We start from the raw sequence: 113,704 nt of genomic DNA, 5'->3' as shown, positions 1-113,704 counted from the left end.
CGGCGAGGGCGCGCGGACCGACCGGCTCGAGGCGCTGATCGCCGAGCACAAGCCCAAGTTCGTCTACCTCATTCCCACCTTCGGCAACCCCAGTGGCGCGCTCACCAGCCTGGCGCGGCGCCAGGCCATCCTGCAGATGGCCGTGAAGCACGACACCCTGATCGTGGAAGACGACCCCTACGGCGACCTGTACTTCGGCGACGCGCCGCCGCCCAGCCTGCTGGCCCTGGCCGACAGCGTGCCCGGCGCGCGCGAGCGCCTGGTGCACTGCGGTTCGCTGAGCAAGGTGCTCAGCCCCGGCCTGCGGGTGGGCTGGATGGTGGCGCCGGCCGAGCTGCTGGCCAAGGCCACCATGTGCAAGCAGTTCAGCGACGCGCACACCAGCACCTTCGCCCAGGCCACGGCCGAGCAGTACCTCAAGGCCGGCCGCATGCCCGGCACGCTGGCGCGTGTGCGCCAGGTGTACGCCGAGCGCGCCAAGGCCATGTGCCAGGCGCTGCGCCGCGAGCTCGGCGATGCCATCGAATTCGTCGAGCCGCAGGGCGGCCTCTTTGTGTGGGCGCGGCTCACGGGCGCAGGCGGCAAGGTGAGCGACGGCGCGGTGTTCGCGAAGAAGGCGATCGAACAGGGCGTGGCCTTCGTGCCGGGCGCGCCGTTCTACGCCACCCAGCCCGAACACGCCACGCTGCGCCTGAGCTTCGCCACCGCGCCGATCGACAAGATCGAAGAGGGCATTGCCCGGCTGGGGCGCGCGCTGTGACCGCGTCCGCGTCGCCCGAGGCGGACACCGTGCCCGGGGTGGCGCCCGATCTGGTGATCGACGATGTCGATGTCTTCATCGACGGCCGCGGCGAGCACACCCTGCTCATGGTGCACGGCTGGCCCGATACGCCCGCGTTGTGGGACGCCACCGTGGCCGAACTCGCGCCGCACTTTCGCTGCGTGCGCTTTCACCTGCCGGGCTTTGACCTGGTCAAGGGCGTGCGGCCCGCTTCGCTCGACGAGCTCAGCACCCTCATGCGCCGCATTGCCGACGCGGTGAGTCCCGAGCAGCCCGTGACCCTGGTGCTGCACGACTGGGGCTGTGCCTTCGGTTACGAGTTCGCGGCGCGCCACCGCGAGCGCGTGGCGCGTGTGGTGGGCGTGGACATCGGCGATTACAACTCGCGCGACTACCTCGGCGGCCTCACGCTGCGCGAGAAGCTCCTGATCGCGGGCTACCAGCTCTGGCTGGCCCTGGCCTGGAAGCTCGGCCCTTCGTTGCCGGGCCTCGCCAACCGCATGACGCGCTGGATGGCGCGCACCATCGGCTGCCGCAACGACCCGCAGCTCATCGGCTGGGAAATGAACTACCCCTATGCCATGGGCTGGTTCAAGGCCTACGGCGGCCTGCGCGGCATGGCGCCGGTGCGCAAGCTCCTGGGTGAATCGCTGCCCGGCCTCTACATCTACGGCCGGCGCAAGCCCTTCATGTTCCATTCGGCCGCCTGGGTGCGCCAGCTCAACCGCCAGCCCGGCTGCGCCGCGCATGGCCTCGACGCGGGCCACTGGCTGATGAAGCAGAAACCCGCGGAGTTCAATGCCCTGGTCAAGGGCTGGCTGCTGGGCGAGGGTGCGGATCAGCCCAGGCCCAAGGCCTGAGCCACCAGCCGCGCGGCCCAGGCGTCGTTGGCCGCGTACACCAGCTGCGATTCGCCCAGCACGCGCGCCGACCAGTTGCTCGTCGCGGCCTTCTTGCTCTTGGCAAAGCGCTGGCCGAACAGCACGGCCACGGCGGCCTTCACGCCCATGTCCTTGCGGTAGCCGCGCTCGCGGAACACCACGTTGAGTTCGAGCACGCTGGCGGCCTGCACGCCCAGCTTGTCCCGGATGCGCACCTGGTCGTCACGCAGGCCGAAGCCGGCCTTGCGGTGCGCGGGGTCGGCCAGCAGCTCGGCCGCCTGCGCGCGGCAGGCCGGGTCGTGCAGCTGGAAGACCCAGGCATGGCTCTCGGTGGCCAGCTGCACCACGTGCGGGCCGTCGGACACCTGGTCCTTGAGGAAGGTGGGGCGCGACTCGGTGTCGAAGCCCCAGAGCGCGTGGGCGCGCAGCGCAGCGGCGGCCGCGGCCGCCTGGGCACCGGTCTGCACCAGGGTGATGCGGTCCAGACCGAGCACGGGGAAGGGGGGCAGGGCGTCGATGGCTTCCTTGCTCGGGGTGGGCTGGGTCTCGCGGGGGCTCATGGGCGGCAGCATACCCGGCGGGGGCACAATGGCGCGATGCCCACGCCCCTGCTGCAAGACGTTACCCCCGAGACGCCCGCCGAGGGCGAATTCGTGCGTTTTCCCGGCTCGCCCTTCGAGCTGTTCCTGCCGTACCCGCCCGCGGGCGACCAGCCCGAGGCCATCGAACAGCTCGTCGAAGGCATCAACGACGGCGAGGTGTTCCAGACCCTGCTCGGCGTGACCGGTTCGGGCAAGACCTTCACCATGGCCAACGTGATCGCCCGCGTGGGCCGCCCGGCCATCGTGTTCGCGCCCAACAAGACGCTGGCGGCGCAGCTCTACAGCGAGTTCCGCGAGTTCTTCCCGAAGAACGCGGTCGAGTACTTCGTCAGCTACTACGACTACTACCAGCCCGAGGCCTACGTGCCGCAGCGCGACCTGTTCATCGAGAAGGACAGCGCGATCAACGAGCACATCGAGCAGATGCGCCTGAGCTGCACCAAGAGCATCCTGGAACGGCGCGACGTGCTGATCGTGGCCACGGTGTCGGCCATCTACGGCATCGGCAAGCCCGAGAGCTACCACCAGATGGTCATGACGCTTCGCGTGGGCGACAAGATCGGCCAGCGCGATGCGATCGCGCAGCTGGTGCGCATGCAGTACGCGCGCAACGACCACGAGTTCGGCCGCGGCAAGTTCCGCGTGCGCGGCGACACCATCGACGTGTTCCCCGCCGAACACTCCGAGATGGCAATCCGCATCGAGCTGTTCGACGACGAGATCGAGAGCCTGCAGCTGTTCGACCCGCTCACCGGCAAGGTGCGCCAGAAGATCCCGCGCTTCACCGTCTACCCCAGCAGCCACTACGTGACGCCGCGCGAGCAGGTGCTCAACGCGGTCGAGTCGATCAAGCTCGAGCTCGACCAGCGCCTGAAGGAGTTCGTGGGCATGGGCAAGCTGGTGGAGGCCCAGCGGCTCGAACAGCGCACGCGCTTCGATCTGGAGATGCTCAGCGAGGTCGGCCACTGCAAGGGCATCGAGAACTACACGCGCCACCTCTCGGGCGCGCGGCCCGGCGATCCGCCGTCCACGCTGACCGACTACCTGCCGCGCGACGCGGTGATGTTCCTCGACGAAAGCCATGTGCTGATCGGCCAGCTCGGCGGCATGTACAACGGCGACCGCGCGCGCAAGACCACGCTCGTGGAATACGGCTTTCGCCTGCCCAGTGCGCTCGACAACCGCCCGCTCAAGTTCGACGAGTTCGAGCAGCGCATGCGCCAGGTGGTGTTCGTGTCGGCCACGCCGGCCGACTATGAGAAGCAGCACGCGGGCAAGGTGGTGGAGCAGCTGGTGCGGCCCACGGGCCTGGTCGATCCCGAGCTCGAGGTGCGCCCCGCCACCCACCAGGTGGACGACGTGCTGCAGGAGATCCGCGGCCGGGTGGAGAAAAACGAGCGCGTGCTCATCACCACGCTCACCAAGCGCATGGCCGAGCAGCTCACCGACTACCTCACCGAGAACGGCGTGAAGGTGCGCTACCTGCACAGCGACATCGATACCGTGGAGCGCGTGGAGATCATCCGCGACCTGCGCCTGGGCGCCTTCGACGTGCTGGTGGGCATCAACCTGCTGCGCGAGGGCCTGGACATTCCCGAGGTTTCGCTGGTGGCCATCCTCGACGCCGACAAGGAAGGCTTCCTGCGCTCCGAGCGCAGCCTGATCCAGACCATCGGCCGCGCCGCGCGCAACCTCCACGGCAAGGCCATCCTCTACGCCGACAACGTCACCGCGTCCATGAAAGCGGCGATGGACGAAACCGAGCGCCGGCGCGCCAAGCAGATCGCGCACAACGAGGCGCACGGCATCGCGCCGCGCAGCGTGAACAAGCGCATCAAGGACCTGATCGACGGCGTGTACAGCGAAAAGGCCGGCAAGGAGGCCGACCGCCTGGCGGCCGAAAGCGCGGCGCGCGCCGAGCTCGACGAGATGAGCGAGAAGGACGTGGCCAAGGAGATCAAGCGGCTCGAAAAGCTCATGCTCGAACACGCGCGCAACCTGGAGTTCGAGAAGGCCGCCCAGGTGCGCGACCAGCTCGCGCGGCTCAAGGCCCGGGTCTTCGGCGCCGACGGCCACGACCTCGTGGCCTGAACGATTCCCCGGTTTTTGCAATCCCTATCGGACCGATAGCCATTGCCAGGCGATCTTGTCTTGGACAAATGCCTCCAAGGCAGTAGAATGCCGAGCAAATCGGTCAGCTTTTGCTGTAAACTCGACGAAAACAGTCGGGAACCTGCGTGAGAAGGAGACCCCCTCGGGGGTTGGGGCGGGTGGACAAGAGGGTTCGAACGGCATGGGGCCGGCGAGCCAACCACGACGGTCAAGCCAACATTCAAGGAGCTTGAGATGCGCCTCACTACCAAAGGCCGCTTTGCGGTCACTGCCATGATCGATCTGGCCCTGCGCCAGAACAACGGCCCCGTCACGCTCGCGGCCATCAGCCAGCGGCAGCAGATCTCGCTGTCGTACCTCGAGCAGCTGTTCGGCAAGCTGCGCCGGCACGAGCTGGTGGAATCCACGCGCGGTCCGGGCGGCGGCTACACGCTGGGCCGCAAGGCGGCCGACATCACCGTGGCCGACATCATCGTGTCGGTCGACGAGCCCATCGACGCCACCCAGTGCGGCGGCAAGGAAAACTGCATGGGCGACGGCCAGCGCTGCATGACCCACGAACTGTGGGCGCAGCTCAACGCCAAGATGGTCGACTTCCTCGACTCGGTCACCCTGCAGTCGCTGGTCGACCAGCAGCTGGCCAAGGGCGTGGTGGTGGAAAACGCGCCGCTGATCAAGCGCGCCATCTCCAGCCAGCCGGTGGTCAAGCCGATCCGCGTGAATGCGCCCAACTCGGTCTTCGCCCTGGGAGGCGCGCTCTCCAAGTGAACCCCCGGGCGGCGGGCGCCACGGCCCGCCGCGCCCATGGCAGCGCCATGGGTTTTGCGGTTTGCGTCAAATGCGCGCCGATCATCGAGAGTTTCCAACCCACAACAGTCCCATGAGCACCCCGCATTTCCCCATCTACATGGACTACAGCGCCACCAACCCGGTCGACCCGCGGGTGGTGGACGCCATGATCCCCTGGCTGCGCGAGCACTTCGGCAATCCCGCGTCGCGCAGCCACGCCTGGGGATGGGAGGCGGAGAAGGCCGTGGAGACCGCGCGTGAGCAGGTGGCCGCGCTGATCAACGCAGACCCGCGCGAGATCGTGTGGACCAGCGGTGCCACCGAGTCGAACAACCTCGCGCTCAAGGGCGCGGCGCACTTCTACCAGGGCAAGGGCAAGCACCTGATCACGGTGAAGACCGAGCACAAGGCCGTGCTCGACACCATGCGCGAGCTCGAACGCCAGGGCTTCGAGGTGAGCTACCTCGACGTGCAGGCCGACGGCCTGCTCGACCTCGAGGTGTTCAAGGCGGCGATCCGCCCCGACACCATCCTGGCCTCGGTCATGTTCGTGAACAACGAGATCGGCGTCATCCAGGACATCGCCGCGCTGGGCGCCATCTGCCGCGAGAAGGGCGTGATCTTCCACGTCGACGCCGCGCAGGCCACGGGCCGGGTCGACATCGACCTGCAGACGCTGCCGGTCGACCTCATGAGCCTGACCAGCCACAAGACCTACGGGCCCAAGGGCATCGGCGCGCTGTACGTGCGCCGCAAACCGCGCATCCGCATCGAGGCGCAGATGCACGGCGGCGGCCACGAGCGCGGCATGCGCTCGGGCACGCTGCCCACGCACCAGATCGTGGGCATGGGCGAGGCCTACCGCATCGCCCGGGCCGAGATGCACGAAGAGAACCAGCGCATCCGCGCGCTGCACGACCGCCTGCTCAATGGCCTGAAAGACATCGAAGAGGTGTTCATCAACGGCCATGAGACGCAGCGCGTGCCGCACAACCTCAACATGAGCTTCAACTACGTCGAGGGCGAGTCGCTGATCATGGGCATCAAGGGCCTGGCGGTGTCCTCGGGCTCGGCCTGCACCTCGGCCAGCCTCGAACCCAGCTACGTGCTGCGCGCCCTGGGCCGCAGCGATGAACTCGCGCACAGCAGCCTGCGCATGACCATCGGCCGCTGGTCGACCGAAGAAGAGATCGACTACGCGATCGCGACCATCAAAGAGAACGTGGCGAAGCTGCGAGAGCTCTCGCCCCTGTGGGAGATGTTCAAGGACGGTATCGACCTCTCGACCATCCAATGGGCAGCCCACTGATCTGAAGGAGAACAACATGGCCTATTCCGACAAAGTCGTTGACCACTACGAAAACCCCCGCAACGTCGGCTCGTTCGACAAGGGCGATGACAGCGTGGGCACCGGCATGGTGGGCGCGCCCGCCTGCGGCGACGTGATGAAGCTGCAGATCAAGGTGAACCCCACCACCGGCGTGATCGAAGACGCGCGCTTCAAGACCTACGGCTGCGGCTCGGCCATCGCGTCGAGCTCGCTCGTGACCGAATGGGTCAAGGGCAAGACGCTCGACGAGGCGGCGGCGCTCAAGAACAGCCAGATCGCCGAAGAACTGGCCCTGCCGCCGGTGAAGATCCACTGCTCCATCCTCGCCGAAGACGCGATCAAGGCGGCCGTGGACGACTACCGCAAGAAGCACGCGAACTGAGCATGGCCGTCACGATTTCCGAAGCCGCGGCGCGCCACGTCACGCGTTACATCGCCAAGCGCGGCAAGGGCGTGGGCGTGCGCCTGGGCGTCAAGACCACGGGCTGCTCGGGCCTGGCCTACAAGCTCGAGTACGCCGACGAGATCGCGCCCGAAGACGTGGTGTTCGAGGAGAACGGCGTGAAGGTGCTGGTCGACCCCAAGAGCCTGGCCTACATCGACGGCACCCAGCTTGATTTCGTGCGCGAAGGCCTCAACGAGGGCTTCAAGTTCAACAACCCCAACGAACGCGATCGCTGCGGCTGCGGCGAGAGCTTCAGGATCTGACCCGCCCGCCGCGCTGCGCGCGGCCCTGAGCGCGGCGCGTGGTGCGGGGCACCGCACCGATGAACCTGCAATCGAACGACTTCGAGATCTTCGGCCTGCCCGAGCGCTTCGCGCTGGACCGCGCCGATCTGGACGCGCGCTGGAAGGACCTGCAGCGCCAGGCCCACCCCGACCGCTTCGCCAGCGCCGACCCGGCCTCGCAGCGCCAGGCCATGCAGTGGTCGGTGCGCATCAACGAGGCCTACCAGCGCCTGAAGGACCCGATCAAGCGCGCGGCCTACCTGTGCGAGCTGCGCGGCGCGCCGATCGAGGCCGAGAACAACACCGCCATGCCCACCGATTTCCTGGTGCAGCAGATGCAGTGGCGCGAAGACCTCGACGAGGCCGACGGTGCGGACGCGCTCGAACGCATGGCCGACGAGGTGGCCGCGGCGCGGCGCGCCCGCATCGCCACGCTGCAGCGTGGCCTGGACGAGCAGGGCGATGCCGCGGCGGCCGCGCGCGAGGTCAGAGCCCTCATGTTCATTGAGCGCTTTGCGCGCGACCTGGAGTCGCGGCTCGATCAACAGGGACAATAGGCGTTTTCCGCTCCCGCACCCACACCGATCCGATGGCGCTCCTGCAGATTTCCGAACCCGGCCAGTCTCCCGACCCGCACCAGCGCCGCGTGGCCGTGGGCATCGACCTCGGCACCACGCATTCGCTGGTGGCCGCGGTGCGCCACGGCGTGGCCGAATGCCTGCCCGACGAACAGGGCCGCGTGATCCTGCCGAGCGTGGTGCGCTACCTCGCGCCCGCCCAGGGCGGCAGCGGCCGCCAGATCGGCTGGGACGCGCTCGCCGCGCAGGTCGACGACCCGGCCAACACCGTGAGCTCGGTCAAACGCCTCATGGGCCGGCGGCGCGAGCAGGTGACCGACGTCGACAAGCTGCCCTACACCGTGGCCGATGACAACGGCATGGCCGTGGTCGAGACGGTGGCCGGCCGCAAGACGCCCATGGAGGTGAGCGCCGAGGTGCTCGCCACGCTGCGCTTTCGGGCCGAGGACAGCTTCGACGACGAACTCTTCGGCGCCGTCATCACCGTGCCCGCCTACTTCGACGACGCACAGCGCCAGGCCACGAAAGACGCGGCGCAGCTCGCGGGCCTGAACGTGCTGCGCCTGATCAACGAGCCCACGGCCGCGGCCATCGCCTACGGCCTGGACAACGGCAGCGAGGGCGTCTACGCGGTCTACGACCTCGGCGGCGGCACCTTCGACATCTCCATCCTGCGCCTCACCAAGGGCGTGTTCGAGGTGCTTGCCACGGGTGGCGACTCCGCGCTCGGCGGCGACGACTATGACCAGGCCCTGGCGGCCTGGGCGCTGCAGCAGCAGGGCGTGCAAGGCCCGCTCGCGGCCGCCGACCGCGCGCGCGTGCACAAGGAAGCGCGCCGCGTGAAAGAGGCCCTCACCAGCGACGAGCGCGTGGTCTTTTCGGCCGAGGTCGCGGGCCGGCGCATCGAGCAGCCCGTGGCCCGCGACGACTTCGAGGCCGCCACCGCCGCGCTCACCGCGCGCACCATGGCCGCCGTGCGCAAGGTGCTGCGCGACGCGGGCGTGGGCAAGGACGACGTGCAGGGCGTGGTCATGGTGGGCGGCTCCACGCGCATGCCCGTGGTGCGCCGCACCGTGGGCGCGTTCTTCGGCACCGAGCCGCTGATCAACCTCAACCCCGACGAGGTGGTGGCGCTGGGCGCGGCCATCCAGGCCAACGCGCTCGCGGGCAACAACAAAGAGGGCGAGCTGCTGCTGCTCGACGTGATCCCGCTGTCGCTGGGCATCGAGACCATGGGCGGCCTGGTCGAGCGCATCGTGCCGCGCAACAGCAGCATCCCCACCGCGCGCGGCCAGGACTTCACCACCTATCAGGACGGCCAGACCGCCCTGGCCCTGCACGTGGTTCAGGGCGAACGCGACCTGGTGGCCGACTGCCGAAGCCTCGCGCGCTTCACGCTGCGCGGCATCCCGCCCATGGCGGCGGGCGCGGCGCGCATCCGCGTCACCTTCACCGTCGACGCCGACGGCTTGCTCTCGGTGGCCGCGAAAGAACTCACCTCGGGCGTCGAGGCCAGCATCGACGTCAAGCCCGCCTACGGCCTGAGCGACGAGCAGATCGCCGCCATGCTGCAGGACAGCTTCGCCACCGCGCAGCAGGACATGCAGGCGCGTGCGCTGGTCGAAGCGCGCGTGGACGCCGACCGGCTGCTGCTCGCCACGAACAGCGCGCTCGCCGCCGATGGCGACCTGCTCAAGGCCGACGAGCGCAGCGCCATCGACGCCCTCATGGCCGCCCTGCGCGAGACCGCGAAGGGCGACGACGCCGCCGCGATCGAGGCCGCGATCGAGGCCCTGGCCAAAGGCACCGAGGGCTTCGCGGCCGAGCGCATGAACCGCGGCATCCAGCAGGCCCTGGCCGGCAAGAAACTCGAAGAAGTCTGAGCACCCCCATCCCCATGCCCACGATCAAGATCCTGCCGCACGCCGAATACGCCCCCGAGGGCAAGAGCATCACCGCGCCCGCGGGCACTTCCATCTGCGAGGCCCTGCTGGAGAACGGCGTGAAGATCGAACACGCCTGCGACATGAGCTGCGCCTGCACCACCTGCCACGTGATCGTGCGCCAGGGCTACAGCAGCCTCAACGAGGCCGACGAAGCCGAAGAAGACCTGCTCGACCGCGCCTGGGGCCTGGAGCCGCAGTCGCGCCTGTCGTGCCAGGCCATCCTCGCGCAGCAGGACGTGACGATCGAGATCCCCAAGTACACGATCAACCACGCCAAAGAGAACCATTGATGCGCCAGATCATTCTCGACACCGAGACCACCGGCCTGTCGGCCGAGAACGGCGATCGCATCATCGAGATCGGCTGCGTCGAGCTGGTGAGCCGCAAGTTCACCGGCAACAACCTGCACCACTACATCAACCCCGAGCGCGACAGCCACGAGGACGCGCTCAAGGTGCACGGCATCAGCAACGAGTTCCTGCGCGACAAGCCCAAGTTCGCGGCCATTGCCGAGGAGCTGGTCGAGTACCTGCGCGGCGCCGAGGTGATCATCCACAACGCGCCCTTCGACGTCGGCTTCCTCAACAAGGAGTTCGAGCGCCTGGGCCTGCCGCCGGTCACGCAGATCGTGAGCAATGTGCTCGACACGCTGGTGATGGCCAAGGAGATGTTCCCGGGCAAGCGCAACAGCCTCGACGCGCTCTGCGACCGACTGGGCGTGGACAACTCGGGCCGCACGCTGCACGGCGCGCTGCTCGACGCCGAGCTGCTGGCCGACGTCTACATCAACATGACGCGCGGCCAGGACGCGTTGCTCATCGACATCGCCGACGCGCCGGGCGAGGGCGGTGCGGTGGAGCAGATCGACCTGCGCCGCTTCGAACTGCCCGTGCTGCGCGCCAACGAACAGGAGCTTTCGGCCCATGCCACCGTGCTCGCCGAGCTCGACAAATCGAGCAAAGGCAAAACGCTGTGGCGCCAGTTCGAAAACGCCTGATTTTTCTGGCTATAATGCGAGGCTTCCGACGGCGCTGAAACAGCAATGCATCAGCACCGTTCGGGCGGTTAGCTCAGTGGTAGAGCACTGCCTTCACACGGCAGGGGTCGCAGGTTCGAACCCTGCACCGCCCACCAGAACCCTCAAAAAGCCTCACGCAGCCGCGTGGGGCTTTTTGTTTTCTGCCCCGGCCCTCACGGGCCCGGGCCGTCAACGGGCAAGCAGGCGCTGCGCTTCCGTCGCCACCGCCTCGGGCGTGATGTCGAATAGCCGGTACAGCGCATCCGCCGGGCCCGAGGCCCCGAAACCCTTCATGCCCACGAAGCCGCCGCGCGCGCCCAGGTAGGCGTCCCAGCCGAAGCGGCCTGCGGCCTCCACGGCCACGCGCACGCCATCGCCCAGCACCTGCTGGCGGTAGGTCTCGGGCTGCTGGTCGAACAATTCCCAGCAGGGCAGCGAGACCACGGCCGTGCCCACGCCCGTGCGCTCCAGCGTGTCACGCGCACTCACGGCCAGCGCCACTTCCGAGCCGGTGGCCAGCAGGGTCACGCGGCGCGGGCCGCAGGCCGCTTCCTGCAGCACATAGCCGCCGCGCGCGCTGCGGTTGTCGACGCCGGGGTCGTCGTGCCGCACCAGCGGCAGTGCCTGGCGCGCGAACACCAGGCTCACCGGGCCGTCGCGGTGGGCCAGGGCCAGTTCCCAGCATTCGGCGGCCTCCACCGCATCGGCGGGCCGCATCACCCACATGTTGGGCATGGCCCGCAGCGACGCCAGGATTTCCACCGGCTGGTGCGTGGGACCGTTCTTGCCGATGCCGATCGAGTCGTGGCTGAACACGAACTTCACCGGCAGGCCCATGAGCGCGGCCATGCGCATCGCTGGGCGTTCGTAGTCGGCAAAGGCCAGGTAGGTCACGCTCAGCGGGACGATGCCGCCGTGCGCGGCCATGCCGTTGGCCATGGCGCCCATGACGTGCTCGCGCACGCCGCAGTGCACATAGGCGCCCGAGCGATCGCTCGCGGTGAAGGCCTGCAGGCTGCGCTTGTGGCTGGTGGGCGCTTCGAGGTCGGCGCAGCCGACCATGCGCTCGGGCAGCAGCGGGGCGAGCAGGTCGTTGATTTCGGCAGACAGGAAGATGCCGCTGGGCGGCGCCGCTTCGCTGCGGGCGCGCTGGCGGTAGCCGTGCAGCACCTGCTGCCAGCCCGCGGGCAGCTCGCCGCGCATCACGCGTTCGAACTCGGCGCGTTCGGCGGGCGGCAGCGCGGCCAGGCGTTCGCGCCAGGCGCGGTGTTCGGCCTGCGAGCGCTGGCCCGCTTCGCGCCACGCACGTTGCACCGCGGCAGGCAGCTCGAACGGCCCGTGGGGCCAGCCGAGCAGGGCGCGCGCTTCCTGGGCATCTTGCTCGTAGAGGCGGGCGCTGTGCCCGCCGCGCTGGCCCTGCACGCGCGGCAGACCTTTGCCGATCACGCAGCGGCAGGCGAGCATCGAGGGCCGGGGATCGGCGCGGGCCGCGTCGAGCGCGCGCGACACGGCGTCGAGGTCGTGGCCATCCACTTCCTCCACGTGCCAGCCCGCGACGCGAAAGCGCTGCGCCACGTCCTCGCTGATGGACAGCGAAGTGGGGCCGTCGTCGGTGATGCGGTTGTCGTCCCACAGCAGGGTCAGCTTGCCCAGTTGCAGGTGGCCCGCCAGCGAGATCATTTCCTGACCCACGCCTTCCTGCAGGCAGCCATCGCCCACGAAGGCCCAGGTGCGGTGGTTCACCAGGGCGTCGCCGAAGCGGGCGTTCAGGTAGGCCTCGGCCACCGCCATGCCGAAGGCATTGGCGATGCCCTGGCCCAGCGGGCCGGTGGTCACCTCGATGCCGTTGGCCGCGCCGTGGGGCCGCTCGGGGTGCCCTTCGCACACCGAGCCGAGTTCGCGAAAGCGCTGGATCTCCGACAGCGGGAAATCGGGGTAGCCCGTGAGGTGCAGCAGGGCATAGAGCAGCATCGAGCCGTGGCCGTTGGAGAGCACCACGCGGTCGCGGTCCCACCAGCCGGGGTCGCCCGGGTGGTGCTTGAGGTGGCGGGTGTAGAGCGCGGTGGCGATCTCGGCCATGCCCAGGGGCACGCCCTGGTGGCCTTCGCAGGCCTTGACGATGGCGTCGATGGACAGGAAGCGGATGGCGTGCGCCATCGCTTGCAGCGGGTGGGCTTCGGGCATGGGGTGCGTCACGCGGCCGGTGTCGGCCCCGTGCTTGTCTCCTGTGGGAATCGGGAGCGGCGATTCTTCGAGGCCACCGAAGTTGAAGGCAAGCGACGAATATTCAGCGGATGGTGAATTCCGTTCAGCCTGCCTGGGCCTCGCGCCGGATCCAGCCGAGGAAGGCCTTGACCTCGGACCGCGCCGCGTGGCGCGCGGGATAGACGAGGAAGTGGCCCTGCACCTCGAGCACCATGTCGCTGCCGAAGGGCGGCTGCAGGCGGCCGCTGGCAATCAGTGCGCGGCCGATGCTGGCGCTCTCGAGCGCCACGCCCAGCGACTGCACGGCCGCGTCCAGGCTCATCATGGCGCGGTCGAACTTGAGCGCCATGCGCTCGGGGCGTTCGCCGGGGTGGAAGCGGGCGAACCAGTCGGCCCACTGCGCCACGTTCACGGCCGACTGGATCAGCGGCACCCGCATCAGGTCGGCAGGCGTGTGCAGGCCGTGCGCGCGGATGAACTCGGGGCTGGCCAGCGGCATGACCTGCTCGGTGAACACCGGTTCGACCTCGAGGTTCGGCCAGTTGGGCAGGCCGTAGCGGATGTCGATGTCGACCAGCCCGAGCTGGAAGTCCGAATGCACGTGCGAGGCCGAGAGCGCGAGCGAGATGTCGGGAAACGCATCGCGGAAGCGGGCGATCCGCGGCATGAGCCAGAGGCTGGCGAAGCTCGGACTGCAATGCAGGTGCAGCGTGTCCTGCACGCCGTGGCGCAGGTCCTCGGTGGCGGTGTTGATGGCGCCCAGCGCGTTGGCCACGCGGTGCAGGTAGTTCTGGCCAGCCGGCGTGAGCTCCACGCCGCGCGCCGAGCGCTCGAACAGCCGCACGCCCAGCAGGCCTTCGAGCTTGGCCACTTGGTGGCTGACGGCGGACGGGGTGAGGTGCAGCTCTTGCGCGGCGAGCGAAAAGCTGCGGCGGCGGGCGATGGCTTCGAAGGCTTGCAGGGCGCTGAGCGGGGGAATCATGCCGGCTGAAGGCGATTCAGGTATTGCGGTGCAACATGAAGAAAATCGAATCGCGAGTGAGTTTATATCGTTTGTTCTCAACCGGACGGCCCAACAGAATCCGCCGCAACCGCAACGCACCGCATGACAACGAAGGAGACAAACATGCTGCTCAACGACAAGGTTGCCGTGATCACCGGCGGGGCCGGCCTGAACGGCCTGGGCTTTGCCACCGCGCGCATGATGGCCGCGCAAGGCGCCAAGGTGGTGATCCTCGACCTCGACATGGCCCAGCCCGCGGCCGCCGCCGCCCAGCTCGGCCCCGACCACCTGGGCCTGGTGGCCAACGTGACCGACAAAGCCTCGTGCGAAGCCGCGGTGGCGCAGATTCAGGCCCGCTACGGCCGCATCGACATCCTGGTGAACAACGCCGGCGTGACCCAGCCGGCCAAGTTCCTCGACATCACCGGCGCCGACTACGACCGCATCATGGACGTGAGCCTGCGCGGCACGCTCTACGCGTCCCAGGCCGTGCTGCCGCTGATGCAGGCCCAAAAGAGCGGTGCCATCGTGTGCATCTCGTCCGTCTCGGCGCAGCGCGGCGGCGGCATCCTGGGCGGTCCGCACTACTCGGCGGCCAAAGCCGGTGTGCTCGGCCTGGCACGCGCCATGGCGCGCGAGTACGGCGGCAGCAACATCCGCGTCAACTGCGTGACGCCGGGCCTGATCGCGACCGACATCAACAAGGGCAAGATCCCCGAAGACAAACGCCAGGGCATCCTCGACGGCATCCCGCTGGCGCGCATCGGCGAGCCCAACGACGTGGCCGGCTGCGTGGTGTTCCTCGCCAGCGACCTGTCCAAGTACTGCACCGGGATCACGCTCGACGTGAACGGCGGCATGTTGATCCACTGACCCCTTGCTTCGTTTTCCACGGCTTCGCGGAGCCACACAAACCGGCGGCCGACCGGACCGCCACCACCACCAGGAGACAACGATGAAGTCCTTTTCCCTTGCCCGCCGCGGCGCCATCGCCGCTGCCGCGCTGACCCTGTGTGGCGCGGCCATGGCGCAATCGGCGATCAAGCTCACGCTGGGCCACGGCGCCGCGCCCGGCAACCCGCGGCACGAGGCCTCGGTGAAGTTCGCCGAGGTGCTCAAGGCCAAGAGCAACGGCCGCATCGAGGTGACCGTGGCCCCCTCGGCCCAGCTCGGCGACGACGCCGCCATGGTGACCGCGCTGCGCACCGGCGCGCTCGACATCTCGGCGAATTCGCAAGGCGCGGTGGCCAACACCGTGCCCGAGTACGCCGCCTTCGGCATGCCCTTCCTGTTCGGCGATCTGGCCCAGGCCTGGAAAACACTCGACGGCCCCGCCGGCAAGGAGCTGGCCGTGAAGTCGGCCGACAAGGGGTTGGTGGTGCTCGGCTACTGGGACAACGGCATTCGCCACATGAGCAACAGCAAACGCGCGCTGCTCAAGGCCGACGACCTCAAGGGCATGAAGATGCGCACCCCGCCCGACACGGTGACGGTGGACATCATGCAAAGCCTGGGCGCCGAGGCGCAGCAGATCAAGTTCTCGGAGCTCTACGTGGCGCTGCAGCAGGGCGTGGTCGACGGGCAGGAGAACCCGCTGATGAACATCCACGCCAGCAAGATCTACGAGGTGCAGAAGTTCATCTCGCTCACCGGGCACAAATACGAGATGACGCCCTTCCTCATGAGCAAGCGCACCTGGGACCGCCTGAGCGAGGCCGATCGCAAGCTTGTGCAGGACGCCGCCACCGAGGCCACCGCGCTGCAGCGCAAGATGTCCAAGGAAAGCGACGACAAGCTGGTGGCCGACCTCAAGGCCAAGGGCGTGCAGATCGACAACCCCGACAAGGCCTCGTTCCAGAAGGCCACCGCCGCCGTGGTCACCAAGTGGGAGGGCAGCCCCATCGGTGCCTTCGTGAAGCAGGTCGTGGCCGCGTCGCGCGCCAACTGACCTCGCGCACTTGCCGAACCGGGCGCCGTCCGCGGGCGGCGCCTCCTTCTGGAGCCATCCATGTCGAACGCCTCGCAAGGCGTGGTGGGCAGGGTCATTGCCTGGTCGTGCCAGGCGGTGCTCTGGGTGTCCACCACGCTGATCTTCTTCATCCTCACGGCCAACACGCTGCTGCGCTACAGCACCGGCTCGAGCCTGCAATGGGCCAACGAGGTGCCCGAGCTGCTGTTCCCCTGGCTGGTGATGGCCGGTGTGGTGCTCGCGGCCCAGCACGGGTCGCACATCGCCACCACCTTCCTCATGGAGTCGCTCAAGGCACCGGCGCGGCGCTGGCTCGGTGTCGTGGGCTGGCTGGTGGTGGCGGCGCTCTACGGCACGCTGGCCAAGGCCACCTTCGGCCTGCTCGAGATCGTGCACGACGAGAAGTCCGCCATCCTGCACGTGCCCTCGTCGGTCACTTACGGCTGCGTGATGGTGGCCATGGTGCTGCTGGCCTTGCTGGCGCTGCAATCCGCCTGGCGCCTGCTGCGGCACGGGGCCGCGGCCCCGGCGCAGGGCGCCGGCTCACCCTCGACCGCGCAAGGCTGAGGCCGCGCCCACCCGCTGGCTGGAGACAACCATGAGTGCCTTGATCCTGTTCGTTTTCATCGTGGGGGCGGTGGCCGCCATCCCCATCGCCCACGCGCTGCTGGTGGCCGCCATGGCCGCCGCGCTCAGCACCGACCGCGTACCGCTCGATCTGCTGGTGCAGCAGATGGTGGCGCAGGTGCAGAGCTTTCCGCTGATCGCGATCCCGTTCTTCATGCTCACCGGCGCGCTGATGATGGGCGGCCGCCTGGGCGAGTCGCTGATCGGCGTGTTGTCGGCCACCGTGGGCCGCTGGCATGGCGGCCCGGCCCAGGTGAGCGTGCTGTCGTCCACGCTGTTCGGCGGCGTGTCGGGCTCGGCGGTGGCCGATGCCTCGGCCATCGGCTCGCTGATCATGCCCTGGCACCGCCGGCTCGGTTACCCCATGCCGTTCTCGGCGGCCTCGCTCGCGTCGGCGGCCACCATCGACATCATCATTCCGCCCTCGATCCCCATGATCCTGTACGCGCTGTCGTCGAACACCTCGATCGCGGCGTTGTTCTATGCGGGCATCCTGCCGGGCCTGTTGCTGTGCGGCGGCTTCATGGTGGCGTGCTGGTGGGTGGGCAAGACCAAGAACCTGCCGCGCGAAACCGCGGCCGCCCAGAGCGCGGTCATGCGCCGCAACCTGCTGCTGGCCTCGCCCGCGGTGCTGCTGCCGGTGCTGATCGTGGTGTTCCTGCGCTTCGGCATCGCCACGCCCACCGAAGTGGCGGTGCTCTCGGCCCTGTACGCCGCCGCGGTGTCGGCGCTGCTGTACCGCGACCTCACGCTGCGCCGGCTTCATTCGGCCATCGTCGAGGCCGGCGTGGCCACGGGCGTGGTGCTGCTGGTGATCATGGCCTCGGCCGCCATCGGCTGGCTGCTCACCTTCGACCAGCTGCCCCAGGGCGTGGTGGCCTGGGTGTCCGAGAACGTGAGCAGCGACTGGATCGTGATCCTGCTGATGAACCTGATGATGCTGTTCGTGGGCATGTTCATCGACCTGCCTGCCGCCATCCTGCTGCTCACGCCGGTGTTCCTGCCCCTGGCGCACAGCATGGGCATGGACCCGGTGCAGCTCGGGATCATGATGGTCGTCAACCTCGCCATCGGGCTTTACACGCCGCCTGTGGGCACCACGCTGTTCATCACGAGTTCGCTCGCCAAGGTCAAGGTGGGCCAGACGGTCCGCGCCATGGGGCCGTTCTACCTGGTGGCCTTCGGCGTGCTGCTGCTCGTGTCCTACGTGCCCGCCGTCATCCTCAAGTAAACGGCCCCCCTTCAGGAGTTTTCCGATGTCAGTCAATCCGCCGAATCTGGCCGAGATCGCGCGCTGCGCCTGGCGCATCCGCCGCTACGCGGTGCGCATGGGCGAGGTGCAGGGCCAGGGCTACGTAGGCCAGGCCCTCGGCTATGCCGACGTGCTCGCCACCGCTTATGGTCACGCCCTCAACTTCCGCGCCGACGACCCCGACTGGGACGGCCGCGACCGCTTCCTGCTCTCGCACGGCCACTACGCCATCGCCTTCTACGCCGCGCTGATCGAAGCGGGCATCGTGCCTGAGTCCGAACTCGACACCTACGGCAGCGACGACAGCCGCCTGCCGATGTCAGGCATGGCCACCTACACGCCCGGCATGGAAATCTCGGGCGGCTCGCTCGGGCAGGGCTTGCCGATCGCGGTGGGCATGGCCCTGGGCCTGCGCCATCGCGGCAACCCGGCCTTTGTCTATAACTCCATGTCCGACGGCGAGCTCGACGAAGGCTCGACCTGGGAGGCGGCGATGTCGGCCAGCCACCACGGCCTGGGCAACCTCATCTGCATCGTCGACATCAACAACCAGCAGGCCGACGGCCCGTCGACCCGGGTGATGGGTTTCGAGCCGCTTGCAGACAAATGGTCGGCCTTCGGCTGGCACGTGCAGCGCGTGGACGGCAACCACCTGCCCGCGGTGGTGCGCGCCTTCGACACCGCGCGCCAGCTCGCCGACGCGCGCCCGCGCGTGATCCTGTGCGACACGCTCATGGGCAAAGGCGTGCCCTTCCTCGAGAGCCGCGACAAGAACCACTTCATCCGGGTCGATCCGCCCGAATGGCAGCAGGCGCTCGACGTGCTGGACGCCAACCGCCCCTGAGGAGCCCGACCATGAACACCGTGACCGAAAAGAAACCGCGGCTGACCACGTCGGCCATGATCGCGTCCATCGCGGCCGAGGGCCAGCGCGTGAAGGCTGCGCCCTTCGGCAAGGCGCTGGTGGAATACGCTGCCAGCCATCCCGAGGTCGTCGGCATGACGGCCGACCTCGCCAAGTACACCGATCTGCACCTGTTCGGCCAGGCCTACCCCGAGCGATTCTTTCAGATGGGCATGGCCGAACAGCTGCTCATGGGCGCGGCCGGCGGCATGGCCAAGGTCGGCCTGGTGCCCTTTGCCACCACCTACGCGGTGTTCGGCACGCGCCGCGCGTACGACTTCATCCACCAGGTCATCGCCGAGGAAAACCTCAATGTGAAGATCTGTTGCGCGCTGCCCGGCCTCACCACCGGCTACGGCCCCAGCCACCAGGCCACCGAAGACCTGGCCATGATGCGCGCCATCCCGGGCCTGACGGTGGTCGACCCCTGCGACGCGCTCGACATCGAGCAGGCGGTGCCACAGATCGCGGCGCACCCGGGGCCGGTCTACATGCGGCTGCTGCGCGGCAACGTGCCGCTGGTGCTCGACGAGTACGGCTACCGCTTCGAGCTCGGCAAGGCCAAGCTGCTGCGCGACGGCGCCGAGGTGCTGGTGATCTCCAGCGGCTTCATGACCATGCGCACGCTCGAGGTGGCGCAGCAACTCGCGGCCGACCGCATCGGCGTGGCGGTGCTGCACTGCCCCACGATCAAGCCGCTGGACGAGGCGACGATCCTGGCCGAGGCGCGCAAGCCCGGCCGCCTCGTGGTGGTGGCCGAGAACCATTCCACCGTGGGCGGCCTGGGCGAGGCGGTGGCCGCGTTGCTGCTGCGCGAGGGCGTGGTGCCCAGCCGCTTTCGCCAACTCGCGCTGCCCGACGCCTTCCTCGACGCGGGCGCACTGCCCACGCTGCACGAGCGCTACGGCATCTCTGCCGAGCGCATGGCCGCCTCGCTCAAAGGCTGGCTGGTCTGATCGCTGTGGCCGCGCGTGGCTGGCCCGCCAGCCACGCGCGCCAGCTGCCCAGGTGCGTGATGTCGGTGCCGCCTTCGGCGCCCAGGGCCTCGCACACGAAGCCGCAGACCGAGCCGCCGTCTTCGAGCCGCACCTGGCCGATGCCCAGCGGCGCGGGGATGCCGGCGACGAAGCTGCCGAAGTGCGCCAGCGGCAGCTCCCAGATTTCCATCTCGATCGCGGCGCCGCCCTCGGCCACACGCACCATGCCGGGCCGCTGCACCGGGCCGCCGGCCAGCGCGACGAAGCGGTACTCGGGCGCGGAGCGCACCGTGCGCAGCAGCCGCGCGCCGCGCTGCGTGAGCTGGCCATTGAGCGGCAGGCCCGACAGGTGCGCGCCGCACACCGCCACCTGCACCGTGCCCGCGCCCAGTGCGCTGCCCGCGGGCGGCGCGCCGATGGCGGGCGTGCTGGCGAGCGCGGTGGGGGTCGCGCCGAGCGTGGTCGCTTGCGCGCGGTGCAGGCGGTCGGCCAGGCGCAGCAGCGGCACGTCGCGGAAGGCGGGTGCGACCAGGGTGACGCCCCAGGGCAGGCCCGGCGCATCGCCGCCGTCCTGAAAGCCCGCGGGCACGGCCACCGCGGCGTAGTCGAGCAGGTTCACGAAGTTGGTGTAGCGCCCCAGGTTGGAATTCAGGCGGATCGGGTCGGCCTGCATGTCGGCGATGCGGTAGATGGTGCCGGCCGTGGGCAGCAGCAGGCCGTCCACCGACGCGAGTTGCGCGTCGCAGACGCGCTTGAGCGCCTTGAGCCGGTAGCTGGCCGCGAAGGCGTCGGCCGCGAGCGGGCGTTTGCCGCCCTCGATGATCTGGCGCACGGGCGCGAACACGGCCTCCGGCCGCGCCTCGATGAAGCCGTGGATGGCCGCATACCGCTCGGCCACCCAGGGCCCGTCGTAGAGCAGGCGCGCGGCCTCCAGAAAGGGCGTGAGGTCGATCTCGATCGCCTGCCCGCCCAGCGCCTGCAGCCGTTCCACGCTCTGCGCGAACAGCGCCGCGGCAGCGGCGTTGCCGAAGAACTCGAGGTCCTGCGCACGCGGCACGCCGAAGCGGAACGGCCCGCTGGAGAAGTCCACGCCGAAGGGCTGCGCCGCGCGGCTGAAGGCGTCGGCCGCATCGGGCACCGCGGCGGCCGCCAGCACGGCTTGCGCGTCGGCCGCGGTGAGCGCGAGGATGGACACCGTGTCCACCGAGCGGCACGCCGGCACCACGCCGCTGGCCGAGAGCAGGCCCAGCGTGGGCTTGAGGCCGATCAGGTGGTTGAAGGCCGCGGGCACGCGGCCCGAGCCCGCCGTGTCGGTGCCGAGCGCAAACGACACCCAGCCCTTGGCCACGGCCACCGCCGAGCCCGAGCTGGAGCCGCCCGAGACGAAGGCCGGGTCGAAGGCGTTGCGGCAGGCGCCGTAGGGCGAGCGCGTGCCGTTGAGGCCGGTGGCGAACTGGTCGAGGTTGGTCTTGCCCAGGGGCACCGCGCCCGCCGCGATCAGTTGCTCCACCACGAAGGCGCTGCGCTCGGGCACGTAGGCGTATTCGGGGCAGGCGGCGGTGGTGGGCACCCCGGCGAGGTCGATGTTGTCCTTGATCGCGAAGGGCACGCCGTACAGCGGCAGGCCCGCGGGGGCCAGGCCCTCGAGCCGCGCGAGATGGGACTCGAGCTCGGCCTCGCTCAGCCGGTGGATGAAGGCGTGGTGCGCATCGCCCGCGCAGCGGCGCAGGGCCTCGGCGATCACGTCGCGCACCGGGGTGCCGGCGGCGTAGGCGGCGCGCAGGCTCGCGATGTCGAAGGAGAGGTCTTGCAGGTTCATGGCGTGGGCAGGCATCGGGGGGTCATTCGGTGATCAGCACCAGCACGTCCTGGCCGGCGGACACGGGCGCGCCTTCGCGGCACATCAGGCGGTGCACGGTGGCATCGGCGGGCGAGAGCACGCTGAACTCCATCTTCATGGACTCGACGACCAGCAGCACCTCGCCGGCCTGCACGCGCTGGCCTTCGTTGACCAGCACCTTCCACACGCTGCCGGGCACGTTGCTGGCCAGGGGCTTGCCGCCGGGCGGCAGCTCGGTGTCGTCGGCTTTGCCCGTGGCCGTGTCGAGCGTGTCGACGGCCACGGTGTCCTGGCCGCTGGCGGCCCAGCGCTCGCGCTCGGCCTCGAAGGCCGCCTGCTGGCGCGCCTTGAAGGCGGCGATGCTGTCGGCGTTCTCGGCCAGGAAGCGGCGGTGGTCGCGCAGGCGGAAGGTGGTGGGCTCGATCTGCAGCGCGTGGCCGCCGTGCGGAAACGCGGCGCGCAGGCGCAGCAGCTCGTCCTGGTCCACCGGCACGAAGCGGATCTGGTCGAAAAAGCGCAGCAGCCAGGGCTGTTCGAACACGCCTTCGCCATGGCGCCAGCGGTTCCACATCTGCAGCGTGCGGCCCACGAACTGGTAGCCGCCCGGGCCCTCCATGCCGTAGACGCAGAGGTAGGCGCCGCCGATGCCGACGGCGTTCTCGGGCGTCCAGGTGCGCGCCGGGTTGTACTTGGTGGTCACCAGCCGGTGGCGCGGGTCGACCGGCGTGGCCACCGGCGCGCCCAGGTACACATCGCCCAGGCCCAGCACCAGGTAGTGCGCGTCGAACACCACGCGGTGCACGTCCTCGAGGCTGTCGAGCCCGTTGATGCGGCGGATGAACTCGATGTTGCTCGGACACCAGGGCGCGTCGGCGCGCACCGACTGCATGTACTTCTCGATCGCGAGTTTCGTCTGCGGGTCGTCCCAGGACAGCGGCAGGTGCACGATGCGGCTGGGCACCTCCATGTCGTCGACCGCGGGCAGCGCGGCCTCGGTGGCGATCACGGTGTCCAGCAGCGCCTGGCGCGTGATGCGCTCGGGCTGGTAGTGCAGCTGCAGCGAGCGGATGCCCGGCGTCATGTCGATGATGCCGGGCAGCGTGCCGTCGTCGATGCGCGCCTGCAGTGCCTGCATGAGCACGTGCACGCGCAGGCGCAGTTCGATGTCGAGCACCAGCGGGCCGAACTCGATCAGCAGGTAGCGGTCGCCGGCCTGGCGCACCACCATGGCGGGCACGTGCTCGCGCTCGCGGGCCGGGTCCTCGTGCACCACCGGCGTGGGGTGGGCGGCCGCGTCATCGGCCGGCGCGCCGGGCAGGGGCTGCGCGAGCGTGCGCAGCGCGGCCTCCATGCAGGCGCTGCGGTCCAGCGCCTGGTCGAGCGAGAGGCGGTGAAAGCGCACCGTGTCGCCCGGGCGCAGCTGGCCGAGCTTCCACAGCTCGGCGTCCACCACCACCGCGGGGCAGACGAAGCCGCCCAGGCTGGGCCCGTCGGGGCCGAGGATCACCGGCATGTCGCCGGTGAAGTCGATGGCGCCGATGGCGTAGGCGTTGTCGTGGATGTTCGAGGGGTGCAGGCCGGCCTCGCCGCCGTCGGGCCGCGCCCATTGGGGCCTGGGCCCGATCAGGCGCACGCCGGTGCGGCTGGAGTGGTAGTGCACGCCCCAGTCGGTGGCGAAGAAGCTGTCGATGTCGGCGGGCGTGAAGAAATCGGGCGCGCCGTGCGGGCCGTAGAGCACGCCCACGTCCCAGTGGCGGCCGTAGGCGGGCACGGTGGCCGGCGGGGCCGCCTGCCCGGCGCTGCCGCTGCCGGGCGCGGCCAGGTGCAGCACGTCGCCGCTGCGCAGGTGGCGGCCCGCGTGGCCGCCGAACTGGCCCAGCGTGAAGGTGCTGCGGCTGCCCAGGTACAGCGGCAGGTCGAAGCCGCCGCCCACGGCCAGCGCCAGGCGTGCGCCCGCGCTGGCGCGGCCGATGGCCAGGGTGCTGCCCGCGGCCACGCGGTGGCTCTGCCACAGGGCGATCGGCTCGCCGTCCAGCGTGACCGGCGCGGGCGCGCCGGTGACTGCGATCACCGCGTCGGCGTGAAAGCGCAGCGTCGGCCCGGCCAGCGTGATCTCCAGCGCGGCCGCCTCGGGCGCGTTGCCCACCAGGCGGTTGGCCATGCGGTGCGCATAGGCGTCCATGGGGCCGCTGGGCGGCACGCCCACGTCCCAGTGGCCCAGGCGGCCCGGCCAGTCCTGCACGCTGGTCTGCACGCCGGGCTCGATCACCTCCACCGTGGCGGGCCGGTAGGCGAAGTCGCCAAGGAAGCGCGTGATCTGGCGGCCTTCGCGGAACACCGGGTCGCGCACCACCTGGCGCAGGTAGTCGAGGTTGGTCTCGATGCCGGCCAGGCGCGTGGCCGCGAGCGCGGCGTCGAGCCGCGCCAGCGCCTGCGCGCGGTCGGGTGCGGTGACGATGAGCTTGGCCAGCATGGGGTCGTACCAGGCGGGCACCTCGGTGCCGCGCTCGACCCAGGCGTCCACGCGCGCCTCGGCGGGGAACACCACCTCGGTCAGCAGGCCGGCGCTGGGCTGGAAGTTGCGCGCCGGGTCTTCGGCGTAGAGCCGCACCTGGATCGACGCGCCCCGCAGCGTGGGGGCCAGCGTGGCCAGCGGCGGCAGCTCGCCCGCGGCCAGGCGCACCATCCAGGCCACGAGGTCGATGCCCGTGACCTGCTCGGTCACGCCGTGTTCCACCTGCAGCCGCGTGTTGACTTCGAGGAAGTAGAAGGCGCCGCTGTCGGCGTCGAACACGAACTCCACCGTGCCGGCCGAGCGGTAGTGCACCGCTTGCGCCAGCCGCACCGCGGTGGCGTGCAGTTCGCTGCGCTGCGCACCGCTCAGGCCGGGCGCGGGCGTTTCCTCGATCACCTTCTGGTTGCGCCGCTGCACCGAGCAGTCGCGCTCGCCGAGCGCGAGCACCGTGCCCGCGCCGTCGCCGAACACCTGCACCTCGATGTGGCGCGCGCGCTCGACGAATTTTTCGAGGAACAGGCCGGCGTCCTTGAAGTTGGCCGCGGCCAGGCGCTGCACCGAGGCGTAGGCATCGGCCAGCTCGGCTTCGTTGCGCACCAGGCGCATGCCGATGCCGCCGCCGCCGGCGGTGCTCTTGAGCATCACCGGGTAGCCGATGCGCTGCGCCTCGGCGCGCGCCTGCGCCGCGTCGTGCAGCAGGCCGCTGCCGGGCAGCAGCGGCACGCCCTGTTGTTCGGCCAGTTCGCGTGCCGTGTGCTTGAGGCCGAAGGCGCGCATCTGTGCCGGGCTGGGGCCGATGAAGGCGATGCCCGCGTCCTCGCAGGCCTGGGCGAAGGCCGGGTTCTCCGACAGGAAGCCGTAGCCGGGGTGGATGGCCTCGGCCCCGCAGTCGCGCGCGATCTGCAGGATGCGATCGGCGCGCAGGTAGCTCTCGGCCGCGGGCGCGGGGCCCAGCAGGTGGGCCTCGTCGGCCTCGCGCACGTGGCGCGCCTGGGCGTCGGCCTCGGAATACACGGCCACGCTGTGCACGCCCAGCGCCTTGAGGCTGCGGATGATGCGGCAGGCGATGGCGCCGCGGTTGGCGATCAGGACCTTGCGGAACATGGATGGGGTCTCCGGTGGCAGGCCGTCCTGCCGGTTCGAGAACAACGGACGGGTCGTCCCGCCGCCGTGGGGATCAGGCCGGGTCCCAGACCAGCAGGCGGATCGGCGTCGGGTGGTAGGCGTTGCAGGGGTTGTTGAGCTGCGGGCAGTTGCTGATCAGCACCCACAGGTTCATCTCGGCGCGCAGCTCCACGTACTTGCCCGGGCCCGAGACGCCGTCGGCGAAGGTGAGTTCGCCCGCCTCGGTGACCGGCACGTTCATGAAGAAGTTGATGTTGGGCACCAGGTCGCGCTTGCCCAGGCCGATGTCGGCGTGCTGCAGCGCGATCAGGTAGTTGTCGCGGCAGCTGTGCATGAACTTCTTCTGCAGCGCGTAGCGCACGGTGTTGCTCTCGGCCGCGCAGGCGCCGCCCAGGGTGTCGTGGCGGCCGCAGGTGTCGGCCACGATGGTGAGCATGGGCCGGCCCTCGTTGCTGCGGATCACCGAGCCGGTGGTGAGGTAGATGCCGCCCTGCTGCAGCAGGGTGTCGGTGGCGCTGTAGTGCTCGGCCGGGTCGTCGCGGTTGTAGAACAGCACGTCGGCGGCCTGGTTGCCTTCGAGGTCGACGATGCGCAGCGTCTGGCCGGCCGCGAGCGGGAACAGGATGGGCTCGCCCGCGGGGTGGTGCTGGTCGAGCACGGCATTCGCCGGGTCGAGCGCGCTGTGTTGCACGCGGAAGGCGGTGGCGGTGGTCATGGGGCTCTCCTCGCTCACAGGTACAGCTGGTCGCTGTTGTGCAGGGCGCGCGCGTTCTCGGGGCGGAAGGCGCGGCAGGGGTCGTTGGCCGGGGCCGGGCCGCAGCGCCAGGCCAGCAGGCCCACCTTGGCCGGCGCGTACACCGGCTTGGGGTCGAGCGCGTGCGGCGCGGTGCTGATGGCCAGGATCACGTCCATGTCGAAGCGCAGCTCGACGAAGTCGCCCACCTTGGCGTGGTCGCTCGCGAACCGGAAGCGGCCCTCTTCGTCGACCGCGACCTTGCTGAACAGGTTGACCGGCGCGATCAGGTCGCGCTTGCCCAGGCCGTGCTTGCCGATCTCGATCAACAGCCCGTCCTGGCCCGAGCGGTACATGGCGTTGCGCGCGTCGGCATAACGGCGCTCGCCGTACTTGGCGGCCATGCGCGCGTTGTCGAGCAGCGCGCCCAGCGGGTCGTGCCAGCCCAGGCTGTCGGCGGTGATGCTGGCCAGGCTGCGGCCCATGTCGCTCATGAGCACATGGCCCGCGCGGTAGTGCGCGGTGTGCTGCGCCTTGAGGCTGTCGGGCATGTTGTAGCGCTCCAGTTTTTCGAGCGCCGAATACAGCAACACGCTCACGTTGGGGCCGTCTTCGAGCGCGACGAAGCGGATCGCGCTGCCGCGCGGCATGCGCCAGCTCCAGTGGCCGCCGCCGGGCACGGTCTCGCTCCACATCGCGCGCGCGGTGTCCACGCCGGCCAGCGCCGCGGCCGGAAAGCGCTGCCACAGCGCGGGCGCGTCCACCGGCGCGGCCGGCGGCGGGTTGTCGGGCACGGGCACGTGCGGCTCGGTCCAGGGGCTGGCTTGCGGTGATGCGGACATGGCGGGTCTCCGGGGATGGGGTTCAGGCGGACTCGGCCAGGCCCGACAGCCGCTGCAGCTGTTCGAGGTCGGTCTTCATGCCCGAGGTTTCGCGGATGCGTTCGAGGATCTCGCGCTTGAGGCGCAGGAACTCGGGCGCGTGCTTGAGGTCCTGGTCGCGGCGGTCGCCGAAGGGCACCTCGTAGATGGTGTCGATGCGGCCGGGGCGTGGGGCCATCAGCACCACGCGCCCGCCGAGGTAGATGGCCTCTTCGACGTCGTGGGTGACGAAGACGATGGTGGCCTTCTCCAGCCGGTGCACGTGGCGGATCAGGTCGTGCATGACCTCGCGCGTCTGCGCGTCGAGCGCGCCGAAGGGCTCGTCCATCAGCACGATGCCGGGGCGGCCCATGAGCGCGCGCGCGATCGCCACGCGCTGCTGCATGCCGCCCGAGAGCTGGTTGGGCCAGGCCCGCGCCGAGGCCTCCAGGCCCATGAGGCGCAGCAGCGCATCGGCGCGGCCCGAGGCGGCTTCCACGTCGGCCGAGCTGCGCTGGCGCGTGTGCGCGGCGAGCTGGCGGCAGAAGCGGATGTTCTCGATCACCGACATCCAGGGGTAGAGGCTGTAGTGCTGGAACACCATGGCGCGGTCCACGTCGGGGCCGGTCACGGGGCGGCCGTCCACCAGCAGTTCGCCGCTGCTGTGCGTTTCCAGCCCGCCGATGGTGCGCAGCAGCGTGCTCTTGCCGCAGCCCGAGGCCCCCACGAAGGTGACGAACTCGTTGGCCGCGATGTCGAGGTCGATCTGCTGCAGCGCGTTCACGCTGGCGCCCTCGAAGCGCTTGCTCAGCGCGCGGATGCTGACCTTGGGGGTGTTCATGGGCCTCAGCCTTTCAGGTAGAGCCAGGGGAAGGCGCGCCGGTGCAGCCAGCGGAAGGCCTGGTCGGTCAGCAGGCCGATGAGGCCGATGACGATGATCCCGGCGAAGATGGTGTCGGTCTGCAGGAAGCGCTGCGCGCGCAGGATGGCGAAGCCCAGGCCCGAGTTCGCGGCCACCAGCTCGGCCACCACCAGGTAGGTCCAGGCCCAGCCCATGGTCACGCGCAGCGTGTCGAGCAGGGCCGGCTTGGCGCTGGGGAAGATCACCTTCTCGATCAGCTCGCGGCGGTTCGCGCCCATGGTCTGCGCCGCCTCGACCTGCGCGGCCGGCACGCGGCGCACGTCCTCGGCCACCATGAGCACCATCTGGAAGAAGGTGCCGATGAAGATGATCGCGATCTTGGCGCTTTCGTCGATGCCCACCCACAGCATCACCAGCGGGATGAAGGCCACGGCCGGCATGTAGCGCACGAAATCGGTCAGCGGCTCCAGCAGCGCCTGCACCGCGCGGAACGAGCCGATGAACAGGCCCAGCGGCAGCGCGATCACGGCCGAGAGCACGAAGCCCGCGACCACGCGGTACGTGCTGATGGCCATGTCGTCGATCAGACCGCCCTCGGTCAGCCAGGCCCAGGTCTTGGCGAGCACCGCGGCGGGCGAGGGCAGGAAGGTCGGGTCCAGCCCGCCCCAGGCGGCCAGCGCGGCCCAGGCCAGCAGCGGTGTGGTCAGACCGCACAGGGCCAGCAGCCAGAAGCTGCGCCGGCCGATCGGCGCGCGAACCGTCCACAGGGCCGAGAGCGGACGCCGCGGCAGCGGCGCCAGCGGGGCCGCCGCGGTGGGCAGCGAAGGGGGCGAAGAGGACATGCGCGGGCTCCGGTGCGGTGGGAACAAAGGCCAGAGAGGCGTGCACGGCCGTTGCGGCGGCGTGCCAGCTTCTCCCGGGCTTTTGTCCCTCCGTGGAGCCACGCGATCGTGGCCGACCGCTCTCGGACCAGGCGGCCGGTGCGTGGTGCACCGGCCCGGAACCCTAGCGGTCATCAAGGTGGCGACGCACCGGTTTGGTGTGCACGCCTCTCTGTGCTCAGGTCAAAGCAGGTTTGATGCCAGGCGCTGGGTGCGGGCCGCTGTCCTGGCGCGCCAGCCAGTCGCGCACCAGTTGGTGCAGGCGCGCGCGGCCAAAGCTCGGGTCGTGGCCGGCGTGCACCACGTTCACCGGCAGCGCGAGCAGGCGCTCCATGGTGCGGGCGTAGGCGGCGCGGTCGGAGTGCGGCAGGGCGTCGAGCAGCGGGCCGTCGTAGACCGCGTCGCCCGAGAACAGCGTGCCGGTGGCGGCCTCCCACAGGCCGATGCTGCCCGGCGAGTGGCCGGGCAGGTGCAGCACCTCGAAGTGGCGGTTGCCGAGGTCGATCACGTCGCCGTCGTCGAGCTCGCGCGTGACCGTGGCCTGGCGGATCTGCCAGGCCGACAGGTCGTAATCGGGCGCGGGCAGGGCGGTGAGCGCCGGGCCCTGCGTGTCGTAGCCGGGCGCGTCGATGGCCAGCTGCGCGAGGCTCACGTCGCCCAGCGTGAAGGCCGGGTCGGCGCCGCGCAGGCCGGGCGCTTCGAGGCGGTGGCACCAGCACTCGGCGAACTCGTGGTGGCCGCCCACGTGGTCCAGGTGCACGTGGGTGGCGAGCGCGGCCACGCGCTGGCCGAACAGGTGGCGCGAGGCCGCGTAGAGGCTGCTCACGCCCAGGCCGGTGTCCACCACCAGGTCGAGCGCGCGGCCGCGGATGTGCCAGATGTTGCAGCGAAGAAAGGGAATGACGTGCGGCTCGCTGATCAGTGTGAGGCCGTCGCCCAGGTCGCGGAAGTGGAACCAGTCGCCGGTGGCGGTGGGCAGCATGGCGGGCTCAGGGGAATGCCGGGGCCGGGCCCGGCAGGGTTTCGAACACCAGCTCGAAGTCGAGCAGATCGGCCGCCGCCCCGGTGTGGCGCTGCACCAGATCGGCCAGGGTTTCGTCGGGCCGGGTGTCGGCGGGCCAGGGCGCGCGGCGCGGGCGCACCCGCAGCTGGTAGCCGCCGGCGATGAAGCGCAGCCAGCCGGTGGGCCGGCCCTGCGCGTCGTGGGCCGCCTGCGCCCGGCTGGGGCCGGTGGAGCCGGGCAGGCGCTCCCAGACCTCGAGGTAGCGGCCGTGCACGCCGGTCTCGATCACGCGGTCGGCGGTCTCGAACACCATGTACCCGGCGTCGGGCGTGCTGCGCGGCGGCTGCACGTCCCATTCGCGCTGCCAGGTGCAGACCTCGGGCTGGCCGGCCTGCGCCGGCGTGATGCGCGTGAGGCCGCAGAAGCCCTGCAGTTGCGCGCGGCCGGCGGGCGTGGCGGGGTCGATGCCCATGGGCACGCGCAGGTCGGCGTGCCAGCCCGCGGTCTGCAGCCAGTGCACCGCCGTGGTGGTGTCGCGGCCCTCGGGCGTTTCGAGCAGGGTGCGGCGCCACACGCCGTGGTAGCGCTCGGGCACGGGCGCATCGGGCGCGGGCAGGTCGGTCCAGTGGGCCAAGGGGTTCATGCCACCTCCCGGCGCGCACGCGGCAGCGCATCGAGCGCGGCCACGCAGGTCTCGGTGTCGCACAGGCCGCCGAAGATGCCGCCTTCCACGCCGATCATGGCCAGCGCCGGGGCCTGCAGCGCGGGCCGGCTCGCGGCGGTGGCGTCGCCCACGGTGAGGCATTCGAAGCCGCGGTCCACCGCCTCGCGCAGCGTGGAGTGCACGCAGACCTCGGTGGTCACGCCGCAGAGGATCAGCCGGCGCACGCCCAGGGCCTCGAGCAGCGGGCCCAGCGTGGTGCGGTGGAAGGCGCCGTAGCCGGGCTTGTCGATCACGTGTTCGCCGGCCAGCGGGCGCAGCTCGGGCACGAAGTCGTGGCCTTGTTCGCCGCGCACCAGCAGCCGGCCCAGCGGCCCGGCGCTGCCGATGGGCGCGCCCGCCGCGATGCTGCGCGCGAGCTTGGCCGGCGGGCAGTCGGACAGGTCGGGCAGGTGGCCCTCGCGGGTGTGCACCACGGGCAGGCCCGCGCCGCGCGCGGCGGCCAGCAGCCGCTGCACCTGCGCCACCACGGCGCGCATGCGCGCGATGTCCAGGCCGGCCTGGTCCGCGTAACCGCCGGGGCTGCAGAAGTCGCGCTGCATGTCGATCACCAGCAGCGCGGTGCCCGCGGCGTCGGGGGCGATGGCGTCGGGCGTCATGGCGCGGGCCGGCTGAAGCCGGTGGCGATGGCCTCGGCCATGCGGCGCGCGACCTCCTCGGCGAGCAGGCGGCCCTTGGCGGCGTCGGCGCCGCGCGCCGACGAGAGCACGCCCGAGGCCGGCACCCAGTCGGTGCGCGGCGGATACATGTCGTAGGGCGGGAAGTCGGCCGGGCCGTCGTCGGGCAGCAGGTCCATGCGCACCAGCGACGGGTGGTGGTGCAGCATCATCGAGGTCTCCAGCACGGCCGCGTGCTCGAGCGCGAAGCCCGGGAAGCCTTCGGGGAACACATGGCCCAGGGTCTCGGGCGTCATGAAGTCCCAGTATTCGAGGCGCATCACCTGCAGGGCGCAGGCCGGGTCCGCGGCGCGGGCGTCGCGCAGGCCCAGGTCGATGCCCTCGATCAGGAACCACTGGTTCTCGTAGTGGCCGTTGACGATCACCAGCTTGTCCACGCCGTGGCGCGCGAACTCGCGCACCGCGTCGCGCACCTGGCCGATCAGCGTGGCCGCGTCCACGCTGGTGGTGCCGCAGAAGTGCTGGCCGCCGCCGCACTTGGGCTGCGACTTGTAGCCGTAGCTCAGCGTGGGCGCGACCAGGCCGCCCACGCGCGCCGCGGTGTCGGCCGCGACCGCGGCGGCCAGCAGGCCGTCGGTGCCCAGCGGCAGGTGCGGGCCGTGCTGCTCCAGCGCGCCCACGGGCAGCAGCACGGGCGGCTGGTCGCGGCGGATGCGCTGCTGGTAATCGACCCAGGACAGCTGGTTCATCCAGACGGTGGCGGGGGAGGTCATGGGGTACGCACTCCGGTGGGGGCCACGGGGGCCGGTGGAAACAGGGCTTCGCCCAGGGCGGCAACGGCGATCAGCGCGCCGCCGGCCCAGGCCATGGGGGAGAGTTGTTCGCCGCCGAAGGCCACGGCGGTGCCCACCGAGACCAGCAGCTCGGCCAGCAACACCATGCCGGCGCGGCTGCTGGGCAAATGGCTCACGCCGTACTGCCAGGTGACGGTGGCCAGCAGCATCCAGCCGAAGCCGTAGGCCAGCAGCGCCAGCCACAGGCCGGGGCCGATGGCGGGGCGTTCGCCGCCGGTGAGCGCCGCGGCGAGTGCCGACAGCAGCCCGCAGCCGATGAAGACCGCGAAGGTCTTGGTGCGCAGCGGCACGCGGTGCGCCGCGCGCGCGATGATGTTGTTGGCCGCGAAGGCCAGGCCGGCCGACAAGGCGAGTGCGTCGGTCCAGCCCAGCCCGGCGGCGGCGGCGCCCGCGTCGGCGCCGAGCACCAGCCACAGGCCCACCACGGCCACGCCCACGGCGGCCCAGCGCACCGGCGGGATGTGCTCGCGCAGGAACAGCCAGCCGCCCAGCACCGACCACACCGGCGACAGGTAGAACAGGAACATCACCCGCGCCACGTCGCCGAGCATGATGGCGTTGACGAAGGAGGTGTTGGCCCAGCCGCCCACGGCCACCAGCGCCAGCACCAGGCCCCACTGCGCGCGCCAGGCGGCGCGGTCGCGCCAGAGCAGCCAGAGCGCGAGCACGCCCACGCAGCCGTAGGTGAGCAGCGACACCACCGGGCCGGGCAGGCCCTGCGCGAAGAAGGCCTTGAGCGGCATCCAGCTCAGGCCCCAGAGCGAGGCCGAGAACAGCAGCACGCCGGTGGCGGTGCGCTCGGTGGGGTGGTCGGGCAGCAGGGACATGGTTCGGGTCGGGGCTCAGGGCATGACCGAGCCGCCGTTGGGGCCCAGCACCTGGCCGGTGTAGAAGCGCGACAGGTCGCTGGCGAGGAAGAGCACCGTGTCGGCGATCTCGGCGGGGTCGGCCAGCCGGTGCTGCGGAATGGCGAGCTCTTTGTCCACCCACTCGGCGCTCATGTGTTCGAGCGACACCATGGCCGTGGCCACGGGCCCGGGCGCGACCGCGTTGGCGCGCACCCGCTGCGGCGCGAACTCGCGCGCCAGCGACTTGGTGAGGGCGATCACGCCGGCCTTGGCCGCGCAGTAGGGCGCGTACCGTTCGCGGCCGAGCAGACCGAGGTCGGAGGCGATGTTGACGACGCTGCCGCCGCCGCGCGCCAGCATGCCGGGCAGCAGCGCGCGGCAGACCAGGAACACGGCCCTGAGGTCGACACCGAGCACGCGGTCCCAGTCGGCTTCGGTGGTGTCGAGAAAGGGCTTCTCGAGGATCACGCCGGCGTTGTTGACGAGCACGTCGATCGCGCCCACCGACTCGGCCATGCGCTGCACCGCGGCGGCGTCGGCCACGTCGGCCTCGATCGCCTGCGCGTGGCCGCCCGCGGCGTTGATGGCCTGCACCAGGGCGGCCGCGGCCTCCGCCTGCCCCAGGTGGTTGACCCACACCGCCGCGCCGGCCTCGGCCAGCCGCAGCGCGCAGGCGCGGCCGATGCCGGTGGCGGCGCCGGTGACCAGGGCGGTACGGCCTTGCAGCGAGACACCGATGCTCATGCCATCACCTCGCCGTGGCTCGCGCTCAGGCTCTGGCCGGTGAGCGCGGCCGCGCCCTCGCTGGCCAGGAACAGGAAGACGCCGGCCAGGTCCCCGGGTTCGAGCATCACCGGCACGGCCTGGCGCGCGAGCAGCTCGCGCTCGACCTCGGCCTCGGTGCGCCCCTGCTCGGCCGCCATCGCCGCGAGCGAGCGCATCGCCGCGGCGGTGCGCACCCAGCCCGGGCAGACCGCATTGACGCGGATGCCGCGCGGGCCGAGCTCGAGCGCCAGCGAGCGCGCGAGGCCCACGACCGCGTGTTTGCTCGCGCTGTAGGCGCTGAAGCCGGCCACGCCGATGCGGCCCCAGATCGAGGACTGGCAGATCACGCTCGCGCCGCGCGGCAGCAACGGCAGCAGCGCGCGCGTGAGGCGCAACATGCCGCTGACGTTGTTGTCCAGCAGCTCGGCCCAGCGCGCGTTGGCGTCGGGCGCGGTGTCGTCCAGCGGTGTCGGGTATTCGGTGCCGGCGTTGTGCACCAGCACGTCGAGCCGGCCCCAGCGCGCGCCCAGGTCGCGCGCCAGCGCGGCCACGGCGTCGTCGTTGCCGAGCTCGCAGACCGCGGCGTGCACCTCGGTCAGCGGGGCCAAGGCCTCGCACAGCGCCTGCAGCGGCGCGGCCTCGCGGTCGAGCAGCAGCAGCCGGCAGCCCTGGTCCGCGAAGGCGCGCGCCAGCGCCTGGCCGATGCCGCCGGCCGCGCCGGTGAGCAGCACCGTGCGGCCTTCGAGGCCGTAGCGCACCGCCGTCATACGGCGGTCAGGAAGGACACGCCCACGGCGCCGATGAAGCCGTCGGCGCGCCGCGGCGTGCCCGGGGGCAGCACGGCGCCGTAGTCCTTGGCCAGCACGCGCGTGACGCGGTGGCGGTGGTAGGCGCGCAGCAGTTCGCCCACCGTCACCACCTGCGTGCTGGTGTCGCCATACAGATCGCGGTGCAGGCGCGGCAGGCTGTACCAGGGCGCGACCGGGCGCTCGTGGTGCGCGTTGTGAAAGCCGAAGTTGAGCCACACCAGGTTGAGCCACTTGGCGTCCAGGCCGACCACGTCGCTGTAGGTGTTGGCCTGTTCGTAGGCGCGGTCGCGCAGCTTGTCCTGCGGGATGGGCTTGTCGTCGAGGATGGGGTAGGCGTCGTAGGTGTGCTGGAAGCAGTCGGCAAAGCGCAGCAGGTGCACGAACAGCAGGTAGGCCAGCGCGTACAGCGCCAGGGCCTTGAGCGACCACCACGCCAGCAGGCCCCAGGCCGTCAGGCGCACCACGGCCACGCCGACGACGCGGCCGCGCGCGTCCCGCTTGCGCGCGTCGATGAAGGGCAGGGCGATCACGTAGCCGCGCATGACGAACTCGACCGCGGGCACGTACAGCCACTCGAGCGCCAGCACCGTGCGGCGCACCAGCGGGTGCGCGCGCAGAAAGCCCTGCACGTCGAAGGTGATGACGTCGGCGCGCTCGATGTGGTGGCGCATGTGCTTGCGGCGCAGATCGGCGAAGCGCGCGTAGCAGCTGCCGTTGATCCAGCTCATGAACACGCCCCAGCGCTCGTTGGCCTGCGGCGTGCGGAAGATGGCCTGGTGGGCGAACTCGTGGATGAAGTAGGCCGACCAGGTGAGCGTGAGCGTGACCAGCAGCACGCCGGCCAGGTTGAGCGCGGCGTTCGGCTGGCCCAGCAGCCAGATGCCCAGCGGCCAGCCGGTCACGGTGATGGCCAGCGCCAGGGTGTTGGGCAGCACGCCGTCGGCGTGGCGGAACAGGGCTTGCGTCATGGCAAGGGGCTCGTGGCGCGCCGCACCGCCGCCGCGCACCGCCCGGGGGCGGCGGCGCGCGCGGGCGCGGGCGGCGGCTTTACTTGACCAGGGCCTTGATGAGCGAGGCGTCCATGGTGGCCTCGGTGGGCGGCACGGCGCTGATCTGGCCTTTGGCCTTGAGCAGCTGGCCGATCACCTCACCGCTGGCGTAGTAGGAGGTGGTTTCCTTGGCGGGCAGGAAGGCCTTGGGCATTTCGGCCAGCGGGATGTTGTAGACGCCGCCGAGCTGCTCTTTCACTTCCTTGGCGGACACGCCCATGAACTTGCCGATGATCTTGGCGGCCTCGTCGGGCTTGGCCTTCATGTAGGCCATGCCGTCGAGGTAGGCCTTGATGATGCCGGTGATCTCCGCGGGCTTGGCCTTGATGGCCTTCTCGTCGAACACCAGCACGTCGGCGATCAGGCCGGGCGCGTCCTTGGAGGAGAACACCACCTTGAACTTCTTGCCGCCGCCCTGGCTCAGGATCTGCGACAGGCTGGGCTCGTAGGTCACGCCCACCGGCAGCTGGCCCGAGGCCATGGCCGCGGGCACCGCCTCGGGCGTCATGCTCACGGGGCTGATGTCCTTCTCGCCCATGCCGTTGATCTTGAGCGCGTACGACAGCAGGAAGTCGCTCGGCGACAGCGGGTTGTAGCCCACCTTCTTGCCCTTGAAGTCCTTGACCGATTTGACCGACGCGTCGGCCACGATGGCGTCGCCGCCGTTGGAGTAGTCGATGGGCATCACGACCTTCATGGCCTTGCCCGCGGCGACCTGGCCGACCACCTGGTCGTAGGTGAGCATGCCGCCGTCGACCGCGCCCGAAGCGATGGCGGGCGGGATCAGCGCCGGGTCGGTGAAGACCTGCAGCGAGACCTTGAGGTTGTATTTCTTGTAGAGGTCGAGCGCGTCGGCCACGTAGAAGGGGCCGTAGCCGATCCACACCACGGTGGCGATCTTCATGCTGGTGGGGGCGGCGATGGCCGCTGCGGCCGCCACGGTGAGGGCCGCGCCCACGGCGGGCTTGATCAGACGGCGCAGCCAGGACCCGGACGTGGAAGAAGCCGGACCGCTGGTGGAGGGAGAGAGAAGACCTGCCAGTTTCATGATGACGCTCCGATGGGTGAGGGATGGGCGCAGGAGAACCGATCTGACGTCGTTCTCCCGGGCTTTTGTCCCTCCGTGGAGCCTCTGGCGAGGCCGGCCCACTCTCGGACCAGACCCTGCGTTGCCGCAGACGGAACCCTAGTGGACCTACGCACGAGCCGCTGCGACCACCGGTTGCAGACCGCTCTCCATGCGCGGATGACAGAGCAGGTTGTGTGCCAGGCCCGAAAGGCCGGCCGGCGGGGGCCGGGCGCCCCCGCAGCGGCCCGCGGTGCACCGTCCGGTGGCACGGGCCGCCCGCGCGCCGGGGCCGCGGGCGTGATCTTGGTGCGCGATGCCCTGGCTCAGCGCATCAGCTCAAGCAGGCGGTCGAGCCCGCCGCTCTCGATCGACACCATGGCCTGCTCGCGCACCTTGGGCTTGGCGTGGTAGGCCACCGAGAGGCCGGCCGCGCCCATCATGGGCAGGTCGTTGGCGCCGTCGCCCATGGCGATGCATTCGTGCGGCGCGATGTCCAGCAGCGAGGCCACGTCGAGCAGGGTGCGGCGCTTCTCGGCGCCGTCGCAGATGTCGCCCCAGGCCTGTTCGACCAGCCGCCCGGTGAGCTCGCCGCAGTTCGGGCCGCTGGCGACCTCGAGGATGTTGGCGCGCACGAAATCGATGCCCAGGGTGTCGCGCACGCGGTGCGCGAAGAAGGTGAAGCCGCCCGAGACCAGCAGCACCTTCATGCCCACGGCCTTGCAGGCGCGCACGAGTTCGGCCGCGCCGGGGTTGAGGCGCAGGCGCTCCACATACACCCGCTCCATGTCGGCCATGGTCACGCCCTTGAGCAGGGCCACGCGGCGGCGCAGGCTGTCCTTGAAGTCGGTGATCTCGCCGCGCATCGCGGCCTCGGTGATCGCGGCCACCTCGGCCTTGCGGCCGACGGCGTCGGCGATCTCGTCCACGCACTCGATGTTGATCAGCGTGGAATCCATGTCGAAGGCGATGAGCTTGAAATCGCTCAGGCGCAGCGGCGGCGTGAAGCCGCGCACGGTGAGGCCGGGGGCGATGGCGGTGGCTGGGGTGGTCATGCGGCTTGTTTCGGGGCGATGGGTTGGCCGAGCGCGCGCAGCACGTCGCGCACCAGTTGCACGCGGTCTTTCACCTCGGGCAGGGCGCGTTCGATGCGCAGTTTTTCGTTGCCCGCGAGCTTGATGTGGCGGTGCTTCTGGATCAGCTCGATGATGCGCATGGGCTCGATCGGCGGGTTGGGTTTGAAGGTGATGTGGGTGACGCCGGGCGCGGCGTCGACCTTCACCACGCCGTAGGGCGTGCTGAGCACGCGCAGGCGGTGCACGTCGATCAGCGTCTGCGCCTGCGGCGGCAGCTTGCCGAAGCGGTCCACGATTTCTTCAAGCAGGGCATCGACCTGGTCGGCGGTCTTGGCGGTGGCGAGCTTTTTGTAGAACGACAGGCGCAGGTGCACGTCGCCGCAGTAGTCGTTGGGCAGCAGCGCGGGCGCGTGCAGGTTGATGTCGGTGGTGACCGACAGCGGCGCGAGCAGGTCGGGCTCGCGGCCGGCCTTGAGCGCCTTCACCGCCTCGGACAGCATCTCGTTGTAGAGCTGGAAGCCCACCTCGAGCATGTTGCCGCTCTGGTTCTCGCCCAGCACCTCGCCCGCGCCGCGGATCTCCAGGTCGTGCATGGCGAGGTAGAAGCCGCTGCCCAGTTCTTCCATCTGCTGGATGGCGTCGAGCCGCTGCGCGGCCTGCTTGGTGAGGCTGTCCATGTCGGGCACCAGCAGGTAGGCGTAGGCCTGGTGGTGGCTGCGGCCCACGCGGCCGCGCAGCTGGTGCAACTGCGCCAGGCCGAACTTGTCGGCGCGGCTCATCACGATGGTGTTGGCCGTGGGCACGTCGATGCCGGTCTCGATGATGGTCGAGCACAGCAGCACGTTGAAGCGCTGGGCCACGAAGTCGCGCATCACGTGCTCGAGCTCGCGCTCGGGCATCTGGCCGTGGGCGATGGCGATGCGCGCCTCGGGCAGGATCTCTTCGAGCCGCGCCTTGCGGTTCTCGATGGTCTCGACCTCGTTGTGCAGGAAGTACACCTGGCCGCCGCGCTTCAACTCGCGCAGCACGGCCTCGCGGATCACGCCATTGCCCTCGTTGCGCACGAAGGTCTTGATGGCCAGGCGGCGCTGCGGCGCGGTGGCGATCACGCTCAGGTCGCGCAGGCCTTCGAGCGCCATGCCCAGCGTGCGCGGAATGGGCGTGGCCGTGAGCGTGAGCACGTCGACCTCGGCGCGCAACTGCTTCATGGCCTCCTTGTGGCGCACGCCGAAGCGGTGTTCTTCGTCGATGATGAGCAGGCCCAGGTTCTTGAACTGCGCCTTCTCCGACAGCAGCTTGTGCGTGCCCACCACGATGTCGACCGAGCCGTCGGCAATGCCCTTCATGGCCGCGGTGATCTCTTTCTGCGAGCGGAAGCGGCTCATCTCGGCGATCTTCACCGGCCACTTGCCGAAGCGGTCCACCAGGGTCTGGTAGTGCTGCTCGGCCAGCAGCGTGGTGGGCGCGAGAAAGGCCACCTGCTTGCCGCCGGTCACGGCCACGAAGGCCGCGCGCAGTGCGACCTCGGTCTTGCCGAAGCCCACGTCGCCGCAGACCAGGCGGTCCATGGGGCGCGGGCTGATCATGTCCTGGATGACGGCGTGGATCGCGGCGCGCTGGTCGGGGGTTTCGTCGAAGCCGAAATCGTTGGCGAAGGTCTCGTAGTCCTGCGGCGAGTAGCGGAAGGGGTGGCCCTGGCGCGCGGCACGGCGCGCGTAGATGTTGAGCAGCTCGGCCGCGGCATCGCGCACCTGCTCGGCGGCCTTGCGCTTGGCCTTCTCCCACTGGCCGCTGCCCAGCTTGTGCAGCGGCGCCTCGTCGGCGCTCACGCCGGTGTAGCGCCCGATCAGGCCGAGCTGGCTCACCGGCACATAAAGCACGGCCTTGTCGGCGTACTCGAGGTGCAGGAACTCCTGCAACGCGGGCGAGCCGTCGGGGTTCTTCTCGCCCATGTCGAGGTTGACCAGACCGCGGTAGCGGCCGATGCCGTGCGCCGCGTGCACCACCGGGTCGCCCACGTTGAGCTCGGACAGGTCCTTGATGAGCGCGTCCACATCGCTCACCTGCTCCTGCTTCTTGCGCCGGCGCGTGGTGGGGCCGGTGGCGAAGAGCTCGGTCTCGGTGATGAAGTGGATGCCGCCGCCGATCCAGGCGAAGCCGTTGGCGAGCGCGGCGGTGGCGATGCCGGTCTTTTCGTCGCTGGCCTCGAACTCGGCCAGGCTGTCGAAGGCCGGCGGGTTCAGGCCGCTGGCGCGCAGGAAGTCGAGCAGGCTTTCGCGGCGGCCGTCGCTCTCGGCCAGGATCAGCATGCGGTCGCTGCTGCCGCGCAGGTGGGCCTGCAAGCGCGCGAGCGGGTCGTCGGCGCCGCGCACCACGGCGAGCTCGGGCAGCTTCTGCGCGAAGGCGTTGTCGCCCACGTCGGCGCTGCCCGGGCGCAGCGCCACCTGCGCGTGGGCCTTGGCCGCGGTGAAGAACTGCTCGGCGTTGAGGAACAGCGATTCGGGCGGCAGGATGGGCCGGTCCGGGTCGCCGTGCAGCAGGCGGTGGCGCTCGCGCGTGTCCTGCCAGAAGCGCTGGAACGCGGGCTCGAGTTCGCCGTGCAGCACCAGGGTCGCGCTTTCGCCGAGGTAGTCGAACACCGTGGCCGTGTCGTCGAAGAACAGCGGCAGGTAGTACTCGATGCCGGCGGTGGCCACGCCGTTGCCCATGTCCTTGTAGATGCGGCTCTTGGTCGGATCGCCGTCGAGCAGCTCGCGCCAGCGGTTGCGGAATTTGGCGCGCGCCGCGTCGTCCATGGGGAATTCGCGGCCCGGCAGCAGGCGCACCTCGTTGACCGGGTAGAGGCTGCGCTGGCTGTCTGGGTCGAAGGTGCGGATGCTGTCGATCTCGTCGTCGAACAGGTCGACGCGGTAGGGCACCAGGCTGCCCATGGGGAACAGGTCGATCAGGCCGCCGCGCACCGCGTACTCGCCCGGGCTCACCACCTGCGTCACGTGGTGGTAGCCCGCGAGCGTGAGCTGGCTCTTCAGGCGCGCTTCGTCGAGCTTTTGCTTGACCTTGAAGTGGAAGGTGTAGCCGGCCAGGAAGGACGGCGGCGCGAGCCGGTAGAGCGCGGTGGTGGCGGGCACCAGCACCACGTCGGCGCCGCCGTCGTGCTCGCGTTGCGAGATCCGCCAGAGCGTGGCCAGGCGCTCGCTGATCAGGTCCTGGTGCGGCGAGAAGGTGTCGTAGGGCAGGGTTTCCCAGTCGGGGAACAGCGTCACGCGCAGCTCGGGCGCGAAGAAGGCGAGTTCGTCGATCAGGCGCTGGGCGTCGTTGGCGTCGGCGGTGACGATGGCCGTGAGGCGGCCTTGCGCACGCTCACGCTCGGCGAGGTGGGCCAGCCACAGGGCGTCGGCCGAGCCCACGGGCAGGGGCATGGCGTGGCGTTTGCCGGGGCTCAGGGAGGGCAGGGGGATGGGCATCAGAGGGGCACCAATGGCAAACACCCCCGGACGCTCGAAGCCGGGGGTGTGCTCGAATTCTAGAATGGCGCCCGCCCATGAGCCCCGACACGCCCGCAAGCCCCGACACCGCCCTGTGCCATGCACTGCTGCCCACCGCGGGCAGCGGTTCGCGCGCCGGCACCGCCCTGCCCAAGCAATACCAGCCGCTGCTGGGCCGCCCGCTGGTGCAGCACACCCTGGCCGCGCTGCGCGCGGTGCCCGGCCTGCAGCGTGTGCTCGTGGTGCTGGCCCCCGACGACGCGCACTGGACCGATGTGCCCGGCGTGGACGCGCTGCGCTGCGGCGGCGCCACGCGCGCCGAAAGCGTGTTCAACGGCCTCGAAGCGCTGCGCGCCGCGGGCGTGCCCGACACCGACTGGGTGCTGGTGCACGACGCCGCGCGCTGCCTGGTCACGCCCGAGGAAGTGGGCGCGCTTATCGCGGCCTGCCGCGGCGATGCGGTGGGCGGCCTGCTCGCCCTGCCGCTGCCCGACACGCTCAAGGCCGAGGCCGGCGGCCGGGTGCAGCAGACCATTGCGCGCGAGCACAAGTGGCTCGCGCAGACGCCGCAGATGTTTCGCCTGGGCGAGCTGCACGCCGCGCTGGCCGCCGTGCGCGCCAGCGGCTTCTCGGGCATCACCGACGAAGCCAGCGCGATCGAACGCAGCGGCCGCCAGCCGCGGCTGGTGGAGGGCCGGGCCAGCAACTTCAAGGTCACCTACCCGCACGATTTCACCCTGGCCGAGGCCATTCTGAGGAGCCGCTCATGACACCGCTCGCCACGCTGCGCATCGGCGAAGGCTGGGACATCCACCGCCTGGTCACCGGGCGTCCGCTGGTGCTCGGCGGCATCACGGTGCCGCACACCCATGGCCTGCTCGGCCATTCCGACGCCGACGCGCTGCTGCACGCGATCACCGATGCGCTGCTGGGCGCGGCCGCGCTGGGCGACATCGGCCGCCACTTTCCCGACACCGACGCGCGCTTCAAGGGCGCCGACTCGGGCGTGCTGCTGGCCGAGGCCGCGCGCCGCGTGGGCGAGGCGGGCTACGCCATCGTCAACATCGACAGCACCGTGATCGCGCAGGCGCCCAAGCTCGCGCCGCACATCCCGGCCATGGTCGAGCGCATCGCGGCGCTGCTTGCGCTCGAGCCCGGCCAGGTCAACGTGAAGGCCAAGACGGCCGAGAAGATGGGCCCCGTGGGGCAGGGCGAGGCGATCGAAGCGCGCGCGGTCGCGCTGCTCGTGCGCCGCTGAGCTTCAGTGCCCCGCGCGGCGCAGCTTGATGTGCGCCGCCAGCCCGCCCGTGCTGCTGTTGGCCAGCGCGAAGCGCCCGCCCATGCGCGCGATCGCGCGCTCCACGATGGCCAGGCCAAGGCCGGTGCCGGTGGCGTCGGATCGCGCCGCGTCACCGCGGAAGAAGGGCTGGGTGAGCTGTTCGAGCAGCTCGGGCTTGACGCCCCGGCCGTGGTCGCGCAGCTTCACCAGCACCGCGTCGTCCTTGGTCTTGCACGCGATGTCGATGTGCACCACGCCGGTGTCGGGGTTGCGGCCGTAGCGCACCGCGTTTTCGAGCAGGTTGCTGAACACGCGCTGCAGCTCCACGGCATCGCCCATCACGCGGGTGTCGGGCTCCAGGCGCATCTTCACCACGGTGTTGGGGTCGTCGCCGAGGGCGAACACCGCGGCCTCCAGCGTCTGGTTCAGGCTGACCTCGGTGGCCTTGAGGTGGTCGGGGCGCGCGTAGTCGAGGAACTTGTCGATGATGGCGTTGACCTGCTCGATGTCGGCCGACATGTGTTCGCGCGCCTGTGGATCGCTCACGCTCATTTCGGTTTCGAGCCGCAACCGGGCGAGCGGGGTGCGCAGGTCGTGCGAGATGCCCGCGAGCATGAGCGCGCGGTCCTGCTCGATCTTGGACAGGCGCTGCGCCATGCGGTTGAAGCCGATGTTGACCTCGCGGATCTCGCTCGTGGCCACGGCTTCGTTGAGCTGGCTGGCGTTGAAGTCGCCCTCGCGCACGCGGCTGGCCGCGAACGAGAGCTTCTTGAGCGGGCGGTTGATGAGCCGCGCGATCAGCGCCGCGCCGGTGAGCGAGAGCAGGGCGGCCGTGCCCAGCCAGATCAGCCAGGTGGTGCCCGCCACGGGCCCGATGCGCGAGGGGTCGGTGAGCAGCCAGTACTGGTCGCCGTCAATGCCGAAGCCGATCCACAGGCCCGGCTGGCCGTTCACCTCGCGCGCCACCACGGTGTCGCGGCCGAGCCGTGTCTCCAGCTGGGCCGCAACGTTGCGGCTGAGCGCGTCCACGTCGTAGAGCTTGTAGGTGTCGTTGGGCTCGCGCGGCGCGATGCGCAGGCCCTCTTCGGCCGCCAGGGTCTTGATCAGCGACACGCGCGCGATCGCGTCCGAGTGCACCAGCGCCGCGCGGCTCAGGTTCACCAGCGAGGCCAGCTGCTGGGCACTTTGCAGCGCGCGCGGTTCGTACTCGAGCGCCCGGAAGGTCTGCAGCCACGCGATGATGCAGCCGGTGAGCAGCAGCGTGAGAAAGAAGAAGGTGCGCCAGAACAGGCTCACGCCACGCGTGGGCCGCACCTCCAGCGGGGCGGGGGCGGTCTCCAGCGTGGTGGGCTCGGTCTCGAAGGAAACGCGTGATTCGCTGTCCATCAGGAGTTGCCGTCGGGCACGAACACATAGCCCACGCCCCACACGGTCTGCAGGTAGCGCGGGGACGAGGCGTCTTCCTCGATGAGCTTGCGCAGGCGCGAGACCTGCACGTCGAGGCTGCGGTCGAAGGGCTCGAACTCGCGGCCGCGGGCGAGCTGCGCAAGCTTTTCGCGCGACAGCGGCTGGCGCGGGTGGCGCACCAGGGCCTTGAGCATGGCGAACTCGCCCGTGGTCAGCGGCAGGTCCTGGCCGTCCTTGCGCAGGGTGCGCAGGCTGAGGTCGAACTCGTAGGGGCCGAACTTGACCACCTCGGCGTCCTGCGAGGGCGCGCCCGGCACCTCGGCGGGCGGGCGGCGGCGCAGCACCGCGTGAATGCGGGCCAGCAGTTCGCGCGGGTTGAAGGGTTTGCCCAGGTAGTCGTCGGCGCCGACCTCGAGGCCGACGATGCGGTCCACGTCTTCGCTCTTGGCGGTCAGCATGATGATGGGCGTGCGGTCGCCGTTGGCGCGCAGCCGGCGGCAGATCGACAGGCCGTCTTCGCCAGGCATCATCAGGTCGAGCACGATGAGGTCGACCGCCTCGCGCTGCAACACCCGGTTCAGGGCCTTGCCATCCTCGGCCAGCATGACCTCGAAGCCTTCCTGCATGAGGTAGCGGCGCAGCAGGTCGCGGATGCGCACGTCGTCGTCGACGACCAGGATCTTGTTGGGGCGGGCGTGGTTTTGTGGCATAGGAGCAACTTCCCGTAAATGTAACAAACGCGATTCTGGCAGCTGCAAGTCCTTGTCAATGCTTGATTTTTGTTTTTCTGACGGCTTGTTACACAAGTTGCCCGTCCTCTCAGCGGATTGACGTGCGGGTCACTCGCACAATGGTCGGCCTGGCCATACTCGACGCACCATGAAGTCCATCTGGATGGGAACCCTAGCCATGCTGACCGCGGGTGTCTCGCTCGCAAATCCGGAGCGCACGCGCGATCTGCGCGAGCCCGGTCAGGAGGCGCCAGCGGTGATGCCCATCTCGATCGACGGCGGCGAGGCCCGCGCGCCCATGCGCCTGCGCGATGCCCTGCGCCAGCCGTTTGACGACATGGACGAGGGCGGCAAGCCCTTCCGGCTGTCGGTGGAGGAGCGCCAGCGCCTTCGCGAGCAGCTGCGGGGCCAGCCAGTGTTCGAGTCCAGCCGCAAACCCTGATCGCACCCATGACCTTTTCTCCCAACCGCCGCACGTCGGCCGCGTGGCGGCGCGCCTGTGCCTCCGCCGCTCTCCTCATGGCCTTCGGCGCGCCCGCCCTGGCCCAGGCCGCCCAGCCCGAGGTGCCCGCCAACGTGGTGAGCCTGTCGGCCAGCGGTCACCTCGAAGTGCCGCAGGATTGGCTGACGGTGATGCTCAGCACCACGAAAGAAGGCGCCGACGCCGCGACGGTGCAGAACCAGCTCAAGCAGGCCGTGGACGCCGCGCTGGCCACGGCCCAGGCGCAGGCCCGGCCCCAGCAACTCGAGGTGCGTACCGGCAACCTGCGCCTGTACCCGCGTTATGGCAGCAACGGCCGCATCAGCGGCTGGCAGGGCCAGGCGGAGCTGGTGCTCGAGGGGCGCGACGTCGCGCGCGTGAGCGAGGTTGCCGGCCGCATCCAGACCATGAGCGTGTCGAACATGGGCTTTTCGCTCTCGCGCGACGCGCGCCTGGCGCTCGAGTCGCAGGTGCAGGCCCAGGCGATCGAGCGCTTCCGCGCCCGCGCCGCCGAGGTCGCCAAGGGCTTCGGCTTCTCGGGCTACACGCTGCGCGAGGTGTCGGTGAGTTCGGCCGACATGCCCGAGCGCCCGGTGCCGCGCATGATGGCCATGGAGGCCAAGGCCGCTGCGGCCGACATGCCGGTGCCGACCGCGGCCGGCACCGCCACCGTGAGCGTCACGGTGTCGGGCTCGGTTCAGCTGCGCTGAGCGCGCGTGCTCACTGGGCGGCCCAGCCGCCGTCCATGTTCCAGGCCACGCCGCGCACGTTGTTGCCGGCGGGCGAGCAGAAAAACACCGCGAGCTCGCCGAGTTCTTCGGGCGTGGTGAACTGCATGGAGGGCTCTTTTTCGCCCAGCAGCCGCCGGGTGGCTTCGTCGTTCGACAGGCCCAGCGCCGCGGCCTTGGCATCGACCTGTTTCTGCACCAGCGGGGTCAGCACCCAGCCCGGGCAGATCGCGTTGCAGGTCACGCCGGTGGTAGCGGTTTCGAGCGCAGTCACCTTGGTCAGGCCGACGATGCCGTGCTTGGCCGCCACGTAGGCCGATTTTTCGGCCGAACCCACCAGTCCGTGCACCGAGGCCACGTTGATGATGCGGCCCCAGTTGGCCGCCCGCATGGCAGGCAGGGCGAGGCGGCTGGTGTGGAAGGCACTGCTGAGGTTGATCGCCATGATCGCGTCCCAGCGCTCGACCGGAAAGTCTTCGACCCGCGCCACGTGCTGGATGCCCGCGTTGTTCACCAGAATGTCCACGCGCCCGAAGGTCTGGGCCGCGTAGGCCATCATGGCCTCGATCTCGGCGGGCTTGCTCATGTCCGCGCCGTGGTAGCCGACCTTCACGCCCAGGGCTTCCACTTCCTTGCGCGGGCCCTCGTGGTCGCCGAAACCATTGAGCACGATGTGGGCGCCCTGGCGCGCGAGCGCCTTCGCGATGCCCAGGCCGATCCCGCTGGTGGATCCGGTCACGAGGGCGGTCTTTCCTGCAAGCATGGGTCTCTCCAGTTCCATTACGATTGGTCGAACACGGCCGCCGATTATGGTGGACCGCACAACACCCGAAGCGCCATGAACGAACCCATCCTCCAGCACATCGTCGTGGATGGTGCGGCTGCGCGAGGCGGGGCGCCGCGCCGTCTCGCGTACTGGGACTGGGCAAGCGACGATCCCGCCAGCCACCATGCGGTGGTCTGCGTGCACGGCCTGTCGCGCCAGGGGCGCGACTTCGACGAACTGGCGCGTGCGCTGCAGCCGCGCTGCCGCGTGATCGCCGTCGACGTGGCGGGCCGCGGCGAGAGTGACTGGCTGGCCGATCCCATGGCCTACCAGGTGCCCACCTACGTGGCCGACCTCGCGGTGCTGCTCACTCGGCTGCGTGCCGCCGACCCGCAGGCGCGCATCGACTGGGTGGGCACGAGCATGGGCGGGCTCATCGGCATGGGCCTGGCCGCGCAGCCGGCGCTCGCGCCCGCGCGCCTGGTGCTCAACGACGTGGGCCCCGTGGTGCAGAGCGAAGCGCTGCAGCGCATCGGTACCTACCTTGGGCTCGATCCCTCTTTCGACAGCGAGCAGCAGGCCATCGACTACCTGGCGCGCATCTCCACCGGCTTCGGCCCGCACACGCCCGAGCAATGGCTGCACCTGAACCGGCCCATGCTGCGGCAGCGCGACGGCCGCTGGCGGCTGCACTACGACCCGGCCATCGCCGTGCCCTTCAAGGCACTCACCGCGAACCCCGACCCGGCCGCGCTGCAGCAGATGGCGCGCGAGGGCGAGGCCCTGCTCTGGAACCTCTACGACGCGATCACCTGCCCCACGCTGTTGCTGCGCGGGGAGGACTCCGACCTGTTGAGCCCCGCCACCGCACAGGCCATGGCCACGCGCGGGCCGCGGGCCCGCTGCGTCGGCTTTGCCGGCGTGGGCCACGCGCCCACGCTCGTGGCGCCCGATCAGGTGGCGGCCGTGCGCGACTTTCTCTGGGCCCCATGAAACGCCTGCCTGCCCCTGGCGATGCGCCGCCGTCCGCGGCCATCGTGACCGCGACCGCCGCCGGCCTGCCCAACCAGGCCCATGCGCTCGCACGCGCCCGCGCCTTCGCCGAGCCCCTGCTCGAAAGCGAAGAGCTCGACACCGGCGAGAACACCCTGGCGCACGCGAATGCCGTGGCGCAGATCCTGGCCGACATCGGCGGCTCCGAGGCCATGCAGGCCGCGGCCTACCTGGTGTACGCCTGCCAGCACCTGAACCGGCCGCAAGAGGTGATCACCAAGGCCTTCGGCGAGCAGCACGCGGCGCTGGCCCTGGAAACCACCAAGCTGGTGCAACTGCAGCGCCAGGCCCGCAACATCGCGGCCGAGGCCCAGGCACGCAAGCTCGAAGAGCGGCAGGCCACGCAGGACCTGGGGCAGCCCGTGCCCAGCCTGTCGAAGGCGCCGGTGTCCGAACTCGCGGCCAGCCAGACCGAGAACGTGCGCAAGATGCTGCTGGCGTTTTCGCGCGACCTGCGCGTGGTCATGCTGCGGCTTGCATCGCGCCTGCAGACGCTGCGCTACTTCGCGGCCATCAAGGGCGACCCGGGCGAGGCCCTGGCCCGCGAGTCGCTGCACGTGTTCGCGCCGCTGGCCAATCGGCTGGGGATCTGGCAGATCAAGTGGGAGATGGAAGACCTGGCCTTCCGCTTCCTCGAGCCGCAGACCTACAAAGAGGTGGCGCGCCTGCTCGACGAAAAGCGCGCCGAGCGCGAGGCCCACGTGGAGCAGTTGCGCGAGCAATTGCAGACGGCCTTGTGCAGCCAGGGTGTCAATGCCGTGGTGCAGGGCCGGCCCAAGCACATCTACAGCATCGTGAAGAAGATGCGTGGCAAGTCGCTCGATTTCGAGCAGGTGTTCGACATCCGCGCGCTGCGCGTGGTGGTGCCCGAAACCGCCGACTGCTACGCCGCGCTGGCCTACGTGCACGCGCAGTTCTCGCCGGTGCCCGAGGAGTTCGACGACTACATCGCCAAGCCCAAGCCCAACGGCTACCAGTCGCTGCACACCGTGGTGCGCGACGCGCAGGGCCGCGCCTTCGAGATCCAGATCCGCACCCAGGCCATGCACGACCACGCCGAGCACGGCGTGGCCGCGCACTGGGCCTACAAAGAGGCAGGCGCCAAGGGCTACTCGGGCGTGACGGCGAATTCGGAGTACGACGCCAAGATCGCCGTGCTGCGGCAACTGCTCGCCTGGGAGCGCGACCTCAGCGGCACGGCCCAGGGCCTGTTTGACGACCGCATTTACGTGCTCACGCCGAACGCGGCGATCGTCGAGTTGCCGCGCGGCGCCACCGCGGTCGACTTCGCCTACACCGTGCACACCGACCTGGGCCACCGCTGCCGCGGCGCCAAGGTCGACGGCGCCATGGTGACGCTGAACACGCCGCTGCAAAACGGCCAGACGGTGGAGATCACCGCGGCCAAGGAGGGCGGCCCCTCGCGCGACTGGCTCAACGCCGAGCTCGGTTACCTGGTGAGCCACCGCGCCAAGAGCAAGGTGCGCGCGTGGTTCAACGCACAGGCGCTGGCCGAAACCATCGCGCGTGGCCGCGAAGCGGTCGAAAAGCTGCTGCAGCGCGAGGGCCGCACGGCGCTGAAGTTCGACGAACTTGCGATCGAGCTCGGGCTCAAGGACGCCGACGAAATGTTCGAGCTGGTCGGCAAGGACGAGCTCTCGCTGCGCGCCATCGAGACCCACCTGCGCCCGCCCGAACCCGAGGTCGCGTCCGAGGAGCCGGCCAACTGGGTGCGCAAGCCCAAGCGTGGCCACGACGGCTCGGCCGGCGACGTGCTGGTGGTGGGCGTGGGCTCGCTCATGACCCAGCTCGCGCGCTGCTGCAAGCCCGCGCCGCCCGACGAGATCCGCGGCTTCGTCACGCGTGGCAAGGGGGTGAGCATCCACCGCGCGGACTGCACCGACTTCGCCCACCTCGAACGCAAGAGCCCGGACCGCGTGATCGAGGTCGACTGGAACGGCGACGCCGGCGCGGCGCGCGACGGCAGGTCGGCCATGTACCCGGTGGACGTGGCGATCGAGGCCACCGACCGCCAGGGCCTGCTGCGCGACATCTCCGACGTGTTCGCGCGCGAGAAGATGAACGTGATCGGCGTGCAGACCCAGTCCGTCAAGGGCGTGGCCTGGATGACCTTCACCATCGAGATCAGCGATGCGCGCCAGGTGGCGCGCGCCATGGCCGTGGTGGGCGACGTGAGCGGCGTTCGCGCGGTGCGCCGCAAATGAGCCCGGCAAGTGCTGCTATACTGCGAGGCTTCGAGTCGATCGAAGGCGCGTAGCTCAGCTGGTTAGAGCACCACCTTGACATGGTGGGGGTCGGGGGTTCGAGTCCCTCCGCGCCTACCAGACACAACCCCCGCAGGCCCGTGGCTTGCGGGGGTTTCCTTTTTGTTGCGGCGCACAGGGAAAACCATGCCGGTGCCCGCCCGTGCGCTTCCTAGAATGCCGGGATGGCTACGAAACCCAAGACCGAGCAGGGCGGCGCGCACGGCGTGCGCGTGATCAAGAAGTATCCGAACCGGCGGCTGTACGACACCGACACGTCGTCGTACATCACGCTGGCCGAGGTCAAGGCGCTGGTGATGGACAACGAGCCCTTCGTGGTGCGCGACGCCAAGTCGAACGAAGACCTCACGCGCAGCATCCTGCTGCAGATCATCCTCGAAGAAGAATCGGCCGGCGCCCCCATCTTCACCGAGCAGGTGCTGGCCAACATCATCCGGTTCTACGGCCACTCGATGCAGGGCTTCATGGGCTCGTACCTCGAGAAGAACATCCAGATCTTCATGGACCTGCAGCAGAAGATGACCGAGAAGGCCGGCGGCCCCATCAGCCCCGAGGCCTGGCAGCAGTTCATGAACCTGCAGTCGCCCATGATGCAGGGCATGATGGGCACCTACCTCGAGCAGTCGCGCAGCGCCTTCGCCCAGATGCAGGAACAGATGCAGAAGAACAGCGAGCAGATGCTCGCGGCGCTCGGCCTCAAGCGCTGACATCGCCCTGCCGGGCGGGGTCTGAGACAATCGGGCCCTCATGTCCGACACCACTGCCCCCACGACCCCTGCAGGCGCTGCCGCGCCCAAGGTGGGTTTCGTCAGCCTGGGCTGCCCCAAGGCGCTGACCGATTCCGAACTCATCCTCACCCAGCTCAGCGCCGAAGGCTATGCGACCTCGAAGTCGTACGCCGGCGCCGACCTGGTGATCGTGAACACCTGCGGCTTCATCGACGACGCCGTCAAGGAAAGCCTCGACGCCATCGGCGACGCCTTGGCCGAGAACGGCAAGGTGATCGTCACCGGCTGCCTGGGCGCGCGCGAGGGCGAGGGCGGTGGCAACCTGGTGCGGCAGATGCACCCGAGCGTGCTCGCCGTCACCGGCCCGCACGCCACGCACGAGGTGATGGAGGCGGTGCACCGGCACCTGCCCAAGCCGCACGACCCCTTCACCGACCTCGTGCCGCCCCAGGGCATCAAGCTCACGCCGCGCCACTACGCCTACCTGAAGATCAGCGAGGGCTGCAACCACCGCTGCACCTTCTGCATCATTCCGTCGATGCGCGGTGACCTCGTGAGCCGGCCCATCGGCGACGTGCTCACCGAGGCGCGCAAGCTGTTCGAGGCCGGCGTGAAAGAGCTGCTGGTGGTGAGCCAGGACACCTCGGCCTATGGCGTCGACGTGAAGTACCGCACCGGCTTCTGGGACGGCAAGCCCGTCAAGACGCGCCTGTTCGATCTGGTGCGCACGCTGGGCGAAATCGCCAAGCCCTTCGGCGCCTGGGTGCGGCTGCACTATGTCTATCCCTACCCGCACGTGGACGAGATCGTGCCGCTGATGGCCGAAGGCCTGGTGCTGCCCTACCTCGACGTGCCGCTGCAGCACAGCCACCCCGACGTGCTCAAGCGCATGAAGCGGCCGGCCAGCGGCGAGAAGAACCTCGAGCGCATCGCGCGCTGGCGCGAGCTGTGCCCGCAGATCGTGGTGCGCAGCACCTTCATTGCGGGCTTCCCCGGCGAGACCGAGGCCGAGTTCGAGCACCTGCTCGATTTCGTGCGCGAGGCCCGCATCGACCGCGCGGGCTGCTTCGCCTATTCGCCGGTGGACGGCGCGGCGGCCAACACGCTGGCCGACCCCGTGCCCGATGCGTTGCGCGAAGAGCGCCGCGCGCGCTTCATGGCCGTGGCCGAGCAGGTGTCTGCCGAGAAACTGCGCACGCGCGTGGGCGCGAACATGCAGGTGCTGGTCGACAGCGCGCCCGGGCTGGGCAAGAAGGGTGGTGTGGGCCGCAGTTACGCGGACGCGCCCGAGATCGACGGCGTGGTGCGGCTGCTGCCGCCCGAGAAGATCAGCAAGACCTTGAAGGTGGGCGAGTTCACGCGCGCCCGCATCGTCGACACCGATGGCCACGACCTCGTGGCCCTGCCGGTCTGAGGCCCGGGCCCGCGCGCCTCAGGGGTGCGCGGTTGCCGGGCCCTCATGCCGAGGGAACAAAGAAAAAGCCTTGCAGTCTTTCAACTGCAAGGCCTTATATGATTGGTGCCCAAGAGAGGACTCGAACCTCCACGCCTCTCGGCGCTAGTACCTGAAACTAGTGCGTCTACCAATTCCGCCACCTGGGCATCTCAGGAAACCAGCAGTATAGCAAAGAAAAAGCGAACAAAAAAACGTGAACGAAAAAAACAACCTGTTGGCCGAGTTTGAAGGGGTGGTCTCGGGCCATCGCGATGGACATGGCTTCGTGGTCCGCGACGACGGACAGCCCGACATCTACCTGCCGTCCAACGAGATGCGCGCGGTGCTGCACAAGGACCGTGTGAAAGCGCGCATCGTGCGGCTCGACCGCAAGGGCCGGCCCGAGGGCCGCGTCACCGAAATCCTCGAGCGCTCCGACGCGCCCATCATCGGCCGCCTGCTGCAGGAGAGCGGCGTGTGGCTCGTGGCTCCCGAAGACAAGCGCTATGGCCAGGACGTGCTCATCCCCAAAGGCGCCACCGGTTCCGCGAAGCCGGGTCAGGTCGTGGTGGTCGAACTCACCGAGCCGCCCGCGCTCTACGGCCAGCCCGTGGGCCGCGTGAAAGAAGTGCTTGGCGAGATCGACGACCCGGGCATGGAGATCGAGATCGCCGTGCGCAAGTACGGCGTGCCGCACGAGTTCTCGCAGGCCGCGCTGGCCCAGGCCCGCGCCTTGCCCGACCACGTGCGCCCGACCGACCTGCGCCAGCGCGTGGACCTGCGCGACGTGCCGCTCGTGACCATCGATGGCGAGGACGCGCGCGACTTCGACGACGCCGTGTACTGCGAGCCCGCCAAAGTGGGCAAGGGCAAAGGCTGGCGCCTGCTGGTGGCCATCGCCGACGTGAGCCACTACGTGCAGACCGGCTCGCCGATCGACGTCGACGCCTACGACCGCGCGACCTCGGTGTACTTCCCGCGCCGCGTGATCCCCATGCTGCCCGAGAAGCTCTCGAACGGCCTGTGCTCGCTCAATCCCGGCGTCGAGCGCCTGTGCATGGTCTGCGACATGCTGATCGACGCCAAGGGCGAGATCCACGCCTACCAGTTCTACCCGGCGGTGATGTTCAGCCACGCGCGCTTCACCTACACCGAGGTGGCCGCGATCCTGCAGAACACGCGCGGTCCCGAGGCGCAGAACCGCAAGGCCCTGGTGCCTTACCTGCTCAACCTGCACGACGTGTACCGCGCGCTGCTGAGCGCACGCAACCGCCGCGGCGCGGTCGACTTCGAAACCGTCGAGACGCAGATCGTCTGCGACGAGTCGGGCCGCATCGAGAAGATCGTGCCGCGCACGCGCAACGACGCGCACAAGCTGATCGAAGAAGCCATGCTCGCGGCCAACGTGTGCTCGGCCGAGTTCATCTCGCAAAGCAAGCATCCCGGCCTGTTCCGCGTGCACGAAGGCCCCACGCCCGAGAAGCAGGAGCTGCTGCGCAACTACCTCAAGGCGCTGGGCGTGGGCATGACGATCAGCGACGATCCCGCGCCGGGCGAGTTCCAGCAGATCGCTGCCGCCACCAAAGACCGGCCCGACGCGCAGCAGATCCACACCATGCTGCTGCGCTCCATGCAGCAGGCGATCTACACGCCCATCAACAGCGGGCACTTCGGCCTGGCCTTCGAGGCCTACACGCACTTCACCAGCCCGATCCGGCGCTACCCCGATCTGCTCGTGCACCGCGTGATCAAGGCCATCCTGCACAAGCAGAAGTACCAGCTGCCGGCCCTGCCCACGCCGGGCGAGGCGCACGCCAAGCTGAGCAAGCGCCTGGCCTCGCGCGTGAAGCCGCCCACGCAGCCGGTGCGCAAGCCCTCGGCCGACACCCTGGCCTGGCAGGCCGCGGGCCTGCACTGCAGCGCCAACGAGCGCCGTGCCGACGAGGCCAGCCGCGACGTCGAGGCCTGGCTCAAGTGCAAGTACATGCGCGAGCACCTCGGCGAGGAGTTCAGCGGCATCGTCACCGCGGTCACGAGCTTCGGTATCTTCGTCACGCTCGATGCGATGTACGTCGAAGGCCTGGTGCACATCACCGAGCTCGGCGGCGAGTACTTCCGCTTCGACGAAGCGCGCCAGGAACTGCGCGGCGAGCGCACCGGCATCCGCTACGCGCTGGGTTCGCGCGTGCAGGTGCAGGTGAGCCGCGTCGACCTCGACGGCCGCCGCATCGACTTCCGCCTCGTGACCGGCAACGACGATGTCGTGCTGCGCGCGATGCGCGACAAAGCCGGCGGCGGCCCGGCGCGCGACGAAGCGCCGGCCCGCAAGGGTGGCAAGGGCGGCAGGGGCGCGCAGCGGCCCGCTTCGGGCGCGGCCGCGGCCATTCCCGAGCTCAAGGCCGCGGTGCGCAAGGCGGCCGGCAAGAAGGGCAACAGCAAGGGGCGCCCGCCCGCGCCCAAGTCCAAGCGGGGCCGCCGCGGATGACCGCTGCGGCCCGGACGCCCGCCCGCCCGCCGGCCGCGAAGGCCTCGCGTGCGGTGCGCGCGGCCGGCAAGGAGCGGCCTCTGCGCATCGGCGTGTCGGCGCGGCTGATGCACCAGGTGCCCTCCGAACTGGGCTTTCGCAACAAGAGCCTGCAGTACATCGAGGCCTCGCTTGCGCACTGGGTCCTGGCGCACGGCGCGGTGGCCTTCATGGTGCCGGCCGTCACGCACGACAGCCGCCACGCGGCGCGCCACCTCAAGGTGGAGCAGGTGGTGCACGAGCTCGACGCGCTGGTGCTGCAGGGCGGCGCCGACGTGGCGCCCGAAACCTACGGGCAAAAGCCGCTGAAGGACGAATGGCGTGGCGACCTGGTGCGAGACCGCTACGAACTCGCGCTGCTGCGCTGCTTTCTCGCGCAGAAGAAGCCGGTGCTGGGTGTGTGCCGCGGCGCGCAGCTGCTCAATGTGGCCTTCGGCGGCACGCTGTACCAGGACATCGCCACGCAGTGCCAGAGCGCGCACGAGCACATCGACGTCGAGCTCTACGACCAGTTCGAGCACGATGTGACCTTCATCCAGGGCTCGCCGCTGGCCGAGCTCTATCCCAAGGCCACGCAGTTGCGGGTCACGAGCATCCACCACCAGGCGGTGGCCGAGCTCGGCAAGGGCATCGAGGTCGAGGCGGTGTCCACGCTCGATGGCCTGGTGGAGGCCTTCCGCTGCACCGGTGAGGCCTACGCGCGGGGTGTGCAGTGGCACCCCGAGTTCCACCACGACCGCAAGCGGCTCGCCGACAGCTCGCCCATCATGCTCGACTTCCTGCGCGCGGCGCGCGACGCGGCGCTGGCGCGCTTCGACGCCGGCCTCGAACTCGACCCCCGCGTGCCGAGCGCGCCGCTGCTGCTCTCGGCCTAAACTCCGCGCCCATGCGCATCCTGCTCTTCCTGCTCGACACCGTGTTCTTCGTGCTCATCGCAGCAGCGCTGCTGCGGGCGTGGATGAACCACCTTCGCATCCCCATGCAGCCGCAGCCCGGGCGCTTCGCCATGGCCGTGACCGACTGGCTGGTGCAGCCCTTGCGCCGCGTGCTGCCCGGAGCCATCGCCAAGGGCCGCATCGACGGCGCGAGCGTGGTGGCGGCCGTGCTGCTGGCCATGCTGCATGCGGCCATCTGGCTGCTGATCGCCAATGGCGGCGAATGGGTTGGGCTGGCGTGGGTGTCGCTGGCGCTGCGCTTCTTTCTGCGCACGCTGTTGCAGGCACTGATGCTGCTGCTGTTCGTGTACGCGGTGCTGTCGTGGGTGAACCCGCGCGCACCGGCCATGGGCCTGCTCGATCGCCTTGCCGCCCCCATCGTCGCGCCGGTGCGGCGTGTGGTGCCGCTGGTGGGCGGTGTCGACCTGTCGGTGCTGGTGGTGATCGTGCTGCTGCAGATCGGCCTGATGCTGCTGGGCTGAAGCCCGGCGTTAGAAAGGCCTCGCGGCCTGCGCAAGCGCCTGCGCGGTGAGCGCGCGGTGCGCGGGCCAGTGGTCGGCCAGTGCGCCGTGGTGCGCCACGGCTGCGCAGGTGGCCGAATACGGGTCGCGGTCGTTGCGGGCCAGCGCGGCGCCGATCAGGCCCGCGAGCACGTCGCCCGTGCCGGCCGAGGCCAGGCGCGCATTGCCGCAGGCGTTGATCCAGGGCAACTGCCCCGGCGCCGCCACCACCGTGCCCGAGCCCTTGAGCACCACCACCGCGTGGTGGCGCTGCGAGAGCGCCTGCGCGTGGCCCAGGCGGTCGGCCATCACGGCGGCCGTGGTCGTGCCCAGCAGGCGCGCGGCCTCGAGCGGGTGGGGCGTGAGCACCGTCACCCAGCCGCGGTGGCTGCGCGCGTTCACGAAGCCCTGCAGCACCGTGTCGGTGGCCACCGCGTTGAGCGCGTCGGCGTCGAGCACCAGGCGCCGCGCGCCATGGAGGCAGCGCGGCAGCACGGCGCGGATGGCGTCGCCGCCGCCGCAGCCCGCCATCACGGTCAGGCCCTCCTCGTTGAGTGCGTCGAGCAGACGCAGCGGCGATCGGAACATCAGCTCGGGCTGGACCACGTTCAGCGCGGGCACCGGCCCGTCGCCCACCAGCGCCACCAGCACGCGGCCCGCGCCGGCGTGCAGGGCCGCGGTGGCGGCCAGCACGGCCGCGCCGCCCATGGCCACCCCGGCCTCGCCCGGCAACTGCCCGCCGAGCACGCCCACGTCGCCGTAGCGCCCCTTGTGTCCGGCGTGCGCATCGCCGATCCGGGTGTCGGGGCCGTCTTCGAAGCCGCCCCACCAGGCCGTGGCCTGATCCGAGGCGTCGCCGGCGCCGAGGTCGTCGAACCACACCTCGCCCGCCAGGTCGCGGCCGTGTGCGGTGAACAGGCCCGGCTTGAGCGTGAGCAGACTCAGCGTGTGGCGAGGGCCACGGACCGGCCCAGGCTCGGGGATGTCGCCGGTGTCGGCGTTCAGGCCGGTGGGCAGGTCCACCGCCAGCACGGGGGCGGTTTGCTGCCGCACGGCGGCCAGGCGCGCCGCCAGCGGACCGTCGGCGACCGGCCGTGCGCCCAGACCCAGCAGGGCGTCGATGACCAGGTCGGCATCGGCGGGGGCGTCGCTCACGATCGGCAAGCCGGCGGCGCGCACCTGTTCGAGCGCCCAGGCCGCATCGGGCGGCTGGCGGCCCGGGTCGGCGTCCAGGGTCAGCACCAGTTCGCAACCGCTGGTGCGCGCCCATGCCTGCAGGTGCGTGGCCGCGATCAGGCCGTCACCGCCGTTGTTGCCCGGCCCGCAGGCGATCCAGATGCGCCGCGCGTGCGGCGCCAGGGCCGTGGCCAGCCGGGCCACCGCCAGGCCGGCACGGGCCATCAGCGCGTGCGGCGGCTGTCGCGCGGCCAGTGCCTGCTCGATGGCGCGCGTGGCGGCCGCGCCGTGCAGGGCTTCGAGGTGCGTGGGAACGACCCGTCTCATGCGACGGATTTCACCACGCCGCGCTCAAAGACCGAGGCGTGCCGGGCGCAGCGCCTGGACGATCGTGGAGGGATCGCCGAGCGTGAGGGCCTGCGTGAGGCGGTGGGCGGCGCCGCAGGCCAGCGCCCAGCCCATGGGGCCGTGGGCCAGGTTGAGCCAGACGCCGGGCACGCGGCTTTCGCCCAGCAGCGGCAGGCCGTCCGCCGCGACCAGCGTGGCGCCGCGCCACGACTGCAGCGCCGACGGCGAACCCGCCCAGCGCGCCGCGGCGGGGAACCAGTGCGACAGGCCGTCGGCCAGGCGCGCGATCTCGGGCTTGGTCGCGGGCCCGGGCGCGCCGCCCAGGTCCCAGCCGCCGCTGGCGCGCAGGCGCTGGCCGAGGCGCGTCACGGCCACGCCGGTGTGCAGGTCCAGCACGCCCGACAGCGGCGCATCGACCGGCTCGCGCATGGGCGCGCTGAGCGAATGCGACCACCAGGTGGCGAACGGCGTGGGCAGGCCCAGGCCGCGCAGCAGGGTGGGGGCGTCGAGCCCCGCGCACAGCACCACCGCGTCGTGGCGCTCGCAGGCGCCGTCACCCAGCGTCAGCTCCACGCCGCCGGCCTGGGGCCGCACCGCCAGCACGGCCTGCCGCGCCACGAACTGGCCGCCGGCCTTGAGCAGCGCCTGCCGCATCAGCAGGGTCCATTCGCGGCAGTTCGCGACCGCCGGGCCCGGCAGTTCGATCGCCCCGGCCAGCGGGGCGGCGGGGTTGAGCGCCGGCTCCAGTGCACGTGCCTCGTCGGCGCTGCGCTGGCGCGCGGCCACGCCGAGTTCGTTCAAGGCCCGGGCCGCGGCCACCGCGCGCGCGAACTCGCGCTCGTCGCGGGCCAGCACCAACAGGCCGTCGCTGCGGTCGTGGTCGAGGTCGAGTTCGGCCGTGAGCGCCGCCTGACGCTCCTCGCCCATGGCGAGCAGGTCGATCAACGCCGCCTGCGCTTCGGCGGCACGGGCGCGTTGCGCGTGGCGCCAGCGGCGCCACCAGGCCCAGACCCCGAGGCGGGCGCCACTGCGCCAACGCAGGCCCGGGCCGGCAGCCGACCACGAGGGCAGCAGGCGGGGCTGGGGCTGGGCCCAGGCCAGGGCCCAGGCCGGGTGCAGCAGGCCCGCGGGGGCGAAGCTGCCTTCTTCGGCGGCGGTGGCGCGGCGCTCGTACACGGTCACCTGGTGTCCGGCGAGCAGCAACTCATGGGCAGTGGCGAGGCCGTTGACGCCGGCGCCCACGATGGCGATCTTCATGAAGTGGAGGCAGAGGAGGGGGCGGGTGCGCGATGTATAATCGACAGGCTTTGCACCTGTCACAGCGCCTTTTCGGGCCTTGACCTTGCAGAGTCAATCGCAAACCGGCCCAACCGGGTGTTGTTCTGTTCTACGGGGCAATCGGGGCCGGATTTTAGACCTAACCTCTGGAAAGAAATCTCATGTCGATCTCCATGCGCGAAATGCTGGAAGCCGGTGTCCACTTCGGCCACCAGACCCGCTTCTGGAACCCCAAGATGGCGCCGTACATCTTCGGGCACCGCAACAAAATCCACATCGTCAACCTCGAGAAGACGCTGCCCCTGTTCCACGAAGCGCAGAAGTTCGTGCGCCAGCTGTCGGCCAACCGCGGCACGCTGCTGATCGTGGGCACCAAGCGCCAGTCGCGCGACATCGTGGTGCAGGAAGCCCGCCGTGCCGGCGTGCCCTACGTCGACCAGCGCTGGCTCGGCGGCATGCTGACCAACTTCAAGACGGTCAAGACCTCCATCAAGCGCCTCAAAGACATGCAGGCCCAGAAGGAAGCCGGCCTGGACAGCATGAGCAAGAAAGAACAGCTCATGTTCAACCGCGAAATGGAAAAGCTCGAGAAGGACATCGGCGGCATCCAGGACATGACCGCGCTGCCCGATGCCATCTTCGTGATCGACGTGGGCTTCCACAAGATCGCCGTGCTCGAAGCGCAGAAGCTGGGCATTCCGCTCGTGGGCGTGGTTGATACCAACCACTCGCCTGAAGGCATCGACTACGTGATCCCCGGCAACGACGACTCGGCCCGCGCCGTGGCGCTGTACGCCCGCGGCATCGCCGACGCCGTGCTCGAAGGCCGTGCGAACGCCGTGTCCGACGTGGTCAAGGCCGCAGCCGCCGAAGGTGGCGACGAATTCGTCGAAGTGTCGGAAGACCAGGCCTGATCGCTCTGCGCTCGCGGAATCGGGGGCTCGTGTAGCCCCCTTTTCACACCCAGGTTCGAACATTCATCACGCGGCGCCCCGTGAGGCGCCCGATTCCAGGAGATTCACCATGGCAACAATCACCGCAAGCATGGTCGCCGAACTGCGCGCCAAGACCGACGCGCCCATGATGGAGTGCAAGAAGGCACTGACCGAGGCCGATGGCGACATGGCCAAGGCCGAGGAGCTGCTGCGCGTCAAGCTCGGCACCAAGGCCGGCAAGGCCGCCAGCCGCGTCACCGCCGAAGGCGTGGTGGCCGCCTCGATCCAGGGCAACACCGGCGCCCTGCTCGAAGTCAACTGCGAAACCGACTTCGTCACCAAGAACGACAGCTTCCTGGCCCTGGCCAACGCCGGCGCCCAGCTGATCGCCCAGCACAACCCGGCCGACATCGCGGCCCTGGGCGCGCTGCCCTACAGCCAGGACGGCTTCGGCCCGACGCTCGAAGACGTGCGCAAGGGCCTGATCGGCAAGATCGGCGAGAACATGTCGTTCCGCCGCTTCAAGTACTACAGCGGCGCGTCCAAGCTCGCGAGCTACCTGCACGGCACGCGCATCGGCGTGATCGTGGAGTACGAGGGCGACGAAACCGCCGCCAAGGACGTGGCCATGCACGTGGCCGCCATGAAGCCCGTGTCGCTGACCAGCGCCGACGTGCCCGCCGAGTTCATCGAGCGCGAGCGCTCGGTGGCCACCGCCAAGGCCGACGAAGCCAACAAGGAACTCGTGGCCGCCGGCAAGCCGGCCCAGAGCGCCGAGATCGTGGCCAAGCGCATCGACGGTGCGGTGCAGAAGTACCTCAAGGAAGTGTCGCTGTTCAACCAGCCCTTCGTGAAGAACGACAAGCAGACCGTCGAGCAGATGCTCAAGGCCGCCAACACCACGGTGAAATCCTTCACCCTGTTCGTGGTGGGCGAGGGCATCGAAAAGAAGGTGGACGACTTCGCCGCCGAGGTGGCGGCCCAGGTCGCCGCCGCCAAGGGTGCCTGAGCGCTCCCTGCTTCCAGACACGACGGGCCGCAAGGCCCGTTGTCTTGTGTGCGTCTGTTACGCACCTGAACCCCTGTCCGATCCCGGTTCGCGCGCCGCTACACTTCGCGGCTGAGCGCGCACGCGTACCGATCCTGAAAGCCCCCCATGCCCGCCTACCAACGGATCCTGCTCAAGCTCTCGGGCGAAGCCCTGATGGGCGACGACGCCTTCGGCATCAACCGCGCCACCATCGTGCGCATCGTCGATGAAATCGCCGACGTGACCCGCCTGGGCGTGCAGGTGGCCATCGTGATCGGTGGCGGCAACATCTTCCGCGGCGTCGCGGGCGGCTCGGTCGGCATGGACCGCGCCACCGCCGACTACATGGGCATGCTGGCCACGGTGATGAACTCGCTGGCGCTGGCCGACACCATGAACAAGGCCGGCCTGGTGGCCCGCGTGATGTCGGCCATCGGCATCGAACAGGTCGTGGAGCCCTATGTGCGGCCCAAGGCCCTGCAGTACCTCGAAGAGGGCAAGGTCGTGGTGTTCGCCGCGGGCACGGGCAACCCCTTCTTCACCACCGACACCGCGGCCGCGCTGCGCGGCGCCGAAATCGGCGCCGAGGTGGTGCTCAAGGCCACCAAGGTCGACGGCGTGTACACCGCCGATCCCAACAAGGATCCGTCGGCCACGCGCTACACCTCGATTTCCTTCGACGAAGCCATGGTCAAGAACCTGCAGGTGATGGACGCCACCGCGTTCGCCCTGTGCCGCGACCAGAAGCTGCCCGTCAGGGTGTTTTCCATCTTCAAATCCGGCGCGCTGCGCAACGTGGTCATGGGTGCCGACGAAGGCACGCTCGTCCACGTCTGACGCCCCGTTCGCGCCACCAGGAGACCGCATGACCATCGCCGACATCCGCACCACCGCCGAGCACAAGATGCAGCAGTCCATCGAGGCGTTCAAGAACAGCCTCACGCGCGTGCGCACCGGCCGCGCCAACCCGGCGCTGCTCGACACCGTGCACGTGGAGTACTACGGCTCCATGCTGCCGCTGTCGCAGGTGGCCAACCTCTCGCTGCTCGACGCCCGCACCATCGGTGTGGCGCCCTGGGAAAAGGGCATGGGCGCGAAGATCGAAAAGGCCATCCGCGAGTCCGACCTCGGCCTCAATCCCGCCTCGCAGGGCGACCTGATCCGCGTGCCCATGCCGCCCATGACCGAAGAGCGCCGCAAGGAGCTCACCAAGGTGGTCAAGGGCGAAGGCGAGGCCGCCAAGGTGGCGATCCGCAACCTGCGGCGCGATGCCAACGAGGCGGTCAAGAAGCTCGTGAAAGACAAGACCGCTTCCGAGGACGACGAGCGCCGTGCCCAGGACGACATCCAGAAGCTGACCGACCGCATGATCAGCGAGGTGGACCGCCTCGTGGCTGCCAAAGAGCAGGACATCATGGCCGTCTGAGGCCGCTTCACCCGCGAGCCTGCGCATGCACAACCCGCCCACCCCTTTGCTGCCCCACCACGTCGCGATCGTGATGGATGGCAATGGCCGTTGGGCGCAGAAGCGCTGGCTGCCGCGCGTGGCTGGCCACAAGCAGGGCGTGGATGCGCTGCGCGCCATCGTGCAGGCCTGTGTGGAGCGCGGCATCCGCGTGCTCACGGTGTTCGCGTTCTCGTCCGAGAACTGGAACCGCCCCCAGGAAGAGGTGAGAGGCCTCATGGACCTGCTGGGCCTGGCCCTGGGCCGCGAGGTGCCGCGGCTGATCGAGAGCGGCGTGCGCCTGTATTTCCCTGGCGACCGCTCGCGCCTGTCCGACAAGCTGGTGCGCAACCTCGAAGCGGCCGAGCAGGCCACGGCGGCGCAGAGCCGCCTGGTGCTCAACGTCTGCTTCAACTACGGCGGCCGCTGGGACATGGTCCAGGCCGCGCAGCGCCTGGCTGCGCGCGGCGAGCCCATCACCGAAGAGAGCCTGTCGCGCGCCACGGCGTTGGCCCACGTGCCCGACCCCGACCTGCTGATCCGCACCGGCGGCGAACAGCGCATCAGCAACTTCCTGCTCTGGCAGGCCGCCTACAGCGAACTCGTGTTCACCGACTGCCTCTGGCCCGACTTCGACGCCGAACAACTGGACCTGGCCCTGGCCGCCTTCGCGCGCCGCGAGCGCCGCTTCGGACAGACCTCCGAGCAGCGCGCCCAGTCCGCACCGGCGCACGACGCCGAAGCCCGGCATGCTTAAGCAGCGCATCATCACCGCGCTGCTGCTGCTTGCGGTCTTCCTGCCGGTTCTGTTCTACCCCGCCATCGAACCCTTCGGCGCCTTCACGCTGGTGCTGATCGCGGCCGCGGGCTGGGAATGGGCGCGCATCAACGGCTGCGGTCCCACGCGCTCGGTGGCCGCCGGCCTCGCCCTGGCCGTGGCCCTGCTGGTCTTCTGGCTGCTGGGCGGGGTGGAGCGTTCCTGGCGCGAGCTCTGGGCCGCGGTGGCCGTGGTCTGGGTGGTGCTCGCTGCGATCATGCTGCGCCGCGGGGTCGAGGCCTACGGCCGCTGGCCTCAGCTGCTGCGCCTGTGGCTGGGCCTGCTGCTGATCGCCTGCGCCTGGCTGGCGCTGGTGCAGGCGCGCATCCTCGGGCTGGGTTTTCTGCTCTCGGTGCTGTTGCTCGTGTGGATGGCCGACATCGCGGCCTACTTCGGCGGCAAACGTTTCGGCCGCCGCAAGCTTGCACCCGCGATCAGCCCCGGCAAGAGCTGGGAGGGCGCCGTCAGCGGCCTGATCGGTGTCTTCGTGCTGGCGGGCGTGTGGCTGTGGCTCACGCGCACCGGCTGGACCTCGCCCGATCACCTGTACGCCTACCTCTGGCACCTCGGGCCCTGGGTGGCGGTGCCGGCGCTGGCCGGCCTGTGCGCCATGAGCGTGTGCGGCGACCTGATCGAATCGCTGGTCAAACGCGCCGCGGGCGTCAAGGATTCGAGCCAGCTGCTGCCCGGCCACGGCGGTGTGCTCGACCGCGTGGACGCGCTGCTGCCGGTGCTGCCACTGGCCATGATGCTGGTCACCTTCTGATCCCCATGTCTTCTTCCGTGCAATCCCTCACCGTGCTCGGTGCCACGGGCTCGATCGGCCAGAACACGCTCGACGTGGTGGCCCGCCACCCCGAGCGTTACCGCGTGTTCGCGCTCACCGCGGCGCGCCAGGTCGACACACTGTTCGAGCAGTGCCGGCGCCACCGGCCGCGTTATGCGGTGATGGTGGACCGCGACAGCGCCGCCGCGCTGCGCGCGCGCGTGCGCGAGGCGGGCCTGGCCACCGAGGTGCTCGACGGCCCGCAGGCGCTGTGCGCCGTGAGCGAGGCGCCCGAGGTCGACGCCGTGATGGCGGCCATCGTGGGGGCGGCTGGTCTGGCCCCAAGCCTGGCCGCGGCGCGCGCCGGCAAGAAGCTGCTGCTGGCCAACAAGGAAGCGCTGGTGGTGGGCGGCGAGCTGTTCCTCGAGGCCGTGCGAAGCGGCGGCGCCACGCTGCTGCCGATCGACAGCGAGCACTCCGCGGTGTTCCAGTCGCTGCCCGACGATGCGTCCACCTGGGAGCGCCGCGTCGACAAAATCGTGCTCACCGCCTCGGGCGGTCCGTTCCGCACGCGCGATCCCGACACCTTGGCCAACGTCACGCCCGAGCAGGCTTGCGCCCACCCGAACTGGGTCATGGGCCGCAAGATCTCGGTCGACTCGGCGACCATGATGAACAAGGCGCTCGAGGTGATCGAGGCGCGCTACCTGTTCGGCCTGCCGCCCGAGCGCATCGAGGTGGTGATCCACCCGCAAAGCGTGGTGCACTCCATGGTGCAGTACCGCGACGGCTCGGTGGTGGCGCAGCTCGGCACGCCCGACATGCGCGTGCCCATCGCCTACGGGCTGGCCTGGCCCGAGCGCATCGCCTCGGGCGCGGCGCCGCTCGATTTCCTCGCCCTGGGCGCGCTCACCTTCGAGGCCGCCGACGCGCGGCGCTTCCCCGGCCTGCCGCTCGCCTGGGCCGCGCTGCGCGCGCCGTCGGGCACCACGGCCGTGCTCAACGCCGCCAACGAAGAGGCCGTGGCCGCCTTCCTCGACGGGCGGCTGCGCTTCGACCGCATCCACGCCGTCAACGCGGAAACTTTGCAGGACGTGCTTCCGTCCAAGCCGGGTTCGCTCGATGATCTGCTGTCGCTCGACGAACAGGCCCGCGTCCGCGCGCGCCACGTGATCCAGCGCTGGCAGGCCTGAGCGTCAGGCCCTCGGCCCCCCTCCGCACAGGCTTCGCATGCTCACCGTCATTGCCTTCATCGTCGCGCTCGGCCTGCTGATCGCCATCCACGAGTACGGCCACTACCGCGTCGCAGTGGCCTGCGGCGTCAAGGTGCTGCGCTTCTCGGTGGGCTTCGGCAAGCCCATCCTGCGCTGGCACCGGCCCGGCAAGCCCACCGAGTTCGTGGTGTGCGCGCTGCCGCTGGGTGGCTATGTGCGCATGCTCGACGAGCGCGAAGCGCCGGTCGACCCGGCCGAGCGCCACCTGGCGTTCAACACCCAGCCGCTGCGCTCGCGCGCCGCCATCGTGGCCGCGGGGCCGCTGGCCAACCTGCTGCTGGCCGTGGCCATCTACGCGGGCCTGAACTGGGCCGGCGTGCAAGAGCCCCAGCCCGTGCTGTCCACGCCTGTGGCGGGCTCGCTGGCCGAGCGCGCCGGCCTGCGCGCCGGCGACTGGGTGCTGCGCGCGGGTGAAGCCGAGGGCGGCGAGGGTGGCGAGAGCAGCGCCGATGCCGTGGTGTCGTTCGAGGACCTGCGCTGGCGCATCACCCAGGCCGCGCTCGATGGGCGCGACCTGGTGCTGTGGGTGGCCCGCCAGCCCGATGGCGCCGCCCAGCCGCGTCTGCTGCCCCTGTCCGGACTCGACGTGCGCGAGGCCGACGCCGCGCTGTTTCGCCGCATCGGTCTGCTGTCGCCCTACACCGCGCCGCGCGTGGGGCAGGTGATGGACGGGGGCGCGGCCCAGGCCGCGGGCTTGCAGGACGGCGATCTGGTGCGTCGCGTCGACGGCCGCGAGGTGCTCGACGGCCAGGCGCTGCGCCAGCGCATCCGCGACGCGGTGGGCCCGCAGGGCCAGCCCGTCACGCAGCGCTGGGACGTGGAGCGCGCGGGGCAGGTGCTCTCGATCGACGTGACGCCGCGGCCGCAGCAGCGCGACGGGCGCTGGATCGCGCGCGTGGAGGCCTATGTGGGCGACGCACCGGCCATGACCACCGTGCACCATGGCCCGCTCGACGGCCTGTGGCGCGGGGTCGTCAAGACCTGGGAAGTGTCGTGGCTCACGCTCAAGATGATGGGCCGCATGCTCATCGGGGAAGCCTCGCTGAGCAACCTCAGCGGCCCGCTCACCATCGCCGACTACGCGGGCAAGTCGGCCAGCCTCGGCATCAGCGCCTACCTGGGTTTTCTCGCGCTCATCAGCGTGAGTCTGGGGGTGCTCAACCTGCTGCCGCTGCCGGTCCTCGATGGAGGGCACCTGATGTATTATCTTTGGGAGTCGCTCACCGGCCGCCCTGTGTCCGAGGCCTGGATGGAGCGCCTGCAGCGTGGGGGTGTGGTGGTGCTCATGGCACTCATGTCTGTCGCCCTGTTCAACGATGTCGCCCGCCTCGCCGGCTGATCCAATCCTTCGCATGAAATCACAGAAACACGGTCTTCGCGGCCTGAGTTTGTCTGCGCTCGCGATGGCCCTGCTTGCCGCCCTGCCGGCATGGGCGGTCGATCCCTTCACCCTGCGCGACATCCGTGTCGAAGGCCTCCAGCGCGTCGAGCCCGGCACGGTGTTCGCCTCGCTGCCGTTTCGCATCGGCGACCGCTACGACGACGACAAGGGCAGTTCGGCCATTCGCGCGCTGTTCGGCCTCGGTCTGTTCAGCGACGTGCGCCTGCAGATCAACGGCGACGTGCTGGTGGTGATCGTCGAAGAGCGGCCCACCGTGGCCGGCGTGAGCTTCTCCGGCATCAAGGAGTTCGGCGACGACGTGCTCAAGAACGTGCTGCGCGACATCGGTCTCACCGAAGGCCGGCCGTACGACAAGGCCCTGGCCGACCGCGCCGAGCAGGAGCTCAAGCGCCAGTACATCAACCGCAGCTTCTACGCCGCCGAGGTCGTCACCACCGTCACGCCGTCCGAGCGCAACCGCGTCAACCTGAACTTCAGCGTGACCGAGGGCGAGATCGCGAAGATCAAGGAAATCCGCATCGTCGGCAACCAGGCGTTCTCGGAGTCCACGCTGCGCGGCCTGTTCGACCTGAACACCGGCAACTGGCTCAGCTGGTACACCAAGAGCGACCGCTACTCGCGCGCCAAGCTCAACGCCGACATCGAGAAGCTGCGCTCGTACTACCTCACGCGCGGCTTCATCGACTTCCGCGTCGATTCGACCCAGGTGGCGATCTCGCCCGACAAGCAGGACATGTCGGTCACGATCAACGTCACCGAGGGTGACCGCTACGTGGTCTCGTCCGTGGGCCTGCAGGGTGACTACCTGGGCCGCGAGGAAGAGTTCAAGACCCTGGTCACCCTCAAGCCCGGCGAGGCCTACAACGTCGAAGACGTCAACGACACCGTCAAGGCCTTCACCGAGTACTTCGGTGCCTTTGGCTACGCCTTCGCCCAGGTCGAGGCCACGCCCGACATCGACCGCGCCAACAAGCGCGTGGCCTTCATGCTGCGCGCCACGCCGCAGCGCCGCGTGTACGTGCGACGCATCAGCGTCGAGGGCAACAACCGCACGCGCGACGAAGTCATCCGCCGCGAGTTCCGCCAGTTCGAATCGGCCTGGTACGACGCCGACCGCATCAAGCTCTCGCGCGACCGCGTCGACCGCCTGGGCTTCTTCACCGAGGTCAACCTGCAGACCGAGCCCGTGGCCGGCTCGCCCGACCAGGTCGACCTGGTCGTCAACGTGACCGAAAAGCCCACCGGCAACCTCACGCTGGGCGCGGGCTACTCGCAGGAAGAAAAGCTGTCGCTCATCGCCGGCATCACGCAGGAGAACGTGTTCGGCTCGGGCAACTACCTCGGCCTGAACATCAACACCAGCAAGTTCAACCGCCAGCTGGTGCTGAGCACCACCAATCCGTACTTCACGCCCGACGGCGTGTCGCGCAGTTTCGACGGTTACTACCGCACGCGCCGCCCGTACCAGAACCAGATCGAAGGCGACTACCGCCTGGTCACCAAGGGCTTGGCGGTGCGCTTCGGCGTGCCGTTCACCGAGATGGACACGGTGTTCTTCGGCGCGGGTGTCGAACAGACCACCATCGAGCCGGGCGCCTTCCTGCCGCAGGCCTACCAGGACTACTCCAACACCTTCGGCGCCACCAGCAACACGCTGCCGCTCACGCTCGGCTGGACGCGCGACAGCCGCGACAGCGCCCTGGTGCCCACGCGCGGCCGGCTGCAGCGCGTCAATGCCGAGGTCAGCCTTTCAGGCGACGCGCGCTACTTCAAGACCAACTACCAGTTCCAGCAGTACATCCCGCTCTCGCACCAGTACACGCTGGCGTTCAACACCGAGCTCGGCTACGGCAAGGGCCTCAATGGCCGCCCGTACCCGGTGTTCAAGAACTTCTTCGGCGGCGGCCTGGGTTCGGTGCGCGGCTTCGAAGGCGGCACCCTGGGCCCGACCTCGCCGGTGCTCAATTCCACCACCGGCTCGGTCATCAACATCGGCGGCAACCGCTCGATTGCGCTCAACACCGAATTCATCATGCCGTTCCCGGGCGCCGGCAATGACCGCTCGTTGCGATTGTTCGGATTCTTTGACATTGGCAACATCTACGGCGAGAACGAACGCATGGATTTCTCCTCCCTGCGTGCATCGGCGGGTATTGGCGTGAGCTGGCTGTCGCCGATCGGCCCATTGCGGATCGCTTTCGCCAATCCCGTTCGGAAATTCGACGGGGATAGAATCCAGCGATTCCAGTTTCAGATCGGAACCTCGTTTTGATGAAGACCTTGAACCGCCTGTTCGATCGCCGCGTTGCCGTTGCCGCGGCCCTGGCGCTCGCCATGGTGGGCGCTGGTGCGCAAGACACCAAGATCGGCGCCGTCAACGTGGAGCGCATCCTGCGCGACTCCAACACCGCCAAGGCGGTGTCCACCAAGCTCGAGCAGGACTTCTCCAAGCGCGAACGTGACCTGCGTTCTTCGGCCGACCAGCTGCGCCAGGCGGCCGAGCGTTTCGACCGCGAAGCCCCCACGCTGCCCGAAGCCCAGCGCAACAGCCGCCAGCGCCAGCTGGTCGAGCAGGAGCGCGACCTGCAGCGCCGCCAGCGCGACTTCCAGGAAGAGCTCAACCTGCGCCGCAACGAGGCCCTGCAGCAGGTCATCGAAAAGCTCAACCGCGTGATCCGCACCATCGCCGAGGCCGAGAAGTACGACCTGATCGTGAACGAGGCGTACTACGTCAACCCCCGGGTGGACATCACCGACCGCGTGATGTCCCAGCTCGACAGCAGCAAGTAAGCACGCCCGTGGCCGCCACGCTGGGTGCCATCGTCGAGGCCCTCGGCGGCCAGGGGATCGGCGATGCCGGGCTGGGCATCGAACGGCCCGCGCCGCTCGACACCGCCGGGCCCGGCGACATCGCCTTCGTGGCCCAGGCCCGTTACGCCTCGCGCATCGCGAGCACGCGCGCCGGCGTGCTGATCGTGCCGCCCGCGCTGCAGGCCCAGGCCCAGGCGCGCGGCGCCTGCATCGTCACCGACGATGCCTACCTCTATTTCGCCCGTCTCACCCAGTGGTGGCGTGCGCGCCATGACCCGCTGCCGCCCGCCCGCATCCACCCCACGGCGGTCATCGACCCGTCGGCCGTGCTGGGCGAGGGCGTGGACGTCGGGCCTTGCGCGGTCATCGAGGCCGGCGCCCGCATCGGCGCGGGCGCGCGCATCGGTGCGCACTGCGTGATCGGCCGCGATGCCCGGGTGGGCGAGGGCACCGTGCTGTACCCGCGCGTCACGCTGGGCGAGCGCTGCCATATCGGGGCGCGGGGCATCGTGCACAGCGGTGCCGTGATCGGCGCCGACGGCTTCGGCTTCGCGCCGCACCAGGGGCGCTGGATCAAGATCGAGCAGCTCGGCGCGGTGCGCATCGGCGATGACGTGGAGATCGGCGCCAACACCTGCATCGACCGCGGCGCGCTCGACGACACCGTGATCGAAGACGGGGTGAAGCTCGACAACCTGGTCCAGATCGGCCACAACGTGCGCGTGGGCGCGCACACCGCCATGGCCGGCAACGCGGGCGTGGCGGGCAGCGCCGACATCGGCGCGCATTGCACCGTGGGCGGCGGCGCCATCGTGCTGGGCCACCTCCGACTGGCCGACGGCGTGCACGTGTCGGCCGCGTCGGTGGTCACGCGCTCGCTGCTCCAGCCCGGTCAATACACCGGTATGTTTCCCATCGACGACAATGCGGCCTGGGAAAAGAACGCTGCCTCCCTCAAGCAGCTCAACCGCCTGCGCGAACGGCTCAAGGCCGTGGAACAAGCCCTTGCGCAGGCCCAGCCGAACAAGAAACCGGACGACGCCTGATGGACATCCACCAGATCCTCAAACTCCTGCCCCACCGTTACCCCATCCTGCTGGTCGACCGCGTGCTGTCGGTCGAAAAAGGGCAGCGCATCCAGGCGCTCAAGAACGTCACCATCAACGAGCCCTTCTTCACGGGCCATTTCCCGCACCGCCCCGTGATGCCGGGCGTGCTGATGCTCGAAGCCATGGCCCAGGCGGCCGCGCTGCTGACCTTCCACACCCTGGGCGTGGCCCCCGACGACAAAACCGTCTATTACTTCGCGGGCATCGACGGCGCGCGCTTCAAGCGCCCCGTGGAACCCGGCGACCAGCTCGTGATGGACGTGACCCTCGAGCGCGCCAAGGCCAGCATCTACAAGTTCAAGGGCGTCACGCGCGTGGGCGATGAGGTGGCCTGCGAGGCCGAGCTCATGTGCACCATGCGCACCATCGCCTGACGTCGCGGGGTGAGGGCATGACGCGCATCCATCCCACGGCGGTGATCGATCCCGCGGCCGAGCTCGACAGCTCGGTCGAGGTCGGGCCTTACACCGTCATCGGTCCGCACGTGAAGATCGGTGCCGGCACCACGGTCGGCGCGCACTGCGTGATCGAGGGCCACACCACGATCGGGCGCGACAACCGCATCTTCCAGTTCAACTCGCTGGGCGCGATCCCGCAAGACAAGAAGTACGCGGGCGAGCCCTGCGAACTGATCATCGGCGACCGCAACACGGTGCGCGAGTTCTGCACCTTCAACATCGGCTCGCCGGGCGACCGCGGCGTGACCCGGGTCGGCGACGACAACTGGATCATGGCCTACGTGCACCTCGCGCACGACTGCGTGGTGGGCAACAAGACCATCTTCGCGAACAACTCGCAGCTTGCGGGCCACGTCGAGGTGGGTGACTGGGTGATCCTCGGTGGCTTCACCGTGGTGCACCAGTTCGTGCGCATCGGTGCGCACGCCATGACGGCGATGTGCTCGCTGTTGTTCGCCGATGTGCCGCCCTTCGTGATGGCCCAGGGCCAGCCCGCGGCCGCGCGCTCGATGAACTTCGAAGGCCTGCGCCGCCGCGGCTTCTCGCCCGAGCGCATCGCCGCCGTCAAGGCCATGCACAAGGCCTTGTACCGAGACGACCTCACGCTGGAGCAGGCCATCGGTCGCATCGACGGGCTGCGCCACGACAAGCCCGACGCGGGCGAGGACGTGGACATGATGCTCGGCTTCCTGCGAGGCGCATCGGCGCAGCGCGGCATCGTTCGCTGAGGCGCCGCATGGCACTGGCTGGGCGCTTGGCCATGGTGGCGGGCGAGGCTTCCGGCGATCTGCTCGCGGGCCTGCTGCTCGGGGGCTTGCGCCAACGCTGGCCCGATCTGCAGGCCGTGGGCATCGGCGGCCCGCAGATGGCGCTGCAGGGCTTTGACGCCTGGTGGCCCAGCGACAAGCTCGCGGTGCGCGGCTATGTCGAGGTGCTGCGCCACTACCGCGAGATCGTGGGCATCCGCCGGCAACTGCGCGACCGCCTGCTGCAAGGCGAGCGGCCCGCGGCCTTCATCGGCGTCGACGCGCCCGATTTCAACCTCGGCCTCGAGGCCGACCTCAAGGCCGCCGGCGTGCGCACCGCGCACTTCGTGTGCCCTTCGATCTGGGCCTGGCGGCCCGAGCGCATCGAGAAAATCCGCGCCAGCGCCGACCACGTGCTGTGCATCTTTCCTTTCGAGCCCGCGCTGCTTGCCGAGCACGGCATCGCCGCGACCTACGTGGGCCACCCGCTGGCCAACGTGATCCCGCTCGAGCCCGACCGCGCCGCGGCGCGCCGCGCGCTGGGCCTCGATGACGGCGACACGGTGCTCGCGATCCTGCCGGGCAGCCGCGCGTCCGAGGTGCAGTACCTGGCGCGCCGCTTCTTCGATGCCGCCGCGCTGCTGCGGCGCGAAAGGCCGGGCCTGCGCTTCGTTGTGCCGGCGATGCCCGCGCTGCGCGAGCGCATCGACGCCATCGCGCGCGAGGCCGGCATGGCCGATGCGCTGCAGATCGTCAACGGCCAGTCGCACACCGTGCTCGCGGCCTGCGACCTCACGCTGATCGCGAGCGGCACCGCCACGCTCGAGGCCGCGCTGTTCAAGCGCCCCATGGTGATCGCCTACAACATGAACTGGCTGTCGTGGCAGATCATGCGCCGTCAGCGCCTGCAGCCCTGGGTCGGCCTGCCCAACATCCTGTGCCAGGACTTCGTGGTGCCCGAGCTGCTGCAGGAACAGGCCGAGGCCCCCGCGCTCGCGCAGGCCGTGCGCGACTGGCTCGACGCCCCCTCGCGCATGCAGGCCGTGCACGCGCGCTTCACCGACCTGCACCACACCTTGCGGCGCGACACCGCGCGCCTGGCCACCGATGCGATCGAAACGCTTCTTGAAGGCTGAGCAGGCCTCGCTGGTGTGGGACGCGCCTGGCCTGGTGGCCGGCGTGGATGAGGCTGGCCGCGGCCCGCTGGCCGGGCCCGTGGTGGCGGCCGCGGTGATCCTCGACGACCTGCACCCGATCAAGGGCCTGGCCGACTCCAAACAACTCAGCGCGAAGCGCCGCGACGCGCTGTTCGACGAGATCCGCGCCAAGGCCCTGTGCTGCAGTGTGGCCCAGGCCAGCGTGGACGAAATCGACCGCCTCAACATCCTGCACGCCACGATGCTCGCCATGCAGCGCGCGGTGCAGGGTCTGCGCCTGCGGCCCGTCAAGGTGCTGGTCGACGGCAACCGCCTGCCACCGCTCGACGTGGTGGCCGAGGCCATCGTGCAGGGCGACGCCAAGGTGCAGGCGATCTCGGCCGCGTCCATCCTCGCCAAGGTCACGCGCGACCGCCTGCTCGACGAGCTGCACGCGCAGCACCCGCAGTACGGCTTCGACCGCCACAAGGGCTACGGCACGGCGCAGCACCTGGCCGCCCTGCGCGAGCACGGGCCACTGCCCGTGCACCGGCGCTCGTTCGCGCCCGTGGCCCAGGCGCTGGAGCGCGTGACATGAGCGCCGCCGGGCCGCTCCCAAGGCGCTCAGCCCCGCAGTGCGCCGCACGGAGGGCAGACCAGTGACCCCGCAGGACATCGCCTCGCGCGACAACCCGCTGATCAAACAGCTGCGTGCGCTCGCGCACGGCAACACCGCCTACCGCGAACAAGGCCGCGTGTGGCTCGACGGCGATCACCTGTGCCGCGCGCTGCTGGCGCGTGGCGGCCGCCCCGCGCTCGGCGTGTTCACCGCCGCGGGCTGGGACCAGGCCGACGACACGCTGCAAGGCGCGGCCGCGCGCAACCTGCGTGTGCCCGATGCGCTCATGGCCGGCATCAGCACGCTCGACTCGCCGCCGCGCATGGGCTTCGTGTGGACCCTGCCGGCCGTGGCCGCGCCCGATGCGCAGGCGCCGTCGGTGGTGCTCGACCGCCTGCAGGACGCGGGCAACGTGGGCTCCATCCTGCGCAGTGCGGCCGCGCTGGGTTTTTCGCAGGTGCTCGCGCTCAAGGGCACGGCCGCGCTGTGGTCGCCCAAGGTGCTGCGCGCCGGCATGGGCGCGCACTTCGCGTTGCGCCTGGTCGAAGGCCTGGATGCCGAAGCGCTGCAGGCCCTGCAGGTGCCGCTGCTGGTCACCAGTTCGCACCAGGGCGACTGGCTGCACCGTGCCGCGCTGCCCTGGCCCTGCGCCTGGGTCATGGGCCACGAAGGGCAGGGCGTGAGCGAGGCCCTGATGCAGCGCGCCAGCGCCTTCGTGCGCATTGCGCAGCCCGGCGGCGAAGAATCGCTCAACGTGGCGGCCGCGGCGGCCATCTGCCTGCATGCCAGCGCATCCGCGCGGCTATAATTCCGCGGTTTATCTGCAATCGGCGCAAGCCCCGCGCGCCCCGGCTCCACACCCCAGGTTTCGCTGCATTCCCGCCCGTGTCACCGCGGGGGAGTGCAGGCTCAGCCTGCGCGGCACCTGCCGCCGGCGCGCGAAGGCCAGCCGCCCCTTTTCTGGAGATCCTCGTGCTGCCCGTCCACCCGAAAGCCCTTCTTGCGCTCGCAGACGGTACGGTGTTTGAAGGTGTCTCCATTGGTGCCGTCGGCCAGACCACTGGCGAGGTGGTGTTCAACACCTCCCTCACCGGCTACCAGGAAATCCTCACCGACCCGAGCTACTGCCGACAGATCGTCACCCTGACGTATCCCCACATCGGCAACACCGGGGCCAACCGCGAAGACGTGGAGGCCACCCGCATCCACGCCGCTGGCCTCGTCATCAAGGATCTGCCGCTGCTGGCGTCCAACTTCCGCTGCGAAGAAACGCTTTCGCAATACCTGCAGCGCGAAAACACCGTGGCCATCGCCGACCTCGACACGCGCGCGCTCACGCGCCGCCTGCGCACCCACGGCGCGCAGAACGGCTGCATCCTCGCGCTCGCGCCCGGCGAAGCCATCACCGACACGCACCGCCAGGCCGCGCTCGCTGCCGCCAAGGCCGCCCCCAGCATGGCCGGCCTCGACCTCGCCAAGGTGGTGTCGGCGAGCCAGCCGGTCGAGTGGACCGAAACGGAATGGGCCCTGGGCAGCGGCTACGGCCGCCAGGACGCGCCGCAGTTCCACGTGGTGGCATATGACTTCGGCGTCAAGCGCAACATCCTGCGCATGCTCGCCTCGCGCGGCTGCCGCATCACCGTGGTGCCCGCGCAAACGCCCGCGGCCGAGGTGTTCAAGCTCCAGCCCGACGGCGTGTTCCTCTCCAACGGCCCCGGCGACCCGGAGCCCTGCGACTACGCGATCGCCGCGGCGCGCGAACTCATCGAGTCGGGTCTGCCCACCTTCGGCATCTGCCTGGGCCACCAGATCATGGCGCTGGCCAGCGGCGCCAGGACCTTCAAGATGAAGTTCGGCCACCATGGCGCGAACCACCCGGTGAAAGACCTCGACAACGGTCGCGTGTCCATCACCAGCCAGAACCACGGCTTCGCGGTCGACGAGAAGACCCTGCCGGCGAACCTGCGCGCCACGCACGTGAGCCTGTTCGACGGCACGCTGCAGGGCCTGGCCCGCACCGACAAGCCCGCCTTCTGCTTCCAGGGCCACCCCGAAGCCTCGCCGGGTCCGCACGACATCGGCTACCTGTTCGACCGCTTCGTCGCGCTCATGAAAGCGCGCACCGCCGTCGCCGCCTGAGCCCGACCACCGACCGCCACACAAGATGCCCAAGAGAACAGACATCCAGACCGTGCTGATCATCGGCGCGGGTCCCATCATCATCGGCCAGGCCTGCGAGTTCGATTACTCCGGCGTGCAGGCCTGCAAGGCCCTGCGCGAAGAGGGCTACCGCGTGGTGCTGATCAACAGCAACCCCGCCACCATCATGACCGACCCGGCCACGGCCGACGTCACCTACATCGAGCCCATCACCTGGCAGACGGTCGAGAAGATCATCGCCAAGGAACGGCCCAAGACCGCCGGCGGCTTCGCGATCCTGCCCACCATGGGCGGCCAGACCGCGCTCAACTGCGCGCTCGACCTCTGGCGCCACGGCGTGCTCGCCAAGTACGGCGTGGAGCTGATCGGCGCCACGCCCGAGGCCATCGACAAGGCCGAAGACCGCCTGAAGTTCAAGGACGCCATGACGCGCATCGGCCTGGGCTCGGCGCGCTCGGGCATCGCGCACAGCATGGACGAAGCCTGGGCGGTGCAGAAGACCGTGGGCTTCCCGGTGGTGATCCGCCCGAGCTTCACGCTCGGCGGCACGGGCGGCGGCATCGCCTACAACCCCGAAGAGTTCGAGACCATCTGCAAGCGCGGCCTCGAGGCCTCGCCCACCAACGAGCTGCTGATCGAAGAGTCGCTGCTCGGCTGGAAAGAGTACGAGATGGAGGTCGTGCGGGACAAGGCCGACAACTGCATCATCGTCTGCTCGATCGAGAACCTCGACCCCATGGGCGTGCACACCGGTGACTCGATCACCGTGGCGCCCGCGCAGACGCTGACCGACAAGGAATACCAGATCCTGCGCAACGCCTCGCTGGCCGTGCTGCGCGAGATCGGCGTGGACACCGGCGGCTCCAACGTGCAGTTCTCGATCAACCCCAAAGACGGTCGCATGATCGTGATCGAGATGAACCCGCGTGTGTCGCGTTCCTCGGCCCTGGCCTCCAAGGCCACGGGCTTCCCGATCGCCAAGGTCGCGGCCAAGCTGGCCGTGGGCTACACGCTCGACGAGCTGCGCAACGAGATCACGGGTGGCGCCACGCCGGCCTCGTTCGAGCCTTCGATCGACTACGTCGTCACCAAGATCCCGCGCTTCGCGTTCGAGAAGTTCAAGGACGCCGACGACCGCCTGACCACGCAGATGAAGAGCGTGGGCGAGGTCATGGCCATGGGCCGCACCTTCCAGGAGAGCTTCCAGAAAGCCCTGCGCGGCCTCGAGGTCGGCGTGGACGGCATGAACGAGAAGACCCAGGACCGCGAGACGCTCGAGAAGGAACTGGGCGAGCCCGGCCCCGAGCGCATCTGGTACGTGGGCGACGCCTTCGCCGCCGGCTGGACGCTCGACGAGGTGCACCAGTTCACCAAGATCGACAAGTGGTTCCTGGTGCAGATCGAGGAGATCGTGAAGCTCGAGCTCGCGATGGACGCGCTCACCGCGCAAAAGGGCGAGGGCGCGCTGGCCTCGCTCGACGCCACCACGCTGCGCGGCCTGAAGAAGAAGGGCTTCTCCGACCGCCGCCTGGCCAAGCTGCTCAAGTCCAACGAGCTCGCGGTGCGCGCGCGCCGCCAGGCGCTGGGCGTGCGCCCGGTCTACAAGCGCGTGGACACCTGCGCGGCCGAGTTCGCGACCAACACGGCCTACATGTACTCCACGTACGAAGGCCATGGCGACGCCGAGTGCGAGGCCGAGCCCACCAACAAGCGCAAGATCATGGTGCTCGGTGGCGGCCCGAACCGCATCGGCCAGGGCATCGAGTTCGACTACTGCTGCGTGCACGCCGCGCTGGCCATGCGCGAAGACGGCTATGAGACCATCATGGTCAACTGCAACCCCGAGACCGTCTCGACCGACTACGACACCAGCGACCGGCTCTACTTCGAGCCGCTCACGCTCGAGGACGTGCTCGAGATCGTCGAGAAGGAAAAGCCCGAGGGCGTGATCGTGCAGTACGGCGGCCAGACGCCGCTCAAGCTCGCGCTCGGCCTGGAGGCTGCGGGCGTGCCCATCATCGGCACCTCGCCCGACATGATCGACGCGGCCGAAGACCGCGAACGCTTCCAGCAGCTGCTGCACGGCCTGAACCTGCGCCAGCCGCCCAACGCCACCGCGCGCACCGAGACCGAGGCGCTCGAGAAGGCCGCTGCGCTCGGCTACCCGCTGGTGGTGCGCCCGAGCTACGTGCTGGGCGGCCGTGCGATGGAGATCGTGCACGAGCAGCGCGACCTCGAGCGCTACATGCGCGAGGCCGTGAAGGTCAGCAACGATTCGCCGGTGCTGCTCGACCGCTTCCTCAACGACGCCATCGAGTGCGACGTGGACGCGATCCGCGACGCCAGCGGCCGCGTGTTCATCGGCGGCGTGATGGAGCACATCGAGCAGGCCGGCGTGCACAGCGGCGACTCCGCGTGCTCGCTGCCGCCCTACTACCTGAGCAAGGCCACGGTCGACGAGCTCAAGCGCCAGACCGCAGCCATGGCCCAGGGCCTGAATGTGGTGGGCCTGATGAACGTGCAGTTCGCGATCCAGGAGGTCGAGGGCAAGGACGTGATCTACGTGCTCGAAGTGAACCCGCGCGCCTCGCGCACGGTGCCCTTCGTGTCCAAGGCCACGGGCATCCAGCTCGCCAAGGTGGCCGCGCGCTGCATGGCCGGCCGCACGCTCGATGCGCAAGGCATCGGCGCCGAGGTGGAACCGCCTTACTTCAGCGTGAAGGAGGCCGTGTTCCCCTTCGTCAAGTTCCCCGGTGTGGACACCATCCTCGGCCCCGAGATGAAGTCCACCGGCGAGGTGATGGGCGTGGGCAAGACCTTCGGCGAAGCCTTCGTGAAGAGCCAGATCGGCGCCGGCACCAAGCTGCCGAGCGCGGGCAAGGTCTTCCTCACGGTCAAGAACAGCGACAAGCCGCGCGCGGTCGAGGTCGCGCGCCAGCTGGTCGAGCTCGGCTTCGAGCTCATCGCCACGCGCGGCACCGCCGCAGCCATCGAGGCCGCGGGCCTCAAGGTGCAGCAGGTCAACAAGGTCACCGAGGGCCGCCCGCACATCGTGGACATGATCAAGAACGGCGACATCGCCCTCGTGATCAACACGGTGGAAGAGCGCCGCAACGCGATCGCCGACTCACGCGCCATCCGCACCTCGGCGCTGCTCGCGCGTGTCACCACCTTCACCACGATCGCGGGTGCCGAAGCCGCGGTCGAGGGCATGAAGTACGTGAACAACCTCGACGTGATCTCGGTCCAGGACATGCACGCCCAGCTGGCTTGAGCGATGCCCCCCGAGCGGGGCATAATCACCCGCAGACACCGCCGCGCGGCAACGCCCGGCGGTTTGCTTTTGTGGCGCCGCCAGCGGTGCGGCCAAGAAGGAGTACAGCCCATGTCGACCATCCCCATCACCAAACGCGGTGCCGAAAAGCTCAAGGAAGAGCTGCACCGCCTCAAGACCGTGGACCGCCCCGCGGTGATCGCCGCGATCGCCGAAGCGCGCGCGCAGGGTGACCTGAGCGAGAACGCCGAGTACGACGCGGCCAAGGACCGCCAGGGCTTCATCGAGGGCCGCATCGCCGAGGTGGAGGGCAAGCTCTCGGCGGCCCAGATCATCGACCCGGCCACGCTCGACGCCGGCGGCCGCGTGGTGTTCGGCGCCACGGTCGACCTCGAGGACGAGGACAGCGGCGCCACCGTGACCTACCAGATCGTGGGCGAGGACGAGGCCGACCTCAAGAAGGGCCTGATCAACATCAGCAGCCCGATCGCGCGCGCGCTGATCGGCAAGGAAGAGGGCGACACCGCCGAGGTGCAGGCCCCCGGTGGCGTGCGCCGCTACGAGATCGTCGCGGTGCGTTACGCCTGAGGCGCGGCCATGCGGTTCCAGCGCCAGGCCCTCATGCTCGCCGCCCTCTGGTGGGGCGGTATCACGGCGCTGAGTTTTCTGGCCGTGCCCACGCTGTTCGCCACCCTGGGCAACCCGGCCGTGGCCGGGCCGGTGGCGGCCAAGCTGTTTTCGCTGCAGTGCCAGGCGGGCCTGGTGATCGGGGTGGTGCTGCTGGCGCTGGTGCGCCAGGGCGGGCCTTCGCCGCAGGCCTATCCGCTGCTCGGCCTGATCTGCGTGGCCATGGCGCTGGCGGTGTTGCAGGAATTCGTGGTCGCGCCCCACATCGTCACGGCGCGCGCCAGCGGCGGCAACCTCAAGCTCTGGCATGGCCTGGGCTCGGCCATGGTGCTGGTGCAGTGGCTGTGCAGCGGTGCGCTGCTGTGGCGCCTCATGCCGCGGCGCTGAACCGTTTCAGGGTCCGCGCCCGAGCAGGTGGGCGAGCAGGCGCGCGCGCACGCCGTTGGCGAGCGCGAGTTGGCGGTGGTAGCCGTTGTAGGGCGAAGCGTCCACCGACACGTCGAGCTCCCCTGTGCGCGGAAAGGGGTGCAACACGCGCGCCTGCGGCCGCAGCACGCGCCGCGCGCGTTCGAGGTCAAGCTTGAAGGCCTCGCCACCGTGGTGTTCGGGCGTGCTCCACCAGCGCGTGGGCGTGAGGTAGATGAAATCGCTCGCGGCCAGCACCTCGTCGGCCAGCGCCGGGTCGTCGGTTTCGACCGTGGCGAGGCCGTCGACGAAACGCGCCGGCATGCCCATGCCGGGCGGCGACAACAGCACCACCGACACGCCCAGGCGCAGCAGCACCCGCGCGAGCGAGTGCTGGGTGCGGTGGTCGCGCAGGTTGCCCATGAGCGTGACGCGCTGGTCTTCCAGGCCCAGCATGCGCAGCGCGGCGAGGTCGATCAGTGCCTGGGTGGGGTGTTCATGGCCGCCGTCGCCGGCGTTGATGACCGGGGCATCGCAGTGGCGCAGCGCGTCGGCGTCGAGCGGCTCGCCGCTGCGCACGACCACGCAGTCGCTGATGAAGCTGAGCTGGTGCACCTCGTCTTCCAGGGCCACGTCGGCGCGCGCGCAGTGGCCGCGGGCGTTCACGCCCATGGGCACCAGGCCCACGCGCAGACCGCTCGCTGCGAAGCCTGCGGCGGTGCGCACGCTGGGCTGGTCGAACAGCAGGCTCATGGTGCCCCAGGGGGCTCGCGTGGCCGGCGGCGGCGAGAAGCAGGGGCGCGTGAGCGCCAGCAGTTCGTCGTCGCCGAGATCGTCGACGCCGAAGAGGTGGCGGTGGCGTTGTGACGCCGAGCGCTCGAAGCCCAGCGGAGCCGGGCGCGACAGCAGCCCGAAGGGCGAAGTCGTGGGCGTGATCATGGTCCTCTCCTGAATCTCGCGAACCTGCGATGTTCCAGAAGAACCGTGCTGTCCGTCAGCACGAATGCATCACGAAACGATGCCCCGTGACCTGGCCCGCGACGGGCGGGCGCGCCGCTGTCAGCCCTGGCTGCGCTCGGCCGCGTCCAGTGTGTTGACCAGCAGCATGGTGATGGTCATGGGGCCCACGCCGCCGGGCACCGGCGTGATCCAGCCAGCCACGGCTTTCACGCCGTCGAAGTCCACGTCGCCGCAGAGCTTGCCCGCGTCGTTGCGGTTCATGCCCACGTCGATCACCACCGCGCCGGGCTTGACCATGTCGGCGGTGAGCACGTTGCGCTTGCCCACCGCGGCCACGATCACGTCGGCCTGGCGCGTGTGGTGCGCGAGGTCTTTCGTGGCGCTGTGGCAGAGCGTGACGGTGGCGTTGGCCTGCAGCAGCATGAGCGCCATGGGCTTGCCCACGATGTTGCTGCGCCCGATCACCACCGCGTGCTTGCCGCGCAGGTCGTAGCCGATGTGCTCGAGCATCTTCATGCAGCCGTGCGGCGTGCAGGGCCAGAAGCCGGGCAGGCCGGTCATGAGCGCGCCCGCGCTGGCCACGTGGAAGCCATCGACGTCCTTGGCGGGCGAGATCGCTTCGATCACGCGCTGCGCGTCGATGTGCGCGGGCAGCGGCAACTGCACCAGGATGCCGTGGATGGTGGGATCGTTGTTGAGGGCGTGCACGCGCGCGAGCAGGTCCTGCTCGCTCAGGGTGGCGGGCCAGGTCTCGAGCACCGAGTGCATGCCGGTGTCTTCGCAGGCCTTGACCTTGTTGCGCACGTACACCTGCGAGGCGGGGTTGTCACCCACCAGGATCACCGCCAGACCGGGCGTGATGCCGCGGCCGGCCAGGGTCTTGACGCGCGCCGCCACGTCGGCGCGGAGTTGGCGGGAGAGGGCGTTGCCGTCGATGAGCTGGGCGGTCATGGCTGGGAATGCAGGGTGGGAAAACGAAACGCCCGCCGGAGGGGGCGGGCGCTGGGGGTGCGGTGCGGGGTCAGGCCTTGGCGGGCGACTGGCCCAGTGCGATCTTGAGCAGGTCGGCCACGGTGTTGGCGCCGAGTTTTTCCATGATGTTGGCGCGGTGCGCCTCGACCGTCTTGATGCTGATGCCCAGGTCGTCGGCGATCTGCTTGTTCAGGCGGCCCGCGACGATGCGCTCGAGCACCTGCGATTCGCGGCCAGTGAGCTTGGCCAGCAGCGCGTCGCGGCTGGCGGCCTGCTGGTGGGTGGCGAAGGCTTCGCGCGCGTGTTCGAGCATGCGCTCGACCAGGGCCACGAGCTGGTCTTCCTTGAAGGGCTTCTGGATGAAGTCGAGCGCGCCTTTCTTCATCGATTCGACCGCCATGGGCACGTCGCCATGGCCGGTGATGAAGACGATGGGCAGGGGCGACTGGCGTTCGATCAGGCGGTCCTGCAGCTCCATGCCGGTCATGCCGCCCATGCGGATGTCGGCGATGAGGCAGGCGACCTCGCGGGCGTCGTAGCGCGACAGGAAGGCTTCGGCGGATTCGAAGCAACGCACCCTGAAATCCTTGCCCTCGAGCAACCACTGGAGGGAATCTCGCACGGCTTCGTCGTCATCGACGACGTAGACCGTGCCCTTCTTGGGGATCAGGCTCATCTCGCTCTTTCTTTGTCCGTCAGCGGCTCGTTGGCGGCAAGGTCTGCCGGGCCCTGGGGTTGAAGACGCGGCGTGACGGGGATCCAGAAGCTGAAGCAGCACCCCACCACGTCCGCGCCATTGTAGAGGTTCTCCACCCGCATCCGGCCGTGGTGTGACTCGACGATGCTGCGGCACAGCTTGAGGCCGATGCCCATGCCTTCGCTCTTGGTGCTGTAGAAAGCCTCGTAGATGCGTTCGATGAGTTCTTCGGGCACGCCGTTGCCCGAATCGCGCACCTCGAACTCGACCACGTCCTGCTCGTCGAGGCGGCGCGGCGCCACGCGCAGCTCCACGTGGCGCTCGCCCAGCGGACGGCCCGATTGCGCGATCGACTCGCCCGCGTTCTTGAGCAGGTTGATCAGGACCTGCTCGATCAGGATCGGGTCGACCATGAGCGGCGGCAGGCGCGCGGCCACGTAGGGCGTGAGCCGCACCTGCTGGCGGCGCAGTTCGATGTCCGCGAGCTCGATGGCGTTGTTGACCATCTGCGGCACTTCGGACAGCGTGGGGTTGGGCTCGCTGCGCTTCACGAAGGCGCGGATGCGCTGGATGATCTGGCCCGCGCGCTGCGCCTGGCGCGCGGTCTTCTCGAGCGCGCCCAGCAGCTCCTCGTGCGTGATGCGCTGCTCCTGCAGGCGCGAGATCATGCCGTTGCAATAGTTGCTGATGGCGGTGAGCGGCTGGTTGAGTTCGTGCGCCACGCTCGAGGCCATTTCGCCCATGGTGATGAGGCGGCTCGCGGTCTGCGCGCGTTCGGCCTGGCGCGCGGCCTGTTCCTCGGCGTTGCGGCGCGGCGTGATGTCGCTGGCGATCACCATCTGCGCCAGGCGGCCGTCGACCCAGGTCAGGTAGCGCGTGCGCACCTCGAGCCAGCGGTCGAGCTCCGGCACGAAGACCTCGGCGTTTTCCACGCCCGCGTCGGGCAACGCGCCGGTGGGCATGCCGGCGAAGGCGTCCACCGCGTCGCCATCATCGGGGTTGGGCTGGGGCTGGTTGCCCGCCAGGTCGACCAGGTGCCGGTGGCCCTGGCCGCGTGTGCCGAACCACAGCCTGTACATCTTGTTGGCGAACAGCAGTTCGTCGCTGCCCAGCGGCGCCACCGACACCGCCGAGTCGAGCGATTCGAGCACGGTGGTGAAGCGTTCGTAGGAGGCCGAGAGCTCTTCGCGGATGCGCTTGGGCTCGGTGATGTCGGTCATCGACGTCATCCAGCCGGTCTGGTGACCCTTGGGGTCGATCAGCGGCGAGACGTACATGCGCGCGTCGAAGATGGTGCCGTTGCGCCGGCGCACGCGCACCTCGAAGCCGCCCGGGGTGGAGCGGCCGTTGAGCTCGTCTTCGAGCCGCGCGTGCAGGTGCTCGTGGTCTTCTTCGGGCCAGTAGGGGAAGGGCGCGGTGCGGCCCACGAGCTCGGCCTCGGTCCAGCCCGTCATCGAACAGAACGCGGGGTTGACGTAGGTGATGCGGCCCTGCATGTCGAGCGCGCGCATGCCGGTGAGCATGGAGTTCTCCATGGCCCGGCGGAAATTGGTCTCGGCCACCAGCGCCTGCTGCGCCTGCACGCGCCGGCGCGTGTGCCGCCAGGTGCCGATCAGCATCCACACCGTGAGCGCCGACAGCGCGCCGATGACCCAGAAGAAGCCCGAGCCCACGATGTCCTGCGAAGTGCGGTAGCCCTGCGCCTTGAGGATCAGCCCGTTGCCCACGGGCGAGACCGGCACCTCGTGTTCGAGCGAGGGGTTGGACCAGGGCAGGAAGGACAGCACGGGCTCGGCCGTTTGCAGGCTGCCCGCGAGCACGTTGCCGCGGTCGTCGAGCAGGGCCACGGCGTAGCGCGCCATGATCTCCGGGGGCATGCCGAAGCGCATCAGCCCGTCCACCGAGTACTCACCCATGACCGTGCCCGCGAAGCGGCCCTGCTCGGTCAGCGGCACCTGCAGCATCAGCGTGGTGGTGCGGCTGTCGGGCGGCAGCAGCGGGCGCGAGTAGATCGGTTGGCGCAGGTCGCGCGCGAGGTCGAAGCTGCCGTCGGTTTCCGAGGGCGTGAGCGAGTTGCCCACGCTGCGCATGAGCGCGATCGGCGCGCTCGGCGAGGCGTAGGCGGCCTGCACGCGGCGGCGCGCATCGACCCAGGTGATGGCCAGCAGCTCGGGAAACTGGCTCACCAGGGTTTCGGCCTGGAACGCGAATTCTTCGGTGTCGATCGCGCGGTTGTCGATCTCGCGCGCCAGGCGCATCAGCTGCTCCTGGCGTTCGAGCAGGCGCAGCCGCAGGCGCTGCTGCGCGTATTCCACGTCTCGCGTCACGGCCTCACGCTCGCGCTCGATCTCTTCGTAGCGCAGGTAGGCAATGGCCACCACGATGGCCGACAGGAACAACAGCACCGCGAGCAGGGGGCCGAGGGTGGCAAAACGGTCCTGGCGCGAGGGCGGCAGGCGGCGCCACCAGCGCTTCCACCAGGGAGCGTTGGCAAGGGCCGATGGCGGGCTGGAGCGGGTCTGCATGGAGGCCGCGAGTCTACGTGAGGCGGGTCACGGCGCCGTGAGCAAAACCCGTCAAAAACCATAATATGAAACGCACTGGCGCATATTGAAATCACCGTCGGTCTGTGAAAGAATCCGCGACAGCGCCGGGCGGCCTTCGTAAGCTCGGCCTTCACACCACAGGAGACAGCGATGTCAGCGAACGACGCGAACAACGGCCGTGCGGCCGGGGATCTGGACGCCCAGGAAACCCGTGAATGGATGGAGGCGCTGACCGCCGTCATCGAAAAGGAAGGCCCCGAACGCGCGCACTTCCTGCTCGAACAGCTGCTCGAAGAAGCCCGCCAGCACAGCGTGGACATGCCGTTCTCGGCCACCACCGGCTACGTCAACACCATCGAGCCCTCCGAAGAGGCGCACAACCCCGGCAACCTCGAGCTCGAAGGCCGCCTGCGCGCCTACATGCGCTGGAACGCCATGGCCATGGTGGTCAAGGCCAACCGCCTGAACCCCGCCGACGGCGGCGACCTGGGCGGCCACATCAGCTCCTTCCAGTCGCTCGCGCACATGTTCGCGGTCGGCTTCAACCATTTCTGGCATGCCGACAACACCGACAACGGTGGCACGCACGGCGGCGACCTGCTCTACATCCAGGGCCACAGCGCGCCCGGCGTGTATGCGCGCGCCTTCATGGAAGGCCGGCTCACCGAAGAACAGCTGCTGAACTTCCGCCAGGAAGTCGACGGCAAGGGCCTCTCGAGCTACCCGCACCCCAAGCTCATGCCCGAGTTCTGGCAGTTCCCCACGGTGTCCATGGGCCTGGGCCCCATCATGGCGATCTACCAGGCGCGTTTCCTCAAGTACCTGCACGCGCGCGGCATCGCCGACACCTCGCAGCGCAAGGTCTGGGTGTTCTGCGGCGACGGCGAGATGGATGAACCCGAGAGCCTGGGCGCGATCGGCCTGGCCGCGCGCGAGAAGCTCGACAACCTGGTGTTCGTCGTCAACTGCAACCTGCAGCGCCTCGATGGCCCGGTGCGCGGCAACGGCAAGATCATCCAGGAGCTCGAAGGCGAGTTCCGCGGCTCGGGCTGGAACGTCATCAAGCTGCTCTGGGGCCGCGAGTGGGACGCGCTGCTGGCGCGCGACAAGGACGGCGCGCTGCGCAAGATCATGATGGACACGCTCGACGGCGACTACCAGGCCATGAAGGCCAACGACGGTGCCTTCGTGCGCAAGAACTTCTTCGGCCGCGACCCGCGCACGCTGGAGCTGGTGTCCAAGATGAGCGACGACGACATCTGGGCGCTGCGCCGCGGCGGCCATGATGCGCAGAAGGTCTACGCAGCCTTCCACCGCGCCTACCACCACGAAGGCCAGCCCACGGTGCTGCTGGTGAAGACGGTCAAGGGCTACGGCATGGGCAAGGCCGGTGAAGGCAAGAACACCGCGCACCAGACCAAGAAGCTGTCGGACGAAGACATCCGCTACATGCGCGACCGCTTCAACGTGCCCATCCCCGACAGCGAGCTGCCCAAGATCCCGTTCTACAAGCCGGCCGACGACACCCCGGAGATGAAGTACCTGCACGAGCGCCGCAAGGCCCTGGGCGGCTACCTGCCGCACCGCCGTGCCAAGAGCAGCGAAAGCTTCACCGTGCCCTCGCTGGAAACCTTCAAGGCCGTGCTCGAGCCCACCGCCGAAGGCCGCGAGATCAGCACCACGCAAGCCTACGTGCGCTTCCTCACGCAGCTGCTGCGCGACCAGGCCCTGGGCCCGCGCGTGGTGCCCATCCTGGTCGACGAGGCGCGCACCTTCGGCATGGAAGGCCTGTTCCGCCAGATCGGCATCTACAACCCCAAAGGCCAGCAGTACACCCCGGTCGACAAGGACCAGGTGATGTACTACCGCGAGGACAAGGCCGGCCAGATCCTGCAGGAAGGCATCAACGAGGCCGGCGGCATGGCGAGCTGGATCGCCGCGGCCACCTCGTACTCCACCAACAACCGCATCATGGTGCCGTTCTACGTGTACTACTCGATGTTCGGTTTCCAGCGCATCGGCGACCTGGCCTGGGCGGCCGGTGACATGCAGGCGCGCGGCTTCCTGCTCGGCGGCACCTCGGGCCGCACCACGCTCAACGGCGAAGGCCTGCAGCACGAGGACGGTCACAGCCACATCCTCGCGGGCACCATTCCCAACTGCGTGAGCTACGACCCGACCTTCGCGCACGAGGTCGCGGTGATCATGCACCACGGTCTCAAGCGCATGGTGGAGCGCCAGGAGAACGTCTTCTACTACCTGACGCTGCTCAACGAGAACTACGCCATGCCCGGCCTGCAGCCCGGCACCGAAGAGCAGATCATCAAGGGCATGTACCTGTGCAAGCAGGCGCCCGCGCTCAAGGCCGACGCGCCCACGGTGCAACTGCTGGGCAGCGGCAGCATCCTGCGCGAGTCCTTCTTCGCCCAGGAGCTGCTCGAGAAAGACTGGGGCGTGGCCGCGAACATCTGGAGTTGCCCGAGCTTCAACGAGCTCACGCGCGACGGCCAGGACGCGGAACGCTGGAACCTGCTGCACCCCACCGAGACCCCGCGCACGGCCTTCGTGACCGAGCAGCTCGGCAAGACCACCGGCCCGGTGATCGCGTCGACCGACTACATGAAGAACTACGCCGAGCAGATCCGCCCGTTCCTGCCCAAGGGCCGCACCTACAAGGTGCTCGGCACCGACGGCTTCGGCCGCAGCGACTTCCGCAGCAAGCTGCGCGAGCACTTCGAGATCAACAGGCACTACATCGTCGTGGCTGCGCTCAAGGCGTTGAGCGAAGAAGGCAAGGTGCCCGCGGCCAAGGTGGCCGAGGCGATCCAGAAATACGGCATCAAGGCCGACAAGATCAACCCCCTGTACGCCTGAGCGCCGGAGACCGACATGGCAAGCATTGAAGTGAAGGTGCCCGACATCGGGGATTTCGACGAAGTGGCGGTGATCGAGCTGCTGGTCAAGCCCGGCGATACGGTCAAGGCCGAGCAGAGCCTGATCACGGTCGAGAGCGACAAGGCCTCGATGGAGATTCCGTCCTCGCACGCGGGCGTGGTGAAGGAGCTCAGGGTCAAGCTCGGCGACAAGGTGAAAGAGGGCTCGGTGGTGGTGTTGCTCGAGGCCGAGGGCGCCGCCCAGTCCGCGGTGCCTGCAGCGGCACCTGCGGCGGCACCTGCAGCGGCACCTGCAGCGGCACCTGCAGCGGCACCTGCAGCGGCACCTGCGGCGGCACCTGCGGCAGCGCCCGCGGCCGCCGCCGCACCGGCCCCGGCCGCCAGCGGCCCGGTGGAGGTGCGCGTGCCCGACATCGGCGACTTCAAGGACGTGGCAGTGATCGAGGTGCTCGTGAAGCCCGGCGACACCATCAAGGTCGAGCAGAGCCTGATCACGGTCGAGAGCGACAAGGCCTCGATGGAGATCCCGTCGTCGGCGGCCGGCAAGCTCAAGGAGCTCAAGGTCAAGGTCGGCGACAAGGTCAACATCGGCGACCTGCTGGCGATTGTCGAAGGCAGTGGTGCCGCGCCGGCGTCTTCGCCGGCCCCGGCGGCCGCGCCCGCCACCGCGACAGCGCCCGCGCCGACGGCTTCGGCGCCCGCCGCCGTGGCCGCGCCTGCCACCGCGAGCGCCCCGGCCCCCGCGCCGGCCGCGCACAACCCCACGGTGCCGCCCGTGGGCTTGCCGCACGCCTCGCCCTCGGTGCGCAAGTTCGCGCGCGAGCTCGGCGTGCCGCTGGCCGAGGTCAAGGGCAGCGGGCCCAAGGGCCGCATCACGCTCGACGACGTGCAGAACTTCACCAAGGCCGTGATGGCCGGTGCGGTGCAGACGCAGGCCCAGGCCGCCAAGGCCCCGGCCGGCGGCGGCGGCACGGGTGTGGGTCTTGACCTGCTGCCCTGGCCCAAGGTCGACTTCGCCAAGTTCGGCCCGATCGAGCGCAAGGAGCTCAGCCGCATCAAGAAGATCAGCGGCGCCAACCTCACGCGCAACGCGGTGGTGATCCCGGCCGTCACCAACCACGACGACGCCGACATCACCGACCTCGAAGCCTTCCGCGTGCAGCTCAACAAGGAAAACGAGAAGGCCGGCATCAAGGTCACCATGCTCGCGTTCCTGATCAAGGCCAGCGTGGCCGCGCTCAAGAAGTTTCCCGAGTTCAACAGCTCGCTCGACGGCGATGCGCTGGTGCTCAAGAACTACTGGCACATCGGCTTCGCGGCCGATACGCCCAACGGCCTGGTGGTGCCGGTGCTCAAGGACGCCGACAAGAAAGGCGTGCTGCAGATCAGCCAGGAAATGGGCGAGCTCGCCAAGAAGGCGCGCGAGGGCAAGCTCTCGCCGGCCGACATGAGCGGCGCGACCTTCACCATCTCCAGCCTGGGTGGCATTGGCGGACGCTACTTCACGCCCATCATCAACGCGCCCGAGGTGGCCATCCTGGGTGTGTGCAAGAGCCAGATGGAACCCGTGTGGGACGGCAAGGCCTTCCAGCCGCGCCTGATGCTGCCGCTGTCGCTCACCTGGGACCACCGCGTGATCGACGGTGCCTCGGCCGCGCGCTTCAACGCGTACCTGGGCCAGGTGCTGAGCGACTTCCGTCGCGTGCTGCTGTAAGGAGCCCGAGATGGCACTCATCGATATCCAGGTCCCCGACATCGGCGACTTCGACGAAGTGGCGGTGATCGAGTTGCTGGTCAAGCCGGGCGACACCGTCAAGGCCGAACAAAGCCTGATCACGGTCGAGAGCGACAAGGCCTCGATGGAGATTCCCTCGTCCGCCGCGGGCGTGGTGAAGGAGCTCAAGGTCAAGCTGGGCGACAAGGTCAAGCAGGGCAGCGTGGTGCTCACGCTCGAGGCCGACGGCGCTGCCGCCGCCCCCGCGCCCGCCCCGGCTGCGGCCGCCCCCGCGCCCGCCACGGCAGCGGCCCCGGCCGTGCGCTCGGCGTCGCCCGCGTCTGCGGCCTATGGCGGCGCCACCGACCTCGAGTGCGACGTGCTCGTGCTCGGCGGCGGCCCGGGCGGCTATTCGGCCGCGTTCCGCGCCGCCGATCTCGGCCTCAAGGTCGTGCTGGTGGAGCGCTACGCCACGCTCGGCGGCGTCTGCCTCAACGTGGGCTGCATCCCCTCGAAGGCGCTGCTGCACGTGGCTGCGGTGATGGACGAGGTGAGCCACATGGCCGACCTCGGCGTCGAGTACGGCCGGCCGGTGGTCAACATCGAGAAGCTGCGCGGCCACAAGGATAAGGTGATCGGCAAGCTCACCGGCGGCCTCAATGCCATGGCCAAGATGCGCAAGGTCACGGTGCTGCGCGGCTATGGCAGCTTCGTGGGCCCCAACCACCTGGGCGTGGAGCTCACCGAGGGCAAGGGCCAGGACAAGACCGGCGCGAAACAGGTGGTGGGCTTCAAGAAGGCCATCATCGCGGCCGGCTCGCAGGCCGTGCGCCTGCCCTTCATGCCGCAGGACCCGCGCGTGGTCGACAGCACCGGTGCGCTCGGCCTCGCAGGCGTTCCCAAGCGCATGCTGATTCTGGGCGGCGGCATCATCGGCCTCGAGATGGGCACGGTCTACAGCACGCTGGGCGCGCGCCTGGACGTGGTGGAGATGATGGACGGCCTGATGCAGGGCGCCGACCGCGACCTCGTGAAGGTCTGGCAGAAGATGAACGCGCCGCGCTTCGACAACGTGATGCTCAAGACCAAGACGGTGGCGGCCAAGGCCACGCCGGCGGGCATCGAGGTGACGTTCGAGGGCGAGAACGCGCCCGCGCCGCAGACCTACGACCTGGTGCTGCAGGCCGTGGGCCGCAGCCCCAACGGCAAGAAGATCGGCGCCGAGGCGGCGGGCGTGGCCGTGACCGAGCGCGGCTTCATCGAGGTCGACGTGCAGATGCGCACCAACGTGCCGCACATCTTCGCCATCGGCGACATCGTGGGCCAGCCCATGCTGGCGCACAAGGCGGTGCACGAGGGCCACGTGGCGGCCGAGGTGATCGCGGGCGAACTGCAGGGCAAGCCCGACCTCGCCGCGGCGGCGTTCAACGCGCGTGTGATCCCGAGCGTGGCCTACACCGACCCCGAGGTGGCCTGGGTGGGCCTGACCGAGGACCAGGCCAAGGCCCAGGGCATCAAAGTCAAGAAGGGCTTGTTCCCCTGGACCGCGTCGGGACGTGCCATCGCCAACGGCCGCGACGAAGGCTTCACCAAGCTGCTGTTCGACGATTCGCCCGAGGCCCACGGCCACGGCCGCATCCTGGGCGGCGGCATCGTGGGCACGCACGCGGGCGACATGATCGGCGAGATCGGTCTTGCCATCGAGATGGGCGCCGACGCGGTGGACATCGGCAAGACCATCCACCCGCACCCCACGCTGGGCGAGAGCATCGGCCTGGCGGCCGAGGTGGCGCACGGCAGTTGCACCGACGTGCCGCCGCAGCGGCGCTGAAGCGGGGCGAGCGCCGCGCCGCGGTTCAGCGCGGCGCCACGCGGCTCGCCAGCGGCTGGCTGCGGTAGTCGGGCACGATCCGGCAGCCTGGCCCGTAGGTGGCCTCGTAGCCGCGGCACAACGCGGCGACCGACGCCGGCGTGGGCTTGTCCTGCCGGTCGACCCAGTTCAGCAGCGCGGTGAACAGCGCCGGGTACTGCGCCTCGCCCAGGTAGCTGTGCTCGGCCTCGTCGCTGAAGACCTGCACCAGCTTGTCGCCATTGCCGGCGCGCTCCACGATCTCGCGGTACGCCGACTGCAGCTCCACGAAGGCCGTGGGGTCGTGGATGGCGTGCATCGAGAGCACGGGCATGCGCAGCGTGCCCTGCGGATCGCTGTCGCGTGCGAGTTCGGCCGCGGCCACCGGGTCGGCGCTGTAGCGCAGCACGCCCGCGTTGAGCGCAGCGTCGTCGGCCGAGCCCTGGTAGCGCACCCGGCTGTTGTCGAAGGGGTTGCGGTTGCCCAGCCGCAATTGCGTGAGGTCGCGGAACAGCCAGGTGGCCCAGTTGAGGTGGCCGATCAGCGAACGCTCCGGGATGCGGATCACGTTCACGATCGTGGCGAGGTTGGCCTTCTGCTGTTCGCTGCGCTGCGCCGCGGGCTTGCGCACGCCGGTGCATTCGTCCACGCGGTTCGCGAGCTCGGCGCGCGTGAGTGTGGCGTCCAGCGGCAGGCCCTGCCACAGCGGGTAGGAGGGTTCGCCGGCCCGCGGGTGGTTCTGGCAGACGTACTGGTAGACCACGCGCAGGTCGAGGCGGAAGTCGTAGGCGCGCGTGCCGCCGCCGATCACGCCGCTGGTGAGCAGCACCCCGTCGTAGGGGCCGGCGGTGGGGCCGTTCGGCCCGTCCACGGTGCCATAGCGTTCGGCCGCCTTGCTGGCCACGCCCGCGCCATAGCTCTGGCCGTGCAGCAGCGTGCGGCGCGGCGGCCCGAAGTGCTTCACGAACACGCGCCGCGCGCGCTCGCTGTCTTCGGCGGCCATGGTCACGCCATAGCCGCCGCGGCGGTACGTGGACGCAACCCAGGCGTAACCGGCCCGCACGGTCACGGCCCAGCGCTTGAGGTCTTCCTCGCCACGGTCGAAGCGCGCGGGCCCGGTGTCGGCCGGGCCGCCGTGGGCATGCACCACCAGCACGCCCGTGGCGGGCTGCCAGTTCGCGGGCAACGCGATCCAGTAGAAGCCGCCCAGACCGTCTTCGCCCGTGAAGCAGCGCGCGTCGGCGGGCACCTCACGCGGGCAGGTGTGGGGCTTGGGGTCGGTGGGCGACTGGGCGCCGGCGGGGCCGGCGAGCAGGGCCAGGCCGGCCAGGGCCATACCGGCAAGGGAACGTGCGCGCAAGGGCGTCTCCAGTGGTCGTGATCGGGAGGCGCACACCCCAGGCCCACGGACCCAAGCCTGGCTCAGGGCTGGCCCGGTTGCTGGGGGTTGAGCGGCACCCGGCGTGCGCCGTTGAAGCGCTTGCTCCAGTAGCTGCCGCTCATGTCTTCCACCCGTACCTGGGCACCGGCGCGCGGCGAATGCACGAACTTGCCGTCGCCCACGTAGATGCCCACATGGCTGAAGGCACGCCGCATGGTGTTGAAGAACACCAGGTCGCCGGGCTGGAGCTCGCCGCGGTCGATGGGCTGGGTGGCAGCGGCCTGCTCATCGGAGCGACGCGGCAGCAGCTTGCCCACCGACTGCTCGTACACCGCGCGCACGAAGCCGCTGCAGTCGAATCCGGTTTCGTGGGTGTTGCCGCCGTACTTGTAGGGCACACCCAGAAAAGCGAGAGCGCTGATGACCAGGCTGGACGCCTGCTCGGTGGCGGTGTTGCTTGCCTGTTGCACCTGCTCGCCGATGCGCGTGATGAGCGCTTTCTCCTTGAGCAGCGTGTCCATGTCCTCCCAGCTGTTGCCCGGGGCGGCATGGGCCAGGGCCGAGCCGGCGAGCAGGGTGAGGACGAGCCACGATTTCATGGTGCGCGAGGGTAGGGGGTGAACCCCGTCGCGTCAAGTGAGAAAAGGGGTGTAAGGGCTTGATTTGCCGACGAAATGTGCCGCCCGCCCCCGGTGGGCGGCCAGCCGGAGCGATCGAAAAATTCACGCCTGTTCACCCTGTTTGCTTTCGACGGACAGTTCCGCCATTGCTCACAGCTCTGAGCGTCGTTCAAAAATAAAGGCAAAGTTCATTTTTAAGAATGCCGTTGAATTGCCCCGTACACTGCTTGAATGGTTGTTCAACTCCATGAACTTCGGCCCTTGCCCAGTGCGCAAGAGCAGGCCGAGGCCCAGCGCCAGCTCGAACTGCGGCAGCAGCGGCAACTCGCCATGTCGGACACGCGGCGCGCCCATGTGCTCGACGCGGCCCGGCGCGTGTTCGCCGCGCGCGGCGTGGAGGGCGCGAGCATCCGCGAGATCGCGCGCGAAGCCGGCTATACCGCGGGCGCGCTCTACAGCTATTTCGACAGCAAGGAGGCGATCTGCGCCGCCCTGGTGGCCGAGTCGCTCGACCGCCTGCAGGCCGAGGTGCAGGCGGCGCGCGCACCCAAAGGCCAGCCGGCCAAGGCGCTGGTGGCCAAGGCACAGGCCTGGTTCGGCTTCTACGCCCAGAACCCGCGCGACCTCGACCTCGGCTTCCTGCTGGTCAATGGTCTGTCGCCCGAGCTCGACCGCGCGCTCAACGAGCGCCTGCTGCAGGCGCTGGGCCCCTGCGAGCAGGCTTTCGAGGACATGGGCCTGTCGCCCGATGCCGCGGCGCGCGAGAACGCCGCGCTGTTTGCCCAGGGCATGGGGCTGCTGCTGTTGCAGCACACCGGCCGCATCCGGCTGTTCGGCCAGGCCGCGCCGGCACTGTTCGCGCAATACGTCGACCGGCTCGTGGAGCGCTTCGACCCCGCCATCGCCAGCGGCGCCGTGAAGCAGCGCGACCTGTTCGCCGAGTAAAGCCCAGCCGGTGCCAGAATCGCCCGCTTTCCCGAACACAGGATGCGCCATGCTGCTCGACGCCGATGAATCCCAACTGGTGCTGGTGGACTACCAGGCCCGCCTGATGCCCGCTCTCCACGAAGGTCCGCTGGTGCTGGCCAACGCGCTGCGCCTGGCGCAGATGGCCGAGGCGCTCGACGTGCCCGTGTGGGGCACGGAGCAGAACCCCGACAAACTCGGTCAGAACCCGCCCGAGCTGCGCGCCCTGTGCCGCAAGACCCTGGCCAAGATGCATTTCAGCGCCGTGGCCGACGGCCTGGCCGACTGGCTTCGTCCGCCGGCACGGCCCCAGGGCGGCAACGCACGCAGCCTGCCCAAACACCTGCAGAAGGCCGCGCCGCAGCCGCGTGAGGCCGAGCGCCCGAGCATCGTGATCGCGGGCTGTGAAGCCCACGTGTGCCTGCTGCAGACGGCGCTCGAGCTGCTCGAACAGGAGTTCGAGGTGTGGGTGGTGACCGATGCCTGCGGCTCGCGCAGCGAGCGCAACCGCGACGCCGCCTTCGATCGCCTGGCCGGCGCGGGCGCCGAACTCGTGACCACCGAAATGGTGGCCTTCGAATGGCTGCGCACGGCCGAGCACCCCGAGTTCAAGGCGGTGCAGGCGCTGATCAAGTAAGTCGACCCGCCGGCCGGCGCCCGGGTGCGCGGCCGGTTTGTCAGCCCGGCGCAAGCCCGCTCTCCATAATTAAGAATTCAGAAGCCCCGGCCAGCCGGTCCGGGGACCGATGGACCCGAGGAGACACGCCATGTCGTACGCCGATTTCCACCGCCGCTCGCTCGAAGACCGCGACGCTTTCTGGACCGAGCAGGCGAAGCTGATCGACTGGCAGCAGCCGTTCACGCGCGTGTGCAACCACGACAACCCGCCGTTCACGCGCTGGTTCGAGGGCGGCAAGACCAACCTGTGCCACAACGCGGTCGACCGGCACCTGAAGGACCGCGCGCAGCAGAACGCGCTGATCTTCGTGTCCACCGAGACCGATCAGGAGCGCGTGTACAGCTACGCCGAGTTGCACGCCGAGGTGCAGCGCATGGCCGCGGTGCTCAAGGCGCAGGGGGTCAAGCGCGGCGACCGCGTGCTGATCTACATGCCCATGATCCCCGAGGCCACGTTCGCCATGCTGGCCTGCGCGCGCATCGGCGCCATCCATTCGGTGGTGTTCGGCGGCTTCGCGAGCCATTCGCTGGCCAGCCGCATCGACGACGCCGCACCCGTGGCCATCGTGAGCGCCGACGCGGGCTCGCGCGGCGGCAAGGTGGTGGCCTACAAGCCGCTGCTCGACGAGGCCATTTCGCTGGCCGCCAACAAGCCGGCTTCGGTGGTGCTGGTGAACCGCGGCTTGGCGCCCATGAGCCTGGTGCCCGGGCGGGACCACGACTACGCCGCGCTGCGTGCGCAGCAGCTCGACACCGTGGTGCCCTGCGAGTGGATGGACGCCACCGACATCAGCTACACCATCTACACCAGCGGCACCACCGGCAAGCCCAAGGGCGTGCAGCGCGACGTGGGCGGCTACGCGGTGGCCCTGGCCTCGAGCGTGAAGCAGATCTTCATGGGGCAGCCGGGCGAAACCTTTTTCTGCACCAGCGACATCGGCTGGGTCGTGGGCCACAGCTACATCGTCTACGGCCCGCTGATTGGCGGCATGGCGACCATCCTCTACGAAGGCCTGCCCATCCGGCCCGACGGCGGCATCTGGTGGAAGCTGGTCGAGAAGTACCAGGTGTCGGTGATGTTCAGCGCGCCCACCGCGGTGCGCGTGCTCAAGAAGCAGGACCCGGCCTACCTCAAGCAATACGACCTGTCGAGCCTGAAGGCGCTGTTCCTGGCCGGCGAGCCGCTCGACGAGCCCACCGCGCGCTGGATCGCCGAGGGCCTGGGCGTGCCCATCATCGACAACTACTGGCAGACCGAATCGGGCTGGCCCATCCTCACCATTGCCAATGGCGTGGAGAAGAAGGCCAGCAAGTTCGGCAGCCCCGGCGTGCCCATGGCCGGCTACAGCGTGAAGCTGCTGCACGAGAACACGGGCGAGGAACTGACCGAGCCCAACCAGAAGGGCGTGGTGGTGATCGAGGGTCCCACGCCGCCGGGCTTCATGCAGACCGTGTGGCGCGACGACGCGCGCTTTGTCAACACCTACTGGAAGAGCATCCCCGGCCGGCTGGTGTATTCCACCTTCGACTGGGGCATTCGCGACGAGGACGGCTACTACTACATCCTCGGCCGCACCGACGACGTGATCAACGTGGCTGGCCACCGGCTGGGCACGCGCGAGATCGAAGAAAGCATTTCGAGCCATCCCAACGTGGCCGAGGTGGCCGTGGTCGGTGTGGCCGATGCGCTCAAGGGCCAGGTGGCCATGGCCTTCGCGGTGGCCAAGGACGCCTCGGGCCTGGTCGACGAGGCGGCGCGGCTCAAGCTCGAAGGCGAGATCATGAAGCTCGTGGACGCCCAGCTCGGCGCGGTCGCGCGCCCGGCGCGCGTGCGCTTCGTGAGCCTGCTGCCCAAGACGCGCAGCGGCAAGCTGCTGCGCCGTGCGATCCAGGCCGTGTGCGAAGGCCGCGATCCGGGCGACCTCACCACCATGGACGACCCGGGCGCGCTGCAGCAGATCCGCGACCTCGTGGCCTGAGGGGCGGGGTTCGCCCCGGGCCCGTGGGCCGTATCACGCAGCTATGATCCATGCTTATATTTCCAAGCAGCGTGGAACCCATGGCCGACATCATCGCCAGCGATGCCCAGGTGGAGAAGGGGCGGGTCTTCGAGCTCGCCGCCGAGCTGTTCGGCGTGCTGTCCACGCCCATGCGCCTGCGCATCCTGAGCGCCCTGTGCGACCAGGAGAAGTCGGTCTCCCAACTGCTCAAGGAGATCGACACCACCCAGCCCAACCTGTCGCAGCACCTGAACCTGCTGTACCGCTCGGGCGTGCTGGCCAAGCGCAAGGACGGCACCCAGGTGTTCTACCGCGTGCAGAGCGAGAAGGCCGTGATGCTGTGCCGCACGGTCTGCACCCAGATCGCGATCGAAATGGACGAGCCCGGCGCGGTGCCGGCGTCCGAGCGGCTGTCGCCGCGCGTGGCGCCCTGACCACGCCCGGACACCGCCGGTCACAACCCCGACACGGCCTTTGGGCCAGGATGGCCCTGCGCCCGGGCGGCCGGTGGCACAATCGCGGGTTGCAGTCAGGTCCTTCCAAAGCCACTGTCGCATCCGCCAACCGGTCAAGCCGTGTCGCGGAAGGTTTTTCCAACCAGCTAATGTCTTCCCAAGGAAGACGGAGGTCAGCGGATCCATGAGCGATTCTTCGAACGCCGGCAACGTCTACGTTGCTTACCAGGGCAACTCGTATCTCTTCGGCGGCAACGCGCCGTACGTGGAAGAGATGTACGAGAACTACCTCGCCAACCCCACCAGCGTCCCGGACAACTGGCGCGAGTACTTCGACGCGCTGCAGAACGTGCCTGCGGTCGACGGCAGCAACGCCAAAGACGTGCCGCACCTGCCGGTGATCAACGCCTTCGCCGAGCGCGCGAAGCAGGGGGGCACCACCGTGGTCGTGGCCTCCGGCGCCGATTCCGAACTGGCCCGCAAGCGTACCGCCGTTCAACAGCTCATCGCCGCTTACCGCAACGTCGGCGCCCGCTGGGCCGACCTCGACCCGCTCAAGCGCACCGAGCGCCCCAGCATCCCCGAACTCGAACCCTCGTTCTACGGCTTCACCGACGCCGACCACGAGATGGTGTTCAACACCAGCAACACCTTCTTCGGCCGCGAGTCGATGTCGCTGCGCGAACTGCTCAACGCGCTGCGCGAAACCTACTGCGGCTCCATCGGTGCCGAGTACAACTACATCACCGACCAGAACCAGAAGCGCTGGTGGCAGGAAAAGCTCGAAGCCACGCGCACCCGCCCGTCCTACAACGCCGAGAAAAAGAAGCACATCCTCGAGCGCCTCACGGCCGCCGAAGGCCTCGAGCGCTTCCTGCACACCAAGTACGTGGGCCAGAAGCGTTTCTCGCTCGAAGGCGGTGAAAGCTTCATCGCCGCGATGGACGAGCTGATCCAGCAGGCCGGTCAGGCCGGCATCCAGGAAATCGTCATCGGCATGGCCCACCGCGGCCGCCTCAACGTGCTCGTGAACACCCTGGGCAAGATGCCCAAGGACCTGTTCGCCGAGTTCGACCACACCGCTCCCGAAGACCTGCCCGCGGGTGACGTGAAGTACCACCAGGGCTTCAGCTCCGACGTCGCCACCCCCGGTGGCCCGGTGCACCTGTCGCTGGCCTTCAACCCCTCGCACCTGGAGATCGTGAACCCGGTGGTCGAGGGCTCGGTGCGCGCGCGCATGGACCGCCGCGGCGACCCCGAAGGCAAGCAGGTGCTGCCGGTGCTGGTGCACGGTGACGCCGCCTTCGCCGGCCAGGGCGTGGTGATGGAGACCCTGGCGCTGGCCGAAACCCGTGGTTATTCCACCGGCGGCACGGTGCACCTGGTCATCAACAACCAGATCGGCTTCACCACCTCCGACCCGCGCGACAGCCGCTCCACGCTGTACTGCTCGGACGTGGTCAAGATGATCGAGTCGCCGGTGTTGCACGTGAACGGCGACGACCCCGAGGCCGTGGTCTTCGCGACCCAGCTCGCGCTCGAATTCCGCCTGGCCTTCCAGAAGGACGTGGTGGTCGACATCGTCTGCTTCCGCAAGCTGGGCCACAACGAGCAGGACACGCCCTCGCTCACCCAGCCGCTCATGTACAAGAAGATCGCGGCCCACCCCGGCACGCGCAAGCTGTACGCCGACAAGCTCGCAGCCCAGGGCCTGGGCGAGACGCTGGGCGACGACATGGTCAAGACCTACCGCGCCGCGCTCGACGAAGGCCGCCACACGGTCGACCCGGTGCTCACCAACTTCAAGAGCAAGTTCGCCGTCGACTGGAGCCCCTACCTGGGCAAGAAGTGGAGCGACAGCGCCGACACCGCGATCCCGCTGACCGAGTGGAAACGCCTGGCCGAGCGCATCACCACCATCCCCGACAGCGTCGCGCCGCACCAGCTCGTGAAGAAGGTGTACGCCGACCGCGCGGCCATGGGCCGCGGCGAGATCCCGGTGGACTGGGGCATGGGTGAGCACATGGCCTTCGCCTCGCTGGTGGCCAGCGGCTTCCCGGTGCGCCTGTCGGGTGAAGACTGCGGCCGTGGCACCTTCACGCACCGCCACGCCGTCATCCACGACCAGAACCGCGAGAAGTACGACGAAGGCACCTACATCCCGCTGCAGAACGTGGCCGACAACCAGGCCCCGTTCGTGGTGATCGACTCCATCCTGTCGGAAGAGGCGGTGCTGGGCTTCGAGTACGGCTACGCCTCCAACGACCCGAACACGCTCGTGATCTGGGAAGCCCAGTTCGGCGACTTCGTCAACGGCGCCCAGGTCGTGATCGACCAGTTCATCGCCTCGGGCGAGGTCAAGTGGGGCCGCGTGAACGGCCTCACCATGATGCTGCCGCACGGCTACGAAGGCCAGGGCCCCGAGCACAGCTCGGCCCGTCTCGAGCGCTTCATGCAGCTCGCGGCCGACACCAACATGCAGGTCGTGCAGCCCACCACGGCCAGCCAGATCTTCCACGTGCTGCGCCGCCAGATGATCCGCCCGCTGCGCAAGCCGCTGGTGCTGTTCACGCCCAAGAGCCTGCTGCGCAACAAGGACGCGACCTCGCCGCTGTCGGAATTCACCAAGGGTGGCTTCCAGACCGTGATCCCCGAGAACAACGCCGACGTGGTGAAGAAGGCCGACAAGGTCAAGCGCGTGATCGCCTGCTCGGGCAAGGTCTACTACGACCTGGTCAAGAAGCGCGAAGAGAAGGGCCAGGACGACGTGGCCATCATCCGCGTCGAACAGCTCTACCCGTTCCCGCACAAGGCCTTCGGCGCCGAACTCAAGCGCTTCCCGAACGCCACCGACATCGTGTGGTGCCAGGATGAGCCGCAGAACCAGGGCGCCTGGTTCTTCGTGCAGCACTACATCCACGAAAACATGCTCGATGGCCAGAAGCTCGGTTACGCCGGGCGCGCCGCCTCGGCCTCGCCCGCGGTGGGTTACGCCCACCTGCACCAGGAGCAGCAGAAGCAGCTGATCGAAGCGGCCTTCGCCAAGCTCAAGGGCTTCATCCTCACCAAATAAACCCCGTCGGAAAAGAACATGGCAATCGTTGAAGTCAAAGTCCCTCAGCTGTCCGAGTCGGTGGCCGAGGCCACCCTGCTGCAGTGGAAGAAAAAGGCCGGTGAAGCCGTCACGGCCGATGAGATCCTGATCGAGATCGAGACCGACAAGGTCGTGCTGGAGTGCCCGGCGCCCGCGAGCGGCGTGCTGGTGGAGATCGTGCAGGGCGACGGCGCCACCGTGGCCGCCGACCAGGTCATCGCGCGCATCGACACCGCCGCCGTGGCCGGCGCCCCCGCGCCCGCCGCGGCGGCCGCACCCGCTGTTGCCCCGGCTGCCGCCCCCGCTGCGGCCGCCGCGGCCAGCACCAGCAAGGCCGGCGTGGCCATGCCCGCGGCCGCCAAGCTCATGGCCGACAACAACCTGGCCGCCGGCTCGGTGGCCGGCACCGGCAAGGACGGCCGCGTGACCAAGGGCGACGTGCTCGCCGCCGTGGCCTCGCCCAAGCCCAGCGCCGCGCCCGTGGCCATTCCCACCGGTGTGCCCACCAAGGCGCTGCCGCAAGTGCAGGTCGCCGGCCCCAACCTGGGTCAGCGCCCCGAAGAGCGCGTGCCCATGACGCGCCTGCGCGCCCGCGTCGCCGAGCGCCTGCTGCAATCGCAAGCCACCAACGCCATCCTCACCACCTTCAACGAGGTCAACATGGCCCCGGTGATGGAGATGCGCAAGAAATTCCAGGAGAAGTTCGAGAAGGAGCACGGCGTGAAGCTGGGCTTCATGAGCTTCTTCGTGAAGGCCGCGGTGCACGCGCTCAAGAAGTACCCGGTGCTCAACGCCTCGGTCGACGGCAACGACATCGTCTACCACGGCTACTTCGACATCGGCATCGCCGTGGGCTCGCCGCGTGGCCTGGTGGTGCCCATCCTGCGCAACGCCGACCAGATGAGCTTTGCCGACGTCGAGAAGAAGATCGCCGAGTTCGGTCAGAAGGCCAAGGACGGCAAGCTGGGCATCGAAGAGATGACCGGTGGCACCTTCTCGATCAGCAACGGCGGTGTGTTCGGCTCCATGCTGTCCACCCCCATCATCAACCCGCCGCAGTCGGCCATCCTGGGCGTGCACGCCACCAAGGACCGCGCCGTGGTGGAGAACGGCCAGATCGTGATCCGCCCGATCAACTACCTCGCGATGTCGTACGACCACCGCATCATCGACGGCCGCGAAGCCGTGCTGGGCCTGGTCGCCATGAAGGAAGCGCTGGAAGACCCCGCGCGCCTGCTGTTCGACATCTGAGGACCCGACGATGAGCCAGCAATTCGACGTCATCGTCATCGGGGGTGGCCCCGGTGGTTACATCGCGGCCATCCGCGCCGCGCAACTGGGCTTCAAGGTCGCCTGCATCGACGAGTGGAAGAACGCCGCCGGGGGCCCGGCCCCGGGCGGTACCTGCACCAACGTGGGCTGCATCCCCTCGAAGGCGCTGCTGCAGTCGAGCGAGCACTTCGAGCACGCCAACCACCACTTCGCCGACCACGGCATCACCGCCAAGGACGTCAAGATCGACATCGCCAAGATGATCGGCCGCAAGGACGCCGTGGTGAAGCAGAACAACGACGGCATCCTGTACCTGTTCAAGAAGAACAAGGTCACCTTCTTCCACGGCCGCGGCTCGTTCGTGAAGGCCGTGGACGGCGGCTACGAAATCGCCGTCAAGGGCGCCAAGGACGACACGCTGACCGGCAAGCAGGTCATCGTGGCCACGGGCTCGAACGCGCGTGCGCTGCCCGGTGTGGCCTTCGACGAAGAGAACATCCTCTCGAACGACGGCGCGCTGCGCCTGGGCGCGGTGCCCAAGAAGCTGGGCCTCATCGGCTCGGGCGTGATCGGCCTGGAAATGGGCTCGGTCTGGCGCCGCCTGGGCGCCGAGGTGACCATCCTCGAAGGCCTGCCCACGTTCCTGGGCGCGGTCGACGAGCAGATCGCCAAGGAAGCCAAGAAGGCCTTCGACAAGCAGGGCCTGAAGATCGAGCTTGGCGTGAAGGTCGGCGAGATCAAGAACGCCAAGAAGGGCGTGAGCATCGCCTACACCAACGCCAAGGGCGAGGCCCTGACGCTGGAGGTCGACAAGCTCATCGTCTCGATCGGCCGCGTGCCCAACACCATCGGCCTCAATGCCGAAGGCGTGGGCCTGCAGCTCGACGAACGTGGCGCGATCGTGGTCGACGCCGACTGCAAGACCAACCTGCCCGGCGTCTGGGCCGTGGGCGACGTGGTGCGTGGCCCCATGCTCGCGCACAAGGCCGAAGAAGAGGGCGTGGCGGTGGCCGAGCGCATCGCGGGCCAGCACGGCCACGTGAACTTCAACACCATTCCCTGGGTGATCTACACCAGCCCCGAGATCGCGTGGGTCGGCGAGACCGAGCAGCAGCTCAAGGCGCGTGGCGCGGCCTACAAGGCCGGCAGCTTCCCCTTCCTTGCCAACGGCCGCGCGCGCGCGCTCGGCGACACCACCGGCATGGTCAAGTTCCTGGCCGACGCCACCACCGACGAGATCCTGGGCGTGCACATCGTGGGCCCCATGGCCAGCGAGCTGATCGCCGAGGCCGTGGTCGCGATGGAGTTCAAGGCCAGCGCCGAGGACATCGCCCGCATCTGCCACGCGCACCCCTCCTTGTCGGAAGCGACCAAGGAAGCGGCCCTGGCCGTGGACAAGCGCACGCTCAACTTCTGATCTTGAGCGTCCGCAGCGCCTACGAGGCCGTGCTCAAGGAGCGCGGCTACCGTTCCGACCCCGCCCAGCTGCGTGCCGTGGACGCGCTGGAGCGGTGCGCCAACGAGTGGGCGCACTACAAGAGCAAGCGCTCCAACGCGCTCAAGAAGCTCATCAACCGGCCCGACATCCCGCGCGGCGTGTACATGTTCGGCGGGGTGGGGCGTGGCAAGAGCTTCCTCATGGAATGCTTCTTCCAGGCGGTGCCGCTCAAGCGCAAGACGCGGCTGCACTTCCACGAATTCATGCGCGAGGTGCACCGCGAGCTGCGCGACCTGCAGGGCACACAGAACCCGCTCGACGTGCTCGGCGAACGCATCGCCAAGCGCTACAAGCTGATCTGCTTCGACGAGTTCCACGTGGCCGACGTGACGGACGCGATGATCCTGCACCGCCTGCTCGACGCGCTGTTCCGCAACGGCGTGGGCTTCGTCACCACCTCCAACTTCCACCCCGACCAGCTCTACCCCGACGGCCTGCACCGCGACCGCATCCTGCCCGCGATCGAGCTGCTCAAGCAGCACCTCGAGGTGGTCAACGTGGACAACGGCACCGACTACCGCCAGCGCACGCTGACCCACATCGCGCTGTACCACACGCCGCTGGGCGCCGAGGCCGACGCCGCGATGGAGGCCACCTTCAACCAGCTGGCCGAGGCCGGCGACGAGAGCCCGGTGATGGGCATCGAGTCGCGCCAGATCCGCGCCGTGCGCCGCGCCGGTGGCGTGATCTGGTTCGACTTCCGCACCCTGTGCGGCGGCCCGCGCTCGCAGAACGACTACCTCGAGATCGCGAGCCAGTTCCACACCGTGCTGCTGTCCAACGTGCCGCAGATGTCGGTGCGCATGGCGTCCGAAGCGCGGCGCTTCACCTGGCTGGTCGACGTGCTCTACGACCGCGGCTGCAAGCTCGTGCTGTCGGCGGCCGTGGCGCCCGAGCAGCTCTACCTCGAAGGGCCGCTCTCGCACGAGTTCCCGCGCACGGTCTCGCGCCTGACGGAAATGCAGTCGCAGGAATACCTCGCGCTGCCGCACCGCGTGGTCGACACGGCGCTGACCTGACCCTGTTCTCCTCCGGCTGATGCGGTCGGCGGCGGCCAGGGGAGAGGGTTACGCTCATGTCCCCCGGATCGGGCTTGCAGCCCGATCTCCTCCTTTACTTCGCTTCACCCTCTCCCCTGGCCACCACCGACCTCGCTGGCGCTCGTAGCGGCTTTCGCAGATGTCACGTCACTTCAGCGGGCGAGTGTCGGGTGCGCTACGCAGCGGCATAAAGGAGGAGGACCGCGCAGCGGTCCGGGGGACAGCCGCGGAGTGGCGTACCCGGCGATCGCCCGCGTGCGCGAGGTGCAACGAGTGAAACGCCCCGAAAACCAAGCTCGCTTTGAGCGTGGAAACGCGTCAGATCAGCGGATCGAGCTTCACGATCACGAGCGACATGTTGTCGCCCGTGCCGCGCGCGCGCGTGCGCGCCTTCTGGATCAGGAACTCGCAGGCCTCGCGCGGCGTGAGCATGGCAATGGTGCTGGCCAGTTCCTCGGGCGAGAAGTAGTGCCAGATGCCGTCGCTGCAGGCCATGAGCGCGTCGCCCGCGTTGAGCTTGTTGACCATGTGCAGGTCCAGCGGCGGGTCGTTCTCGGTGCCCAGGCAGCCCATGAGGATGTTGGCGTGCGGGTGGTCGAGCGCTTCCTGCTCGGTGATCTCGCCCTGGTTCACCAGCGTCTGCACGTAGGAATGGTCGTAGGTGCGGTGCAGCAGCCGGCCCTGGCGGAAGTGGTACACGCGCGAGTCGCCGGCGTGGATCCAGTGGCTCTCGCCGCTGGGCAGCAGCATGAAGGCGGCGATGGTGCTGTGCGGCTCCTGCTCGGCCGACACCGCGGTGAGCTTGATCACCATGTGCGACTCGTTGACGATCTGCTTGAGCAGCGCGCGCGGGTCGTCGGTCTCGGGGTCGAAGCGGTCGAACAGCTGCTTGGCCGTGAGCATCACCTGGTCGGAGGCCTTGCGCCCGCCGCTGCGCCCGCCCATGCCGTCGGCCAGCACCGCGAGCAGGCAGTTCGGAATGCGCGCGTGCTGCATCAGGTTGACCTGGTCCTGCTGGTAGTCGCGGTCGCCCTTGTGGAGGCCGGTCGAAGCCTGAATGCGATAGCCTTTGCTCATGGGATGGCGTGCGTGTGGGGGGCTGGCGGACGGCGCCCGCAGCGGGCCCGCAGGGCGCCCGCAATGGTATCCCTTAATCTCGCCCCACCTGTGCCCGAAACCACCGACCTGCTCCCGCTGCACGAGCGCCTGCGCGCCGCCCTGTGTGCCGATGGCCCGCTGGCCGCCGCCTGGCCGCATTGGCGCGTGCAGGCGCCGCAGGCACGCATGGCCGAGGCGGTGGCCGCGGTGCTCGAACAGGGCGGCACGCTGCTCGCGCAACTGCCCACCGGCTCCGGCAAGACCCTGGCCTACCTGCTGCCGCTGCTGCTGTGGGGCGGGCGTGTGGTGGTGGCCACCAGCACCCACGTGCTGCAGCACCAGCTCGCCACGCGCGACCTGCCGCGGCTGGCGCAGGCGCTGGCGCGGCCGCTGCGCGTGGCCGTGCTCAAGGGGCGCGGCCGCTACGCCTGCCTGCAGCGCCTGGGCGAGGCGGTGCAGCGCGGCCCCCGGCCGGGCGAGTGGGAGCGCCACGCGCGCCTGCGCGAGGGGCTGGCCTGGGCCGGCGCGTCGGCCGAAGGCGACCTCGACGAATGGCCCGGCGCGGCGGCCGACCCTTCCCTGCGCGCGGCCCTGGTGTCCACGAGCGAGAACTGCCTGCGCCAGGCCTGCCCGCGCTGGGCCGACTGCCACGTCGAGCGGGCGCGCCGGCGCGCGGCCGAGGCCGATGTGGTGGTGATCAACCACCACGTGTGGCTGAGCGAGCTGCGGGCGCGCCGCCAGGGGCGCAGCGCGGGCGTGCCGCGCCACCCGGTGCTGGTGTTCGACGAGGCGCACGCCCTGCACGAGCTCGCGCGCCACTGGCACACGCAGCGCGCCGAGGCCTGGGCCGTGGCACGTTTCTGGTCCGACCTTGCCGAACTCGCGCAGGGGCCGGCGCGCGGCAGCGCGCCCTGGGCCGGGCTGGCCTTGCAGGGCGATCGCGCGTGGCGCAGCCTGTCGCGCGCGCTGCAGGTGGCCGCGCCGCGCGAAGGCCTGCAGGCCTGGCCGCTGGCGGCCGAGGGCGCGGGCGCTGCGGGGGGAGAGGCCGCGCGTGAGCTCGGCCTGGCGCTGCAGCAGGCCCACCGCGCCCTGCAGGCGGCGCAGGGCAGCGACGCCCGCCTGGGTGCGCTGAGCGAGCGCGCGGTGGCGATCGCCCGGGTGCTGCAGGGCCTGCTCGCCCCCGCGGGCGGCGAGACCGGCCCCAGCGCCTGGCTCGATTGGCAGGACCCGCAGCACTGGACCCTGGTGCGGCCCGGGCCCGAGGCCGACGAGGACCAGGCCCGCGAGCTCGCCACCGGCGCGAACGCGGGCGTGCGCGCCGTGGTGCACACCTCGGCCACGCTGGGCGACGAGCCCGGCCTGCGCTGGCACCGCGATGCGCTGGGCCTGCACTCGCTGACCGGCCTGCGGGCGCTGCACGTGGCGCCCGAAGGGCCGCGCACAGGCGCCGCCTGGCACGTACCGCCCGAGCTGCCCGAGCCGGCCGATCCGGCGCACGCGGAGGCCCTGGCGCGGCAGGTGGCGCGCTGGGCCGTGCGCCTGGGTGGGCGGGCGCTGGTGCTGTGCACCACGCGGCGCGCGGCCGAGCGCATCGCGCAGGCCCTGGCGGCCGAGCTGCCGCCGCACTGGCGCGTGCTGCGGGCCGTGGGCGAGGGCGGCCGCGCGGCCTGGGACGCGCTGCGCCGCGACGACCCGCGCACGCCCACCGTGGTGGTGGCCAGCGGGGCCTTCTGGCGCGGCCTGGACGTGCCCGACAACGGCCTGAAGCTGGTGGTGGTCGACAAGCTGCCCTTCGCCCCGCCCGACGACCCCTGGGTGCAGCGGCGGCTGGCGCGCGCGCGCGAGGCGGGTGCCGATGCCTTCGAGACGGTTCAGCTCGCCGATGCCGCGATGGCGTTGCGCCAGGCCGCGGGCCGGCTCATCCGCTCACCCGAGGACCGCGGCCTGTTCGTGGTGGGTGACGTGCGCCTGCGCAAGCGCGCCTACGCGCTGCGCCTGTCGGCGGCGCTGGCGGACTGGCGCTGGCTGGAGAACGAGGGGGAGGTGGCGGACTGGCTCGACGCGCTCGCGCTCACCAGAGCTTCCACCACGCCCCATCGCGGCGCTTGAAACCCTTGGCGAGGTACTCGCTGTTGGGGTAGCTCGCACGCATGACGCGCGCGGTGTCGTCGCGCAGCTGGGTCATGCCCAGGGCGTCGTACGACTGCACCATGATGAACAGCGCTTCTTCGAGGGCCGGTGCGTCCACGTAGTCGGTGAGGGCGGCCTGCGAACGGTTGATGGCCGCGAGGTAGGCGCCGCGGCTGTAGTAGTAGCGCGCCACGTGCACCTCGTACTGCGCGAGCGAGTTCACCACGTAGGTCATGCGCGCACGCGCATCGGGCGCATAGCGCGAGTCGGGGAAGCGCGTCACCAGTTCGCGGAAGGCGTCGAACGATTCCTTGGCGGCCTTCTGGTCGCGCTCGGACAGATCCTGGCGCGCGAGCGAGCCGAACAGGCCGAGGTTGTCGTTGAAGTTGACCAGGCCCTTGAGGTAGAGCGCGTAGTCGAGCGCCGGGCTGGCCGGGTGCAGGCGCATGAAGCGGTCGATCGCCGCCTGCGCCTTGGCGGGTTCGTCGCCCTTGTAGTGGGTGTAGGCTTTGTCGAGCTGGGCCTGCTGGGCCAGCGGCGTGCCGGCGGCGCGGCCTTCGAGGCGCTCGAAGAGTGTCACGGCGCGCTCGAAATTGCCGGCATTGCGCTCGTCGATCGCTTCGCTGTAGAGGCGGTTGGGGCTCCAGCCGGCGGTCTCGTCGACCGGCTTGGTGCTGCCGCAGCCTTGCAGGAGCGCGGCCAGCGCAAGAGCGGCCAGGGCCGGGGCCGATAATCGACGGCGCAACTTCAAGGGCATACCTCTGGAACAGGACACGTTGGCGGAGACGGACAGTATATCGGTGGGGGTCGAGGCGGCCGACGCGCTCGAGGACCAGGCCGAGTTGCGCCACTGCACGGTGCCGGCCGGGCTGCACGGCTGGCGCATCGACCGTGCGCTCGCGCAGCTGGTGCCCGAGTTCTCGCGCTCCTACCTGCAGCAGGTGCTGGCCGAGGGCGGCGTGCGCTGGCGCGGCCAGGCCTGCGCCAAGGCCTCGGCCAAGGTGGCCGTGGGCGACGCCATCGAGGTCGCGCTGCGCCCCACGGCGCAGGCGCGGGCCTTCGTGGCCCAACCGATGGCGCTGGCCGTGTGCTTCGAGGACGAGCACCTGATGGTGATCGACAAGCCCGCGGGCCTGGTGGTGCACCCGGCCGCCGGCCACTGGTCAGGCACGCTGCTCAACGGCCTGCTCGCGCACCACGAGGCCGCGGCCACGCTGCCGCGCGCCGGCATCGTGCACCGGCTCGACAAGGACACCTCGGGCCTGATGCTGGTGGCCAAGTCGCGCCCGGCCATGGACGCGCTGGTGCGCGCGATCGCGGCGCGTGAGGTGAACCGCCAGTACCTCGCGCTGGCGCACGGCGCCTGGCGCGGCCCCGATTCGCGCACGCTCGAAGGCTTCATCGGCCGCGACCCGCACAACCGCCTGCGCATGGCGCTGGTGGGCGAGGGCGCGGGCAAAGCCGCGCGCACCGACCTGCACCGCCTCGACGGCAATGCCCAGGCCACGCTCGTGGCCTGCAAGCTGCACACCGGCCGCACCCACCAGATCCGGGTGCACCTGGCCTCGCTCGGGCAGCCCCTGGTGGGCGACGCCGTGTACGGCGGCCGCCCGGCCTGGGGCCTCGAGCGCCAGGGACTGCACGCGGCCTTCCTGGGCCTGCAGCACCCCATCACCGGCGCCGGACTGCGCTTCTGGCGCGACCCGCCCGCCGACCTGCGCGAGGCCCTTGCGCAAGGGGGGCTCCGGTACAATCCGCCGCCTGCCGGCAGTGGCCCGATCGCCTGACCGTTGCCCCGGCGGCGCCCCTCGCGGGCCCGCCTGCCGCCAGCCCCGCGGGCCACGGCGCCCACCCTCCCAGCCCATGCGCGCGGCCCGCGCGACCGAACGATGAACACCACGGATGCCCAGCGCGTCCTCGAGACGGCACTGATCTGCGCCACGCAGCCCATGACGCTGCGCGAACTGTCGGTGCTGTTCGACGGCGAGCTCTCGGCCGACACGCTCAAGTCCCTGCTGACCGACCTGCAGCTCGAATGGAGCGGCCGAGGCGTGGAACTGGTGCAGGTGGCCACGGGCTGGCGCTTCCAGAGCCGCCCCGAGATGCGCCATTACCTCGACCGGCTGCACCCCGAGAAGCCGCCCCGCTACTCGCGCGCGGCCATGGAGACCCTGGCCATCATCGCCTACCGCCAGCCCGTCACGCGCGGCGACATGGAAGACATCCGCGGCGTCACGATCAACTCGATGATCCTCAAGCAGCTCGAAGACCGCGGCTGGATCGAGGTCATCGGCCACCGCGAAACCGTGGGCCGGCCCGCGCTCTTTGCCACCACCAGGCAGTTCCTCGACGACCTCGGCCTGGCCTCGCTCGACCAGTTGCCGCCGCTCGAGGCCAGCGAGGTGCAGGAGTCGGCGCTCGGTTCGCTCGACTTCGGCAACCTCGCGGCGCCGCTGCCCGATTACGCCGACGAGCCGCTCGCGCCCGATGCGACGCCCGACGTGGTACCCGACGCGGCGTCCGAAGCCGCCGCCCCTTCCGAATCCCCCACCGAGAACGACCATGACCCAGCCGGCTCCCCCCAAACCCCGGCCTGAGCGCCGCGCCCCGCCCCCCGAGGCCGCGGCCGACGCACTGAGCTTCGACGAGGTCGTCAGCGGGGCCTTCGACGACGCCCAGACCCCCGACGCCGAGCCCCCCGCCGCGGCAGGCCCTGCGCGCCGCGTGCTGCAGCCCGAGGCCGATTCGCCCAAGCTGCACAAGGTGCTGGCCCAGGCCGGCCTGGGCTCGCGCCTCGAAATGGAATCGCTCATCGAGCAGGGGCGTGTGTCCGTCAACGGCGAGCCGGCCCACGTGGGCCAGCGCATCCGCCAGGGCGACATCGTGCGCGTCAACGGCAAGCCGGTGCGCCTGCGCCTGCAGGCGCCGCCGCCGCGCGTGCTGGCCTACCACAAGCCCGCGGGCGAGGTCGTCACGCACGACGACCCGCAGAACCGGCCCACGGTGTTCCGCCGCCTGCCGCGCCTGCACCAGGGCAAATGGCAGTCGGTGGGACGGCTCGACCTCAACACCGAGGGCCTGCTGCTGTTCACCAATGCCGGTGAGCTGGCCAACAAGCTCATGCACCCGCGCTTCGGGCTGCAGCGCGAATACGCGGTGCGCGTGCTGGGTGCGTTGTCGAACGAAGAGAAGCAGCGCCTGCTCGACGGCGTGAACCTCGACGACGGCATGGCGCAGTTCCAGTCCATCGACGATGGCGGCGGCGAGGGCGCGAACTGCTGGTACCGCGTGACCATCGGCGAAGGCCGCAACCGCGAGGTGCGCCGCATGTTCGAGGCCGTGGGCCACGCCGTGAGCCGCCTCATCCGCATCCGCTACGGCGCCGTGGTGCTGCCGCGCGGGCTGCGCCGCGGCGACTGGGTCGAGCTTGGCGAGCGCGACGTGCAGCGCCTGGGCCAGGCCGCGGGCATGGCAGCCCCGCGGCCGGTGCGCGCGCCAGCCCCCGCTGCGCCCGCCACGGCGCGCCGCAAGTACGGTCCCGGTCCCAAGCTGCCGCCGGCGCCGCCCTCGCGGGCCCGCCGCAGCGGCCCGCCGCGCGGCGAGCCCGACCCGATGAAGACCAGCCAGGGCTACATCGGCCAGGACGCCGTGCAGCGCCAGCGCCGCCAGGCCAATGCCACGGGCGCGCCCAAGGGCCGTGGCCGCAGCGGGCCACGTGGCTGAAGCCATTTGGACGACGCTTCCGCCATGTAGAATCGTGGGCTTTTCGGGCGCGCCAGCGCCTGGGCCTTTTTTCTCATAACTTCAGGACTTCCATGGCCATCGAACGCACCCTTTCGATCATCAAACCCGACGCCGTCGCCAAGAACGTGATCGGCCAGATCTACGCCCGCTTCGAGGCCGCCGGCCTGAAGGTCGTGGCTGCCAAGATGGCCCACCTCTCGCGCCGCGAAGCCGAGCAGTTCTATGCCGTGCACAGCGCGCGTCCCTTCTTCAAGGACCTGGTCGACTTCATGATCAGCGGCCCCGTGATGATCCAGGTGCTCGAAGGCGAAGGCGCCATCCTCAAGAACCGCGATCTGATGGGCGCCACCGACCCCAAGAAGGCCGCCCCGGGCACCATCCGCGCCGACTTCGCCGACAGCATCGACGCCAACGCGGTGCACGGCTCTGACGCGCCCGAGACCGCCGCCGTGGAAGTGGCGTTCTTCTTCCCCGGCATGAACGTCTACTCGCGTTGATCATGTCATGACGGTCAACCTGCTCGACTTCGACCTCGAGGGGCTGGCCGCCTTCTGCGAACAGCTGGGCGAAAAGCGCTTCCGCGCCACCCAGCTGTTTCGCTGGATCCACCAGAAGGGTGCGTCCGACTTCTCGCTCATGACCGACCTCGCGCGCAGCCTGCGCGAGAAGCTGCCCGGCGCAGCGCACATCACCGGTCTGCCCGTGCTCTCGCGCCAGGACTCGGCCGACGGCACCATCAAGTGGCTGTTCGACGTCGGCGGCGGCAATGCCGTCGAGACCGTGTTCATCCCCGAAGACGACCGCGGCACGCTGTGCGTGTCCTCGCAGGCGGGCTGCGCCGTGGGCTGCCGCTTCTGTTCCACCGGTCACCAGGGCTTTTCGCGCAACCTCACCACGGGCGAGATCCTGGCCCAGCTCTGGCAGGCCGAGTTCTTCCTGCGCCAGCACCTGAACCGGCCCGGGGAACGTGTGATCACCAACGTGGTCATGATGGGCATGGGCGAGCCGCTGCAGAACATCCACGCGCTGATTCCCGCGCTCAAGGTCATGCTCGACGACCACGGCTACGGCCTGTCGCGCCGCCGCGTGACCGTGTCCACCTCGGGCGTGGTGCCCATGATGGACCGCCTCGCGCAGGAATGCCCGGTGGCGCTGGCCGTGTCGCTGCACGCGCCCACCGATGCGCTGCGCGACGACCTGGTGCCGCTCAACCGCAAGTACCCGATCGCCGAACTGCTCGACGCCTGCCTGCGCTACCTGCCGGCCGCGCCGCGCGACTTCATCACCTTCGAGTACTGCATGCTCGACGGCGTGAACGACCAGCCCGAACACGCCCAGGCGCTGCTCGAGCTGCTGCGCGGGCACGCGGGCCGCGGCGTGCCCTGCAAGCTCAACCTCATCCCCTTCAACCCCTTCCCCGATTCGGGCCTGCGCTGCTCGCCGCGCGCGGTGGTGCAGCGCTTCGGGCAATTGCTCAACGCCGGCGGCATCGTCACCACCATCCGCAAGACGCGCGGCGACGACATCGACGCCGCCTGCGGCCAGCTCGCGGGCGACGTGCTCGACCGCACCAACGCCGCGCGCCGCATGGCGCAACGCCGCACCACCGAACAACCGATCCGCTTCGTGACCCCCGAGAAAGAAAGGCAGGCATGACACAACCAGCGTTCCGACCGCTCCCGTCCCGTTCCCGTCCCCTGCTGTGGCTGCTGTCCGTGGCACTGGCGCTGGTGGTGCTGGCCGGTTGTGCGTCGCAGGCGCCGCGCGTGTCGTCCACGCCCACGCCCGGGGTCGAGCCCATGACCGCGTCCGACGAGCCGCAGTCGGTGCGCCGGGCGCGACTGCGCTACGAGCTCGCGGCCAACTACTTCGACCAGGGCCAGACCACGGTGGCGCTCGACGAGATCAAGCTCGCGCTCGCGGCCGACGCCAACTTCGGCCCGGCCTACATCCTGCGCGGCCTGGTCTACATGCGGCTGCAGGACGACGCGCTGGCCGAGGAGAGCTTCCGCCGCGCGCTGCAGATCAACCCGCGCGACGCCGAGGCGCAGCACGCCTACGGCCTGTTCGCCTGCGAGAAGGCGCGCTACGAGCAGGCCGACCGCCTGTTCCAGCAGGCGCTCGAAAGCCCCACCTACAAGAACCGCCCGCGCACGCTGCTGCTGCAGGGCGTGTGCCTGCTGCGCGCAGGCAAGCTGCCCGAGGCCGAAGCCGCGCTCGCGCGCGCCTACGAGTTCGATCCGGGCAATCCCATCGCCGCCTACAACCTCGCGAGCCTCAAGCACCGCCGCGGCGACAGCCAGGCCGCGCAGTTCATCATCCGCCGCGTCAACAACTCCGAGCTGGCCAACGCCGAAACGCTGTGGCTGGGCATCCGCGTGGAACGCCGGCTGGGCAACGACGTGGTCGTGGCCCAGCTTGCCCAGCAGCTCGGCCGGCGCTTCCCCGAATCGCCCCAATGGGCCGCGTACCAGCGCGGAGCTTTCAATGACTGAACCGGTGATCGACGGCGGCCTGCAGCCGCAGGTGCCGGAACGCCCCGTGCGCCTGCGCGAAGCGCGCGAAGCCGCGGGCCTGCACATCGCCGCGCTGGCCGCGGCCCTCAAGGTGCCGGTGC

Annotated in this window: 100 protein-coding genes, 3 tRNA genes and 2 riboswitches (2 of these 105 only partly in view); of the genes, 69 read left to right on the top strand and 34 right to left on the bottom strand. The window is 69.7% G+C overall.

Going from position 1 to position 113,704, the window contains the following annotated elements:
- Positions 1-760, top strand: partial view of a PLP-dependent aminotransferase family protein gene (locus WDZ95_RS00780; protein WP_425775839.1) — the 3' portion only. 443 nt of this gene lie to the left of the window's left edge; only the last 760 of its 1,203 coding nucleotides appear in the window; its start codon lies beyond the left edge, outside the window; the stop codon is at positions 758-760.
- The gene (locus WDZ95_RS00775; RefSeq protein ID WP_425775838.1) at positions 757-1,641 is read left to right on the top strand and encodes an alpha/beta fold hydrolase; all 885 of its coding nucleotides are present in this window, start codon (positions 757-759) and stop codon (positions 1,639-1,641) included. The genes WDZ95_RS00780 and WDZ95_RS00775 overlap by 4 nt, the downstream gene beginning before the upstream one ends.
- Here WDZ95_RS00775 and WDZ95_RS00770 read toward each other — a convergent pair.
- On the bottom strand, positions 1,620-2,222 hold the full coding sequence (locus tag WDZ95_RS00770; RefSeq protein ID WP_425775837.1) for a 3'-5' exonuclease: 603 nt from the start codon (positions 2,220-2,222) through the stop codon (positions 1,620-1,622). The two genes, WDZ95_RS00775 and WDZ95_RS00770, sit on opposite strands and share 22 nt — an antisense overlap.
- A 36-nt stretch (positions 2,223-2,258) precedes the next feature.
- Between WDZ95_RS00770 and uvrB the strand changes: the two genes are divergently transcribed.
- The 10 genes from uvrB to WDZ95_RS00720 all read left to right on the top strand — a co-directional run bounded on the left by uvrB (position 2,259) and on the right by WDZ95_RS00720 (position 10,882).
- Positions 2,259-4,355 carry an excinuclease ABC subunit UvrB gene (uvrB, locus tag WDZ95_RS00765; RefSeq protein WP_425775836.1) on the top strand — a complete coding sequence of 699 codons (2,097 nt, stop codon included), beginning with the start codon at positions 2,259-2,261 and terminating at the stop codon, positions 4,353-4,355.
- Between the two features lie 255 nt (positions 4,356-4,610).
- The gene (gene iscR, locus WDZ95_RS00760) at positions 4,611-5,144 is read left to right on the top strand and encodes a Fe-S cluster assembly transcriptional regulator IscR (RefSeq protein ID WP_166226894.1); all 534 of its coding nucleotides are present in this window, start codon (positions 4,611-4,613) and stop codon (positions 5,142-5,144) included.
- A 112-nt stretch (positions 5,145-5,256) separates the two neighbouring features.
- Positions 5,257-6,474 (top strand): IscS subfamily cysteine desulfurase, encoded by a 1,218-nt coding sequence (locus WDZ95_RS00755; RefSeq protein ID WP_425775835.1) that lies wholly within the window; start codon positions 5,257-5,259, stop codon positions 6,472-6,474.
- A gap of 16 nt (positions 6,475-6,490) precedes the next feature.
- On the top strand, positions 6,491-6,877 hold the full coding sequence (iscU, locus tag WDZ95_RS00750) for a Fe-S cluster assembly scaffold IscU (RefSeq protein WP_166226892.1): 387 nt from the start codon (positions 6,491-6,493) through the stop codon (positions 6,875-6,877).
- 2 nt (positions 6,878-6,879) lie between these two features.
- A complete protein-coding gene (gene iscA / locus WDZ95_RS00745) occupies positions 6,880-7,203 on the top strand; it encodes an iron-sulfur cluster assembly protein IscA (protein WP_166226891.1) in 324 nt (107 codons plus the stop codon).
- A 59-nt stretch (positions 7,204-7,262) separates the two neighbouring features.
- Positions 7,263-7,781 carry a Fe-S protein assembly co-chaperone HscB gene (gene hscB / locus WDZ95_RS00740; protein ID WP_166226890.1) on the top strand — a complete coding sequence of 173 codons (519 nt, stop codon included), beginning with the start codon at positions 7,263-7,265 and terminating at the stop codon, positions 7,779-7,781.
- Positions 7,782-7,813: 32 nt separating this feature from the next.
- Positions 7,814-9,685 (top strand): Fe-S protein assembly chaperone HscA, encoded by a 1,872-nt coding sequence (hscA, locus tag WDZ95_RS00735; RefSeq protein WP_425775834.1) that lies wholly within the window; start codon positions 7,814-7,816, stop codon positions 9,683-9,685.
- Between the two features lie 14 nt (positions 9,686-9,699).
- Positions 9,700-10,038: an ISC system 2Fe-2S type ferredoxin gene (gene fdx, locus WDZ95_RS00730; RefSeq protein WP_166226888.1), complete on the top strand. Its 339-nt coding sequence runs from the start codon at positions 9,700-9,702 to the stop codon at positions 10,036-10,038.
- Complete coding sequence (dnaQ, locus tag WDZ95_RS00725) at positions 10,038-10,745, top strand: DNA polymerase III subunit epsilon (protein ID WP_425775833.1); 708 nt, start codon at positions 10,038-10,040, stop codon at positions 10,743-10,745. The genes fdx and dnaQ overlap by 1 nt, the downstream gene beginning before the upstream one ends.
- 62 nt (positions 10,746-10,807) lie before the next feature.
- A tRNA-Val gene (locus WDZ95_RS00720) sits at positions 10,808-10,882 on the top strand.
- Between the two features lie 73 nt (positions 10,883-10,955).
- Here WDZ95_RS00720 and WDZ95_RS00715 read toward each other — a convergent pair.
- Together WDZ95_RS00715 and WDZ95_RS00710 are read right to left on the bottom strand one after the other, a co-directional pair.
- Complete coding sequence (locus WDZ95_RS00715; protein ID WP_425775832.1) at positions 10,956-12,950, bottom strand: transketolase family protein; 1,995 nt, start codon at positions 12,948-12,950, stop codon at positions 10,956-10,958.
- 124 nt (positions 12,951-13,074) lie between these two features.
- Positions 13,075-13,953 (bottom strand): LysR substrate-binding domain-containing protein, encoded by an 879-nt coding sequence (locus WDZ95_RS00710; RefSeq protein ID WP_425775831.1) that lies wholly within the window; start codon positions 13,951-13,953, stop codon positions 13,075-13,077.
- 144 nt (positions 13,954-14,097) lie between these two features.
- Between WDZ95_RS00710 and WDZ95_RS00705 the strand changes: the two genes are divergently transcribed.
- The 6 genes from WDZ95_RS00705 (at position 14,098) to WDZ95_RS00680 (ending at position 19,682) form a co-directional block, all read left to right on the top strand.
- Entirely contained in the window at positions 14,098-14,847 is a 750-nt protein-coding gene (locus tag WDZ95_RS00705) for an SDR family NAD(P)-dependent oxidoreductase (protein ID WP_166226885.1), read from the top strand.
- 82 nt (positions 14,848-14,929) lie between these two features.
- A complete protein-coding gene (locus WDZ95_RS00700) occupies positions 14,930-15,922 on the top strand; it encodes a TRAP transporter substrate-binding protein (RefSeq protein WP_425775830.1) in 993 nt (330 codons plus the stop codon).
- A gap of 60 nt (positions 15,923-15,982) precedes the next feature.
- Positions 15,983-16,510: a TRAP transporter small permease gene (locus WDZ95_RS00695; protein WP_425775829.1), complete on the top strand. Its 528-nt coding sequence runs from the start codon at positions 15,983-15,985 to the stop codon at positions 16,508-16,510.
- Positions 16,511-16,541: 31 nt separating this feature from the next.
- Positions 16,542-17,801 carry a TRAP transporter large permease gene (locus WDZ95_RS00690; RefSeq protein WP_425775828.1) on the top strand — a complete coding sequence of 420 codons (1,260 nt, stop codon included), beginning with the start codon at positions 16,542-16,544 and terminating at the stop codon, positions 17,799-17,801.
- Between the two features lie 25 nt (positions 17,802-17,826).
- Entirely contained in the window at positions 17,827-18,666 is an 840-nt protein-coding gene (locus WDZ95_RS00685) for a transketolase (RefSeq protein WP_425775827.1), read from the top strand.
- A gap of 11 nt (positions 18,667-18,677) precedes the next feature.
- Positions 18,678-19,682: a transketolase family protein gene (locus WDZ95_RS00680; protein WP_287468843.1), complete on the top strand. Its 1,005-nt coding sequence runs from the start codon at positions 18,678-18,680 to the stop codon at positions 19,680-19,682.
- Here WDZ95_RS00680 and atzF read toward each other — a convergent pair.
- The 17 genes from atzF to mfd form a co-directional block, all read right to left on the bottom strand.
- On the bottom strand, positions 19,663-21,522 hold the full coding sequence (gene atzF, locus WDZ95_RS00675) for an allophanate hydrolase (RefSeq protein ID WP_425775826.1): 1,860 nt from the start codon (positions 21,520-21,522) through the stop codon (positions 19,663-19,665). The genes WDZ95_RS00680 and atzF overlap by 20 nt on opposite strands.
- A gap of 22 nt (positions 21,523-21,544) precedes the next feature.
- Positions 21,545-25,162 (bottom strand): urea carboxylase, encoded by a 3,618-nt coding sequence (uca, locus tag WDZ95_RS00670; RefSeq protein ID WP_425775825.1) that lies wholly within the window; start codon positions 25,160-25,162, stop codon positions 21,545-21,547.
- A 73-nt stretch (positions 25,163-25,235) separates the two neighbouring features.
- Positions 25,236-25,898 (bottom strand): urea amidolyase associated protein UAAP2, encoded by a 663-nt coding sequence (locus tag WDZ95_RS00665; protein WP_425775824.1) that lies wholly within the window; start codon positions 25,896-25,898, stop codon positions 25,236-25,238.
- Between the two features lie 14 nt (positions 25,899-25,912).
- Entirely contained in the window at positions 25,913-26,758 is an 846-nt protein-coding gene (locus WDZ95_RS00660) for an urea amidolyase associated protein UAAP1 (RefSeq protein WP_425775823.1), read from the bottom strand.
- Between the two features lie 22 nt (positions 26,759-26,780).
- Positions 26,781-27,617 (bottom strand): ABC transporter ATP-binding protein, encoded by an 837-nt coding sequence (locus WDZ95_RS00655; RefSeq protein WP_425775822.1) that lies wholly within the window; start codon positions 27,615-27,617, stop codon positions 26,781-26,783.
- A gap of 5 nt (positions 27,618-27,622) precedes the next feature.
- Positions 27,623-28,480, bottom strand: coding sequence for an ABC transporter permease (locus tag WDZ95_RS00650; protein WP_425775821.1), 858 nt, complete (start codon positions 28,478-28,480; stop codon positions 27,623-27,625).
- A gap of 69 nt (positions 28,481-28,549) precedes the next feature.
- Positions 28,550-28,658, bottom strand: a riboswitch (guanidine-I (ykkC/yxkD leader).
- Positions 28,659-28,697: 39 nt separating this feature from the next.
- Complete coding sequence (locus WDZ95_RS00645) at positions 28,698-29,501, bottom strand: MBL fold metallo-hydrolase (protein WP_425775820.1); 804 nt, start codon at positions 29,499-29,501, stop codon at positions 28,698-28,700.
- Between the two features lie 7 nt (positions 29,502-29,508).
- Entirely contained in the window at positions 29,509-30,165 is a 657-nt protein-coding gene (locus WDZ95_RS00640) for a hypothetical protein (protein WP_425775819.1), read from the bottom strand.
- Positions 30,162-30,842 (bottom strand): cysteine hydrolase family protein, encoded by a 681-nt coding sequence (locus WDZ95_RS00635; protein ID WP_425775818.1) that lies wholly within the window; start codon positions 30,840-30,842, stop codon positions 30,162-30,164. Before WDZ95_RS00635 ends, WDZ95_RS00640 begins: the two co-directional genes overlap by 4 nt.
- Positions 30,839-31,633 carry a creatininase gene (locus WDZ95_RS00630; protein ID WP_425775817.1) on the bottom strand — a complete coding sequence of 265 codons (795 nt, stop codon included), beginning with the start codon at positions 31,631-31,633 and terminating at the stop codon, positions 30,839-30,841. The genes WDZ95_RS00635 and WDZ95_RS00630 overlap by 4 nt, the downstream gene beginning before the upstream one ends.
- Positions 31,630-32,541 (bottom strand): DMT family transporter, encoded by a 912-nt coding sequence (locus tag WDZ95_RS00625; RefSeq protein ID WP_425775816.1) that lies wholly within the window; start codon positions 32,539-32,541, stop codon positions 31,630-31,632. The genes WDZ95_RS00630 and WDZ95_RS00625 overlap by 4 nt, the downstream gene beginning before the upstream one ends.
- A 15-nt stretch (positions 32,542-32,556) precedes the next feature.
- Positions 32,557-33,306 (bottom strand): SDR family NAD(P)-dependent oxidoreductase, encoded by a 750-nt coding sequence (locus WDZ95_RS00620; protein ID WP_425775815.1) that lies wholly within the window; start codon positions 33,304-33,306, stop codon positions 32,557-32,559.
- Positions 33,303-34,094: an SDR family NAD(P)-dependent oxidoreductase gene (locus WDZ95_RS00615; RefSeq protein ID WP_425775814.1), complete on the bottom strand. Its 792-nt coding sequence runs from the start codon at positions 34,092-34,094 to the stop codon at positions 33,303-33,305. The genes WDZ95_RS00620 and WDZ95_RS00615 overlap by 4 nt, the downstream gene beginning before the upstream one ends.
- The gene (locus WDZ95_RS00610; RefSeq protein WP_425775813.1) at positions 34,091-35,104 is read right to left on the bottom strand and encodes a fatty acid desaturase; all 1,014 of its coding nucleotides are present in this window, start codon (positions 35,102-35,104) and stop codon (positions 34,091-34,093) included. The genes WDZ95_RS00615 and WDZ95_RS00610 overlap by 4 nt, the downstream gene beginning before the upstream one ends.
- A 79-nt stretch (positions 35,105-35,183) precedes the next feature.
- The gene (locus WDZ95_RS00605) at positions 35,184-36,233 is read right to left on the bottom strand and encodes an ABC transporter substrate-binding protein (RefSeq protein ID WP_425775812.1); all 1,050 of its coding nucleotides are present in this window, start codon (positions 36,231-36,233) and stop codon (positions 35,184-35,186) included.
- Positions 36,234-36,285: 52 nt separating this feature from the next.
- A riboswitch (guanidine-I (ykkC/yxkD leader) is annotated at positions 36,286-36,386 on the bottom strand.
- Positions 36,387-36,577: 191 nt separating this feature from the next.
- Complete coding sequence (gene serB / locus WDZ95_RS00600; RefSeq protein ID WP_425775811.1) at positions 36,578-37,306, bottom strand: phosphoserine phosphatase SerB; 729 nt, start codon at positions 37,304-37,306, stop codon at positions 36,578-36,580.
- Positions 37,303-40,785, bottom strand: a complete 3,483-nt coding sequence (gene mfd, locus WDZ95_RS00595; RefSeq protein WP_425776231.1) for a transcription-repair coupling factor — start codon at positions 40,783-40,785, stop codon at positions 37,303-37,305. The genes serB and mfd overlap by 4 nt, the downstream gene beginning before the upstream one ends.
- Before the next feature lie 83 nt (positions 40,786-40,868).
- Here mfd and ispD point away from each other — a divergent pair, with 83 nt between their 5' ends.
- Both ispD and ispF read left to right on the top strand, forming a co-directional pair.
- Positions 40,869-41,582, top strand: a complete 714-nt coding sequence (gene ispD, locus WDZ95_RS00590) for a 2-C-methyl-D-erythritol 4-phosphate cytidylyltransferase (protein ID WP_425775810.1) — start codon at positions 40,869-40,871, stop codon at positions 41,580-41,582.
- Positions 41,579-42,070: a 2-C-methyl-D-erythritol 2,4-cyclodiphosphate synthase gene (gene ispF, locus WDZ95_RS00585; protein ID WP_425775809.1), complete on the top strand. Its 492-nt coding sequence runs from the start codon at positions 41,579-41,581 to the stop codon at positions 42,068-42,070. The genes ispD and ispF overlap by 4 nt, the downstream gene beginning before the upstream one ends.
- Before the next feature lie 3 nt (positions 42,071-42,073).
- Here ispF and WDZ95_RS00580 read toward each other — a convergent pair whose 3' ends face one another.
- Entirely contained in the window at positions 42,074-43,477 is a 1,404-nt protein-coding gene (locus tag WDZ95_RS00580) for a sensor histidine kinase (protein WP_166226862.1), read from the bottom strand.
- A complete protein-coding gene (gene ompR / locus WDZ95_RS00575; protein WP_166226861.1) occupies positions 43,477-44,208 on the bottom strand; it encodes a two-component system response regulator OmpR in 732 nt (243 codons plus the stop codon). The genes WDZ95_RS00580 and ompR overlap by 1 nt, the downstream gene beginning before the upstream one ends.
- A gap of 169 nt (positions 44,209-44,377) precedes the next feature.
- On the opposite strand from ompR, the gene WDZ95_RS00570 reads away from it, so the two are divergent.
- Together WDZ95_RS00570 and WDZ95_RS00565 are read left to right on the top strand one after the other, a co-directional pair.
- Positions 44,378-44,671, top strand: coding sequence for a hypothetical protein (locus WDZ95_RS00570; RefSeq protein ID WP_166226860.1), 294 nt, complete (start codon positions 44,378-44,380; stop codon positions 44,669-44,671).
- A gap of 8 nt (positions 44,672-44,679) precedes the next feature.
- Positions 44,680-45,420 carry an SIMPL domain-containing protein gene (locus WDZ95_RS00565; RefSeq protein WP_425775808.1) on the top strand — a complete coding sequence of 247 codons (741 nt, stop codon included), beginning with the start codon at positions 44,680-44,682 and terminating at the stop codon, positions 45,418-45,420.
- A gap of 10 nt (positions 45,421-45,430) precedes the next feature.
- On the opposite strand, the gene WDZ95_RS00560 is transcribed toward WDZ95_RS00565, so the two are convergent.
- Positions 45,431-46,201 (bottom strand): 3-hydroxybutyrate dehydrogenase, encoded by a 771-nt coding sequence (locus tag WDZ95_RS00560; protein ID WP_166226858.1) that lies wholly within the window; start codon positions 46,199-46,201, stop codon positions 45,431-45,433.
- Between the two features lie 75 nt (positions 46,202-46,276).
- On the opposite strand from WDZ95_RS00560, the gene WDZ95_RS00555 reads away from it, so the two are divergent.
- The 5 genes from WDZ95_RS00555 to rimO all read left to right on the top strand — a co-directional run bounded on the left by WDZ95_RS00555 (position 46,277) and on the right by rimO (position 51,684).
- Complete coding sequence (locus WDZ95_RS00555; protein WP_425775807.1) at positions 46,277-47,197, top strand: alpha/beta fold hydrolase; 921 nt, start codon at positions 46,277-46,279, stop codon at positions 47,195-47,197.
- Entirely contained in the window at positions 47,194-49,482 is a 2,289-nt protein-coding gene (locus WDZ95_RS00550) for a RelA/SpoT family protein (protein WP_166226856.1), read from the top strand. Before WDZ95_RS00555 ends, WDZ95_RS00550 begins: the two co-directional genes overlap by 4 nt.
- A 43-nt stretch (positions 49,483-49,525) precedes the next feature.
- Positions 49,526-49,602 (top strand) — tRNA-Val (locus WDZ95_RS00545).
- A 104-nt stretch (positions 49,603-49,706) separates the two neighbouring features.
- The gene (gene phaR / locus WDZ95_RS00540; protein WP_287468821.1) at positions 49,707-50,249 is read left to right on the top strand and encodes a polyhydroxyalkanoate synthesis repressor PhaR; all 543 of its coding nucleotides are present in this window, start codon (positions 49,707-49,709) and stop codon (positions 50,247-50,249) included.
- 40 nt (positions 50,250-50,289) lie between these two features.
- The gene (gene rimO / locus WDZ95_RS00535; protein ID WP_425775806.1) at positions 50,290-51,684 is read left to right on the top strand and encodes a 30S ribosomal protein S12 methylthiotransferase RimO; all 1,395 of its coding nucleotides are present in this window, start codon (positions 50,290-50,292) and stop codon (positions 51,682-51,684) included.
- 103 nt (positions 51,685-51,787) lie between these two features.
- Here rimO and WDZ95_RS00530 read toward each other — a convergent pair.
- Positions 51,788-51,872, bottom strand: a tRNA-Leu gene (locus WDZ95_RS00530).
- Positions 51,873-51,937: 65 nt separating this feature from the next.
- Between WDZ95_RS00530 and rnr the strand changes: the two genes are divergently transcribed.
- From rnr to WDZ95_RS00515, 3 genes are read left to right on the top strand one after another with little or no spacing between them, the layout of a single operon-like run.
- Positions 51,938-54,190 carry a ribonuclease R gene (gene rnr, locus WDZ95_RS00525; RefSeq protein ID WP_425776229.1) on the top strand — a complete coding sequence of 751 codons (2,253 nt, stop codon included), beginning with the start codon at positions 51,938-51,940 and terminating at the stop codon, positions 54,188-54,190.
- A complete protein-coding gene (locus WDZ95_RS00520) occupies positions 54,187-55,104 on the top strand; it encodes a gamma-glutamyl-gamma-aminobutyrate hydrolase family protein (RefSeq protein ID WP_166226852.1) in 918 nt (305 codons plus the stop codon). Before rnr ends, WDZ95_RS00520 begins: the two co-directional genes overlap by 4 nt.
- A gap of 11 nt (positions 55,105-55,115) precedes the next feature.
- On the top strand, positions 55,116-55,646 hold the full coding sequence (locus tag WDZ95_RS00515; protein ID WP_166226851.1) for a YggT family protein: 531 nt from the start codon (positions 55,116-55,118) through the stop codon (positions 55,644-55,646).
- Positions 55,647-55,655: 9 nt separating this feature from the next.
- On the opposite strand, the gene WDZ95_RS00510 is transcribed toward WDZ95_RS00515, so the two are convergent.
- Both WDZ95_RS00510 and WDZ95_RS00505 read right to left on the bottom strand, forming a co-directional pair.
- Positions 55,656-57,167: an NAD(P)H-hydrate dehydratase gene (locus WDZ95_RS00510; RefSeq protein ID WP_425775805.1), complete on the bottom strand. Its 1,512-nt coding sequence runs from the start codon at positions 57,165-57,167 to the stop codon at positions 55,656-55,658.
- Positions 57,168-57,191: 24 nt separating this feature from the next.
- Positions 57,192-58,445, bottom strand: a complete 1,254-nt coding sequence (locus tag WDZ95_RS00505; protein WP_425775804.1) for an NAD(P)/FAD-dependent oxidoreductase — start codon at positions 58,443-58,445, stop codon at positions 57,192-57,194.
- A 182-nt stretch (positions 58,446-58,627) separates the two neighbouring features.
- Here WDZ95_RS00505 and rpsB point away from each other — a divergent pair, with 182 nt between their 5' ends.
- The 20 genes from rpsB (at position 58,628) to WDZ95_RS00405 (ending at position 79,461) form a co-directional block, all read left to right on the top strand.
- On the top strand, positions 58,628-59,380 hold the full coding sequence (rpsB, locus tag WDZ95_RS00500) for a 30S ribosomal protein S2 (protein ID WP_166226848.1): 753 nt from the start codon (positions 58,628-58,630) through the stop codon (positions 59,378-59,380).
- Between the two features lie 109 nt (positions 59,381-59,489).
- Positions 59,490-60,410 carry a translation elongation factor Ts gene (gene tsf, locus WDZ95_RS00495; RefSeq protein WP_166226847.1) on the top strand — a complete coding sequence of 307 codons (921 nt, stop codon included), beginning with the start codon at positions 59,490-59,492 and terminating at the stop codon, positions 60,408-60,410.
- Positions 60,411-60,557: 147 nt separating this feature from the next.
- Positions 60,558-61,268: a UMP kinase gene (gene pyrH / locus WDZ95_RS00490; RefSeq protein ID WP_166226846.1), complete on the top strand. Its 711-nt coding sequence runs from the start codon at positions 60,558-60,560 to the stop codon at positions 61,266-61,268.
- A gap of 28 nt (positions 61,269-61,296) precedes the next feature.
- Positions 61,297-61,857: a ribosome recycling factor gene (frr, locus tag WDZ95_RS00485; RefSeq protein WP_166226845.1), complete on the top strand. Its 561-nt coding sequence runs from the start codon at positions 61,297-61,299 to the stop codon at positions 61,855-61,857.
- A 25-nt stretch (positions 61,858-61,882) separates the two neighbouring features.
- Complete coding sequence (uppS, locus tag WDZ95_RS00480) at positions 61,883-62,632, top strand: polyprenyl diphosphate synthase (RefSeq protein WP_425775803.1); 750 nt, start codon at positions 61,883-61,885, stop codon at positions 62,630-62,632.
- Positions 62,625-63,458, top strand: coding sequence for a phosphatidate cytidylyltransferase (locus WDZ95_RS00475; RefSeq protein ID WP_425775802.1), 834 nt, complete (start codon positions 62,625-62,627; stop codon positions 63,456-63,458). The genes uppS and WDZ95_RS00475 overlap by 8 nt, the downstream gene beginning before the upstream one ends.
- 5 nt (positions 63,459-63,463) lie before the next feature.
- Positions 63,464-64,651: a 1-deoxy-D-xylulose-5-phosphate reductoisomerase gene (ispC, locus tag WDZ95_RS00470; RefSeq protein ID WP_425775801.1), complete on the top strand. Its 1,188-nt coding sequence runs from the start codon at positions 63,464-63,466 to the stop codon at positions 64,649-64,651.
- A 37-nt stretch (positions 64,652-64,688) separates the two neighbouring features.
- Complete coding sequence (gene rseP / locus WDZ95_RS00465; RefSeq protein ID WP_425775800.1) at positions 64,689-66,071, top strand: RIP metalloprotease RseP; 1,383 nt, start codon at positions 64,689-64,691, stop codon at positions 66,069-66,071.
- 13 nt (positions 66,072-66,084) lie between these two features.
- Positions 66,085-68,406: an outer membrane protein assembly factor BamA gene (bamA, locus tag WDZ95_RS00460; RefSeq protein ID WP_166226840.1), complete on the top strand. Its 2,322-nt coding sequence runs from the start codon at positions 66,085-66,087 to the stop codon at positions 68,404-68,406.
- Positions 68,406-68,924, top strand: a complete 519-nt coding sequence (locus WDZ95_RS00455; RefSeq protein WP_425775799.1) for an OmpH family outer membrane protein — start codon at positions 68,406-68,408, stop codon at positions 68,922-68,924. The genes bamA and WDZ95_RS00455 overlap by 1 nt, the downstream gene beginning before the upstream one ends.
- Positions 68,925-68,932: 8 nt before the next feature.
- Entirely contained in the window at positions 68,933-69,991 is a 1,059-nt protein-coding gene (gene lpxD / locus WDZ95_RS00450; RefSeq protein WP_425775798.1) for a UDP-3-O-(3-hydroxymyristoyl)glucosamine N-acyltransferase, read from the top strand.
- Entirely contained in the window at positions 69,988-70,428 is a 441-nt protein-coding gene (gene fabZ / locus WDZ95_RS00445) for a 3-hydroxyacyl-ACP dehydratase FabZ (RefSeq protein WP_166231110.1), read from the top strand. The genes lpxD and fabZ overlap by 4 nt, the downstream gene beginning before the upstream one ends.
- A gap of 17 nt (positions 70,429-70,445) precedes the next feature.
- Entirely contained in the window at positions 70,446-71,240 is a 795-nt protein-coding gene (gene lpxA / locus WDZ95_RS00440) for an acyl-ACP--UDP-N-acetylglucosamine O-acyltransferase (RefSeq protein WP_425775797.1), read from the top strand.
- An 8-nt stretch (positions 71,241-71,248) separates the two neighbouring features.
- Positions 71,249-72,394 carry a lipid-A-disaccharide synthase gene (lpxB, locus tag WDZ95_RS00435; RefSeq protein ID WP_425775796.1) on the top strand — a complete coding sequence of 382 codons (1,146 nt, stop codon included), beginning with the start codon at positions 71,249-71,251 and terminating at the stop codon, positions 72,392-72,394.
- Complete coding sequence (rnhB, locus tag WDZ95_RS00430; protein WP_425775795.1) at positions 72,366-72,992, top strand: ribonuclease HII; 627 nt, start codon at positions 72,366-72,368, stop codon at positions 72,990-72,992. The genes lpxB and rnhB overlap by 29 nt, the downstream gene beginning before the upstream one ends.
- Positions 72,993-73,053: 61 nt before the next feature.
- Positions 73,054-73,821, top strand: a complete 768-nt coding sequence (locus WDZ95_RS00425) for a TrmH family RNA methyltransferase (RefSeq protein ID WP_425775794.1) — start codon at positions 73,054-73,056, stop codon at positions 73,819-73,821.
- A gap of 164 nt (positions 73,822-73,985) precedes the next feature.
- Positions 73,986-75,152, top strand: coding sequence for a glutamine-hydrolyzing carbamoyl-phosphate synthase small subunit (carA, locus tag WDZ95_RS00420; protein WP_425775793.1), 1,167 nt, complete (start codon positions 73,986-73,988; stop codon positions 75,150-75,152).
- Between the two features lie 25 nt (positions 75,153-75,177).
- A complete protein-coding gene (gene carB / locus WDZ95_RS00415; RefSeq protein WP_425775792.1) occupies positions 75,178-78,447 on the top strand; it encodes a carbamoyl-phosphate synthase large subunit in 3,270 nt (1,089 codons plus the stop codon).
- Between the two features lie 111 nt (positions 78,448-78,558).
- Positions 78,559-79,035: a transcription elongation factor GreA gene (gene greA, locus WDZ95_RS00410; RefSeq protein ID WP_425775791.1), complete on the top strand. Its 477-nt coding sequence runs from the start codon at positions 78,559-78,561 to the stop codon at positions 79,033-79,035.
- A gap of 9 nt (positions 79,036-79,044) precedes the next feature.
- Positions 79,045-79,461 (top strand): DUF4149 domain-containing protein, encoded by a 417-nt coding sequence (locus WDZ95_RS00405; protein ID WP_166226831.1) that lies wholly within the window; start codon positions 79,045-79,047, stop codon positions 79,459-79,461.
- Positions 79,462-79,467: 6 nt separating this feature from the next.
- Here the strand turns inward: WDZ95_RS00405 and WDZ95_RS00400 are convergent, their stop codons facing one another.
- The 4 genes from WDZ95_RS00400 to WDZ95_RS00385 all read right to left on the bottom strand — a co-directional run bounded on the left by WDZ95_RS00400 (position 79,468) and on the right by WDZ95_RS00385 (position 84,633).
- Positions 79,468-80,418, bottom strand: a complete 951-nt coding sequence (locus tag WDZ95_RS00400; protein ID WP_425775790.1) for a hypothetical protein — start codon at positions 80,416-80,418, stop codon at positions 79,468-79,470.
- 120 nt (positions 80,419-80,538) lie between these two features.
- A complete protein-coding gene (gene folD / locus WDZ95_RS00395; protein ID WP_425775789.1) occupies positions 80,539-81,390 on the bottom strand; it encodes a bifunctional methylenetetrahydrofolate dehydrogenase/methenyltetrahydrofolate cyclohydrolase FolD in 852 nt (283 codons plus the stop codon).
- Between the two features lie 70 nt (positions 81,391-81,460).
- Positions 81,461-82,087, bottom strand: coding sequence for a response regulator transcription factor (locus WDZ95_RS00390; protein WP_166226828.1), 627 nt, complete (start codon positions 82,085-82,087; stop codon positions 81,461-81,463).
- Positions 82,084-84,633, bottom strand: coding sequence for a PAS domain-containing sensor histidine kinase (locus WDZ95_RS00385; RefSeq protein ID WP_425775788.1), 2,550 nt, complete (start codon positions 84,631-84,633; stop codon positions 82,084-82,086). Before WDZ95_RS00385 ends, WDZ95_RS00390 begins: the two co-directional genes overlap by 4 nt.
- Positions 84,634-84,804: 171 nt before the next feature.
- Here WDZ95_RS00385 and aceE point away from each other — a divergent pair, with 171 nt between their 5' ends.
- Genes aceE through lpdA (WDZ95_RS00370) form a run of 3 tightly spaced genes read left to right on the top strand, consistent with a single transcriptional unit; the run spans position 84,805 to position 91,093 of the window.
- Entirely contained in the window at positions 84,805-87,528 is a 2,724-nt protein-coding gene (gene aceE, locus WDZ95_RS00380; RefSeq protein WP_425775787.1) for a pyruvate dehydrogenase (acetyl-transferring), homodimeric type, read from the top strand.
- A gap of 15 nt (positions 87,529-87,543) precedes the next feature.
- Complete coding sequence (gene aceF / locus WDZ95_RS00375) at positions 87,544-89,262, top strand: dihydrolipoyllysine-residue acetyltransferase (protein WP_425775786.1); 1,719 nt, start codon at positions 87,544-87,546, stop codon at positions 89,260-89,262.
- A gap of 10 nt (positions 89,263-89,272) precedes the next feature.
- A complete protein-coding gene (lpdA, locus tag WDZ95_RS00370; RefSeq protein ID WP_425775785.1) occupies positions 89,273-91,093 on the top strand; it encodes a dihydrolipoyl dehydrogenase in 1,821 nt (606 codons plus the stop codon).
- 25 nt (positions 91,094-91,118) lie between these two features.
- Here the strand turns inward: lpdA (WDZ95_RS00370) and WDZ95_RS00365 are convergent, their stop codons facing one another.
- Entirely contained in the window at positions 91,119-92,447 is a 1,329-nt protein-coding gene (locus tag WDZ95_RS00365; RefSeq protein WP_425776227.1) for an alpha/beta hydrolase family protein, read from the bottom strand.
- An 86-nt stretch (positions 92,448-92,533) separates the two neighbouring features.
- On the bottom strand, positions 92,534-93,091 hold the full coding sequence (locus tag WDZ95_RS00360) for a C40 family peptidase (protein WP_425775784.1): 558 nt from the start codon (positions 93,089-93,091) through the stop codon (positions 92,534-92,536).
- 282 nt (positions 93,092-93,373) lie between these two features.
- Between WDZ95_RS00360 and WDZ95_RS00355 the strand changes: the two genes are divergently transcribed.
- From WDZ95_RS00355 to zapE, 8 genes are all read left to right on the top strand, one after another.
- A complete protein-coding gene (locus WDZ95_RS00355) occupies positions 93,374-94,057 on the top strand; it encodes a TetR/AcrR family transcriptional regulator (RefSeq protein WP_425775783.1) in 684 nt (227 codons plus the stop codon).
- 49 nt (positions 94,058-94,106) lie between these two features.
- A complete protein-coding gene (locus WDZ95_RS00350; RefSeq protein ID WP_425775782.1) occupies positions 94,107-94,715 on the top strand; it encodes an isochorismatase family protein in 609 nt (202 codons plus the stop codon).
- Positions 94,716-94,845: 130 nt separating this feature from the next.
- Positions 94,846-96,735 carry a propionate--CoA ligase gene (locus tag WDZ95_RS00345; RefSeq protein WP_425775781.1) on the top strand — a complete coding sequence of 630 codons (1,890 nt, stop codon included), beginning with the start codon at positions 94,846-94,848 and terminating at the stop codon, positions 96,733-96,735.
- A gap of 80 nt (positions 96,736-96,815) precedes the next feature.
- Positions 96,816-97,190 carry an ArsR/SmtB family transcription factor gene (locus WDZ95_RS00340; protein WP_166226817.1) on the top strand — a complete coding sequence of 125 codons (375 nt, stop codon included), beginning with the start codon at positions 96,816-96,818 and terminating at the stop codon, positions 97,188-97,190.
- 205 nt (positions 97,191-97,395) lie between these two features.
- Entirely contained in the window at positions 97,396-100,284 is a 2,889-nt protein-coding gene (locus WDZ95_RS00335; protein ID WP_425775780.1) for a 2-oxoglutarate dehydrogenase E1 component, read from the top strand.
- A gap of 18 nt (positions 100,285-100,302) precedes the next feature.
- Complete coding sequence (gene odhB / locus WDZ95_RS00330; protein ID WP_425775779.1) at positions 100,303-101,556, top strand: 2-oxoglutarate dehydrogenase complex dihydrolipoyllysine-residue succinyltransferase; 1,254 nt, start codon at positions 100,303-100,305, stop codon at positions 101,554-101,556.
- Between the two features lie 10 nt (positions 101,557-101,566).
- A complete protein-coding gene (gene lpdA, locus WDZ95_RS00325) occupies positions 101,567-102,994 on the top strand; it encodes a dihydrolipoyl dehydrogenase (RefSeq protein ID WP_425775778.1) in 1,428 nt (475 codons plus the stop codon).
- A gap of 2 nt (positions 102,995-102,996) precedes the next feature.
- Positions 102,997-104,094 carry a cell division protein ZapE gene (gene zapE, locus WDZ95_RS00320; RefSeq protein ID WP_166226813.1) on the top strand — a complete coding sequence of 366 codons (1,098 nt, stop codon included), beginning with the start codon at positions 102,997-102,999 and terminating at the stop codon, positions 104,092-104,094.
- 339 nt (positions 104,095-104,433) lie between these two features.
- On the opposite strand, the gene WDZ95_RS00315 is transcribed toward zapE, so the two are convergent.
- Entirely contained in the window at positions 104,434-105,192 is a 759-nt protein-coding gene (locus tag WDZ95_RS00315) for a PP2C family protein-serine/threonine phosphatase (protein WP_166226812.1), read from the bottom strand.
- Positions 105,193-105,282: 90 nt separating this feature from the next.
- Between WDZ95_RS00315 and WDZ95_RS00310 the strand changes: the two genes are divergently transcribed.
- Positions 105,283-107,322, top strand: coding sequence for an ATP-dependent DNA helicase (locus tag WDZ95_RS00310; protein WP_425775777.1), 2,040 nt, complete (start codon positions 105,283-105,285; stop codon positions 107,320-107,322).
- On the opposite strand, the gene WDZ95_RS00305 is transcribed toward WDZ95_RS00310, so the two are convergent.
- The gene (locus WDZ95_RS00305; RefSeq protein ID WP_166226810.1) at positions 107,285-108,100 is read right to left on the bottom strand and encodes an outer membrane protein assembly factor BamD; all 816 of its coding nucleotides are present in this window, start codon (positions 108,098-108,100) and stop codon (positions 107,285-107,287) included. The genes WDZ95_RS00310 and WDZ95_RS00305 overlap by 38 nt on opposite strands.
- 19 nt (positions 108,101-108,119) lie before the next feature.
- Here WDZ95_RS00305 and WDZ95_RS00300 point away from each other — a divergent pair, with 19 nt between their 5' ends.
- From WDZ95_RS00300 to WDZ95_RS00270, 7 genes are all read left to right on the top strand, one after another.
- Positions 108,120-109,130: an RluA family pseudouridine synthase gene (locus tag WDZ95_RS00300; RefSeq protein WP_425775776.1), complete on the top strand. Its 1,011-nt coding sequence runs from the start codon at positions 108,120-108,122 to the stop codon at positions 109,128-109,130.
- A 102-nt stretch (positions 109,131-109,232) separates the two neighbouring features.
- On the top strand, positions 109,233-109,940 hold the full coding sequence (gene scpB, locus WDZ95_RS00295) for an SMC-Scp complex subunit ScpB (RefSeq protein ID WP_425775775.1): 708 nt from the start codon (positions 109,233-109,235) through the stop codon (positions 109,938-109,940).
- Complete coding sequence (locus tag WDZ95_RS00290; RefSeq protein WP_425775774.1) at positions 109,906-111,066, top strand: pseudouridine synthase; 1,161 nt, start codon at positions 109,906-109,908, stop codon at positions 111,064-111,066. The genes scpB and WDZ95_RS00290 overlap by 35 nt, the downstream gene beginning before the upstream one ends.
- A 92-nt stretch (positions 111,067-111,158) precedes the next feature.
- Positions 111,159-111,584 (top strand): nucleoside-diphosphate kinase, encoded by a 426-nt coding sequence (gene ndk / locus WDZ95_RS00285; RefSeq protein ID WP_166226808.1) that lies wholly within the window; start codon positions 111,159-111,161, stop codon positions 111,582-111,584.
- A 7-nt stretch (positions 111,585-111,591) separates the two neighbouring features.
- Positions 111,592-112,743, top strand: a complete 1,152-nt coding sequence (gene rlmN / locus WDZ95_RS00280; RefSeq protein WP_166226807.1) for a 23S rRNA (adenine(2503)-C(2))-methyltransferase RlmN — start codon at positions 111,592-111,594, stop codon at positions 112,741-112,743.
- Positions 112,740-113,582 carry a type IV pilus biogenesis/stability protein PilW gene (pilW, locus tag WDZ95_RS00275; protein ID WP_425775773.1) on the top strand — a complete coding sequence of 281 codons (843 nt, stop codon included), beginning with the start codon at positions 112,740-112,742 and terminating at the stop codon, positions 113,580-113,582. The genes rlmN and pilW overlap by 4 nt, the downstream gene beginning before the upstream one ends.
- Positions 113,575-113,704 carry the 5' portion of a helix-turn-helix domain-containing protein gene (locus WDZ95_RS00270; protein WP_425775772.1) on the top strand. 851 nt of this gene lie beyond the right edge of the window, so 130 of the gene's 981 nt are visible here — the first part of the coding sequence; its start codon is at positions 113,575-113,577; the stop codon falls past the right edge of the window. Before pilW ends, WDZ95_RS00270 begins: the two co-directional genes overlap by 8 nt.

It is taken from the genome of Hydrogenophaga sp. T2 (assembly GCF_049843535.1).
Taxonomy (GTDB): domain Bacteria; phylum Pseudomonadota; class Gammaproteobacteria; order Burkholderiales; family Burkholderiaceae_C; genus Hydrogenophaga; species Hydrogenophaga crocea.
Note: the sequence above shows the minus strand (reverse complement) of the source record. Positions and strands in the feature narration are given on the sequence as shown.

Coding starts and splice junctions, on each gene's coding strand:
- WDZ95_RS00770 (WP_425775837.1), bottom strand. CDS start 2,222: ATGAGCCCCCGCGAGACCCAGCCCACCCCGAGCAAGGAAGCCATCGAC.
- uvrB (WP_425775836.1), top strand. CDS start 2,259: ATGCCCACGCCCCTGCTGCAAGACGTTACCCCCGAGACGCCCGCCGAG.
- iscR (WP_166226894.1), top strand. CDS start 4,611: ATGCGCCTCACTACCAAAGGCCGCTTTGCGGTCACTGCCATGATCGAT.
- WDZ95_RS00755 (WP_425775835.1), top strand. CDS start 5,257: ATGAGCACCCCGCATTTCCCCATCTACATGGACTACAGCGCCACCAAC.
- iscU (WP_166226892.1), top strand. CDS start 6,491: ATGGCCTATTCCGACAAAGTCGTTGACCACTACGAAAACCCCCGCAAC.
- iscA (WP_166226891.1), top strand. CDS start 6,880: ATGGCCGTCACGATTTCCGAAGCCGCGGCGCGCCACGTCACGCGTTAC.
- hscB (WP_166226890.1), top strand. CDS start 7,263: ATGAACCTGCAATCGAACGACTTCGAGATCTTCGGCCTGCCCGAGCGC.
- hscA (WP_425775834.1), top strand. CDS start 7,814: ATGGCGCTCCTGCAGATTTCCGAACCCGGCCAGTCTCCCGACCCGCAC.
- fdx (WP_166226888.1), top strand. CDS start 9,700: ATGCCCACGATCAAGATCCTGCCGCACGCCGAATACGCCCCCGAGGGC.
- dnaQ (WP_425775833.1), top strand. CDS start 10,038: ATGCGCCAGATCATTCTCGACACCGAGACCACCGGCCTGTCGGCCGAG.
- WDZ95_RS00715 (WP_425775832.1), bottom strand. CDS start 12,950: ATGCCCGAAGCCCACCCGCTGCAAGCGATGGCGCACGCCATCCGCTTC.
- WDZ95_RS00710 (WP_425775831.1), bottom strand. CDS start 13,953: ATGATTCCCCCGCTCAGCGCCCTGCAAGCCTTCGAAGCCATCGCCCGC.
- WDZ95_RS00705 (WP_166226885.1), top strand. CDS start 14,098: ATGCTGCTCAACGACAAGGTTGCCGTGATCACCGGCGGGGCCGGCCTG.
- WDZ95_RS00700 (WP_425775830.1), top strand. CDS start 14,930: ATGAAGTCCTTTTCCCTTGCCCGCCGCGGCGCCATCGCCGCTGCCGCG.
- WDZ95_RS00695 (WP_425775829.1), top strand. CDS start 15,983: ATGTCGAACGCCTCGCAAGGCGTGGTGGGCAGGGTCATTGCCTGGTCG.
- WDZ95_RS00690 (WP_425775828.1), top strand. CDS start 16,542: ATGAGTGCCTTGATCCTGTTCGTTTTCATCGTGGGGGCGGTGGCCGCC.
- WDZ95_RS00685 (WP_425775827.1), top strand. CDS start 17,827: ATGTCAGTCAATCCGCCGAATCTGGCCGAGATCGCGCGCTGCGCCTGG.
- WDZ95_RS00680 (WP_287468843.1), top strand. CDS start 18,678: ATGAACACCGTGACCGAAAAGAAACCGCGGCTGACCACGTCGGCCATG.
- atzF (WP_425775826.1), bottom strand. CDS start 21,522: ATGAACCTGCAAGACCTCTCCTTCGACATCGCGAGCCTGCGCGCCGCC.
- uca (WP_425775825.1), bottom strand. CDS start 25,162: ATGTTCCGCAAGGTCCTGATCGCCAACCGCGGCGCCATCGCCTGCCGC.
- WDZ95_RS00665 (WP_425775824.1), bottom strand. CDS start 25,898: ATGACCACCGCCACCGCCTTCCGCGTGCAACACAGCGCGCTCGACCCG.
- WDZ95_RS00660 (WP_425775823.1), bottom strand. CDS start 26,758: ATGTCCGCATCACCGCAAGCCAGCCCCTGGACCGAGCCGCACGTGCCC.
- WDZ95_RS00655 (WP_425775822.1), bottom strand. CDS start 27,617: ATGAACACCCCCAAGGTCAGCATCCGCGCGCTGAGCAAGCGCTTCGAG.
- WDZ95_RS00650 (WP_425775821.1), bottom strand. CDS start 28,480: ATGTCCTCTTCGCCCCCTTCGCTGCCCACCGCGGCGGCCCCGCTGGCG.
- WDZ95_RS00645 (WP_425775820.1), bottom strand. CDS start 29,501: ATGCTGCCCACCGCCACCGGCGACTGGTTCCACTTCCGCGACCTGGGC.
- WDZ95_RS00640 (WP_425775819.1), bottom strand. CDS start 30,165: ATGAACCCCTTGGCCCACTGGACCGACCTGCCCGCGCCCGATGCGCCC.
- WDZ95_RS00635 (WP_425775818.1), bottom strand. CDS start 30,842: ATGACGCCCGACGCCATCGCCCCCGACGCCGCGGGCACCGCGCTGCTG.
- WDZ95_RS00630 (WP_425775817.1), bottom strand. CDS start 31,633: ATGACCTCCCCCGCCACCGTCTGGATGAACCAGCTGTCCTGGGTCGAT.
- WDZ95_RS00625 (WP_425775816.1), bottom strand. CDS start 32,541: ATGTCCCTGCTGCCCGACCACCCCACCGAGCGCACCGCCACCGGCGTG.
- WDZ95_RS00620 (WP_425775815.1), bottom strand. CDS start 33,306: ATGAGCATCGGTGTCTCGCTGCAAGGCCGTACCGCCCTGGTCACCGGC.
- WDZ95_RS00615 (WP_425775814.1), bottom strand. CDS start 34,094: ATGACGGCGGTGCGCTACGGCCTCGAAGGCCGCACGGTGCTGCTCACC.
- WDZ95_RS00610 (WP_425775813.1), bottom strand. CDS start 35,104: ATGACGCAAGCCCTGTTCCGCCACGCCGACGGCGTGCTGCCCAACACC.
- WDZ95_RS00605 (WP_425775812.1), bottom strand. CDS start 36,233: ATGAAACTGGCAGGTCTTCTCTCTCCCTCCACCAGCGGTCCGGCTTCT.
- serB (WP_425775811.1), bottom strand. CDS start 37,306: ATGACCACCCCAGCCACCGCCATCGCCCCCGGCCTCACCGTGCGCGGC.
- ispD (WP_425775810.1), top strand. CDS start 40,869: ATGAGCCCCGACACGCCCGCAAGCCCCGACACCGCCCTGTGCCATGCA.
- ispF (WP_425775809.1), top strand. CDS start 41,579: ATGACACCGCTCGCCACGCTGCGCATCGGCGAAGGCTGGGACATCCAC.
- WDZ95_RS00580 (WP_166226862.1), bottom strand. CDS start 43,477: ATGGACAGCGAATCACGCGTTTCCTTCGAGACCGAGCCCACCACGCTG.
- ompR (WP_166226861.1), bottom strand. CDS start 44,208: ATGCCACAAAACCACGCCCGCCCCAACAAGATCCTGGTCGTCGACGAC.
- WDZ95_RS00570 (WP_166226860.1), top strand. CDS start 44,378: ATGAAGTCCATCTGGATGGGAACCCTAGCCATGCTGACCGCGGGTGTC.
- WDZ95_RS00565 (WP_425775808.1), top strand. CDS start 44,680: ATGACCTTTTCTCCCAACCGCCGCACGTCGGCCGCGTGGCGGCGCGCC.
- WDZ95_RS00560 (WP_166226858.1), bottom strand. CDS start 46,201: ATGCTTGCAGGAAAGACCGCCCTCGTGACCGGATCCACCAGCGGGATC.
- WDZ95_RS00555 (WP_425775807.1), top strand. CDS start 46,277: ATGAACGAACCCATCCTCCAGCACATCGTCGTGGATGGTGCGGCTGCG.
- WDZ95_RS00550 (WP_166226856.1), top strand. CDS start 47,194: ATGAAACGCCTGCCTGCCCCTGGCGATGCGCCGCCGTCCGCGGCCATC.
- phaR (WP_287468821.1), top strand. CDS start 49,707: ATGGCTACGAAACCCAAGACCGAGCAGGGCGGCGCGCACGGCGTGCGC.
- rimO (WP_425775806.1), top strand. CDS start 50,290: ATGTCCGACACCACTGCCCCCACGACCCCTGCAGGCGCTGCCGCGCCC.
- WDZ95_RS00520 (WP_166226852.1), top strand. CDS start 54,187: ATGACCGCTGCGGCCCGGACGCCCGCCCGCCCGCCGGCCGCGAAGGCC.
- WDZ95_RS00515 (WP_166226851.1), top strand. CDS start 55,116: ATGCGCATCCTGCTCTTCCTGCTCGACACCGTGTTCTTCGTGCTCATC.
- WDZ95_RS00510 (WP_425775805.1), bottom strand. CDS start 57,167: ATGAGACGGGTCGTTCCCACGCACCTCGAAGCCCTGCACGGCGCGGCC.
- WDZ95_RS00505 (WP_425775804.1), bottom strand. CDS start 58,445: ATGAAGATCGCCATCGTGGGCGCCGGCGTCAACGGCCTCGCCACTGCC.
- rpsB (WP_166226848.1), top strand. CDS start 58,628: ATGTCGATCTCCATGCGCGAAATGCTGGAAGCCGGTGTCCACTTCGGC.
- tsf (WP_166226847.1), top strand. CDS start 59,490: ATGGCAACAATCACCGCAAGCATGGTCGCCGAACTGCGCGCCAAGACC.
- pyrH (WP_166226846.1), top strand. CDS start 60,558: ATGCCCGCCTACCAACGGATCCTGCTCAAGCTCTCGGGCGAAGCCCTG.
- frr (WP_166226845.1), top strand. CDS start 61,297: ATGACCATCGCCGACATCCGCACCACCGCCGAGCACAAGATGCAGCAG.
- uppS (WP_425775803.1), top strand. CDS start 61,883: ATGCACAACCCGCCCACCCCTTTGCTGCCCCACCACGTCGCGATCGTG.
- WDZ95_RS00475 (WP_425775802.1), top strand. CDS start 62,625: ATGCTTAAGCAGCGCATCATCACCGCGCTGCTGCTGCTTGCGGTCTTC.
- ispC (WP_425775801.1), top strand. CDS start 63,464: ATGTCTTCTTCCGTGCAATCCCTCACCGTGCTCGGTGCCACGGGCTCG.
- rseP (WP_425775800.1), top strand. CDS start 64,689: ATGCTCACCGTCATTGCCTTCATCGTCGCGCTCGGCCTGCTGATCGCC.
- bamA (WP_166226840.1), top strand. CDS start 66,085: ATGAAATCACAGAAACACGGTCTTCGCGGCCTGAGTTTGTCTGCGCTC.
- WDZ95_RS00455 (WP_425775799.1), top strand. CDS start 68,406: ATGAAGACCTTGAACCGCCTGTTCGATCGCCGCGTTGCCGTTGCCGCG.
- lpxA (WP_425775797.1), top strand. CDS start 70,446: ATGACGCGCATCCATCCCACGGCGGTGATCGATCCCGCGGCCGAGCTC.
- lpxB (WP_425775796.1), top strand. CDS start 71,249: ATGGCACTGGCTGGGCGCTTGGCCATGGTGGCGGGCGAGGCTTCCGGC.
- rnhB (WP_425775795.1), top strand. CDS start 72,366: ATGCGATCGAAACGCTTCTTGAAGGCTGAGCAGGCCTCGCTGGTGTGG.
- carB (WP_425775792.1), top strand. CDS start 75,178: ATGCCCAAGAGAACAGACATCCAGACCGTGCTGATCATCGGCGCGGGT.
- greA (WP_425775791.1), top strand. CDS start 78,559: ATGTCGACCATCCCCATCACCAAACGCGGTGCCGAAAAGCTCAAGGAA.
- WDZ95_RS00405 (WP_166226831.1), top strand. CDS start 79,045: ATGCGGTTCCAGCGCCAGGCCCTCATGCTCGCCGCCCTCTGGTGGGGC.
- WDZ95_RS00400 (WP_425775790.1), bottom strand. CDS start 80,418: ATGATCACGCCCACGACTTCGCCCTTCGGGCTGCTGTCGCGCCCGGCT.
- folD (WP_425775789.1), bottom strand. CDS start 81,390: ATGACCGCCCAGCTCATCGACGGCAACGCCCTCTCCCGCCAACTCCGC.
- WDZ95_RS00390 (WP_166226828.1), bottom strand. CDS start 82,087: ATGAGCCTGATCCCCAAGAAGGGCACGGTCTACGTCGTCGATGACGAC.
- WDZ95_RS00385 (WP_425775788.1), bottom strand. CDS start 84,633: ATGCAGACCCGCTCCAGCCCGCCATCGGCCCTTGCCAACGCTCCCTGG.
- aceE (WP_425775787.1), top strand. CDS start 84,805: ATGTCAGCGAACGACGCGAACAACGGCCGTGCGGCCGGGGATCTGGAC.
- aceF (WP_425775786.1), top strand. CDS start 87,544: ATGGCAAGCATTGAAGTGAAGGTGCCCGACATCGGGGATTTCGACGAA.
- lpdA (WP_425775785.1), top strand. CDS start 89,273: ATGGCACTCATCGATATCCAGGTCCCCGACATCGGCGACTTCGACGAA.
- WDZ95_RS00365 (WP_425776227.1), bottom strand. CDS start 92,447: ATGGCCCTGGCCGGCCTGGCCCTGCTCGCCGGCCCCGCCGGCGCCCAG.
- WDZ95_RS00360 (WP_425775784.1), bottom strand. CDS start 93,091: ATGAAATCGTGGCTCGTCCTCACCCTGCTCGCCGGCTCGGCCCTGGCC.
- WDZ95_RS00350 (WP_425775782.1), top strand. CDS start 94,107: ATGCTGCTCGACGCCGATGAATCCCAACTGGTGCTGGTGGACTACCAG.
- WDZ95_RS00345 (WP_425775781.1), top strand. CDS start 94,846: ATGTCGTACGCCGATTTCCACCGCCGCTCGCTCGAAGACCGCGACGCT.
- WDZ95_RS00340 (WP_166226817.1), top strand. CDS start 96,816: ATGGCCGACATCATCGCCAGCGATGCCCAGGTGGAGAAGGGGCGGGTC.
- WDZ95_RS00335 (WP_425775780.1), top strand. CDS start 97,396: ATGAGCGATTCTTCGAACGCCGGCAACGTCTACGTTGCTTACCAGGGC.
- odhB (WP_425775779.1), top strand. CDS start 100,303: ATGGCAATCGTTGAAGTCAAAGTCCCTCAGCTGTCCGAGTCGGTGGCC.
- lpdA (WP_425775778.1), top strand. CDS start 101,567: ATGAGCCAGCAATTCGACGTCATCGTCATCGGGGGTGGCCCCGGTGGT.
- WDZ95_RS00315 (WP_166226812.1), bottom strand. CDS start 105,192: ATGAGCAAAGGCTATCGCATTCAGGCTTCGACCGGCCTCCACAAGGGC.
- WDZ95_RS00305 (WP_166226810.1), bottom strand. CDS start 108,100: ATGCCCTTGAAGTTGCGCCGTCGATTATCGGCCCCGGCCCTGGCCGCT.
- scpB (WP_425775775.1), top strand. CDS start 109,233: ATGAACACCACGGATGCCCAGCGCGTCCTCGAGACGGCACTGATCTGC.
- WDZ95_RS00290 (WP_425775774.1), top strand. CDS start 109,906: ATGACCCAGCCGGCTCCCCCCAAACCCCGGCCTGAGCGCCGCGCCCCG.
- ndk (WP_166226808.1), top strand. CDS start 111,159: ATGGCCATCGAACGCACCCTTTCGATCATCAAACCCGACGCCGTCGCC.
- rlmN (WP_166226807.1), top strand. CDS start 111,592: ATGACGGTCAACCTGCTCGACTTCGACCTCGAGGGGCTGGCCGCCTTC.
- pilW (WP_425775773.1), top strand. CDS start 112,740: ATGACACAACCAGCGTTCCGACCGCTCCCGTCCCGTTCCCGTCCCCTG.